The organism is Streptomyces sp. DT224, from assembly GCF_049844595.1.
Lineage (GTDB): Bacteria > Actinomycetota > Actinomycetes > Streptomycetales > Streptomycetaceae > Streptomyces.
On record NZ_JBNCLI010000003.1, the window covers coordinates 558,049 to 669,479 of the forward strand.

Sequence of the window (111,431 nt, forward strand, 5' to 3'; positions counted from 1 at the left end):
GCGTACTCACACGTTGGCCTTCCGTCGCTCTGGGACCATCCCCGCGCGTGCGGGGAGCAGAACTCCGCCCGCCGCCTCGGCATAGCCGAGTGGGGACCATCCCCGCGCGTGCGGGGAGCAGCCGTTGATCTCCACCGCGTTGAGCTGACCCGCGGGACCATCCCCGCGCGTGCGGGGAGCAGAGCGAGCCCGCACAACCCGACGTAGACGCGCTGGGACCATCCCCGCGCGTGCGGGGAGCAGTCGGGCCCGACGAACACCAGCTCGGCGCCGAGGGGACCATCCCCGCGCGTGCGGGGAGCAGGCGCTCGCGGTGGGAATGAACCGTCCGAAGCTGGGACCATCCCCGCGCGTGCGGGGAGCAGACTGCGCGACCTGCAGGTTCGTCTCGAGTGAGTAGCGATTCTGACCACTTTCGCGGACTCCGGCATAACCACCTCAACAGGCCCACAGCTGGCATACGTGCCTCAGCTTAGGTCAACCATTCAGTCGGGCAAGCCCGTTCCCCACCAGCCAGACGCCGCACCTCACGCCCACTCCCCCACCTCATCCACCCAGACCCGCTCCCCCTCCCCTCGCACCATCACCCCGAACCGCTCCCACCCCGGCCTCCCTCGCTCCACCCACCACGCGTAGGCGCCCTCCACCTCATCCCACAACCGACGACTCCCCCGCTGCCACACGCGCACCGTCGGCTCTCCGTCCTCCACCAGCGCGCAGGCCCACGAGTGGTCGCTGCGGCTGTAGAACCAGTGGGGTTGGGCACCGCGCACCTTCTCGGCGGCGATGTACGTGCAGGCGGGCACGCGGAGGCCCAGCGCGAACGTCAGAGGGCTGAAGCGGTCGGTCGCCGACAGGGCCCTCGCGGCGTTGGAGGCCGTCACCTCCGGAGCGGACAACGACCCCGACGCGTACGCCTCGTGATCGATCGGGGCCGACCGGTGGGCCCTGAGCTTCATGAACTCGACCGGGCCCGTGAACCGGCCGCTCGCGCTCTTCCCCTCCGCGTCCACCGTCAACCGCAGAACCGCGTCCGCATTCGTGAAGCCCGTTCCCCACGGCGCCACAATCACACCGCCGGGCCGCGTCTGCTCCACCCACGCGTACGGGATCTCGCGGACCCCGCACGTGGCGATCACCCGGTCGAACACCCCCCGCCCCGGCGCCCCCGCGCGGCCGTCGCCGTGGATCACGTCAACCGGAGCGCCGAAGAAGTGGGCCAGGGCGTCGCGCGCCCGGTTCGCGACCGCCTCGTCCACCTCCACGCTGACGACGTTCTTCTCGCCCACCTTGTGGGCCAGCAGCGCCGCGTTCCAGCCCGTTCCCGTGCCGATTTCGAGGACGCGGCAGTAGTCGTCCACCGTGAGGTCATCCAGCATCCGGAAGACGACGCTCGGCATCGAGGCCGACGACGTCGACAGCCGGCCCGGTGCGCGGCCGGCGTGCTCCCCGTCGTCCCACTGCGTCACGATCGGTACGTCCGCGTTCGCGTGCCCGCGCCACGCCTGCGCGTCCTCCGTCCGCGATACGTGGACCGTCCTCCCGGTCGCCATGTCGAACGGCCAGATCGTGTCCGGCAGGAACGCCTGCCTGGGTACTCGGACATAGGCGTCCAGCCAGCCCGTCTTCAGGACGCCGCCGGCCGTCAGGGCGTACGCCACCTCCTCGCGAGTGGGGTACGCCGTCACTGTCTGCTCGTTCATGCCGCCGCCGCGCCCTTCGGCGGGCTCGGCACGCCCGGTCCGCCGTCCGGCGAGAGTGGTTCCTGGGGGCCCGGCCACGGTGTTCCGGGCAGGCCGTCCCCGCCACCGCCCGCGCGTACCGCGATGCCGTGCGGCGTCGTTCCCTTCATGACCTCGTTCATTCCCTTCAGCTCCTTCCGGATTGCGTGTCGCCGTCGTGGCGCCCGCGCCGTCACAGGCGGTACTTCGCGTGCATCGCGTTCGTCTCCCGTACGCGTACGCGGATGTCGTCCGCCGACGCCCCGGCCCGCGCCGGGCCGTCCGGGCAGATGGGCGCCCCGCACCGGCAGGGGGGAAACGCGGCGAGCGAGGCGTAACGCGAGAGGTCCGGATCCCTGCGCAGCTCGCGGCTCGGGGGGTCTTCGTCGTCGGTTCGGGTGGGGAGTGGGCCGGGGGCCGGCGCGGTTCCATGTTCTTCGACAGGCACGCTTTCGTGTCCCTCCGTAGCGGTTTCACTACCAGACGCGCTCAGCGTGACCTAGCCTCGCAAAGTCATCAACGTGGCAGCCAGGGAGGACATGTTGGTCAACATCAAGGAGCTGAATCCGGACGCGTCACCGCAGGCGGCCTACGGCGCGCGTTTACGCAGGATGCGTGAGGCTCGCGGCTGGATTCAGGATCACATCGCCACGATGGTCGGCTGCACCGGGCGGCACGTCTCGGCAATCGAAACTGGTCGCAAATCCGCAACCCTGCCGTTCTCGCGGCGCCTGGACGTCGCGCTCGAACTCGTAGGTACTCCGGAGTCGTTCGAGCGTGAGTGGCGCGAGATGAGGCACGGCAGTCTCCTGGAGGGCTTCCCGGAATACGTGGGTTACGAGGCGCGGGCCGTGGAGATCCGGCTGTTCCGCATCGGACTCATTCCTGGCCTGATGCAGACCCCGGAGTACGCGCGAGCAGTGGCCGAAGGTGAGCTGCAGCGCGGGTCCATCACCCCTGAACAGGCCGACGAACGCGTTACGTTCCTCTTGGAGCGGCAAACCGCGCTGGTCAGGCCCAGGCCGCCAATGGTGTTCGTCGTGATGGATGAAAGCTGTCTCCTTCAGGCCGTCGGCGGCTCGAAGGTCATGAACGCCCAACTCGAACGGCTGGAGAAACTCGCTGCACTCCCCAACTGGATCGTTCACGTCTCGCCGTTCGCCATAGGCGCTCGGCGGGCGTTCGACATGCCGGTCAACCTCCTCACCCTCTCCGACCGGTCCGTAGTCGGGTACGCCGAATCGCAAGTGCAGGGGTACGTCGACCGGGAGCCGTCAACCGTAGTGCCCATGCTCACGGCCTACCATCAACTGCAGGCCGAGACGCTGTCGCAGGCGGCGTCGGTGGCCATGATCAGCCAGTTGCGAAAGGGCACCCCGTGACGAACGAATCCCCCCGTTGGCGCAAGTCCTCGTACAGCTCGAACGGCGGCGACTGCGTCGAGGTGGCCACCAACCTCGTTGCCACAACCGGGACCGTTCCCCTCCGCGACTCCAAGCTGGCCGGCGGCCCGAGGCTGTCGGCCTCCGCCGAAGCGTTTTCGTCGTTCGTGGAAGGTGTCAGGGCGGGAGAGTTCGACACGGTCTGAGCGACCGACCGCTGTCACGGCCGCGCCACCCGCGCATGCGGGGAGCAGGACAAGATCGCCGATCCGGCCGAGTGCCTGCAGGGACCATTCCCTCGCGTGCGGGGAGCAGACGCAGAACGCCAGCGAGCGGGACCGGTTCTGGGGACCATCCCCGCGCGTGCGGGGAGCAGGTCGGGTACCTCACCGGCAGCACCCCCGGCGTGGGACCATCCCCGCGCGTGCGGGGAGCAGGTCTACAAAAAGATCAGCGGCTACTACCGCGAGGGGCCATCCCCGCGCGTGCGGGGAGCAGCCGGGGAGGAACTTCGCCGTGGCCGCCGTGGCGGGACCATCCCCGCGCGTGCGGGGAGCAGGTGCCGGAGCCGGACCCGTTCTGCCCGATGCCGGAACCATCCCCGCGCGTGCGGGGAGCAGTCATTGCGGCCCACCTCGCGGCCGATCGCCTTGGAACCATCCCCGCGCGTGCGGGGAGCAGTGCGAGATCCGGATCGGGGCGTTGCGGCGGACGGAACCATCCCCGCGCGTGCGGGGAGCAGTTCTTCCCGGAGTCGTAGAGGATGTCCGCACCGGAACCATCCCCGCGCGTGCGGGGAGCAGCGACTTCCTCGGCCTCGGTGAGCCGGAAACGGAGAACCATCCCCGCGCGTGCGGGGAGCAGCCCGGCCGGCTATCTCCCGGCCGGGGCTGCGTGGAACCATCCCCGCGCGTGCGGGGAGCAGAGGACCGCGTCGCCGCGCATCTCCGTCTCGCCGGAACCATCCCCGCGCGTGCGGGGAGCAGGCTTCGTGAGCTGCTGCTTTGTCTCGCGTCGGCGCGGTTTGCGACCACTTTCGCTCACTCCGGCATAACCGCCTCAACGCCTTCACAGCAGGCATACGCCGCCAGCGTAGGGCAACGGCCCTCGACGCGTGCCCCGATAACCGCACCCGCCGACCTCACCCCTCCACCCCCACCCGGTACACCACCTTCCCCTCCACCGCCTCGAACCCCAGCGCCCCGTGGAACTCCCCCGCCTCCGGGTCGTCCGCAGCCGCCAACCTCACCCCTCCACCCGGCTGCACCCCGCCCGGCCGGACGCCACCGCGCGGAGTTCCGTCATCCAGCGCGCCCCGAGGCCCCTCCCGCGCCACGGTTCACTCACGTACAGCTCGTTCAGGAACAGGGCGTGTGTCGTCCCCCGCGCCGGCCAGAGGAATGAGTACGCGGCCATCCCCGCGAGGGTGCCGTCGGACGGGTCCGCCACCAGGGTCCGGGCGAGTGATGCCGGGCCGAACAACGCGTCCGCGAGTTGGGGGCGGCCTTCCGTGAGGGGCTGGATCTCCGTGGCTCCGTAGAAGCGTTCGATCTCCTCGATCAGGTCCGTGAGGGTGGGATGTCGTCCGGGCGGGCGGGGCGGATGGTCACGGTCACGGGGGCTCCTTCGGGGCGTGCGCGAGGATGCTCTCCATGGGCTTCCACCTCAACTGCGTACTCGCGCTCGACGCGGGCGTGTTGCCGCTTTACGACCTCGCGATACCCGGCGGTTCCGTGTGCGTCCCGCGCACCGGTGACGCGCCCGGCCTGCCGGTGGGGTGGGCGCTTCCCGCGCCCTGGGAGCTGGAGCACTCCGTCCGTCGGCTCGTCTACGACCGGGGCGGGCTGACGCCGCACGACCTTCGCGCGTGGCGCGTCGCGGCGGGTGCGCCTGTGCGGCCCGATCCGCTCGACGCGTTCGATGACGACGACCTCCTGCTGGGCTCGTTCCTCAGCCTCGCCGCGCCCGTGGTCGTGGCCGCCATCGGCGTCCATGCCTGCGCGGCCGCCTTCCGCTCGGGCCGGCTCGTCGCGGCCGGCGGCGTCGACCACGACGAGGGTCGGGCGTTCCGGCTGGTCGACGGCGACTTCCGGCCCGCCGACCCCGCCTCCGCCGACCCCGTCACCGAGTGCATCGGGCACCTCCACGCCGGGCTGCGGGCGCCCGGCCTCTTCCAGGGCTACCTCCCCCGCAACGCCAACCACGAGGGGCGGCGCCACCGCGAGGTGTGGGCCGGGCCGGTGCCGTACGTCCGCCCCGGCTGGCGGTCCCACTTCCCGGTGCTGAGCCGGTCCTGGCCGCCCGGTGCGATGGCCCCGGGCACTCGGGTCGTCGTCGTACGGGACACGGACTGGGAGGGGCCCTGGCAGGCTGCCGAGTTCGCCGGGACCGTCGATGCCATGGCCGCCCCCGAGCCCAACGGACACCCCCGGGCGCTCGACGGCGAGTGGGTGTACTGGGTCGCCTTCGACTCGCCGCAGTACACCAGCGACGGGTACGGGCCCTTCCGCAAGGCCCAGGTCTGGGGGCGGTATCTCAGGGGCCAGCCGGGTCCCGCCCCGCGTAAGGTGCCCGGATGATCGTCATTCCGGAAGAGTTCGCCCGGACCACCATCGCGCGCGAAGGGGCCGCCGCAGCGAAGTGGGTCGCCGAACTGCCCTTGCTCGTATCGGACTTGGCGGATACGTGGGGTTGCACGCCCGACGGGCGCGTCATGCACGGCGGCGTCGGGGTCATCGTTCCCGTACGCCGTGACGGCACGCCTCCCGCCGTGCTCAAGGTCTCCTTCCCGCACCCCGGCAACGATCACGAGCCCGACGCCTTCGTCGCCTGGGGCGGGCGCGGGGCCGTCGCGCTGTACGAGCGGGACGACGCCCGGTACGCGATGCTGCTGGAGCGGGCCTCGCCGGTGACGCTGGCCGAGGCGGTCGACGGGGACGAGGTGGTGGCCGTCGCCGCGCGGCTCGGGCGGCAGCTCGCCGTGCCGGCGCCCGAGGGGCTGCCCCGGCTCAGCGACCGGGCCGGGGAGTGGGAGGACGGGCTGCGCGAGGACGCCGCCGAGCTGACGCACGCCCTGCCGCGCCCCGTACTGGAGGCCGCCCTCGCCACCGTAAGGGAGTTGGGGCGTCAGCAGCCCGACACGCTCGTCCACGGCGACCTGCACGGGCGGAACATCCTGCGGGCCGAGCGCGAGCCCTGGCTCGCCGTCGATCCCAAGGGGTACGCGGGCGACCCGGCGTATGACGTCGGGGCGCTGATGAAGTCCCGCGCGTACGCCCTCGCGGCAGCGGGGCCGGGCGCCCGCGACCTCGGCAGGGCCGTGCACCGCATCGTGGACGTGTACGCGGACGCCGCCGGCCTGGAACGCGAACGGGTGCGGCGGTGGGCGCAGTTGCATGCCGTGCAGGCGGCGTTCTGGGCGCGGCGGCACGGGTTCCGGGTCGCCCGCGGCGGGCCCGAACTGGAGTGGATCACCGCGTTCGCGGACCGGCTGGCGGAGTTGCTGACCGAGCGGGCCGGCTGACGCTGCCGCGCCTGGGCGGCCCGGGTGATGCGGACTCGCACGGCGGGCGATCTCCGTCGGTACCTCGCGGATCCCTCCGTTCCACGGCCCGCGGACGACGCAGACGTCGCCGGGGACACCATCCGGCGATGTCGCCATCTCGCCAACGCCGTCGTATTGCTCCGCCCGTGCACCAGGTCTAGCTTGAGGCACTGCGCGTGAGAGGCGCGGCAGTTGAGGCGTTGCAGCTGGACTCCACATTGGCCATGGTGTCGCATCCGAAGAGGAGCGAGTAATGAGCGAAGTCCGCAAGATGGTGTCACGAATCGCCACAGCGAGCGCGGTTGCCGCGGGTGCGCTGGTCCTGACCGTCGCCTCCACCGGTGCGGCCAACGCGGACAGCGGCGGCTGGTTCAATACGTCCACCCAGTGCAACCAGTCCGGCAAGAACATCACGGCCACGAACCCCGCGTACAGCTCCTGGACGTGTGTCCACTCCTCGACGCACAACCCGCCGTGGCATCTGATCCTCAGCTAGAGGGTCTCCACGGGCGGGCCGCGCGGAACTCCGGGCGGCCCGCCCGCAGGCGCCTCTACGATTTCCTCCGGGTCGCCCCCCATCCAGGGCCATGAAGGACAGGCGTGCCCGTGGTCGAGTGCGTGAGCGGCACTCCTTCCGGGGTGGCCTCCCTCACGAGCGAAGAAACCCGCGCGTTCCGATCACCGCCCACCCCCGGGTGGGCTCCCGCAACACCGTCGGCGACGGCGATCGCCGCACTGATCCCGGGCGTGCGGGACCACGGGGCCTGGTGAGCGGGCCGCCTACATGCGCGTGGCGAGGTCCTCGTCCGTGATCGGCCGGATCACCCGGCACGGCGTACCTACCGCGACACTCATCGGAGGTATGTCGCGGCTCACGACGCTGCCCGCGCCGATGACCGAGCCGTAGCCGATGCGGACGCCCGGCAGGACGACCACGTTGCTGCCGATCCACACCTTGTCCTCGATGACGATCGGCTCCGAGAAGCGGCCGAAATCCGCCCTGCGCGCAGGGTGCACCGGGTGACCCGTCGTCGTCAGGGTCACGCTCGGGGCGATCATGACGTCGTCGCCGATGCGGATCTCCACGTCGTCCACGAACGTCAGGTTCACGTTGCCGAAGAAGTCGTCCCCGATGTGCACGTTGCTGCCGAACGCGGCGTGGAACGGCGCCTGGAGGACCGTGCGTTCGCCCACCGAGGCGAAGATCCCGGTCAGCAGCGCACGCCGTCTCGCCGTGTCGCCCGGGGGCGTCTGGTTGTAGGCGAAGATCTCGTCCGTACGGCGGGCCGGGGCCAGGAAGGCCGCCTCGGTCTCCGTGTAGACGAGCCCCTTCGCGATCCGGGCCCGGATCTCGTTCCGGTCGGTTTCAGCCATCGTGCGGTGTTCCCTTCGCCGAGTGCCCCAGGCCGGTGAGCCGGCGCGCGTATTCCGCGGCGATCGCCCCATTGGGCGCCGCCGCCCTCGCGGCCTCGTACATCTGCGCCGCCTCCTGCGTACGGCCGAGGCGGCGCAGCGCGTCCGCCCGCACGGCGGGGAGGGCGTGGTGGCCCGCGAGCTCCTTCGGCGTACCCAGCGCGTCGACGGCCGCCAGCTGGGCCCGCGGTCCGTCCCGCATGCCCACGGCCACCGCTCGGTTCAGGGCCACGACCGGGCCGGCGCGCAGGGCGAGGAGGCGGTCGTACAGGGTGACGACGGCCGCCCAGTCGGTGGCGGCGGCGTCCGGGGCCAGGGCGTGCTGGGCGGCGATCGCGGCCTGGAGTGCGTAGGGGCCGCCCGCCGCGAGCGCCTCGCGGGCCAGAGCGGCGCCCTCGGTGATCAGCGCGCGGTCCCACAGCGAGCGGTCCTGCTGCTCCAGCCTGATCAGGCCGCCGTCCGCGTCGAGCCGGGCGGCGCGGCGGGAATGCTGGAGCAGGAGCAGGGCCAGCAGGCCGCGGGCCTCCGGCTCGTCCGGAGCCTCGGCCACCACGAGGCGGGCCAGGCGGATGGCCTCCTCGGCGAGCCGGTCGCGGATGACGCTGCCGTCGCTGGGCGTGTACCCCTCGGTGAAGATCAGGTAGAGCACGGCCAGGACCCCGCCGAGGCGTTCGGCGCGTGCGCCGGGCGGCGGTACGCGGTACGGGATGCCCGCGGCGGCGATCTTCCGCTTCGCACGCAGGACGCGCTGCGACACGGTGTCCTCACCCACCAGGAACGCGCGGGCGATCTCGCGCGTGGTGAGGCCGCCGACCGCGCGCAGCGTGAGGGCCACCCGGGCTTCGAGCGGGAGCGCGGGGTGGCAGCAGGTGAAGATCAGCCGCAGCCGCTCGTCGCCGGGCGGCGCCGGTTCGTACCCCTCCTCCAGCGCCGCGGCCTCGGCGACCTTGTCGCGTTCCGTCGTACGGCGGCGCAGCACGTCCACGGCGCGGCGCCGGGCGGCGGTCACCAGCCACGCCCCCGGGCTGCGCGGCACTCCGTCGCGCTCCCAGGCCGGCAGGGCGCGGGCGAACGCGTCCTGTGCGCAGTCCTCGGCCAGCTCCCAGTCCCCGGTGAGACGGACGAGCGTGCCGAACACGGCTCCCCATTCGGCGCGGTGGGCGGCCGCGAGCGCCGCGCGGACGGCCGCCGGCGCGGTGTCACCGGCGGCCTCCTCCCCCGTACTCATCCGAAGTCCGTCCGGAACTCCCGGAGTTCCACGAGCCCCGACCGGGCCATCGGGCACCGCCCCACGTACTCCAGCGCCTGCTCCCGGTCGCCGTCGACGAAGACGATCCCCGTGACCCACTCCGCCGCGTCCGTGTACGCCCCGCCCGTGAGGAGGAGTTCGCCCCCGCGTCGCCGTACGAGCGTGGCGTCCTCGACCGGGCTCAGGTGCTCGCCGCCCAGGTAGCGGCCGGACGCCAGGCCGTCCCGAATCCACGCGGCCACCGCGGCCGGTTCCACGGGGTACGGCGGCGCGGCCGGGTCGGCGCGCATGAGGGCGAGGAAGCGGGAGGCGGGGGCGTCGCCCTCGTGCGGGACGTTGTCCGTGTCCGCGCCGTGGTCGAGCGGCTCGACGGGGCGGATCTCGATGCGTCCCGCGGTCGCCATCGGATGCGAGGCGGCGACCTCGATCGCCTCGTCCAGGTCGGCGGCCTCCAGCAGGTCGTACCCGGCGATCCACTCGGCCGTCTCGGCGAACGGGCCGTCGGTGACCAGGACCTCGCTCCCGCGGACCCGGACCGTGCTCGTCTCCCCGACGGACTTGAGCGGCATGCCCTCCAGCCGGACGCCGCGCCCGTTCCACTTCTCGACCCACGCCTCCGGGTTCTCGTCGGTGCGCTCCCCGGCGGGATCCGTGGCGATGAACAACACGTACTTCATGAGCGTTCTCCCAGCTGCCGTGACGAACGATTCACGAAGACGACGAACGGTGTCCACCGAATCCGACAGCCGACGGGAAAATCCGACGAGAAAAATCTGAAGCCGGTGCCGGCCAACCCGAGTCGTCCGATCTATTGACGTGCCCCTGACCGAATGGCTTCATGGGTCCACCCGGGTGTGGGAGCGCTCCCACACCCGTGGACCGCCCCTTCTCCCCCTCTGGAGCCGCAGTGCGAACAGCGAGACATCCGGCTGAGCGTCCCGCCGCCGTCATCCTCACCGTCCTGGCCACCCTGCTCGGGTTCCTCTCCCTCGGCGCCCTCGCCCCCGCCCACGCCGCGCCCGCCGCAGGTACCGGGCTGCACATCAGCGACGGCCGGCTGGTCGAAGGCAACGGCAACGACTTCATCATGCGCGGCGTCAACCACGCGCACACCTGGTACCCCGGCGAAACCCAGTCGCTGGCCGACATCAAGGCGACCGGCGCCAACACCGTCCGCGTCGTGCTGTCCGACGGCTACCGCTGGAGCAAGAACGGGCCGGACGACGTCGCCGCCGTCATCGCCCAGTGCAAGGCGAACCGGCTCATCTGCGTCCTGGAGGTGCACGACACCACCGGGTACGGCGAGGACTCCGCCGCCGGCACGCTGGACCACGCGGCCGACTACTGGATCTCCCTGAAGGACGTCCTCCAGGGCCAGGAGGACTACGTCGTCATCAACATCGGCAACGAGCCCTGGGGCAACACCGACCCGGCCGGCTGGACCGCCCCCACCACCGCCGCGATCAAGAAGCTGCGCGCCGCCGGGTTCGCGCACACGATCATGGTCGACGCGCCCAACTGGGGCCAGGACTGGCAGAACGTCATGCGGGACAACGCCCAGGCGGTGTACGACGCCGACACCACCGGGAACCTGCTCTTCTCGATCCACATGTACAGCGTCTACAACACCGCCCAGAAGGTCACCGACTACCTGAACACCTTCGTGGACGCGGGACTCCCCCTGGTCATCGGCGAGTTCGGCGGCCCCGCCGACCAGTACGGCGACCCGGACGAGGACACGATGATGTCCGAGGCGCAGCGGCTCGGCCTCGGCTGGATCGCCTGGTCGTGGAGCGGCAACACCGACCCGATCCTCGACCTGACCATCGGCTTCGACCCGGCGCAGCTCAGCTCCTGGGGCGAGCGCATCTTCCACGGCGCGGACGGGATCGCTCAGACGGCCCGCGAGGCCACGGTCTACGGCGGCGCCACCGAGGAGGACACCGAGGCCCCGACCGCCCCGGGCACCCCGGCCGCCTCCGCCGTGACCGACACCTCCGCCACGCTGACCTGGGCCGCGTCCTCCGACAACGTTGCCGTCGCGGGCTACGACGTCGTGCGCGTCAGCGGCGGTACGGAGACCAGGGTCGCCTCGTCCGCCGCGACGAACGTGACCGTGACGGGCCTCACCGCCGACACCGCGTACTCCTTCGCGGTCTACGCCCGGGACGCGGCCGGCAACCGTTCGGCGCGGTCGGCCGCCGTGAGCGTGACCACGGACGAGGGCGCGACCACGCCGGCGGGCAGCTGCTCGGTCGGTTACAAGGTGGTCGGCCAGTGGCAGGGCGGCTTCCAGGGCGAGATCACCATCCGCAACACGGGCACCGCCGCGATCGACGGCTGGAAGCTCGGGTTCAGCTTCGCCAACGGGCAGACCGTCACCAACATGTGGGGCGGTACGCCCACGCAGTCCGGCGGTTCGGTGAGCGTCGCGCCGGCCTCGTACACCTCCACGATCGCCCCGAACTCCTCGGTGACCGTGGGCTTCACGGGCAGCCAGAGCGGCACGAACACCGCCCCGGCCGCCTTCACCCTCAGCGGCGCGGACTGCGCCGCCGCGTGATCCGGCGCCGGCCGGCGGGGGCCCGCGCCCCTGCCGGCCGGTCCCGGCGACTCAGCCGGTGGCCCCGGCGCGCTCGTACGTCAGATACGCCGCCCCGCTCCCCAGGACCGTGTGGTCCGTGAGCGTCCAGGCGGCCGGTTCGAACGCCGCCTGCCGGCCGAACAGCGGGATGCCCGCGCCGATCGTCGTCGGGCTGAGCTTCAGGATCAGCGTGTCGATCTCCGCGTAGAGCGAGGCGGCCAGCTCGCCGCCGCCGACGAGCCAGATGTCCTTGCCCTCCTCCTGCTTCAACTCCCTTACGCGCGCGACCGGGTCGCCCGTGACGAGCTCCACGGCCGGGTCGGGGCTCTCGCCCAGGGTGCGGGAGAACACCAGGTGCCGCAGGTGCGGGTAGGCGTCCGTGAGCCCGGCGTCGAGGCCGACCTGGTACGAGCGCCTGCCCTCCAGCACCGTGTCGAAGCGCGTGCCCTCCGCCGTCACCCCGAGCGCGGCGCGCGCCGGGCCGGGCAGGGTCTCCGGGTACTCGGCGATCAGGTGCTTGAGGTAGTCCTCCGGGATGGGCCAGAAGCCGTCCGGGCCGCTGGGGTCGGAGCCGTCCGGTCCGGCGATGAAGCCGTCGAGGGTGGCGGCGATGAAGTACACCAGCTTGCGCACGTGGAGCCTTTCGTCCGGGGGCGGCCTCCGGTACGTGGGGGCCGTCGGCCGTTCATGATCGAACGGGCGCTCGCGGCAGGCAACGGGAATGACGCCTTCCGGACATGGCCCGGGAGGAGCTGCGCGGCGCACCCACCCGGGTGGAGCTGTCCGCCGGGGCGGCCGACGCCGCCACGGGACGGCGGCTGTGGGAGGTGTCGGAGGAGGCCACGGGCGTGCGGTTCGCGTTTCCCCCATCCGGCTGAGCCAACGCGCTCCCACCGCTCCGCAGGGCCGCGGGATTTGGATAAGGTGCCGTGTCTACAGCAGTGCTCTCCGGGGGAGTTACGAGTACATGAGCGGTCAGCAGCCACGCAGAGGCGGCGCCTCACAGGTCTTCCAGCCCCTCGCGGCTGACGATCCCACCACCATCGCCGGTTACCGGCTGGCCGCCAAGCTCGGCGCGGGCGGCATGGGCAAGGTGTACCTGTCGTACACGCCCGGCGGGCGGCCCGTCGCGATCAAGGTGATCCGGCCGGAGTTCGGCGAGGACGCGGAGTTCCGGCGGCGGTTCGCGCAGGAGGTGCAGTCCGCGCAGCGCGTGCAGGGCCTGTTCACCGCGCCCGTGATCGACGCCGACACCCAGGGCGCGCAGCCGTGGCTCGCCACCGCGTACGTACCGGGCCCCTCGCTCGCCGACGCGGTCGTGGAGCACGGCGCCCTGCCCGTCGAGGCGGTGCTGCTGCTGATCGCGGGCATGGCCGAGGCGCTGCACGTCATCCACGGGGCGGGCATCGTCCACCGCGACCTCAAGCCGTCGAACGTGCTGCTCGCGGCGGACGGGCCGCGCGTCATCGACTTCGGTATCGCGTACGCGGCCGACGCGACGTCGCTCACGGGGAGCGGGGTCACGATCGGCACCCCGTCGTTCATGGCGCCGGAGCAGGCCGCCGGGCGCAAGGTCACCGCCGCGACGGACATCTTCGCGCTGGGCCAGGTCGCGGTGTTCGCGTCGACCGGGACGCCCGCGTTCGGCGAGGGGACCTCGCACGGGGTGCTCTACCGGATCGTGCACGAGGAGCCGGACCTCACGGGTGTGCCGGAGCGGCTGATGGAGCTCGTGGGGCGCTGCCTGGCGAAGGACCCGCAGGACCGGCCCTCGGTCGCCGAGGTGATCCGGCTCTGCCAGACCGCGAACGCGGAGACGGTGCTGCGGCGGCCCGAGGACTGGCTGCCCAAGCCGGTCGCCGCCGACATCACCGTACGGGCCGCCGCGCCGGCGCCCGTGCAGACGCCGCCCCCGCCGTCGGCCGCCCCGGCCACGCCGCCGGTGGCCGCCGCGCCCGCGGCTCCGGCCGCCCCGCCCGCCGCCTACTCGCCCACGACCCCGGCGCCGAGCACCCCGCCGCCGGGGTACGGGCCGCCGGTCACGCCCGCGCCGGGGCAGGGGCCCGCGCCGGTGGGACCGGGGGCGTACGGTGCGCCCTCGGCGCCGTCCGGGCCGGCCCCGGCGTACGGGTACCCGGCCGCCCAGCAGCCCGCGTACGGCTACCCGGGTCCGGGGCAGCCCACGTACCCCGGCGGGGGCGTGCCGCCGCAGTCGCACACCACGCAGCCGGTGCCGCAGACGCCCGCGCCCAGGAAGCGGCGGGGACGGGTGGCCGTCCTGGCGGTCGCCGCCGTGCTGCTGTTCGCCCTCGGCGGCGGAGGTACGGCGTACTTCCTGCTGAAGGACAACGGCAAGGACGAGAAGGGCGGTACGGCCGCCCAGGACAAGAACCCGCCCGCGCCGCAGGTGAGTCCGAAGCCGAGTGCCGGCGCCACGGAGTCCGGGGACGACGACGGCACCGAGCAGCCCGAGGGGCGGAGCCCCGCGACATCGGACCCGACGCCGGAGGACTTCACCGGGATCAACCTCACCCAGGGGTACCACCTGACGTTCGGCGATGCCGAGGTGCGGCCGCAGGAGGGTGAGGACGAGGGGTACGAGCTGACGTACGACTCCGGCGGGTACCTGGAGGCGGAGAGCGAGGGCGGCAAGCTGATCCTGCTCGACCCGGGGCAGGCCGGATCGCTGGACGTGTGCCGGGCGGAGACGCGGTTCGCGAACGACATCGAGATCAGCAAGCTGTCCAAGGGGCGGCAGGTGTGCGTGACCACGGGGACGGGGCACATGGGGCTGGTGACGTATCAGGGGCACTCGCCGGAGGACTCGCCGAGCGACTACATCACGATCGATGTGACGGTCTGGCGGAACGCGATGCGGTAGGGCCTGCGGCGGGCCTCACACGCCTGCGGGGCTGCGTCAGCCCGTGATCAGCCGCTGGAGCGCCGGCGCGTACAGGTCCGCGATGCGTTCCGGCGTCGCGGACGCCCCCGCGCCCTCCCGGTGCAGGCTCAGCGTCGCGCCCAGGCCCAGCAGGTGGCCCGCCAGGAGCTCCGCGCGCAGGGCGCGGTCCTCGCCGGGGAGGCGGGCGGTGAGCGCGTTGGTGACCTGTTCGTGGAAGCGGTCGCGGAGCAGGGAGCGTTCGTCCTGGTTGCCCAGGGAGAAGACGACGCGCAGCAGCGGGTCCGACTGGAGGGCGCGGCGGCGGGTGACCAGGGTGACCACCATGTGGCGGCCCAGCACGTCGAGCGGGGCGTCGAAGAGCTCCGCGGCGGCCGGCCCGAAGTCGGCCACCGTGTTGAACAGCTCCTCCTTGCGGCCGAAGTGCTTGACCACCAGGGACGGGCTCACCCCGGCGTCCGCCGCGATCCCGCGGATCGTCACCTCCGCGTACGGGCGCTGCGTGAACGCCCGCCGGGCGGCGCGCAGGATGGCGTCCCGGCCCGTGCCGGTGTCCGCGGCCGGGGTCGCGGCGATGGCCTGGCCGCCGGTCATGCGCCCTCCTGGATTTCCGCCGGCCGCGCACCCCCCGTCGGGGTGGCCGGCGCCGTACGGCTCTCCTCGACCGTACCCGCCCCGGCGGGCTTGCGGCCCGGCAGCATGAGCGTGACCAGGAGGGCCATCAGCGCCGCGCCCGCCGCGATGACGAAGACCAGCTGGTACGCGTGCAGGGTCGGCGCGGTCCGGCCCCCCGCCCGGAAGGTGAGGTTGGCCAGGACGGCGGCCACCGTGGCGCTGCAGAACGCCTGGCCGATCGAGCGCATCAGGGTGTTCAGGCCGTTCGCCGCGCCGGTCTCGCTGACCGGGACCCCTCGCATGACGAGGGCCGGCAGCGCCGAGTACGCGATGGCCGTGCCGGAGGCGACGACCGTGGCGCCCGCGACGATGAGCCACAGGCTGTGGCTGGTGAAGTACCGCACCCCGTATCCGGCCGCGATGATCCCCGCCGCCAGGGCCAGGCTGACCTTGGGGCCGTGCTTGGCGGAGATCCGGGCGGACACCGGCGAGAGCGCCACCATCGCGACCCCGCCCGGCAGCAGGCACAGACCGCTGACGACGAGCGAGGCGCCGAGCCCGTAACCGGTCGCCTTCGGTTCCTGCACCATCTGGGCGGTGACCAGGGAGTTCGCGTAGAAGGAGAAGCCGATGAGCAGGGCCGCGACGTTGGTGAGCAGGACGGCCGGGCGGGCGGAGACCCGCAGGTCGACCATGGGCGTCGCGACGCGGAGCTCGTACGCCCCCCAGACCAGCGCCACCACGACGGCCGCCACGAGCAGGCCGACCGTCCGGCCGGAGGTCCAGCCCCAGTCGCCGCCCTGCGTCACGGCGAGCAGCAGGCAGACCAGCGCGCCGGACAGGCCGAGGGCGCCGAGCGCGTCGAAGCGGCCGCGGCTGCGGAGCGGGGACTCGGGTACGAAGGCGAGGACGAGCACGATGTCGATGAGGCCGATGACGCCGGAGACCCAGAACATGGTGTGCCAGTCGAAGTTCTCCACCACGAGCGCGGCGATCGGCAGGCCCACCGCCGCGCCGATGCCGAGGGTGGAGCTCATCAGCGCGACGGCGGACAGCACGCGCTCGGGCGGCAGTTCGTCGCGCAGGATGCTGATGCCCAGCGGTACGACGGCGATCGCGGCGCCCTGGAGCGCGCGGCCGGTGATCAGCACGCCGATGTGGGAGCTGACCCCGCAGAGCACCGAGCCCACCACGAGCACGGCGAGCGAGGCGACGAGCACCCGCCGCTTGCCGTACATGTCGCCGACCCGGCCGAGCACGGGCGTGAACACCGCGCCGGTCAGCAGCGTGACGGTGACCAGCCAGCTCGCGGCGGCCGGGGTGGCGCCGGTCAGCTCGGGGATGTGCGGGAGCAGGGGAACGACGATCGTCTGCATGACCGCGACGACGACCCCGCAGAAGGCCAGCACGCCCACCGCGAAGCGCGGGTGCGGGGCCTGGGCCGCGGGGGTCGTCGGGGAGGCGGGGGCGGGTATGTCCGCGGGCATGGTTCTCCGTTGCTGACTCGACGGCGGGTGAGGGGGTGTACGCGCGTTCACCTCCAGGGTAAACGCCTGTGCACCCCCTCGTCGCCGGGAGGGCGGGAGCGCGCGTTAGCCTCGGTTCCGGCGCCGGTGCGGCGCCGGGCGCCGGGCGCGTACGAGCGCGCCGGGCGCGCACACCGATGACGTGGACGAAGGCGGAGGTGGCTGCGATGGCGAAGGTGCCGGCAGCGGCGGTGGCGGCGGGCGGACTGGTCGGCGGTTACGCCGTCGCGCGGTGGACCCGCAAGCGTCCGCTGGGCGGGGTCGCGCTCGCGGCGGCGGGCGGCGTCGCCGCGTACGAGTGGAACCGGCAGGCGGGCCCCCGCGCGGCCGCAGCCCTGACCACCGCGTACGTGGCCGCGTTCGCGGGCTCGCACCCGCTGGCCAAGAAGGTCGGCGCCTGGCCCGCCGTCTTCACCGTGGCGGGCACCGTGGCCGCCGCGTCCTGGGCGGTCACCCGCCGGGCGTCCTGAACCCGGGCGCGTCGACGGGGCGGGCCGGGCCTGAACGGCCCGCCCGCCCCGCCCCGGGGCCCCCTCAGCCCCACAGCGCCCACGACACCGTGTAGATCGCCAGCCCGGCCAGCGCCCCCACCACCGTGCCGTTGATGCGGATGAACTGCAGGTCGCGGCCGATGTGGGCCTCGATCTTGCGGGACGTCTGGTCCGCGTCCCAGCCGGCCACCGTGTCGCTGATCAGCGAGGTGATCTCCGCCCGGTACGTCGTCACGACGTACGCCGCCGCGTCCTCCAGCCACCCCTCCAGCTTCCCCTGGAGCCGTTCGTCCGTGGCCAGCCGGGCGCCCAGCGACATCAGTGAGGCCCGGGCGCGCAGCCGCAGCTCGCTCTGCTCGTCCTCCGCCGCCGCGATCACCATCGCGCGCACCGACGCCCAGGCGGAGGCGATGACGTCCTGGACCTCGCCGCGCCCCAGGATCTCCGTCTTCAGGCGCTCCACCCGCTCCCGGGTCTCCGAGTCGGTCCGGAGGTCGGCCGCGAAGTCCGCGAGGAACGTGTCGATGGAGCCGCGCGCCGGGTGCCCGGGCATGTCCCGCATCTCCGTGACGAAGCGCAGGAGCTCCTTGTAGACCCGCTCCCCGACCCGCTTGTCCACGAACCGCGGCGTCCAGCCCGGCGCCCCGCCCTGCACCGCGTCCATCACCGAGTCGCCGTGCAGCACGAGCCAGTCGTGGGCGCGGGCGCAGACCAGATCGACCAGCTTGCGGTGGCCGCCGTCCGCGACGACCTTCTCCAGCATCCGGCCGAGACCCGGGCCGACCTCCGCCGCGTTCGCCCGCCGGGTGATCGCCTCGCCGACCACGGCCTGGACGTCCGCGTCCCGCAGGACGGTGAGCGCCCCGCGCAGCGCGGTCGCCAGCTCGGCCGTGACCCGGTCCGCGTGGGCCGGCTCCGCGAGCCACGCCCCGACCCGGCCGCCGATGCCCAGCGAGTGAATCCGGTCACGTACGACGTCCCCGGACAGAAAGTTCTCGCCCACGAAGGAACCGAGGGAGGCCCCGAGCTGGTCCTTCTTGGTGGGAATGATGGCGGTGTGCGGAATCGGCAGACCGAGCGGACGCTTGAAGAGGGCCGTGACGGCGAACCAGTCCGCCAGCGCACCCACCATGCCCGCCTCGGCGGCCGCCGCGACGAAGCCCGGCCAGCCGCTCACCCCCTCGTTCTTCGCCCAGGTGGCGAGGACGTACACCAGCGCGACCAGCAGAAGGAGGCCGGTGGCCGTGGTCTTCATACGGCGTACGCCACGACGCTTCTCCTCGTCCGCCGCGGTGTACGCGAACGAGGCCAGCCCGCCGGGCCTCGCCCTCCCGCCGGGCCCCGGAGGCAGTCCGCCCCGCTCGGTCCGCCCGGTTCCGTCGATCCGTTCCATCCGCTCCACCCGTCCGCGTACGCACAGCCCCAGACGTCCGCTACGCATTGTGCCTACCTGACCTACTCCCGGGCCGCACGTCGAGTTCCCCGCGCCCTGCCGCATCATGGGAACCGGTCCACTCCCCCGCAATTCCTCTTTTCCGCAAGGAGACACACCGCCCATGCCCAGGCGCCAGGGGTACGCCCTGCTCATCGCCCTCGTGGCGGGCACCGCCGCGCTCGCCGCAGCCGTGGCGTTCGCCGGTTCCCTGCTGTTCACCGGGGACAGGGCGACGGCCGCCGCCACCACGGTCCCGCGGGGCGTCGCCCACAGTCCGGCGGCCCCGGCGCACTCCTCCGGGCACTGGCTCGCCACCTGGGCGGCGGCCCCCGTCGAGGGCGTGGCCGACCCGGCGCAGGCCGCGGACCAGAACCGCCGCGTCATCCGCAACGTCGTGCACACCAGCATCGGCGGCACCGAGGCCCGCGTGACGCTGTCCAACCTGTTCGGTACGCGGCCCCTGCTCATCGACGGCGTCACCGTGAACACCCGCCCCGTGACGTTCCACGGGGCCTCCTCCGTCACCGTCGCCGCCGGCGGGCAGACCGTCAGCGACGCCGTCGCCGTCCCGGTCGCCGCAGACGCCGACCTCGTGGTCGCCCTGCGCACCCCGACCGCCGACGGGCCGGTCACCACGCACCCCAACAGCCACCAGACCTCGTACACCGAGGACGACCGGGGCACCTGGGCCACCACGCGGTGGCGCTACCTCACCGCCGTCGACGTGCGGGGCGGGGCGCGGGCGTCGGCGACGCTCGTCGCGTTCGGCGACTCGCTCACGGCGGGCACCGGCTCCACCACAGACGCCAACACCCGCTGGCCGGACGCCCTCGCCGACCGGCTGGACGGCCGCTACGCGGTGGTCAACGAGGGCATCGGCGGCAACCGCCTCCTGCTCGACGGCATCGGCCCGCGCGCGCTGGACCGCTTCGAGCGCGACGTCCTCGGCGTCTCCGGCGTGAAGACGGTCGTCATCGCGCTCGGCGTCAACGACGTGCAGGCATTCCCGAACGAGACCGACCCCGGGCGGATCACCGGCGCCCTGCGCACCCTCACCCAGCGGGCCCACGCACGCGGCCTGCGGGTCATCGGCGCGACCCTCATGCCCTACCGGGGCTACGCCAGGTGGACCGCCACCGGTGAGCAGGTGCGGCAGTCCGTCAACGCGGAGATCCGGGCCGGCGGGATCTTCGACGAGGTCATCGACTCCGACCTCACCATGCGCGACCCGGCCCACCCCCAGCGGCTGCGCCCCGCGTACGACTCCGGCGACCACCTGCACCTCAACGACGCCGGATACGCCCGCCTGGCGGGGCTGCCGGACGTGGACACCCTGACCGGGGACAGGCCGAAGGTCGACGCGCTCTGAGCCGGAGGCGGCAGCCTGGAGCCGGGCGTCGGATGATGGCCGGGGTCGCGACGCTGATCCGCCGGACAGGCCCTACCGGCCGCCCTTCTCCAGCCGGCCCCGCTCGCGCTGCGCCTCCCGCAGCCGCCGCTTCTCCGCCTTGCCGCGCTTGTGCTCCACCCCGACGCCGCCCATGAGCGCGAGGCCGGTGATCCGGACCCGCGGCGCGTCCGGCGCGGGGGCCGACTCGTCCTGGGCGTGCTCCCCGAAGCCGCCCATGATGCCGATGCCCCGGACGTCCACGTTCAGATCCGGCGGGACCGTCACATGGATGCCGCCCATGATCGTGAAGCAGCGGATCACCGTCTCGCGGTCCTCGAAGTTCGCCTCGCGCAGGTCGATATGGCCGCCGCCCCACATCGCGAACGCGGTGAAGACCCGGCCGACCGTCCAACTCCCCCGGCGGCCGAACCCGCCCCAGAACGCGAAGGCACCGCTCGACGTGGCCGGCTTCCCGATCCGCTCCGACCAGCGGGCCGCCGAACCGGACCGGGGCCGCACGGCCGGCGACGACGACGCGGAGCCGGCAGCCGGCAGATCGCGGACGAGCGGCTCCAGCTCCCCGTGCGTCCGCGCCTTGTAGGCCGTGTCGAGGCGCTGCTCGAACTCCTCCATCTCAAGACGCCCTTCGGCGACCGCCTCACGCAGGATCTCGGCAACACGTTCACGCTCGGCGTCGGAGGCCCGCATCTCGGGGAGTTCGCTCGTCATACCGCGCAGCCTATTGAACGTATGTGCTCACGTCACCGGCTCCCCGGGCCGCTCGCGGGCGTACATCTTGGCGATGACCGCCTCGATGTCCGGCTCCTGCACCGAAAGGTCCGCCAACGGGTACTCCGCGGCGATCCGCGCCACCAGCGGAGCCGCCGACGCGGACGCCGGGAAGGCCAGCCACTGGCGCGGCCCCTCCACCTTCACCGTCCGCACCGACAGCTCCGGCTCCAGCCGGATCGGCGGGAGTTCGCGCTCCAGGTCGACCACGAGCGTCCGCTCGCTCTCCCCCACCTCGTGCAGCCCGGCCAGCGCGCCGTCGTACATCAGCCGGCCGTGGTCGATCACCATCACCCGGCTGCACAGCTGCTCGATGTCCGTGAGGTCATGGGTCGTCAGCAGGACCGTCGTCCCGCGCTCCGCGTTCAGGTCCCGCAGGAACTGCCGCACCTTGGCCTTGGACACCACGTCGAGGCCGATCGTCGGCTCGTCCAGGTACAGCACCTCGGGATCGTGCAGCAGCGCCGCCGCGATGTCGCCGCGCATCCGCTGCCCGAGCGACAGCTGACGTACCGGCACGTCCAGCAGCTCCCCCAGGTCCAGGAGTTCGACACACCGGTCCAGATTGGCCCGGAAGCGCGCGTCCGGGACCCGGTACATCCGGTGCACCAGCCGGTACGAGTCGCGCAGCGGCAGGTCCCACCACAGCGTCGTGCGCTGGCCGAAGACCACACCGATCCGGTGCGCCAGACGCGTACGCTCCCGCGAAGGATCGATGCCCGCGACGCGCAGGGAACCGCCGCTCGGCGTGAGGATGCCCGTCAGCATCTTGATCGTCGTCGACTTCCCGGCCCCGTTCGGCCCGATGTAGCCGACCATCTCGCCGCGCTCCACCCGGAAGCTGATCCCGTCGACCGCCCGCACCTGGCGCCGCTCGCCGCGCAGGAAACCCGTCCGGCGGCGGACGTCGAAGACCTTCTCCAGCCGGTCCAGCTCGATGAAGGCCGCCCCGGCGCCGGTATGCCCGCCCGTGCCCGTGTCCGTGGTCATGCCGCTCCCTCTCCCGTCCCGTCTCAACTTCCCGTACTCCGGTACGCCCGCAGCCCCGCCCGCCACGCCAGGCCCGCCCCGGCCGCGCAGACGGCGGCCACCACCGGAGGCAGGAACGCCACCCACTCCGGCAGGCCCAGCGGCAGCTCCCGGCCCAGCACGTACAGCGCCGGCAGCCAGTTCACGAAGGCCAGCGGCACCACGAACGTCACCCCGCGCACCAGGTCCTTCGCGAAGATCGTCGGCGGGTACTGGAGCAGCGTGTTCCCCCCGTACGTGAACGAGTTCTGCACCTGCGAGGCGTCCTGCGCGATGAACTGGAACGCCCCGCCGGCCACGAACACCGCACCGAAGATCACCGACCCGCTCAGCAGCATCAGCGGCAGCACGACCGCCTTCGCCGGGGTCCAGTCGATGTCCGCCGCCACCAGCCCGTAGCCGAGCACCAGCAGCCCCTGGGTGATCCGCCCCAGCCTGCGCAGCGCGAAGCGGTCGGCCGCCACCTGCGCGAGAACCGGGACGGGCCGCACCAGCAACGTGTCCAGCGTGCCGTCACGCACCCGGCGGCCCAGCCGGTCCATCGACCCCATCAGCAGGTCCGCCAGCCCGAAGGCCGTCCCCGACGCCCCGTACAGCAGTGCGATCTCCGGCAGCGTGTAGCCGCCCAGCGCATCGACGTGCGCGAACATCAGCACGATCGTCACGAAGTCGAACGCCGTCGCCGTGAAGTTGCCGACCGCCGTCATCACGAACGACGCCCGGTACGCCATCGTGGAGCGCAGCCACATCGACACGATCAACCCGTACGCCCGCACCCCCTCGACCAGCCGAGGCCGCGGGGCGAACAGCTCCCCCGGCGCCTCCGGCACGACCGCCTCCACCACCTCAGCCACCCTGGACCACCACCCTCCGCGTCGCCACCGACTGCACCATCCGCCCCACCAGCAGCAGCACCACGGCCCAGGACGCCTGGAACACGTACACCCGCACCAGACCCCAGCCCGTGTGCTTGCCCAGGAACACATCCGCCGGCACCTGAAGCAGCGCCGACCACGGCAGCAGCCGCGCCACCTCGCCCAGCAGCCCCGGGAACAGGCTCAGCGGCAGCAGCATCCCCGAGAAGAACAGCCCCGCCAGGAAGGCGATCTGCGCCGCGCCCGCCCCGTCCATCAGCCAGAAGGCGGACAGCGCCACCAGATAGCGGATCGCGAAGCTCACCACCACACCCAGCGCCACCGAGACCAGGAACGCCAGCCACGGCCCCGCCGACCCCGGCAGCGCCAGGTCGAACGCCAGCCCGCCGAGCACCATCGGCACGATGCCGCGCCCCAGCAGATGGAAGGCCGCCCGCCCCAAGTCCTGCGCCAGCCACCACAGCTGCAGGTCGACCGGACGGTACAGGTCCACCGCGATGTCGCCCGTGCGGATGCGCTCGATCAGCTCGTCCTCGAAACCGCCGCCCATCATCACGCAGGTCATCAGCAGCGCCTGGCCCAGCCAGACGAACGTGAGCGCCTGCGGCATGTCGTAACCGCCGAGCCGGGGCCGCTCGTCCCACAACGCCATGTACGTGTAGGCGAGGATGAAGCCGAAGACGGTGTTGGTGAACACCCCCGCCGCCGTCTCGATCCGATAGGTGGCGTAACGGCGGAAACCGCCCGCCGCCACCACCGCGTAGACCCGCACAGCAACCGCCTCCCCGACCGCGGGTGCCGCACCGTGCGTGGACACCAAAGCGCAGAACCCTAGTCCAGCCGGGACGGCCGCCGCGAGCGCTTTTCGGCCGTCGATCCAAGGGATATGCGCCAGAAAAGGGCACTATGGGGGAACTGACCGCGGCCGAGGAGTCTGCACCGACATGAGCGACGAGCCACAGCAGCAGAACGGGGACACCGACCCCCCGGGCTGGGCCCCCAGGGACCTGCCTGCCGACGCCGCCGCCCCCGCCGGTGAAGGCCCGCCCGCAGGCGAGAACACCGGCGCGAAGAAGCCCGGCAGGACCAAGCGCCCCAAGCGCACCGGCTGGCGGCGGCTCATCCCCACCTGGCGCATGGTCCTCGGCGGCGTACTCCTCATCGCCCTGATCCTCATCGGCGGCTTCATCGCCGGCTACCAACTGGTCGACATCCCCGCCGCCAACGCCAAGGCCACCGCCCAGTCCAACGTCTACCTGTACGCCGACGGCACCGTCATCGCCCGCGACGGCGACATCAACCGCGAGAACGTCAAGCTCGCCCAGGTCCCGAGCACCGTCCGGCACGCGGTCCTCGCCGCCGAGGACCGCGACTTCTACTCCGAACGCGCCGTCGACGTCAAAGCGATGTTCCGGGCCGGCTGGAACACCCTCACCGGCAAGGGCAGACAGGGCGGCTCGACCATCACCCAGCAGTACGTCAAGAACTACTACCTGGGTCAGGAACAGACCGTCGTCCGCAAGATCAAGGAATTCTTCATCTCCATCAAGCTCAACCGCGAACAGTCCAAGGACCAGATCCTGGAGGGCTACCTCAACACCAGCTACTTCGGCCGCAACGCCTACGGCATCCAGGCCGCCGCCCAGGGGTACTACGGCAAGGACATCGGCGACGTCACCACCGCCCAGGGCGCGTACCTCGCCTCCCTCCTCAACGCCCCCAGCGCCTACGACGTCGTCGCCTACCCCGAGAACAAGGCCGCCGCCGTCGCCCGCTGGAACTACGTACTGGACGGCATGGTCAAGGAGAAGTGGCTCGACCCCGCCGAGCGCGCCGCGATGACCTTCCCCGTCCCCGGCCCCGTCAAGCCCGCCAACAGCCTCTCCGGACAGCGCGGCTACATCGTCAAGGCCGTCGAGGACTACCTCGTCGGCAACGACATCCTGGACGAGAAGACCCTCGCCACCCGCGGCTACCGCATCACCACCACGCTCCAGCGCAAGAAGCAGGACGCCCTCGTCGAGGCCGTCGAGGACAAGGTCATGTCCAAGACCGACGACGACCGCGCACCCGACCGCAACGTCCGCGTCGGCGGCGCCTCCATCGACCCCGCCAACGGCCACGTCGTCGCCATGTACGGCGGCATCGACTACACCCGCCAGTACGTCAACAACGCGACCCGCCGCGACTACCAGGTCGGCTCCACCTTCAAACCCTTCGTCTTCACCTCCGCCGTCGCCAACGACTCCACCACCCAGGACGGCCGCCGCATCACCCCCAGCACCATCTACGACGGCACCAACAAACGCATGGTCGAAGGCCCCGACGGCCCCACCGGCTACGACCCCGCCAACGAGGACGACCGCAGCTACGGCCCCATCACCGTGTCCACCGCCACCGACAAGTCCGTCAACGCCGTCTACGCCCAGATGGCCGAGGACGTCGGCCCCGAGAAGGTCCGGCGGACCGCCATCGACCTCGGCATCCCCGAGGACACCTCCGACCTCACCCCCACCCCCTCCATCGCCCTCGGCGTCGCCACCGCCAGCGTCCTCGACATGACCGAGGCGTACGCGACCCTCGCCGCCCACGGCAAGCACGGCGCCCACGTCCTGGTCAGCAAGGTCACCAAGGACGGCGAGGACGTCACCCTGCCCGGCCGCACGGTGAAGCAGGCCGTCAGCCGCGAGGCCGCCGACACCACCACGTCGATCCTCCGGAGCGTCGTCGAGGGCGGCACCGGAACCGCCGCCCGGGGCGCGGGCCGCCCCGCAGCCGGAAAGACCGGAACCGCCGAGGAGGACCGGGCCGCCTGGTTCGCCGGCTACACCCCCGACCTCGCCACCGTCATCGCCGTCATGGGCCAGGACCCCGACACCGGCGCCCAGAAGTCCCTCTACGGCGCACTCGGCCTCCCCCGCATCAACGGCGGCGGCGCCCCCGCAGAGACCTGGGCCCAGTACACCGGGGCCGCCCTGAAGGGCACCCCCGCCCCGGACTTCGACCTCGACGTGGAGGAGGCCACGGACGACACCGCGCTGCCCACCGCCGAGTCCACCGCCCCCGGCGACACCGGCCGCCGCACCCCCTCGGCCACCCCCCGCCGCACCCGGTCCACCACCCCGTCCCGGACCCCCTCCGCCCCGCGCAGCACCCCCGGCACCACGGACAACCCGGCCGGAGGCACCGGCGACGGCGGGACGGACACGGGCGGCGCGGACGGGGGCGGGGACGGGGACACCGGCGGCGACGGCGGCGACGAGGGCGCCGACGGCGACGACACCGGCGGCTTCCTCGACGGACCCAAGGGCACACGGGCCCCCAGCACCCGCCCCTGAACCGGGCCCGGTGCGGGCCTCAGTGCCCCGAGGTGGCCTTCAGCCCGACCACCGCCACCAGCAGCAGGCACACGAAGAAGATCCGGGCCGCCGTCACCGGCTCGTGCAGCACCACCATGCCCAGCACCGCGGCACCCGCCGCGCCGATCCCGACCCACACTCCGTACGCCGTACCGATCGGCAGCGTCCGGGCCGCGTGCGACAGCAGCATCATGCTCGCCACGATCCCCAGGCCCGTGAACACGCTCGGCCACAGCCGGGTGAACCCCTCGGTGTACTTCATCCCGATCGACCAGGCCACTTCCAGCAGACCCGCGACAACCAGCAGAACCCACGCCACGACAGCACCTCCGACGAGACAGAACACGCGAACAACACGGGCGCGTCGTCTTTGCGAAACCCGGTACGGCGCGTCTCGTCGGGATCCCTCCACCGTAGCAAAGGACAGGCAAAGAGCCCGGTGACAACCGTCACCGGGCCCTCACACGCCATCCGGCGCCGACTACAGATACAGCCCGGTCGAATCCTCCGACCCCTCGAACCGGTCCGCGGCCACCGCGTGCAGATCGCGCTCACGCATCAGCACGTACGCCACACCCCGCACCTCCACCTCCGCCCGGTCCTCCGGGTCGAACAGCACCCGGTCGCCCGGCTCGACCGTCCGCACGTTCTGCCCCACCGCCACCACCACGGCCCACGCCAGCCGACGGCCGACCGCGGCCGTCGCGGGAATCAGAATGCCGCCGCCGGAACGCCGCTCGCCCTCGGGCGACTCGGACCGGACCAGCACTCGGTCGTGCAGCATCCGGATGGGCAGCTTGTCGTCGCTGTTCTCGCTCACGCCCCGCAACCTACCGGGCGCCGGGCCGCGCCCGCGCGAGGGGTCAGCGCTTGCCGCGCCGCGAGGACACGACCACCAGGCCGACCACGCCCACCGCGAGCAGCGCCGCCGGGATCACGCGCTCCAGTCGGGGGCCGCCCGTCTCCGAGACGAACTGGGCCCGCACGTCCGACACCGCCCGGTTCACCGCCACGTAAGCCCGGCCGGCCGTCCGGTCCACGGTCCCGGCGACCTTCGCCTTCGCGTCACCGATGATCGTCTTCGGGTGCACCCGCACTCCGATCTCATCGAGTACCACCGCAAGCTGCTCGCGCCTGCTGATGATGTCCGCCTCGATCTGCGCAGGGGTCCTGGCATCCGACACCGCGCCGCCTCCGTGGTCCTCGTCCGGTAAACCTTCATCGACAGTCTGTCAGTTCCGCCGCGTCCGCACCCGGCGGCACCCCCATTACGCTCGGCCCCTTAGACCCCACGCACCAACGAGGAGAACCATGAGCGAGCGCCTCACTCCCGGCGACACCGCCCCCGCCTTCACCCTCCCCGACGCCGACGGCAACGACGTCTCGCTCGCGGACCACAAGGGCCGCAAGGTCATCGTCTACTTCTACCCCGCGGCGCTCACCCCCGGCTGCACCAAGCAGGCGTGCGACTTCACGGACAACCTCGACCTGCTCGCCGAGGCCGGCTACGACGTCATCGGGGTCTCCCCGGACAAGCCCGAGAAGCTCGCGAAGTTCCGCGAGAAGGAGAACCTCAAGGTCACACTGGTGGGCGATCCGGCCAAGGAGACCCTTGAGGCGTACGGCGCGTACGGCGAGAAGAAGCTCTACGGCAAAACGGTGACGGGCGTCATCCGGTCCACGGTCGTCGTGGACGAGGAGGGGAAGGTGGCCCACGCCTTCTACAACGTCAAGGCCACCGGCCATGTCGCCAAGATCATCAAGGACCTCAGGATCTGAGGCACGGCCGGCCGTCCACGAGCCGTACGGAACGGTCCGAAACGGGCCATTCACTGAGCCGAATGGCCGAAATCATGTGATGGACATCCCATTCCTTCGCTGAACCGGTTTGCGGCCGCCATGTCCGCGCAGAAGCCTTTCCTGTAACAGTTGCCGAGGAAAGGAACCGGCCATGGCGGCCTCCGACCCCCACCAGGTGGCCGACCCTGAAGCGGTCAAACGCCACCCCGCGCTGTTCCGTGCCATCCGGAAGCGCCAGAACCCCAAGCTGCGGCGCACCGACATCACGGTCACGGACGACCAGGCGGTCAAGCGCGCGGTCAAAGCGGCCTCCCTCGGCAACGCCATGGAGTGGTTCGACTTCGGCATCTACTCCTACCTGGCCGCGACCCTGGGACACGTGTTCTTCCCGTCCGGGAACGACACGACCCAGCTGCTCTCCTCGTTCGCCACCTTCGCGGTCGCCTTCCTCGTCCGCCCCCTGGGCGGCATGTTCTTCGGGCCGATGGGCGACAAGATCGGCCGCAAGAAGGTCCTCGCCCTCACGATGATCCTGATGGCGACCGGCACCTTCGCGATCGGCCTGATCCCCTCCCACGGCACGATCGGCGTCTGGGCCGCGGTCCTGCTGATCTTCTTCCGCATGCTCCAGGGCTTCTCGACGGGCGGCGAGTACGGCGGCGCCTCGACCTTCATCGCGGAGTACGCCCCCGACAAGCGGCGCGGCTTCTTCGGCAGCTTCCTGGAGTTCGGCACACTCGCCGGCTACGTGGGCGCCGCGGGACTGGTGACGCTGCTGTACGCGCTCCTCGACGACACCCAGATGGAGTCCTGGGGCTGGCGGATCCCGTTCCTCGTCGCCGGCCCGCTCGGCCTCGTCGGCCTCTACCTGCGACTGCGCCTGGACGAGACCCCGGCCTTCCAGAAGCTGGAGGGCGGCACGGCGCACGCCACGGAGGCGGCGGACAACGTCGAGACCACGGCCAAGGGCGACCTCGCGAAGATCTTCCGCGACTACTGGCCCACGCTGATCCTCTGCATCTGCCTGGTCGGCGCGTACAACATCACCGACTACATGCTGCTGTCGTACATGCCGACGTACCTCTCCGACGAGCTCGGCTACAGCGAGACGCACGGCCTGCTGATCCTGCTCGGCGTGATGGTCTTCCTCATGCTGATCATCAGCCAGGTCGGCAAGCTCTCCGACCGCTTCGGCCGCAAGCCGCTCCTGATGACGGGCATGCTCGGCTTCCTGATCTTCTCGCTGCCCGCGTTCCTGCTGATCCGCCAGGGCAGCATCCCCGCGATCATCATCGGCATGCTGATGCTGGGCCTCTCCCTGGTCTGCATGCTCGGCACGATGTCGGCGGCGCTCCCGGCCCTGTTCCCGACGAACGTCCGCTACGGCTCGCTCTCGGTGGGCTACAACCTCTCGGCGTCGATCTTCGGCGGTACGACTCCGCTGGTGATCACGGCCCTGATCAGCGTCTCCGGCTCCAACCTGATGCCGGCGTACTACTCGATGGCGGCGGCCCTGGTGGGCGTGATCGCGGTGGCCTGCATGAAGGAGACCGCGAACAAGCCCCTGGCGGGCTCCCCGCCGTCGGTGGAGACGAGCGAGGAGGCCGCGGAACTGGTCGCGGCCCAGACCCCGGACCCGAAGTTCTGACCCTGCGCCCCTGCCACGGCCCGTACGGCTTCCCCTCGAAGCGGTACGGGCCGTTCCGCATCTTGTCGGATATCGGACGTGACGCTCCGATAGTCGGTTCGTTACTCCGTACGAGGGCCGCGAACGGACGGCCGGAGCGGTTCTGAAGTGGGGCAGGAACATGTCTGACGTGTACGAGCGGCAACGGCTCGCCGATGCTGTCGCAGAGGCGACGAACTGGACGGACCTCATGCGTAGGCTCGGGCTCAAAACGAGCGGCGGCCAGCGCCGCGTACTCCAGGAGAAGGTGTCTGGACACCTGCTGGACACCAGCCACTTCACGAAGCGCAGTCCATGGCGAAAGTACCCGGACGCGGCAATCGCCGAGGCCGTCGCATCGTCCTCGTCACTACGTGAGGTCGTGGTCAAACTCGGCGCACCACCGGCGACCGGCACGCTGTCTCACATAGGCCGCCGCATCACGGCGGCGGGCATCGATGTCAGCCACTTCCCCGGCATGAACCGCCCACAGCTGGACCTGATCTTCACCACGGAGGAACTGCGGGCCGCAGCACTGACCGCCGACAGCGTGCGCGGGGTGGCCAGAAACCTGGAAATGAGCGACGACAGCCAGTCGCGCTCGGCTCTGGCGGCCCTGCTCCGCAGACGAGGCATCGACACTTCGCACTTCCGGAGGGCACGCCTTTCCATCCCGGAGGCAGCGCTGAGGAAAGCCATTCCGGACGCAACAAGCTACGCGGACGTCGTACGCGCGCTCGGCCTTGAGGTCCAAGACACGAATCACCGCCGCGTGCGACGCGCGGTTCTCCGACTGGAGCTCGACACGAGCCACTTCAGGCGTCGTCCTTGGTCAGCGCAACAGGCAGCCAAGCCCAAGGCGGTCGCGCCGACGACCTTGGTTGTCAGACCGCCGGGGTCGGCACGCGTGAACAGGGAGAGGCTTCACCGCGTCCTACAGGAGATCGGTGTCGCCTACCGCTGCACGTCCTGTGGCAACCGGGGCCGGTGGATGAAGCAAACCTGCACGCTTCAGATCGACCACATCAACGGTGACTGGCTCGACAACCGAGCTGAGAACCTGCGCTATCTGTGCCCCAACTGCCACACACTCACCGAGACATGGTGCCGCAACCGACGTCCCAAGGAGACGAGCTCGCCCCAAACCCTCGGGTCGACGGCACGTCCCTTGTAGACTGCCGGGGAAGCGCGAGTGCTGGAATTGGTAGTCAGGCTGGTTTTAGGTACCAGTGCCCTAGCGGCGTGAGGGTTCGAGTCCCTCCTCGCGTACCCCCTCGGCAGGCCCGACTCGCTCAGCGGCGAGTCGGGCCTGCCGCATTCACAAAATGCGTCACCCCACCAGCTCCCGTACCACCGGCACCAGTGCCCGGAACGCCTTGCCGCGGTGGCTGATCGCGTTCTTCTCCGCCGGGGTCAGTTCCGCGCAGGTGCGCGTCTCGCCGTCCGGCTGGAGGATCGGGTCGTAGCCGAAGCCGTAGTCGCCGGCGGGGGCGTGGCGGAGGGTGCCGGTGAGGCGGCCCTCGACCACGCGTTCCGTGCCGTCCGGGAGGGCCAGCGCGGCGGCGCAGGCGAAGTGGGCGGCGCGGTGCGGGGCGTCGATGTCGGAGAGCTGGGCGAGGAGCAGGTCCAGGTTGGCGCTGTCGTCGCCGTGGGTGCCGCACCAGCGGGCCGAGAAGATGCCGGGCGCGCCGCCGAGGACGTCCACGCAGAGGCCGGAGTCGTCCGCGATCGCGGGATGACCGGTGGCCTGCGCGAGGGCGTGGGCCTTGAGCAGGGCGTTCTCGGCGAAGGTGACGCCGGTCTCCTTGACGTCGGGGACCTCCGGATACGCGTCGGCGCCGACGAGCTCGTGCGTGAGGCCGGCGTCGGCGAGGATCGCGTGGAGTTCGGTGATCTTCCCGGCGCTGCGGGTGGCGAGGATGAGGCGGGTCATGGGACCAGTATCGCCGGGCCCGCCCCACCGGCTCACGGCGTGCAGACCTTGGCGATCTCGCCGGCGGCGTCGGTGACCGGGGTGATGTCCGGGGTCGCGTCGCCCTTGTCGATGGCGTCCTGGACGTTGGTGACGCCGGAGCGGAGGTCGTCCACGGCCTTGGAGAGGTCGGCGTCGTCCGTCTTGTCGCCGAGGTTGCCCAGCTCCTCCTGGATCTGGTCCAGGGCCTCGGACGCCTGGGTGGGGTCACTGGAGGCGTTGGAGACGGCCTGGCGGAGGTTGTCGACGCTGGTGGCGATGGCGTCGGCGGTGCGCACGCAGTCGAGCGTCTTGTCGAGGGCGCCGCAGCCCGCCGCCGCAGTGGCGGTGATGAGTACGGCGGTGACGGCCAGTGCGGTGCGGTGGAGCCGGTGGCGCGCGGGCATGGTGTGGTCCCTCCCCGGGGTGCGGATACGCGGACGGGCGCACGGTTCGATCCGTGCGCCCGTATGCGTATCGACGCCGCTGGGCGGGACTTGGTTGCCTCTTTACCTTCTCGGTTTCGCCGTCAGGCGCCGAGCGTGGTGGCCAGGGCCTCGTTCTGGAGCTTGGCGAGGTCGACGCACCCGGCGGTGGCGAGGTCGAGGAGCGCGTCCAGCTCCGTACGGTCGAAGGGTGCGGCCTCGGCGGTGCCCTGGACCTCCACGAAGCGGCCGTCGCCGGTGCAGACGACGTTCATGTCGGTCTCGGCGCGGACGTCCTCCTCGTAGCAGAGGTCGAGGAGCGGGGTGCCGTCCACGATGCCGACGCTGATGGCGGCGACGGTGCCGGTCAGCGGCTTGCGGCCGTGCTTGATGATCTTCTTGCCCTGGGCCCAGGCGACGGCGTCGGCGAGGGCGACGTAGGCGCCGGTGATGGCGGCCGTGCGGGTGCCGCCGTCGGCCTGGAGGACGTCGCAGTCCAGGACGATGGTGTTCTCGCCGAGGGCCTTGTAGTCGATGACGGCGCGCAGGGAGCGGCCGATGAGCCGGCTGATCTCGTGGGTCCGGCCGCCGATCTTGCCCCGTACGGATTCGCGGTCGCCGCGGGTGTTGGTGGAGCGGGGCAGCATCGAGTACTCGGCGGTGACCCAGCCTTCGCCGCTGCCCTTGCGCCAGCGCGGTACGCCTTCGGTGACGGAGGCGGTGCAGAAGACTCTGGTGTCGCCGAAGGAGATGAGCACGGAACCTTCGGCGTGCTTGCTCCATCCGCGTTCGATGGTGACGGGACGGAGCTGGTCGGCGGTGCGGCCGTCGATACGAGACATGGCGCCGAGCCTATCGGGTGGCGGGGGTCTCGATTTCCGGGTGCGCCGCAGGCCCCGCCCGGGGTGGGCGGGGCCTGCGGGGCGGGTTCAGGCGGTGGTCACATCATGTCTTCGATGTCGGCCGCGATCGGGTCCGCGTCGGTGCCGATGACGACCTGGATCGCGGTGCCCATCTTGACGACGCCGTGGGCGCCGGCGGCCTTGAGCGCGGCTTCGTCGACCTTGCTCGGGTCGACGACCTCGGTGCGCAGGCGCGTGATGCAGCCCTCGACCTCTTCGATGTTCTCGATTCCGCCGAGCCCGGCGACGATCTTCTCAGCCTTGCTGGCCATGGCCTTCTCCCTGGTTCCTCATGTGTGTGCGACGGCCCACCATGGGTCCGTTTCGTCACGGTAACGCACGGTTGGCCCAACTTCTCGGGCGGGCAACCGCACGGTCCCCAATGATGACGATCACCGGCGCCCCGCCTTCCGGGCCGGGCTCCGCACCGTATCGCGACTGGTCTACACCAGTATGCGACGACCGCCAAACCAGGCGTGTTCCGGGAGGATGCCGATGAGTTCGAACGCGGCCGCGCTACCGCAGCGGAAGTGGTGGAACGGGCCGGTCCAGGGCCTGCAGAAGGTCGGCCGCAGCCTGCAGCTGCCGGTGGCGGTCCTGCCCGCGGCGGGCCTCCTGGTCAGCCTCGGCAATCTCTTCGACTCCTCCCTGCACGGACGCTTCTGGGACAAGTTCGCGAAGGTCCTCCTCAACGGTGGAACCGCGATCCTCGACGGCGAGCTGGGCCTGCCGCTGCTCTTCTGCATCGGCGTCGCGATCGGGTTCGCGAAAAAGGCGGACGGCTCGACCGCGCTCGCCGCGGTGGCCGGCTTCCTGGTCTACCGGGGGGTGCTGACGGCGTTCCCGGTGGACGGTTCGGTGACCAAGGACGTCCCGGAGGGGCTGCCGCAGAATCCGGGCGTGCTGGGCGGGATCATCATCGGGCTGCTGACCGCCGTGGTCTGGCAGCGCTACCACCGCACCAAGCTGGTCGACTGGCTCGGTTTCTTCAACGGCCGCCGGCTGGTCCCGATCCTGATGGCGTTCCTCTGCGTGATCCTGGGCGTGTTGTTCGGGCTGCTGTGGCAGCCGGTGGGTGACGCGCTGACCTCGTTCGCCAAACAGCTGATCGACCTGGGCGCCTGGGGTGCGGCGATCTTCGGTTTCGCCAACCGGCTGCTGATCCCCATCGGCATGCACCAGTTCCTGAACACGTTCTTCTGGTTCCAGGCGGGCGAGTTCACCGGGAGTGACGGCGGCACCGTCCAGGGCGACATCTCCCGGTTCTTCGCCGGGGACCCGTCGGCCGGGCAGTTCACCTCGGGCTTCTTCCCGATCATGATGTTCGGGCTGCCCGCGGCGGCGCTGGCCATCGCGCACACCGCGCGGCCGGAGCGGCGCAAGGAGGTGGCGGGGCTGATGCTGTCGGTCGCGCTGACGTCGTTCGTGACGGGTGTGACGGAGCCGCTGGAGTTCTCGTTCCTCTTCGTGGCGCCTCTGCTGTACGGGGTGCACGCGATCCTGACCGGTGTGTCGATGGGCGTGACCTGGGCGCTGGGCGTGCACGCGGGGTTCAGCTTCTCGGCGGGTCTGATCGACTACGTCGTCAACTGGCACCTGGATACGAAACCGTGGCTGATCATGCCCATCGGCGCCTGCTTCGCGGTGATCTATTACGTGATCTTCCGGTTCGCGATCACGAAGTTCAACCTGCCGACCCCGGGCCGCGAGCCCGAGGACGTGGAGGAGGACATCGAAAGGAACCTCACGAAGTAGCCTTTACGCAAGGTCACTGACCTTGTGAGCGGGCCCCCGGACCAGTTCGGTCCGGGGGCTTTTCGCATGTCACGGTGCGTACGCGGGGGCTGCTGTGAAGTAGTCGCAAATTGCAGGTTCCTTATCTAACCCTCACCGTGCTACAACTGGTCTACACCACTCAGTGGTCCAGACCACGTGAAGCCGCGCGCGTCACGTTTCTCGAGTCGTCGCCCACCCCAATTCCCCTGTCCCCGGCGGCGCCTTGCTTACTGGAGGAAGTTGATGAGTACGGCCACCGCTACGGCGGCCCCCGCGAAGAAGCGGGGCTCCGGCCTGTTCCAGGGCCTGCAGAAGGTGGGTCGCAGCCTGCAGCTGCCGATCGCGGTGCTGCCGGCAGCCGGTCTCATGGTCCGGCTGGGCCAGCCGGACGTGTTCGGCGCCGACGGGCTCGGGTGGGACAAGGTCGCAGCCGTCTTCGGCAACGCCGGCGGCGCGATCACCGGTTCCCTGCCGATCCTGTTCTGCGTGGGCGTCGCGATCGGGTTCGCGAAGAAGTCGGACGGCTCGACCGCTCTCGCCGCCCTCGTGGGATTCCTGGTCTACAGCAAGGTGCTTCAGGCGTTCCCGGTCACCGAGGCCGTGATCCAGAAGGGCGCGGACACCGCCGCGACCTACAACGACCCCGGCGTCTTCGGCGGCATCATCATGGGTCTGCTCTCCGCGGTCCTGTGGCAGCGGTACCACCGCAAGAAGCTGGTCGACTGGCTCGGCTTCTTCAACGGCCGCCGCCTGGTCCCGATCATCATGGCCTTCGTCGGCGTCATCGTCGGTGTCTTCTTCGGCCTGATCTGGGAGCCGATCGGTGACGGCATATCCAACTTCGGCGAGTGGATGACCGGTCTCGGCTCCGGCGGCGCCGCGCTCTTCGGCCTGATCAACCGCGCGCTGATCCCGATCGGCATGCACCAGTTCGTGAACACGGTCGCCTGGTTCCAGCTCGGTGACTTCACCAACGCCGCCGGCGAGGTCGTCCACGGTGACATCCCGCGCTTCCTGGCCGACGACCCGACCGCCGGTATGTTCCAGTCCGGCTTCTTCCCGATCATGATGTTCGGCCTCCCGGCCGCCGCGATCGCCATCGCGCACTGCGCCCGCCCCGAGCGCCGCAAGGCCGTGATGGGCATGATGGTCTCCCTGGCGCTGACCTCGTTCGTCACCGGCGTGACCGAGCCGATCGAGTTCTCGTTCATGTTCATCGCACCGGTCCTGTACGTGCTGCACGCCGTGCTGACCGCTGCCGCGATGGCCGTCACCTGGGGGCTGGGCGTCCACGCCGGCTTCAACTTCTCGGCCGGGTTCATCGACTACGCGCTGAACTGGACCCACGCCACCAAGCCCTGGATGATCATCCCGATCGGCCTGGTCTTCGCGGCGATCTACTACGTGACGTTCCGCTTCGCGATCACCAAGTTCAACCTCACCACCCCGGGCCGTGAGCCCGAGGAGGAGATCGAGGACCTGACCAAGTAGGTCCGGCCCGACAGCTCGAAGCCCTCACCTTCCCGGCGGAAGGTGAGGGCTTCGTCGTACACGCACGAGCGCACTGCTCAGAGGTGGTACACCGCGCCCGGCGCCGCGAGTTCCGTCGGGCCGGTGAAGACCTCGCGGGCGTCGGAGAGGTTGCGCTCGGAGTCGGTCCACGGCGGGATGTGCGTGAGCACCAGTCGTCCGACGTCCGCCCGGGCGGCCAGCTCGCCGGCCTCGCGGCCGTTGAGGTGGAGGTCCGGGATGTCCTCCTTGCCGTGCACGAAGGACGCCTCGCAGAGGAAGAGGTCCGTACCCTCGGCCAGCTCGTCCAGGGCCTCGCAGGTGCCGGTGTCGCCGGAGTACGTGAGCGAGGAGCCGCCGTGCTCGATGCGGATGCCGTACGTGTCCACGGGGTGCCGGAGCTTCTCCGTACGCACCGAGAAGGGGCCGATCTCGAACCAGCCCGGCTTCAGCGTGTGGAAGTCGAAGACCTCGCTCATCGCGTGGTCGGAGGGGGTGTCCGCGTGCGCGGTGGTGAGCCGCTGCTCCGTGCCCTCGGGGCCGTAGACCGGGATGCGGGCAGGGCGGTCGCCGCCGTGCGGGTAGTACCGGACGACGAAGTACGCGCACATGTCGATGCAGTGGTCGGCGTGCAGGTGGCTGAGGAAGATCGCGTCGAGGTCGTAGAGACCGACGTGGCGCTGCAGCTCGCCGAGGGCGCCGTTGCCCATGTCGAGGAGCAGCCTGAAGCCGTCGGCCTCTACGAGGTAGCTCGAGCATGCCGATCCCGCGGAGGGGAACGAGCCGGAGCAGCCGACGACGGTGAGCTTCATGGAGCGTGAACCTCCGAGACGTGGGAACGGGGAGGGTTCGTGCGGTTCTCGCGGTGCGGTTTGTTGAGCGTAAGGCGCGAAAGTGCGGGTCGCTCCTTCGGGGTGGCTCGTTGTGGGGGAACTCACCTGCGCTGTCACCGGTTCGGGTGGCGGAGGCGCCGGCGGCGGGCCTGTTCCCCTGCCCGCCCCTTCCCGAAACCGGGGCGCTGCCCCGGACCCCGCTCCTCGATCGCCGGCGGGGCTGAAAATGCCGCCGCCGCAGAAGTGCGGCGACGGCGGCAGAATCAAGCCCCTCCGGCGGTTGAGGAGCGGGGGTACGGGGGCAGCGCCCCCGAAACGGTTACGCCCAGAGCTGGCCCTGCAGCGTGGCGATCGCCGCCTCCGTGGTCTGCGCGGTGTACACGCCCGTGGAGACGTACTTCCAGCCGCCGTCGGCCACGACGAACACGATGTCCGCGGTCTCCCCCGCCTTCACCGCCTTGTTGCCGACACCGATCGCGGCGTGCAGCGCCGCCCCCGTGGAGATGCCCGCGAAGATGCCCTCCTGCTGGAGGAGTTCGCGGGTGCGGGTGACCGCGTCGGCGGAGCCGACCGAGTAGCGCGTGGTCAGGACCGACGCGTCGTAGAGCTCGGGGACGAAGCCCTCGTCCAGGTTGCGCAGGCCGTAGACGAGGTCGTCGTAGCGCGGCTCGGCGGCCACGATCCTGACGCCCTCGACGTGCTCCCGCAGGTAGCGGCCGACGCCCATGAGGGTGCCGGTCGTGCCGAGCCCCGCGACGAAGTGGGTGACCGAGGGGAGGTCGGCGAGGATCTCCGGGCCGGTCGTCGCGTAGTGCGCGCCCGCGTTGTCGGGGTTGCCGTACTGGTAGAGCATCACCCAGTCCGGGTGCTCGGCCGAGAGCTCCTTGGCGACGCGGACCGCGGTGTTGGAGCCGCCCGCCGCCGGGGACGAGATGATCTCGGCGCCCCACATGGCGAGCAGGTCGCGCCGTTCCTGGGAGGTGTTCTCCGGCATGACGCACACGATGCGGTAGCCCTTGAGCTTGGCCGCCATGGCGAGCGAGATGCCGGTGTTGCCGCTGGTGGGCTCCAGGATCGTGCAGCCGGGGGTGAGCCGGCCGTCCTTCTCCGCCTGCTCGACCATGTGGAGCGCGGGGCGGTCCTTGATCGAGCCGGTGGGGTTGCGGTCCTCCAGCTTGGCCCAGATGCGGACGTCGTCCGAGGGTGACAGCCGCGGCAGGCGGACGAGCGGGGTGTTGCCCACCGCGGCGAGCGGGCTGTCGAAGCGCATCAGTTCATGCCGCCGGCGACGGCCGGGAGGATGGTGATGCTGTCGCCGTCGCTGAGCTTGGTGGAGATGCCGTCCAGGAAGCGGACGTCCTCGTCGTTCAGGTAGACGTTGACGAAGCGGCGCAGCTGGTCGCCGTCCACGATCCGCTCGCGGATGCCCGTGTGGCGGCTCTCCAGGTCCGTGATGAGGTCGGCGAGGGTGTCCCCCTGGCCCTCGACGGCCTTGGCGCCGTCGGTGTAGGTGCGGAGGATGGTCGGGATGCGGACCTCGATGGCCATGGCGTGGGCTCCTGTCGAAGCGGAGTGGTGGCGGTGGGCGTGGGGCGTGCGGCTCTGCCCCCGCGCGGGGTCGGTACGTGGTGCGGTGGGCGCCCGGCCGGTCGGCGGCGTCCGGGGGTGGGCCGGGTCAGGCCTCGTGGCCGGCGGACCGGTGGTTCGTACAGATCGCGCTGGAGAGGCGGCACAGGTCGACGTGCAGGCGCGCCACGAGCAGCGAGCCCGGCGTCTTGTCACTCACGTCATGGGGAACCATGCGGTCATCGTATCGATTCCCGGTCGGGGATTCGGAGTGTGATCTCACCTGGTGGATGGTTGGCGTTCGGTGGGCGGACAGGGCCGGTCGCCCCGGCCCTGTCCCGGCCTCCCGGGCGCGGGTCCCGAGGTGGTCAGGCGGCCGGGTACGCCTCCACGACCCGGACCTCCTCCTCGGTGATCTCGCCGTCCACGATGCGGTACGAGCGGAACTGGAAGGGGCCGGTGTCGTCGGTGTCGGCGGTGGACACGAGGACGTAGTGGGCGCCGGGCTCGTTGGCGTAGGTGACATCGGTGCGGGAGGGGTACGCCTCGGTCGCCGTGTGCGAGTGGTAGACGATCACCGGCTCCTCGTCGCGGTCGTCCATCTCGCGGTAGAGCTTGAGCAGGTCGGCGGAGTCGAACTCGTAGAACGTGGGCGAGCGTGCGGCGTTGAGCATGGGGATGAAGCGCTCGGGGCGGCCGCTGCCGGCGGGTCCGGCGACGACGCCGCACGCCTCGTCGGGGTGGTCGGCGCGGGCGTGCGCGACGATCTGGTCGTACAGCGTCTGGGTGATGGTCAGCATGGCGCCCAGGATAGGACGGCGGGCCCCCGCGTACCGAGGAGTGGTACACGGGGGCCCGCATCGTGGGACGCCGCTGGTCGGAAGGTGCGGATCAGCGCTTGACGCGGTCCGCGAACGCCTTGCCGTCCGGGTTCCTGGCCTTCAGGACCAGGTAGGAGACGCCGAGGATCAGGGCCCACAGCGGGGCGCAGTACAGCGAGATCCTGGCGTCCTTGTCGATGCCCATCATGACGATGACCACGGCGATGAACGCGAGCGCGAAGCCGCTGGTGTACGGGGCGCCGGGGGCCCGGAAGGAGGACTGCGGGAGCAGTCCGCGCTCGGCGAGGCGGCGGTAGCGGATCTGGCTGACCAGGATCATGATCCAGGCCCACATGCCGGAGATCGTGGCGAAGGAGACGACGTAGGTGAAGGCGTCGCCGGGCCACTGGTAGTTGACCCACACGCCGACGAGCATGAGCGCCGCGGAGAAGGTGGTGCCGACGAGCGGGGTGCCGCTGCGGGTGAGCCGGGTGAAGAACTTCGGGCCCTGGCCGTTGAGCGCGAGGTCGCGCAGCATGCGGCCGGTGGAGTACATGCCGGAGTTGCAGGAGGAGAGCGCGGCGGTGAGGACGACGAAGTTGACGATGCCGGCGCCGACGCCGAGGCCCATCTTCTTGAAGGCTTCCACGAACGGGGAGACGCCGGGGGAGAACTCGGTCCAGGGCACCACCGAGAGGATCATGATCAGGGCGCCGATGTAGAAGACGGCGATGCGCCAGGGCACGGTGTTGATGGCCTTGGGCAGGACGGTCTTGGGGTCCTTGGACTCACCGGCGGTGACGCCGACGAGTTCGACGGCGAGGAAGGCGAACATCACGATCTGCAGGGTCATCAGGGTGCCCTTGATGCCGTGCGGGAAGAAGCCGCCGTCGGACCACAGATGGGTGACGCTCGCGGTGTCCCCGGCGTCGGAGAAGCCGAGGGTGAGGATTCCGGCGCAGATGAGGATCATGCCGACGATGGCGGTGACCTTGACCATCGAGAACCAGAACTCCAACTCGCCGAAGAGCTTTACGGAGATGAGGTTCACGCCGTACAGAATGATCGTGAAGACCAGGGCCGAGACCCATTGCGGAATGGTGAACCAGAACGTCATGTACTGGGCGGCCGCGGTGACTTCGGTGATTCCGGTGACGACCCAGAACAGCCAGTACGTCCAGCCGGTGACGAAGCCCGCGAAGGGGCCGATGAATTCGCGTGCGTACTCCGAGAACGAGCCCGAGACCGGGCGGTACATGAGGAGTTCGCCGAGTGCGCGCATGATGAAGAAGATGACCAGGCCGGCGATGGCGTAGGCCAGGATGAGGCTGGGTCCGGCCTTGGCTATGGCCTTGCCGGCGCCGAGGAAGAGCCCGGTGCCGATGGCGCCGCCGATCGCGATCATCTGGATCTGGCGGGCGCCGAGTGCTCTCTGGTACCCCTCGGCGGACGTGCCGGCATCCGCGGCTGCGGCGTGCGGGCCGTCCGGCCCCTTGTCGTCGATCTGCGCCGATGTCATGTGGTTGCGCCTTTCTCCACGCCGATCCGCGCCTTTCGGCCGCGGATCAGGTCCTGATCCCCCCGGATACGGATGGAGTGCCGCCGGTGGTTACCGGCTGAGAGCGCCTACCCGGGAACAGGGGTGGCGTTCCCGGGTGGTCGTGAAGATTTATCACGGGCGTGTTGGCGATCCGGCGGACGTCATGTGGCGCACACCACAAGTAAAAGCGGACAAGGCGGTCCGGGCGCTGCAAAAAAGACCGTTCAGGTGACGCGATCGTTATTCGGATTTGAGTGTCCGTTGAGCGAACACGGGGACCGGGCGTGTGCCCTGTGTCACGGCATCATGGTCTCGACCAGGGTTTCCTGGAGCGCGCCGAGCCAGAGATAGGCCATGACCATGGGCTTTCGGGGGTCGCTGTCCGGGAGCCGGTAGAGCGAGCTGTCCTCGCCCTCGTCCTCGACTTCCAGGCGGGTCCCGATGGTGAGCCGGAGGTCGTTGAGCGAGCCGAGCCAGTTGCGGCACTCGTCGGCGGTGAGGGTCAGCACGGCGCCGCCCTCGCCGGCGGGTGTCAGCGCGTCCAGCGTCCGTACGACGACGAGCGCGTCCTCGCGCTTGCGGGTGCGCAGGTCGTTCTCGGTGAACCGGCGGAACTCGGCGGACGCGGCGCGCAGTTCGTCGTCCTCGTCGCCGTACGCCTCGGGGAAGAGGCGGGCCAGGGCCGGGTCGGCGGGCGGCTCGCTGGGGCCCTCGGCGAAGAGCGCGGCGAGCGGGTCCTCGCCCTCGGCGGGCTCGTCGCCGGGGCCGATGAGTTCGAGCAGCTGGACGGCGAGGGAGCGCAGGATCGCGATCTCCACCTCGTCGAGCGCGACGGCCGCGCCGCCGCCGGGAGTGGCCTCGAAGTGGCCGGCCATGGGTTCTCTCCGATGGTGATGGTCGGGCGGTACGGGTGGGCCGTGCGGTGCGGTGCCGGTCGCGGTGCTAGTTGCGGTCCTGGGTGAGCGTGGCCCACAGCCCGTAGCCGTGCATGGCCTGGACGTCGCGTTCCATCTCCTCGCGGCTGCCGCTGGAGACGACGGCGCGGCCCTTCTGGTGGACGTCGAGCATCAGCTTGTGCGCCTTGTCCTTGGAGTAGCCGAAGTACGCCTGGAAGACATAGGTCACGTAGCTCATGAGGTTGACCGGGTCGTTGTGGACCAGCGTCACCCAGGGGACGTCGGGCTCGGGGACGACGAGGTGGTCCTCGGCCGATTCGGGACGTTCGATCTCTGTAGGGGCGACGCTCACCTGTCCCATGCTGCCACTCGCAGTGGCCCGGCGCACAAACGGCCCCACCTCGGGACCCCCATCTCGTCACTCTGACGAAATAGGGGTAGCATCCCCGGCATGAACTCTGCGGACCTCGGGCGACGGGTCGGCGTGCCGTCGACAGCGCTCTTCACCGACCAGTACGAGCTCACGATGGTGCAGGCCGCACTGAAGGCCGGGACGGCCGGGCGGCACTCCGTCTTCGAGGCGTTCACCCGCCGGCTGCCGGAGGGGCGGCGCTACGGCGTCGTCGCGGGCACCGGACGGGTCCTGGACGCGGTGGAGAACTTCCACTTCGACGAGGAGATGCTCGGCTTCCTGCGCGACCAGGCGATCGTGGACGGGCCGACGCTGGACTACCTGGCGGACTACCGGTTCGGCGGCGACATCTGGGGCTACCCGGAGGGTGAGGTGTACTTCCCGGGCTCGCCGGTCCTGCGGGTCGAGGGCTCGTTCGCCGAGTGCGTGCTCCTGGAGACGGTGATCCTCTCGATCCTCAACCACGACTCGGCCATCGCCGCGGCGGCCTCCCGGATGTCGGCGGCGGCGGGCGGGCGCCGGCTGATCGAGATGGGCGCGCGGCGCACGCACGAACTGTCGGCGGTCGCCTCGGCGCGTGCCGCGTACGTCGGCGGCTTCGACACCACCTCCGACCTGGCGGCCGGCTTCCGCTACAACATCCCGACGGTCGGCACGAGCGCCCACGCCTTCACTCTGCTGCACGACTCGGAGCGGGACGCCTTCCGCGCCCAGGTGGACTCGCTGGGGCGCGGGACGACGCTGCTCGTCGACACGTACGACGTGGCCGAGGCGGTCCGTACGGCGGTCGAGATCGCCGGGCCCGAGCTGGGTGCGGTACGGATCGACTCGGGCGACCTGCTGCTCGTCGCCCACCGGGTGCGCCAGCAGCTGGACGAGCTGGGCGCCACCGGGACGAAGATCGTGGTGACCTCGGACCTGGACGAGTACGCCATCGCCTCGCTGGCCGCCGCGCCGGTGGACGCGTACGGGGTGGGCACGCAGCTCGTCACGGGCAGCGGGCACCCCACGTGCTCGATGGTCTACAAGCTCGTCGCCCGCGCGGGGTCCGGCGACCCGGCCGACGAGCTGCTTCCGGTCGCGAAGAAGTCGATGGGCGCGAAGTCGTCCAAGGGCGGCCGCAAGTGGGCGGCGCGTCGGCTGGACGAGGACGGCGTGGCCGAGGCCGAGGTGATCGGCACCGGCCCGGTGCCGGAGGAGCTGGCCGGGCGGCAGTTGCTGGTGGAGCTGGTCCGGGGCGGCGAGGTGGTGGCCCGTGAGCCGCTGGACGCCGCGCGGGACCGGCACATCGCGGCGCGGGCGGGGCTGCCGTTGTCGGCGATGCAGTTGTCGCGCGGCGAGGCGGTGATTCCCACGGAGTACGTGTGACGGCGCGTCGTGCGGCCCCGGGTGCTCCGGGGTGACGCCTGGTGCTCCATGGCCGGACGGGCCTGATCGTGCACGTCGGCCCGATATGCGGTGACCGCGCCGATTGCGCGCGGGCGCGCCTGATCGACCCGCTGGAATCCCCAAGGGCTGTCCCGTCGTCCCTGGTGGATCAGCGCGCGGCGCCGGATGCGGTGCCTCGCAAGGCGAAGGAGCGTCCGCATACTGGATGTATGCGGGCGTTTCCGACAACGCAGCGAGGGGCCGCCAGCTGTCGTCGTGCGCCCGCCAGGGATGACGGGACAGCCCTTAGGCTCGGGTTCGTCCCCCGTACCGCTCCCCACTCCCCGAAGGACAGCCACCATGCACCGCGCCTTGATCGTCGTGGACGTTCAGAACGACTTCTGTGAGGGCGGGAGCCTCGCCGTGGCGGGAGGTGCCGATGTCGCCGCCGCCATCACCGACCTGATCGGCGAGAGCCGCCCCGCCTACCGGTACGTGGTGGCCACCCGGGACCACCACATCGACCCGGGGGACCACTTCTCGTCGGCCCCCGACTTCGAGCACTCCTGGCCGCCGCACTGCGTGGCCGGTACGGAGGGGGTGGGCTTCCACCCCAACTTCGCTCCCGCGGTCGCCTCCGGGGCCATCGACACGGTGTTCGACAAGGGTGCCCACGCGGCGGCGTACAGCGGCTTCGAGGGGCTGGACGAGAACGGCACCGGCCTCGCCGCGTGGCTGCGCGAGCGGGACGTCCGCGAGGTCGACGTGGTGGGCATCGCGACCGACCACTGCGTGCGCGCGACCGCGCTGGACGCCGTCCGCGAGGGCTTCGCCACGCAGGTGCTGCTGGACCTGACCGCGGGCGTGGCCGAGGCGACGACGGAGCGGGCGCTGGCCGAGCTGCACGGCGCGGGCGTGACGCTGACCGGCAGCCCGGTCGTCTGAGCGCCCGGGTCAGCCCCGGCCGGCCGGTACGGCGGGCGCCGCGGGCCTGAGCAGGGCGCGGATGGGGTGCCAGAGCTCCTGCGCGCAGCCGGGTCTCGCGCGCCACAGGACGCCGTCCGGGTGGTGCAGGACGGCGGTGATCTCGTCCGGGGTGGGCGGTTCGGCGTTGCCCCGCAGGTAGACCGCGCGCAGGCCCAGGTTGCGCAGCCGGGTCAGGGCGCGGGCCCGGTTCGCCGCGTGCACGAGGACCCGGACGGGGGCGCCCGGGCCCGGGCCCTCCGCCGGGGTGGGCAGGGTGATCGCGACGACCACACTGCCGTTCGGCAACTTGCTGAATCCTCCGCCTGCCATGCGTACGCGCTCCCCCGTGAGACATCGTGTCAATAAGAAAGTGAACAGGGGCACCTAAACACGATCGGCCGCCGCCCGCTAGAGGGCGACGGCCGATCATGCTGTGACCTGCGGTGATGCGGTTCTACTTGTGTGCGGCACCGACCTGGACGGTCATCGTGTCGCCGCTGAGCGGCTCGCTGACGATCGTGATCTTGGTGTTGGTGTCAGGAACCTTGACGCTTCCGGTCGGGTTCTCCTGGTACCAGTAGGTGCCCGTGTGGTCGTTGAACGACGGGACGCCGAGCTGCGGCTTGATCTTCACGGCCTGGTCGGCCAGGTGCAGCGTGAAGCCGTCCGTCGGGTACCAGCTGAACGGCGCGTCGAAGGGCTGGATCTTGTTGCGGATGACCGCGCCGTTCGCCCACTTCAGCGGCTTGGCGTGCGCGTCCACCGGCAGGATCAGGCCCTGGCCCGGGTGCTGCGAGACGTTGTTGTCCTTCTGGGAGGTGTCCCAGAGCCAGACCAGCAGACCGTTCTGGTACGGGAAGTGCTCGACCCAGTCCGGACGGGTCTTGGAGAACCCGAAGTTGTACGGGCCCGTCTTGAGCGTCTGGTCGTAGCTGACGTACTGACGGTTCTCCGCGAGGTAGTACTGCGGGTAGTCCTTCTCGAACGACTTGCCGACCCGCGAGAAGCCCTTGCTGGTCCAGCCGCTGTCGGCATCCTCGGCGTTGTCCGAGAAGAGCGCGGCACCGTCGGCGTTCACCGAGATGGTGTCGGCCGCGAAGCCCACGCCGCCCGCGCCGCCGTCGGTGGCGTAGCGGAAGCGGATGTCGATCTTCTGGCCCGCGTAGGCGTCCAGCGAGTACGACAGCTTCTGGTACTTGCCGGAGACGTCGGTCAGGGCCGGCTTGTCACTGGCGTCGCGCGGGATCGGCTGACCGTCGGCGGTGCCGTCGATCGCGGTCCAGCTGGTGCCGCCGTTGGTGGACACCTCGGTGTAGAGGTAGTCGTAGTCCTTCTCGATGTCCCACCAGCCCTGGAGGTCCAGGGACGCCTTGGACTTGCCGGTGAGGTCGACGGGGCGCGACAGCGTGTTGCTGAGGTTGTCGCCCATGTCGCTCCACCACTGCTTGGCGCCCTCGGCGGGCGTCGTGACGGCGGTGGTGACGGCCTTCTCCGGCAGCTCGACGACGAGCGCCTGCTTGTCCTTGGTGTTGTACTCGGACACGCCCAGCTTGTGGGTGGACTTCGTCGCGGCCTTGGCCTCGGCGTAGTTCAGCCAGCCCAGCTGGAGCTTGTCCCAGGCGGTCATGTCACCGGGCATGTCCCCGATGCTGTCCTTGCCGGTGCCGAGCCAGGAGCCCGCCGACATCAGCGACCAGAAGCCGACCGAGTTCTCGGCGGTGTTGGTCGTGTCGTACAGGTCCGGGAGACCGAGGTCGTGGCCGTACTCGTGGGCGAAGACGCCCAGGCCGCCGTTCTCGGGCTGCGCGGTGTAGTCGCCGACCCAGATGCCGGTGTCGCCGATCTCGGTGCCGCCGGCCTTGTTGTTCGCCGGGCCGGTGGCGCCGGCGTTGGTGCCGTACGCGTACCAGCGGTGCGCCCAGATGGCGTTGGTGCCCTCGACGCCGCCGCCGGCGGACTCGTCCTCACCCGCGTGCACGATCTGGAAGTGATCGATGTAGCCGTCGGGCTCGTTGAAGTCGCCGTCGTTGTCGTAGTCGTAACGGTCCCACTGGTCGTACTGCGCCAGGTCCGTCTTGATCTGCTCGGGCGTGCGGCCCTTGGCCTTCTGGTCCGCGGCCCAGGCGTTGACGCCGTCCTTGATCATGTCCCAGGCGTTGGCGCAGTTGGTCGAACCGCAGTAGTTCGAGCCGTAGCGCGCCTCGTTGTAGCGGACCTTGACCCAGTCGGACACCTCGCCGTCGACCGAGTAACGGCCGGACGAGGTCTTCTCGTAGTACGTCTTCAGGGAGTGCTTGCCGGCGCCCTCGCCGAAGTACAGCTCCTGGAAGTGGGCCTGGTTGTAATCGGCCTGCCAGGCGGTGCTGTTGTCCTTCTTCGGGTCCGGCTGGGCTATCTGGTTGTGCAGCGGTCCCGGCGTGCCGCCGTACTTCTTGACGGGGGGCTTGGGGCCCGCGCCGTCCGGGTCGTACGTGGTGGTGTCGTCGACCTTGTCGCCGAACTCCACCAGCACGGTGAAGATCTTGTCGGTCTTCTCACGGCCGAGCTCGACGTACTTGTTGCTGTCGAGCTTGACGACCTTGGAGCCTCCGCGCGACGAGACCTTCTTGTCACCGGATATGACCTGTTCCAGGGCAGCCTGGCGCTGAGCGGCCTGCTGCTTGCTGAACGGGCCGTCCAGGTCGTGGTTGTTGCCCTTGGCCGACCCCGGGTCCCGGCGGTCGATGGAGGCAGCGGTACCCGACGCCTGGTCATCTGCCTGAGCGGTGGCGAAGGCGGATGCGGTCGCGGCGGTCGCGGCCAGAGCCACGGCAACCGCTCCGGCCCGAAGCGCCCGTCTCTTAATGATCACGTGATGCAGTCCTCCCCGGCGCCCGCGGCGACGGCCCGGGAGTGTGGAGAGGCCGCGCGCGGAAACGCGTCACAAGTGACGACATTCGACCGGAGTTACGGAAGAAAAGACAGACCTTGACTTGAACAGAGCAAGTGCACTATGCAGGAGCATCTTTCCGGTATGCGGACGCGGCGTCGGCGATCCACCGGCGCGTCAACTCGACCCAGAGGCGCGGGGGATGACTCCGTGCGCCCCCCATGCACCGGCACTGTGGGTTAGGTTACGCTTACCACCCGTTCCTCCCGGGCATCCACCGTCATAGAGTCGCTTGACAGCGCGACCGTGTTGAGAGACCGCCCATCCGACGTCCCGAGGACGGAAAACGCCATGCCGCGTCCTACTGCCGCACAGCTCTCCTACGGTTCGCTCACCGTCGTCCTCTCGACCCTGGCCATGCTGCTGCTGTTCCGCACCGATTCGGGCATCGGTGTCGCCGCCGTCGGCACGGTCGCGCTCGCCCTCGGACTCGCGGTGTCCGTCACCGTACCCGCGAAGCCCCGCCGCCACGCGCCGAAGACGGCGGGGACGGCCGCCCCGGTGTCCGCGCACCGTGGCACCGTGCCCGCCGCCCGCGACGAGGAGCGCGCGCCCGTCTCCGCGCAGAGCCGGCGCTGAGTGCCGGCCGCGCCCGGGCCGAGCCTCAGTTGACGGTGACCACCACCGTCTTGGCCGCCTTGTCCTGGAGCCCCTGGCGGTAGGGCTTGTCCGTGAACATCAGCACGATGTTGATCAGCCACCACAGGCACGGGCAGCACAGCAGCGCCGGCAGCCACAGCACCACGGCCCGCAGGAACGCCGCACCGGTGTCCGGCACCCTGCCGTCGTTGAGCATCGCGACCCGCATCTTCAGCAGCCGCTTGCCGAGCGTGCGGCCGTCCTTGTGCGTGAAGTACGTGTCGTACGCGACGTAGCAGACGAGCCCGATCAGCGACCAGAGCAGCTGATGCCCGCTGTAGGTCTGGGCGAAGATGTCGCTGACGTCGTCGTCGTTGCCGTTGCTGTCCGACACCCCGACCGCGCCGCCCCAGGGCAGGGAGATCAGGTACAGCGGGATCGAGATGATCAGCAGGTCGATCAGCCGGGCCAGGATGCGCTTGCCGGGCTCCGCGAGCGGCGGCATCCCCGCCAGGGGGTCCACACCGCCGTACGGACCGCCGCCACCGTAGGGCCCCGGGTCGTACGGCGGGGGCGGAGGCGGCGCGCTGCCGCCGTAGGGCGAGCCGGACGACGGCGGCGGCTGGTCCCCGGGCGGCTGCTTCCTGAACGGGTCGTCCTCGGGGGGCTGACCGGGCGGCGGCTGATCGTTGCTCATGGGGGCAGTGCATCGCGGGGCCCCGGCCCCCGCAACGGCTCAGGTGCGTTCGGGGGACGGGCCGTCAGAGGCCGGACGGCGGCTGGGGGCCCGCGACGAAGGTCCGGGCCGCCTTGTCGTGCCAGCACTGGCGCCACGGCCGGTCCACCAGGCACCACAGCACGTCGGCGATCCCGATGACCAGGATGCCCAGCACGCCGTGGACCAGCCACCGGCGGAGCGCGGCGCCGAAGCCGGGGGTCTCGTGGGACTCGATGTCCCGTACGTCGAGGCCGCACAGCTTCTTGCCGAGCGTACGGCCCCACTTCGCGGTCGGCAGCGCGTCGAGGAGTACGCCCAGCACGAGGAACACCCCCAGTGCGGCGCCGCCCAGAGCGGCCGTGGTGGAGTCCAGCAGCCATACGGTGACCGTCTCGCCGGTCTGCTGCGCGGCGTCGATCTTCCCGTCGATGTGGTCCACGGCCCGGCCGGCCAGCGGCACGGCGGCCACGGCGGTGAGCGCGCCCAGCACCACGGTGTCGATGAGCCGAGCGGCGAACCGCTTGCCGAGCGGGGCGGGGCGGCCCTCGGTCCGCGCCGCGATGAGGTCCCGGAAGGGGTCGTTGGCGGGGGGCTTCCAGGGCGCCTGTGGCGCGGGGCGCGCCTGTGGCACGGGGCGCGCCTGTGGCACGGGGCGCGCCTGTGGCACGGGGCGCGCGTCGAGCGTGCGGAGGGTGAGGGTCCCCTCGGGCGCGGCGGGCTTTGGCGTACCGGTTGCGTCCTCAATCTCCCCCATGGCCTGAACGGCAGGGGAGGTACCCCCTCGACGGGCTTGATGCGGCTGATGCGGCTGATGCGGCTGATGCGGCTGATGCGGCTGATGCGGCTGATGCGGCTGATGCGGCTGATGCGGCCGGGAACGCTCGGGCAATCCAGCAGGTTGCGCCTCAGCCCGTTGCTCTTCAGCGCGTTGAAGCCCGGCCTGTTGCAACCCGGCCCGTCCGGCGTTTGAGGACGGAACCCTCTGCGCGGGGGGCGTCGCGTCCTCGGGGGCCGGGGGCTCCGGGGCCTTTGAGCCGCCCCAGGAGACACGGTGGTCCCGATCCCCGGCGAAGCCGGACTGGTGGGAGGCGTCGGCCTGCCAGGCGATGGCGGGTTCGGGGCGGCCGCCCTCGTGGCCCTCCTCGTCGAGGAAGACGGGGCCGGTCTCCTCGACCACCGCCGGCTCCGCCTGTTCCGGGGCCGGGCGGCTGGTGCCGGGCACCCAGGAGGCGCCGTTCCAGTAGCGGACGTAACCGGGGATGGACGGGTCGGGGTAGTACCCCTCGCGGGGGCTCTCGTCACCGGGTGCCGGGGTTGGGGCGCTCATCACCGTGGTCCCGTATCTCTTCGCGGCCTCAATACAGGGGTCCACATCTACCAGACAGGCGCGTACTCCCGGGCCGGTCCGGGCGTTTGGCCCACTTTCCGGTCACGCGAACTTTTTTCGGGAAGTCGCGTAATGGATGGCCCGCGGACCGCTCTCACCTGTGCGGGCCGGTCGTGGGAGCGGCCCCGGAGAACGGAAGGACGCCGTCATGCACACTGTCGTGGAACGCGAGCTGGAGCTCAAGCTGGTCCTGTCGCCCGAGCGCAGCATCCCCGTACCGGCCCGGCTGACGTACCGCACGGAGGACCCGTACGCGGTGCACATCACCTTCCACATCACCTCGGACTCGCCGGTGTACTGGACGTTCGCCCGGGACCTGCTGGTGGAGGGGGTGTTCCGGCCGTGCGGGCAGGGGGACGTGCGGATCTGGCCGACCAAGGTGGACGGGAACAGCGTCATCTGCGTGGCACTGACGTCCCCGGACGGCAACGCGCTGCTGGAGGTGCCGTCCGCGGCCGTCGCGGTCTGGGTGGAGCGGACCCTGCGCGTGGTGCCGCCGGGTACGGAGACCGAACGGCTCGGCATCGACGAGGGACTGGCCGAGCTCCTCGCGCCGCTGCCGGCCGACGATCTGTGGATGAGTGACCCGTGGCCGTCGGACGAGTCGCAGGACGGGGAGAGTTGAGGAGCGGGTGCCGGGGCCGGTCAGAACACCTTGCCCGGGTTGAGCAGCCCGAGCGGGTCGAACGCCTGCTTGATGCCCCGGTGCAGTTCCACGCCGGTCTCGCCGAGCTCCCGGGCCAGCCAGTCCTTCTTCAGCACGCCCACCCCGTGCTCGCCGGTGATCGTGCCGCCGAGGGCGAGGCCGAGCGCCATGATCGCGTCGAAGGACTCGCGGGCCCGCCGGGACTCGTCGGTGTCGGCGGGGTCGAAGCAGACGACGGGGTGGGTGTTGCCGTCGCCCGCGTGGGCGCAGACGCCGATGGTGAGGCCGTATTTCTCGGCGATCTCCGCCGTGCCCGCCAGCATCGCGCCCAGCCGCGAGCGCGGTACGCAGACGTCGTCGATCATCGTCGCCGGCTTGACGGCCTCCAACGCGGTCAGCGACATCCGCCGGGCCTGGAGCAGCATCTCGGACTCGGCCGCGTCCTCCGCCGGTACGACGGCGGTGGCGCCGGCGGCGGTGCACAGGGCGGCGACGGCGGCGAGGTCAACGGCCGGGTCCGGGGTGTCGAAGGCGGCGAGCAGCAGGGCCTCGGTGGTTTCGGGGAGGCCCATGTTCGCCATCCGGTTGACCGCCTGGACGGTCGTACGGTCCATCAGTTCGAGGAGTGACGGGGTGTGGCCGCCCTCCATGATCCGGCAGACCGCGTCGCAGGCGCCGGCCGCGTCGGCGAACTCGGCCGCCAGGACGAGCTGCCGGGGCGGCCGGGGCTTCAGGGCGAGGACGGCCTTCACGACGATCCCGAGGCTGCCCTCGGAGCCGGTGAAGAGGCGGGTGAGGTCGTATCCGGCGACGCCCTTGGCGGTGCGGCGGCCGGTGCTGAGCAGGCGCCCGTCCGCGAGGACGACGTCGAGACCGAGGACGTATTCGGCGGTGACCCCGTACTTCACGCAGCACAGGCCGCCGGATGCGGTGCCGATGTTGCCGCCGATGGTGCACATCTCCCAGCTGGAGGGGTCCGGCGGGTAGTACAGGCCGTGCTCCTCGACCGCGCGGGACAGCACCGCGTTGATCACCCCGGGCTCGACCACGGCGACCCGGTCGACGGGGCTGATCTCCAGGATGCGGTCCATCTTCACCAGGGAGAGCACGATGCAGCCGTCCGTGGCGTTGGCGGCGCCCGACAGGCCCGTGCGGGCGCCCTGCGGGACGACCGGGACGCGCAGCGCGGTGGCGGTGCGCATGACGTGCTGGACCTGTTCGACGGTGCGCGGGAGCACGACGACGGCGGGGGTCCCGGCCTCACAGAAGCTCGCCATGTCGTGGGCGTAGGAGGCGGTGACGTCCGGGTCGCTGAGCACGGCCCCGGCGGGAAGTCCCGCCCGCAGCTGTTCGAGGAGAGCGTCCATGATCCAAGCGTGGCACCCGGGCCCATTGGTGTGAACCCGTCTGCGGTGGCGATCCCAAGGCCCGGTGTGATCTTCATACTGCCGCACAGTGAGCGGCATGGATCTCACGCCTCAGCAGCCCCCGGGGGCCTCCGGGCCCGAGTACTCCTTCGACACCGACTGGCCCGCCCCGGACGCGTCCCCGCCGGACCCCGCGTCCCTGGCCGAGCCGCCGCTCCCCACGATGCGTACGACGCTGCGCCGGGCCGCCTTCGGCATCGTGGCGGGCGCGGTCCTGGTGACGGGCGCGGTGGTCGCGGTGCCCGACGACGACAAGGACGCGGCACCGCCCGCGTCCGGCCCGGTCTCGCGGGCGATGAGCGCGACGGCCGCCGGCTCCCCCGCCGCGCTCGCCGATCTGACGGCGCTCATCGGGGACCGGCAGAAGTGGGTGGGCACGCACCCCTCGGACGCGGACTCCTGGGCGGTGCTGGGGTCGGCGTACGTGGAGGCGGGACGGCGGGCCGCCGACCCCGCGTACTACACCCGGGCCGAGCAGGCGCTGAAGCGGTCGCTGGAAGTGCGTCCCGGCGAGAGCGGCAACACCGCCGCCTGGGTGGGCCTCGCCTCCCTGGCCAACGCCCGCCGCGACTTCGTGACCGCCAAGAAGTGGGGGGAGACGGTCCGGGCGCGGCGGCCGAAGGAGTGGACGGTCTACCCGCAGCTGATCGACGCCTACAACGGCCTGGGCGACCAGAAGTCGGCGATCACGGCGGTGGAGCGGTTCACCGAGCTGCGGGCCGGGGTCCCGGCACTGGGCCGGGCCGCCGAGATGTACCGCGACCGGGGCTGGCGCGAGGACGCACTGGCCACGGCCCAGGACGCGGCGAACCGGGCGAGGACGCCGGCCGAGAAGGCCGCCTGCCTGGCCAGGCTGGGCGACCTGGCCTGGGAGCGGGGCGAGCCGAAGGAGGCCGTGGCGCAGTACGGGGCGGCGCTGCGGGTCGAGAAGGGCCACCACCCGTCGCTGGCCGGGCGGGCGCGGGCGCTGGCGGCCCTCGGGCGCAGCGACGAGGCCGTGCGGGACTACCAGGCCGCCCTGGCGAAGTCGCCGCGCCCGGCCTACCTCCTTGAGCTGGGTGAGCTGTACGAGTCGCTGGGGCTCGACGGCGACTCGGTGGGCCAGTACGAGAAGCTGCGGGCGGCCCTGGACCGGGGCAGGGCGCGTGGCGTGGACGAGTCGCTGCCGCTGGGCCGCTTCGAGGCCGCGCACGGCGACGCGGACGCGGCGGTGGGGCTGCTGCGGGCGGAGTGGGAGCGGGGGCACCGCAGCCCGGCGGTCGCGGACGCGCTGGGCTGGGCGCTGCACCGGTCGGGCGACTCGGAGGGGGCGCTGGAGTACGCGCAGCGGGCGGTGGACTCGGGCGGGCAGAACGCCTCGTACGCGTACCACCTGGGCATGGTGCAGCGCGCGCTGGGCGATTACGGTTCGGCGCGCCGCCAGTTGGAGGGGGCGCTGCGGACCAACCCGAAGTTCTCGCCGCTGGACGCGCCGCTGGCCCGGGAGGCGCTGGACAGCCTGGGCGAGCCTCCGGCGGGCGGCCCGGCGGACATGCAGCCGCCCCCGGCCCCGGAGCCCCCGGCCCCGCAGGCACCTGCGGCGGCCGTCGCGCAGGCCCCCGTACAGCCGTCACCGGCACCGGCGGCGGCCGTTCACTGACGTACAAGGAGGAGGGGCGGGCCGGAAAGCGGCCCGCCCCTTGCTCATGCCCCGCGTCAGAGGTTGCCGCGCTTCTCCTGCTCGCGCTCGATCGCCTCGAACAGGGCCTTGAAGTTGCCCTTGCCGAAGCCCATGGAGCCGTGGCGCTCGATCATCTCGAAGAAGACGGTCGGGCGGTCCTGGACCGGCTTGGTGAAGATCTGCAGCAGGTAGCCGTCCTCGTCGCGGTCCACGAGGATCTTCAGCTCGCGCAGGGTCTCGACCGGCACCCGGGTCTCGCCGGCCCACTCGCCGAGCGTGTCGTAGTACGAGTCCGGGGTGTCCAGGAACTGCACACCGGCGGCGCGCATCGCCTTCACCGAGGCGACGATGTCGTTGGTGGCGAGCGCCATGTGCTGGACACCGGCGGCGCCGTAGAACTCCAGGTACTCGTCGATCTGCGACTTCTTCTTCGCGATGGCCGGCTCGTTGATCGGGAACTTGACCTTGAGCGTGCCGTCGGCGACGACCTTGGACATGAGCGCGGAGTACTCGGTGGCGATGTCGTCGCCCACGAACTCCTTCATGTTCGTGAAGCCCATGACCTTGTTGTAGAACGCGACCCACTCGTTCATCCGGCCGAGCTCGACGTTGCCGACGCAGTGGTCGATGGCCTGGAAGAAACGCTTGGCCGGCGGCTCGACGATCGGGGTGGCGGCGACGTAGCCCGGCAGGTACGGGCCGTCGTAGCCGGAGCGCTCGACCAGCGTGTGGCGGGTCTTGCCGTACGTGGCGATGGCGGCGCGCACGACGGTGCCGTGCTCGTCCTTCGTCTCGTACGGCTCCTCGATGCCGGTGGCGCCGTGCTCGACGGCGTAGGCGTACGCCGCGCGGGCGTCCGGGACCTCGATGGCGAGGTCGATCACGCCGTCGCCGTGCGCGGCGACGTGGTCCTCCAGGAAGTGGCCCCAGTCGGTGGACGCCTTCACGACGGAGGTGAGGACGAAGCGGGCGGAGCCGCTGGTCAGCACGTAGCTGGCGGTCTCGCGGCTGCCGGTCTCGGGGCCGGAGTAGGCCACCAGCTTCATGCCGAAGGCGGTCGAGTAGTAGTGCGCGGCCTGCTTGGCGTTGCCCACGGCGAAGACGACGGCGTCCATCCCCTTGACGGGGAAGGGGTCGGCCTGCCGGGACGTCTCAGGGGTGCTGTGCATCGTCTCTGTCATGCCCAGAGGTTCCCGCCACTCCGCAAGGTGCGCAACAGTTCCCGTAATCACTGGTCAATCTGTACAGCGGTTCGCCATGATGGCCGGACTATCTGTACATGGTGCCCATCACACCGCCCCGGAGGCCCGCATGGCGATCGACCGACTCGACGGGCGGCTCATCGTGCTGCTCGCGCGTGAACCCAGGATCGGCGTCCTGGAGGCGTCGCGCAGGCTGGGCGTGGCACGCGGGACGGTGCAGGCGCGCCTGGACCGCCTTCAGTCCAATGGCGTCATCCGCGGTTTCGGTCCGGACGTCGATCCGGCGGCCCTCGGCTATCCAGTCACCGCGTTCGCGACGCTGGAGATCAAACAGGGCCAAGGCGCCGACGTACGGGCGCACTTGAGCGGCGTACCGGAGGTCCTGGAACTGCACACCACCACCGGGCACGGGGACATGCTGTGCCGGCTCGTGGCCCGGTCCAACGCGGATCTCCAGCGGGTGATCGACCGGGTTGTCGGCTTTGATGGCATCGTCCGGGCCTCCACGGCCATCGTCATGGAGAACGCCGTACCGCTGCGCGTCATCCCGCTCGTGGAACAGGCGGCGCGGGACACCGACTGAGCCGAGGAGGACGGATGAGCTTCTGGGAGTACGTGGCCAACCGTCATCAGCAGTTGCTCACCGACGCCTTCCAGCACGTCAGCGCGGTCTTCCAGTGCATGGTCATCGCCACCGCGCTCGGTGTCCTGATCGGCGTCGTCAGCTATCGCAGCGGCTGGGGCTCCTCGGTGGCGATCACCTCGACGGCGACCGTGCTCACCATCCCGTCCCTGGCCGCCATCGGTCTGCTCATTCCGCTGGTCGGCCTGGGCGTCGCGCCCACGGTGATCACGCTGACGCTGTACGGGCTGCTCCCCGTCGTTCGCAACGCGATCGTGGGTCTGCGCGGCGTCGACCCGGCCCTGGTGGACGCGGCGAAGGGCATCGGGATGTCGCGGACCGCGCGGCTGCTCAAGGTGGAGCTGCCGCTGGCCTGGCCGCCGATCCTGACCGGCATCCGGGTCTCCACGCAGATGCTGATGGGGATCGCCGCCATCGCCGCGTACGCCTCCGGCCCCGGCCTCGGCAACGAGATCTTCCGGGGCATCGCCTCGCTGGGCAGCGCCAACGCGATCAACCAGGTGCTCGCGGGCACGCTCGGCATCGTCATCCTCGCCCTGCTCTTCGACGCCGCGTACGTCCTGCTGGGCCGGCTCACCATCCCCAGGGGGATCCGTGTCTGAGACCGCGACCGAGACCGTGCCGGAGCCGGCGGCCACCTCCGGCGCCGCCATCCAGCTGGAGAACCTGTCCAAGCGCTATCCGGGCAACCCGAACCCCGCCGTGGAGAACGTCTCCATGGAGATCAAGGCCGGCGAGACCGTGATCTTCGTGGGCCCCTCCGGCTGCGGCAAGTCCACCACGCTGAAGATGATCAACCGGCTGATCGAGCCCACCTCGGGCCGGATCCGGATCGACGACGAGGACGTCACCGACATCGACCCGGTGAAACTGCGCCGGAAGATCGGGTACGCCATCCAGTCCTCCGGGCTCTTCCCGCACATGACGGTCGCCGAGAACATCGCCCTGGTGCCGAAGATGGTGGGCTGGTCCAAGTCCCGGGTGAAGGACCGGGTCGAGGAGATGCTGGACCTGGTCGGGCTCGACCCGCGCGAGTTCCACGGCCGCTATCCGCGCGCCCTCTCCGGCGGGCAGCAGCAACGCGTGGGCGTGGCCCGGGCGCTGGCCGCCGACCCGCCGGTGCTGCTGATGGACGAGCCGTTCGGCGCGGTCGACCCGATCACCCGCGACCACCTCCAGGACGAGCTGATCCGGCTCCAGCACGAGCTGCACAAGACGATCGTCTTCGTCACCCACGACTTCGACGAGGCGATCAAGCTGGGTGACCGGATCGCGGTGCTGCGCGAGCGCTCGCACATCGCGCAGTTCGACACCCCGGAGGCCATCCTCACCAACCCGACGGACGACTTCGTCTCCGGTTTCGTCGGCGCGGGCGCGGCGCTGAAGCGGCTCAACCTGACCCGGGTCCGGGAGGTGGAGATCGCCGACTTCCCGACCGTGACGGTGGACGACCCGCTCCAGTCGATCTTCAACAAGCTGCGCAGCGGCTCGCACAACGAGCTGCTGATGCTGGACCGCCGGGGCCGCCCCTACAAGTGGCTGCGGCGCGGCGACCTGATGCGGGCCCGGGGCTCCCTGGCGCGCGCCGGGCAGCTGGTCCACGACACGGTGACCCGGGACGCGACCCTGCACGACGCGCTGGAGGCGGTGCTCACCGACAGCGGCGGGCGGGTCGCGGTGACCGGCCGGCGCGGCGAGTTCACCGGGGTCGTGGACATGCACACCCTGATGAACTCGGTGCACGAGCTCCTGGAGGCGGACCGGCTCACCGCCATCGAGCACCAGCACGACCTGGAGGAGCTGCGGGTCCACCAGACCGCCGAGGAGCTGGAGGGCGGTGCGGGCGCATGACCCCCGACTCCCCGTCCGGCTCCTCCCGCGCGCCGGGCCGCGAACGGCCGCCGGGCGAGCACGACGTGAAGGGGCACGCCTTCCGCGACGAGGAGGAGGCCGAGCCCGTCCCGCAGCCGGCGAAACCGGCGCGCCGGATCACCTGGCGCAAGCTGGTGGTGCTCCCGGCGGTCCTGGCCGTCGTGCTGGTCCTCACGTACGTGTGGATCGAGAACGTGGACCTGGACTCGATCGCGGAGAACTCGATCGCCGGGGACACGGTCGAAGTGCGCTGGTGGCAGCATGTGAGGCTGACCGCGATCTCCACGTTCTGGGTGCTGATCATCGCCATTCCGCTGGGCATCGCGCTGACCCGGCGGGGCCTGACCAAGGCGGCGCCCGTGGTGACGGCGATCGCCAACATCGGGCAGGCGACCCCGGCGATCGGTCTGCTGGCGCTGCTGGTGATCTGGCTCGGCATCGGCCCGTCCACCGCCATCACCGGCATGGTGATCTACGCGGTGCTGCCGGTGCTATCCAACACGGTCGCGGGTCTCAAGGCGATCGAGCCGAACATGGTCGAGGCGGCGCGCGGCATCGGCATGTCGGCGATGGGCACCCTGACCAAGGTCGAACTCCCCCTCGCCGTACCGCTGATCCTGGCCGGGGTGCGGACCGCGCTCGTGCTGAACGTGGGCACGGCGACCCTGGCGACCTTCGGGGGCGGCGGCGGGCTGGGCGACCTGATCACCTCGGGCATCCAGACCCAGCGCATGCCGGTCCTGGTGCTCGGCTCGGTCCTGACGGTGGTGCTGGCGCTCCTGGTGGACTGGCTGGCCTCGCTGGCCGAGGTGGCGCTGACCCCGCGCGGCCTGGAGGTGGGGCGATGAGGACGCGGATGCGTGGGGCTCTGGCGGCAGGGGCCGCGCTGTCCCTGGTGCTGGCCGGGTGCGGGCTGAAGAGCGGGTCGCCGATGGTGGACGACGTGGTGCCCGGGTCGGTCGGGCAGGGGCAGCCGCTGGACGGTGCGTCGCTGACCGTCACCTCGAAGAACTTCAGCGAGAACATCGTCCTGGGCCAGATGATCGGGCTGATCTTCAAGGCGGCCGGGGCGGAGGTCCTGGACCGGACGAACCTGCCGAGCTCGATCAGCGCCCGCGAGGCGGTCATCCAGGGCGACGCGGACGCCGAGTACGAGTACACGGGCACCGGCTGGATCACGTACCTCGGGCACGCGAAGCCGATCGCCGACCCGATGGAGCAGTGGAAGGCGGTGCGCGACGCGGACCTGAAGAACGGGGTGACCTGGCTGCGCCCGTCCACCCTCAACAACACGTACGCGCTGGCCATCAGCGCCAAGAACAACGCCAAGTACCACCTGAAGACGCTCTCCGACGTCGCCGCCCTGGCGAAGAAGAACCCGTCGGCGGTGACGGTCTGCGTCGAGAACGAGTTCGCCTCGCGCGACGACGGGCTGCCCGGCATGGAGAAGGCGTACGGAATGTCCCTGCCGGCGTCCAACATCAAGAAGATGGACGCGGGCATCATCTACACCCAGGTCTCCAAGTCCGACTCCTGCCTGCTCGGCGAGGTCTTCACCACGGACGGGCGCATCAAGGCGATGAACCTGGAGGTGCTGGAGGACGACAAGCACTTCTTCCCCAACTACAACGCGGCGCCCGTGGTGCACACCCCGACGCTGGAGAAGTACCCGGAGATCGCCGGCCTCCTCGATCCGCTCAGCAAGCGGCTGAACACGGAAGTCGCCCAGGTGCTGAACGCCAAGGTGGACGTCGAGGGCCAGGACCCGCACGACGTGGCGAAGGACTGGCTGATCGAGGAGGGGTTCATCAAGAAGGGGTGAGCCGTCGGGCGCCGTTCCCGGTCAGCAGCCGGGGATCTCGCCGCCGTGATCCAGGGCCCGCAACGAGTTCACCGCGCTCTTCAGCGTCGTGACCGGGATCAGCCGCAGCCCCTTCGGCAGCTCGGACTTCGCCTCCGAGCACTCCGCCTTCGGTACGAGGAAGACGGTCGCCCCGTCCCGCCGGGCCGCCTGCGTCTTGAGCGAGACCCCGCCGACCGCGCCGACCGTGCCGTCCGCGTCGATCGTGCCCGTGCCCGCGACGGTGCGGCCGCCGGTGAGGTCGCCGCCCGAGCCGTCGCCGTCCAGCTTGTCCACGATGCCGAGCGCGAAGAAGAGTCCGGCGCTGGGGCCGCCGATGTCCGCCAGGTGCAGGGTGACGTCCACCGAGCCGGGCTTGCGGCCCAGGTAGTTCAGCGCGGCGTCGACGGCGTCGTCCTGGGACTTCGCCATGTCGTCCAGGTTGTGCTTCTCGATCTCCTTCTCGGAGCCGCCGGTCGGGTAGACGGAGTCGCGGGGCAGCACGGCCCGGTCCGTCCGGAACCAGCTGTCCACGACGTCCCCGATGCCGACGTCCGCCTTCGGGCCCGTCGCCACGATCGTCGTCATCCGCAGCTCGCCCTCGGTGGGCCGGGTGGGCGCGCCCTCGATGCTGATCACCGGGGTGCCGTGGTCCTCCCCGAGCACGTCCGCGGTCGTCCCGGGCTGCGCCAGCGTGAACGGCAGCGGCGCGAAGGCGGCTGTGCCGAGGAGGGCGACGACGGGGAGGGCGGCTAGGGCGAGGCGTTGTCTGGACACCGGCCCAATCTAACGTGCGGCCGTCCGGCGCCCCGGCCCGCCAGGGGCGCCGCTCCCCCGGCGAGCCGGTTCCGTCCTCAAACGCCGGACGGGCTGAAATGCTCAGCGCAACGCGTCGGCGACCTCGCGGGCCGCGTCCACCACCCGGGGTCCCACGCGTTCCGGGACGGAGTCCGCCAGCATGACGACGCCGACGCTGCCCTCCACCCCCGTGACGCCCATGAGCGCCGCCGCCGCACCGCTCGCGCCCGCCTCCAGTTCGCCGTGGGTGAGGGTGAACGCGGTCTCGCCCACCGGCTTCTGGCGGGCGGCGAGGATCGCCCGGCCGGCGGCTCCCCGGTCCAGCGGGTGGCGGAAGCCCGCCCGGTAGGCGACGTGGTAGTCGGTCCAGGTCGGTTCGACCACCGCGACCGCCAGCGCGTCGGAGCCGTCGACCAGGGTGAGGTGGGCGGTGGCCCCGATGTCCTCGGCCAGCGAGCGCAGCGCCGGAAGCGCCGCCTCGCGGACGAGGGGGTGGACCTGGCGGCCCAGGCGCAGGACGCCGAGACCCACCCGTGCCCGGCCGCCCAAGTCGCGGCGGATCAGGGCGTGTTGCTCCAGCGTGGCGAGCAGACGGTAGACCACGGTGCGGTTGACGCCGAGCTTGTTGGACAGCTCGGTGACCGTCAGGCCGTGGTCGGTGTCGGCGAGCAGTTTGAGGACACGCAGTCCTCTGTCGAGCGTCTGGGAGGTCTCCGCGGTCACGACGCCCTCTCCTCCGTGGTGAGCGGCCGCGGCTGTCCCGTGGGATGTGCGCCACCGGTCCCGGGGCGACGCACGGAGAGGCCGCCGGCCTGGCCAAGGCACCGGCTGCGCTCCGCGGCCACATTGCCACGGGGCGTTCACATTTTTGGGACAGTAGCGAGGGAGTCCGCTGAGCGGAAGCCCTCGTCCAGAATCCGGTCTCCCTCAAAAACCCGGTTGCGCCGTACGAGCATAAGTGCCGGTCAGCGGCGCGCGGACCGTTCATCGCGCATCTACGCGCGTCCAGGTCGGCCGACTCTCCCGCGACGCTCCGTAGACCGGATGTGAACCACGGTTAACTCACCGTGAAAATTTTTTCGGCCGATTCCTTGTTCGACAGGGCTCCGCGAGCCTCACGACAAGGCCCCGGGACCCTGTCGCGAGGGTTCCGGGGCCTGGTGCGCTTCGTGCGCGGGTCACCGCATGCGGGTGGCCCACTCCTGGACCTTCTTGATCCGCTGTTCGATCTGCCCGGCGGTGGCCTCCGCGCTCGGCGGTCCGCCGCAGACCCGGCGCAGCTCGGTGTGGATGACGCCGTGCGGCTTGCCGCTCTGGTGGGTGTAGGCGGAGACCATGGTGTTCAACTGCTTGCGCAGGCCGAGGAGTTGCTTGTGCGTGACGACCGGGCGGTCCTGGGCGGGCTTTTCCAGGAGGTCGGCCTCGGACGCGGGCTTCTGCCGGCTGTGCGCGATCTGCCGGGTCTGCCGCTTCTGGAGCAGCAACTGGACCTGGTCGGGTTCGAGGAGCCCGGGGATGCCGAGGTAGTCCTGCTCCTCCTCGCTGCCGGGGTGCGCCTGCATGCCGAACTCGGCGCCGTCGTAGAGCACCCGGTCGAAGACCGCGTCGGACTCCAGGGCCTCGAAGGGCAGTTGCTCCTCGGTCTCCTCGTCCTCCAGCTTCTCCGCGTCGGCGAGGAGCTTGTCCTCCTCGGCGAACGGGTTCTCCTCGTCGCTGCCCTTCTTGGGCTTGTCGAGGACGTGGTCCCGCTCGACCTCCATCTCGTTGGCGAAGTCGAGGAGCATCGGGATGGTGGGCACGAAGACGGAGGCGGTCTCGCCGCGCCTGCGGGAGCGTACGAAGCGGCCGACGGCCTGGGCGAAGAAGAGGGGGGTCGAGATGGTGGTCGCGTACACCCCGACGGCCAGGCGCGGCACGTCGACGCCCTCGGACACCATGCGGACGGCGACCATCCAGCGCGAGTCGTCCTGGCTGAACTTGTCGATCTTCTTCGAGGCGGCCTTCTCGTCGGAGAGCACGACGGTGGCCGACTCGCCGGTGACCTTCTTCAGGATCTTGGCGTACGCGCGCGCCGACTCCTGGTCCGTGGCGATGACGAGCCCGCCCGCGTCCGGGATGCCCTTGCGGACCTCGGTGAGGCGCTTGTCGGCGGCGCTCAGCACGTTGGGGATCCAGTCGCCGGTGGGCGACAGGGCGGTACGCCACGCCTGCCCGATGGCGTCCTTGGTCATCGGCTCGCCGAGCCGGGCCGCGATCTCGTCGCCCGCCTTGGTGCGCCAGCGCATGTTGCCGCTGTAGCTGAGGAAGATCACGGGGCGCACGACACCGTCGGCCAGGGCGTTGCCGTAGCCGTAGGTGTAGTCGGCGGAGGAGCGCCGGATGCCGTCGTTGCCCTCCTCGTACACGACGAACGGGATCGGGTTGGTGTCCGACCGGAAGGGCGTCCCGGTGAGGGCGAGCCGCCGGGTCGCGGGGTCGAACGCCTCCTGGCACGCCTCGCCCCAGGACTTGGAGTCACCGGCGTGGTGGATCTCGTCGAGGATGACCAGGGTCTTGCGCTGCTCGCAGCGGTTGCGGTGCAGCATCGGGCGGACGCCGACGCCCGCGTAGGTGACGGCGACCCCGTGGTACTCCTTGCTCAGCGGCCCGGCGCTGTAGTCGGGGTCGAGCTTGATCCCTATCCGGGCGGCCGCCTCGGCCCACTGCTTCTTCAGGTGCTCGGTGGGCGCGACGACGGTGACCTGCTGCACGACGTGGTGGTGCAGCAGCCAGGACGCGAGGGTCAGCGCGAAGGTGGTCTTCCCGGCGCCGGGGGTGGCGACGGCGAGGAAGTCGCGCGGCTGCTCCTGGATGTACTTCTCCATGGCGCCCTGCTGCCAGGCTCGCAGCTTTCCGGCCGTGCCCCAGGGGGCGCGGCCGGGGAAGGCGGGTGAGAGGTGGTGGGAGGCGGTAGTAGTCACGGTCTCCGGTTCGGGTCTCTCGGGTACGTGGGTGCTGTCCGCACGGGCCGGACCGGCACCGCACGCGATACGACAACCGGGCCACCCTACCGGGGCGAGTGCCCCGCACCGCCGTGTTCCGCGCCACCGCACACGTAAGTGCGACGGCTCTCACACAGGGGCGGTCACCAGGTCGCCCAGCCCCTGGGCGATGGCCTTCACGTCGTCCGTCTCGCCCGTCGCGACCGCGATGACCAGGCGTTCCGCCGCGTCGATGTCGGGCCGGAGGTCGGCCCCGTACATGGCGAGGAAGGTGACACCGGACAGCCAGGCGGTGCGTTTGCTGCCGTCGAAGAACGGGCGGGTGGGGCCAGACTGGTACCACTCACCGTTCCCGCACCCGCCCCGCCACCCACGCTCCCGCCAGGGCGACCACTGCCATCGGGAAGAAGACGACCGCGAAGGCCGCCGGATGGGAGGAGGTGGCGGCCGTCTCCGTGGCGTCCATCGTGCCGCCGCCCAGGGCGGCGAACGCGGCGCCGCCCGCGGCCAGCAGGAGGACGTTGGAGAGGCCGTCGGAGATCTGGAGGGCGGCCGAGTTGGCACCGGCCTCCTCGGGGGCGGACAGCTTCAGGAGCAGCACGCTGGTGGAGGCGATCACCACGCCCATGCCGAAGCAGCCGAACGCCCAGGCGACCGCCACGGTCCAGACCGGCACGGAGGCGATCAGGACGGCCGGGGCCGCCGCGATGGACAGGGCGACCAGGACCATGGCGCCGACCATCAGGGGCTCGCGGTGCGGTTCCAGGCGGGGCCGGGACTGCACGTACGAGCCCAGCGCCCAGGTGCCGCCGCCCGCCGCCAGGGAGAGGCCCGCCAGGGTCGGGGACATGCCGCGCTGGGTGACCAGCATCAGCGGGACGAACGATTCGGCGGCGATGAAGGACCCGGCCGCGACCCCGCGCAGCAGCACCACCGCGGGCAGCCCGCGCGCCGCGCGCCACGTGCCGTGGGGCAGCAGGCCCCGGATCGCGGGGACGAGCAGCGCGGCCCCGGCGGCGGCCGGCAGCAGCGAGAGCCAGTTCCGCTCCTGGCCGGCGTACTGGAGCAGCCCGGCGCCCAGCGAGATGCCCAGCGCGAGCGCGATGCGCCGGCGGTCGTACGCCTCCACCGGGGCCGCCGGGTCCGCCGGCCCGGACGCCATGCGCCGGATCTCGGGCAGCGCGAGGGCGAGCGGGAAGACGATCAGGACCGGGATGCCGATGAAGACCCAGCGCCAGCCCAGGTGCTCGGTGACGCTTCCGGCGGCGAGCGGCCCGACGACCGAGGGGATCACCCAGCTCGCGGCGAACGCTGCCAGGATCGCCGGCCGCAGGCGCTCCGGATAGGCGCGGCTGATCACCACGTACAGCGCGACGATCACCAGCCCGCCGCCGAGCCCCTGGACGGCGCGGCCCGCGATGAACATCCACATGGAGCCCGCGGTCCCGGACAGCAGGAGCCCCGCCGCGAACGCGCTGATCCCGGTGGCCAGCGGGGCGAGCGGGCCGCGCCGGTCGGCCCACTGCCCGGACAGCACCATGGCGAAGAGGCTGGTGGTGAAGTACGCCGAGAACGCGTACGCGTACAGCGGGATGCCGTGCAGCTCACGCGCGGCGACCGGCATCGCGGTCCCCACGGCGGTGGCCTCGAAGGCGATGAGGAACACGACGGAGACGATGCCGATACTGAGCGCCCGGTACGTCCGCCCGAGAATGCCCTCGGGCAGCACGGGCCCCGCCGGGGCGGGGGTGTCGACGTCTTCGATGAGGCGCGGGACGTCGGCGTCGCGCGGTTCCAGGGCGGTCATGAGCCAAGGGTAAGGGGCGAAACGCCTGATGAACCCTGTCGGTGGTCGGCCCTGCCCTCGGCCGTTGGTCCTACGCCCCCCGAGCCGGACGTGAACGGCGTATGGCAGTCGTGTTGCACGGTCACCGGAACCCTTGAGCGGCCCGTGCGGCCGGGCCTACGGTCGGTCCAGCGACACCACGCAGGACCGTGTGCCCGAGAGGCTCAGGGGCTCGACTGCAACTCGAGTTACACCGGTTCGAATCCGGTCACGGTCTCCACGAACGAACTGCCCGCCCCTCGGGCCGAGGGGCGGGCGGTTTCCGTGTGCGGGGCGCGTCAGCCCTTCGGCGCCGCCACCGCTGCCTGCGGGCGGATCGGGAGGCGGTTGACCGGGCGGCCGGTCGCCGCGCGGACCGCGGCGGCCACCGCGGCCGGGGAGGTCACGACCGGGACCGCCGAGGCGGGCTTCGCGCCGAACGGGGCGAGGACGTCCCGCTCCTCGACCAGCTTCACGATGCGGATCTCCGGGACGTCCAGCGAGGTCGGCAGGGCGTAGCCGGTGAGGTCCGGGTGGCGGACCAGGCCGCGGGCGGTGCGGAGGTTCTCGGTGAGGGCGGCGCCGATGCCCTGGGTGACGCCCGCCTCGATACGGGTCGCCAGCTGGGACGGGTTGAGGACGCGGCCGACGTCCTGGGCGACGGCCATCTCGACCACCCGGACCGAGCCCAGCTCGATGTCGACGTCCACCACCGCGCGGACCGCGCAGAAGGCCATGCCCACGAAGGCGTCGCCCTGCCCGGACTCGTCCAGCGGCTCGGTGGGGTGCGGGCGGCACTGGGCGGTGGCCCACAGCTCCTTGCCGTCCAGCGCCTCCGACACGGTCGTGGAGAGCACCCCGTCGTACGAGGTGATCTTGCCGTCCGCGATCTGGAGCAGCTCCGTGGACATCCCGAACTTGTGCGCCAGGGGCTGGAGGAGCTGGGTGCGGACCATCTTCGCGGCGCGTTCGACCGCTCCGGCGGAGACCCAGGTGTGGCGGCCGTGCGTGGCCGCGCCGGCCGGGGGCTGGTCGGTGTCGACGGAGGCGACGTGCACCTCCTCGACGCCCAGGGTCTCCTGGACGACCTGCCGGGCCAGCGTGGAGAAGCCCTGGCCCGTCTCGACGGCCGCGCAGATGACGGTGGCGACCGAGTCGTGGACCCGGACCGTGGCCGTGGACACCTCGTCGGCGCCCTCCGCGCCCAGCATGTGCACCATGCCCAGCGCGTACCCGACGCCGCGCCGCACCGCGCCCGGTTCGCCCGCGCCCTCGGGTCCGCCCGGCAGCAGCCAGTCGTCCTCCGGGGCGTCCTTGGGCAGGGCGGGCAGCGGGTGGTCGCGGACGGCGGTGAGCAGTTCGGCGACGGGCGCGGGGCAGGTCACGGTCTGCCCGGTCGGCAGGATGTCGCCGGTGGCCAGCACGTTGCGCATGCGCAGCTCGGCCGGGTCGATCCCCAGCTTCGCGGCCAGCTTGTCCATCTGGCCCTCGTAGGCGGCGCAGACCTGCATCGCGCCCTCGCCCCGGACATGGCCGGAGGGGGGGTTGTTCGTACGGACGGCCCAGCCCTCGATGAAGGCGTGCGGGACGACGTACGGGCCGCAGGCGAAGGCGACCGCGGCGGCCAGGGACTCCGAGGAGGCGTCCGCGTAGGCGCCGGCGTCCAGCAGGATCTGGGCCTCCACCTTGACCAGGCGCCCCTCCGCGTCCGCGTGGTGGCGGTAGCGCAGCAGGGTGGGGTGGCGGTGGGCGTGGCCGAGGAAGGACTCCTCGCGGGTGGCGGCCAGCTTGACCGGGCAGCCGGTGCGCAGGGCGAGCAGGCCCAGCGGCAGCTGGAAGGCGGGGTCCTCGCGGTCGCCGGTCGCGCCGGGCACGCCGGTGACGACGACCTTGACCCGCTCCGGTTCGAGGCCGAAGCAGGCGGCGGCCAGGTCGCGGTCGGTGTGCGGGTCCGTGGACGCGGTGTACAGCTCGACGCCGCCGTCCGGGCGGGGCACGGCGAGCCCGGCCTCCGCGCCGATCGGGGCGGGGTCCTGGCGTCCGATGCGGTAGAGCCCGTCCACGACGACCTCGCCGGCCGCCTCCGGGTCGCCGTAGCGCAGCGGGATGTGGCGGATGAGGTTGCCGTCGGGGTGCAGGGGCTCGGCCTCGAACGCCTTCTCCGGGTCGGTGACCGGGTCCAGCACCTCGTACTCGACGGCGATCGCGGCGGCGGCGAGCCGGGCGGTGTCGGGGTGGTCGGCGGCGACGGCGGCGATCGGTTCGCCGTGGTGGCGGACCAGGTCGGAGGCGAAGACGGGGCGGTCCACGACCTTGCGGCCGTACAGGGCCTCGCCCGGGACGTCCTCGTGGGTGACGACCGCGCGCACCCCGGGCATCTCGACGGCGCCCGAGGTGTCGATGGAGACGATGCGGGCGTGTGCGTGCGGGGAGCGCAGGACGGCCGCCCAGAGCAGGCCCTCGGCCCACAGGTCGGCGGCGTACGGGAAGGTGCCCTCGGTCTTGGCGCGGGCGTCGGCCGGCGGCAGCGAGGCGCCGATGCCGAGCCGCGGCTGCTCGGCCTCGGGTCCGCCCGGGCCGGCCGGCGACGGGATGCTGATCGTCGTGGGGGTGGCGCCGGCCGCGTCGTTGCTCACGCCATGCCTCCGTCCTGCTGGTGGGCCTGCACACTACCGGCGCCCGGCGCCGCCTGGTGCGGGATGCGGGGCTCCTCCGGCTCGTCGGTCCCGGTCTCCTCGGCGGCCTCGCGGGCCGCGATGACCTCGTTGACCGCGTCCAGGACGCCCCGGTAGCCGGAGCAGCGGCAGAGGTTGCCGCACAGCGCGCGGCGGGTCTCCAGCTCGCTGGGGCGGTGGTTGCCCTCCAGGAGGTCGTGGACGGTCATCGCCATGCCGGGGATGCAGAAGCCGCACTGGACGGCGCCGCAGTCGGCCAGCGCCCGCTGCACGTCGGACGGTTCACCGTCGACGGCCAGGCCCTCAACCGTACGGACCTCGCTGCCGGCGGTCGTGGCGGCGGGGACCAGGCAGGAGGCGACGAGCCGGCCGTCCACCTGGACGTTGCACGCCCCGCACTCGCCCTGCGAGCAGCCGTCCTTGGCGCCGGCGAGGCCGAGGCGTTCGCGCAGCACATAGAGCAGGGACTCGCCGATCCAGGCGTCCGTGACGGGCCGGTCGACGCCGTTGACGCGCAGCGTGTACGAGGCGGCGGGGTGCTCGCTGGGCAGCGAGGGCCCCTCCGGTGCGTCGGGCGCCGGGGGCGCCGCTGTGCCGTGGTCCGCGTCGGCCTCGGCGCCCGCGTCCGCGACGGGCTCCTCGTCCTGGCCCGCCAGGTCGGGAGCCGCCCACACGGGCTCGGGGGCCGGCTCGGCGCCGGGCGCCGCCGGGACGTCCTCCGCCTCCGGGCCAGGGGCGGGCCGCTCGCCGTCGGCGGGCTCCGCCACCTCGGGAGCGCTCTCGGCAGGGGCGCCGGCGGGCGTGTCAGCCGGGCCTGCGGCCAGGGCGTCGGCCGTGACGCCCACCGTTCCATCGGCCGGGACGCCTGACAGCCCATCGGCCGAGACGCCGGCCCCCGCGTCGGCCGGGACATCGGCGGGCCCACCCGCCTCCGGCTCCGCGGCCTCGGCCGCGTCCGGCACCGCCCAGGGCGCCGGGGCGCCGCCCGGCAGCGTGGCCGGGCGGTCCGCGTACCAGTCGGCGACGGGGGGCGGGGTGTACAGCTCGCCGGAGTCGTCCGAGAGCGCGGCGGCCGGGGCCGGCCAGGACGAGGTGTCCACCGGCCACTGGGCCGTGGCGGCCGGGTCCGTGCCGTACGGCTCCTGGTACGAGCCGGCCTGCTGCTCGGCCTCGGGGTGCGGGTAGCCGTAGCCGGACTGCTGGTTCGGGTCGGGCCAGTGCACCGCGTCGGGCGCGGGCTGCTGGTCGGGGGTCCGGACGGTCCAGTTGCCGGTGGCCGCCGGGTCGAGGCCGGCGACCGGGGTCAGCGGCAGGATCATCGGCGGGGTGTAGCCGTGGCCGGGCGCGGCCAGCGGGATGTCCGCCAGGTCCTCCGGCGGCAACTGGACGAAGGCCGTCGCGTCGCCGTCGTAGTCGCCCTGCGGGGTCGGCTGCCAGCCCCCGTGCTGCTCGGCGGGGTTCTCCTTGCTCACGACAGTGCCCTCCCCAGCGCGCGTCGGGCGAGCGCGGCGACGGTGCGCCGCAGGTGCAGTACGGCGGGGGACGGCGGTGGCGCCTCTCCCCCGTCGGCGGATGGTCCGGGGTCCGGGACGCAGGCGGCCGCGACGTACTCGCCGAAGGCGGCCAGCGCGTCGGGCGCGAGGCCGCGCGCCCCGTCCCAGTCGATCAGCGAGGCGATCCAGTGCTCCGCCTCCAGCGGGCGCAGCGGCATCGGCGCGATGGCGCCGACCGCGCAGCGCACTCCGCGCCTGGCCGGGTCGAGGACGATCGCGACGGAGGCGGTGGCGCGGCCGGGTCCGGTGCGGCCGGTGGCCTTGAGGAACACCTGCGGGGCGTGCAGCAGGGGCACCCGGACGAAGCCGATCAGCTCGGCGGGCTCCAGCATCTCGCGGCCGGCCAGCAGGTGGGAGACGGGGATCTCGCGGCGGGCTCCGCCGGGTCCGGCGATGACGAGCTCGGCCTCCAGGGCGGCGAGCACCGGCAGCGCGTCCCCGGTCGGGGCGGCGGTCGCGATGTTGCCGCCGAGCGTGCCGGCATTGCGGATCTGCGGGGGGCCCGCGGCGCGGGCGGAGGCGGCGAGCGCGGGGATCAGGGCGGCGAAGTCGGGCCGCCCCATGCGGGCGTGGGTCAGGCCGGCGCCCAGCAGGGCGTGCCCGTCCTGGTAGTGCCAGCCGCGCAGCTCGCTGATCCGGCCGAGTCCGACCAGACCGGAGGGGCGCAGGAGCCCCTTGTTGACGGCCGACATCAGGTCCGTGCCGCCTGCCACGGGGACGGCGGCCGGCATGGCGCCGAGTGCCGCCACCGCCTCGTCCAGCGAGGCAGGCAGCGTCACGGACTGCGTCGCCTGCGGTGCGTGCGTGGTCAACCCAGCTGCCCCTTCCCGTGTCCCGGCGCTCCCGCCTGTTTCGCCGTACGGTACGTGCTCGAAGCCCGGACGTGGCAACTCTGGCACATCTTCGGACCGGCCCGACGCGCAGGTCCGCGAAGGGTGTATCCGTCCACGGCCAGGGTAATGGTCCCGTTTTCGCGCCGGTTCGGCGGTGAGCACCCTTTGCCGGTCTTACGCATCTCCGTACGGCTTTCTCCGTTACCGGGGCCGCCCCCTTCGAACGGCCGCCGCCACCACGGTCGCAGGGGCCGTGGTGGCGGGAGAGCGGGTCGGGGCCGGGCTCACACGTTCGGGGGTGTTCCCTCGATCGGGCGTCCGAGGATGCCGGGGCGCTTCTGCCAGGGCAGCGGTCCGGACGGCGGCCGGTAGCCGACGCCGAGGGCGTCGAGCCGGGCGTAGTGGGCGGTCATCCGGCGCTCGAATCCGGCGAAGTCCCGTTCGTCCGGGGCGGGCAGGGCCGACCAGGCGACCTCGGCGAAGGCGGCGAGGCGGGGGAAGACCTGGTAGTCGACGCGGGCCCGGTTCTGCATGACCTCGGACCAGGCGTTGGCCTGGGTGCCGAGGACGTGCCGGGCCGCCTCCTCGCTCAGGGACGGCGGCACGGGTTCGAAGCGGTAGACGTCCTCCAGGGTGCGGACGTATCCGATGGGCATCGGCTCGTCGGGGCCGCCGTGCTGACGGTGGTCCAGATAGACCTGCTGCTCCGGGCACATGACGACGTCGTGCCCGGCCTCGGCGGCCGCGATGCCGCCCGCGTAGCCGCGCCAGGAGGAGACGGCGGCGCCGGGTGCGAGGCCGCCCTCCAGGATCTCGTCCCAGCCGATGAGGCGGCGGCCGCGCTCGGTGAGCCAGGTGTCGAAGTGGCGGATGAACCAGGACTGGAGCTCGTCCTCGTCCGCCAGGCCGAGTTCCTTGATGCGGGCCTGCGCGGCGGGCGACTGCCTCCACTGGTCCTTGGGGCACTCGTCGCCGCCGACGTGGACGAACGGCGAGGTCTCCGGCGGGAAGAGTTCGAGGAGCTCCTCGAAGACGCCCTCGTAGAACCGCAGGACGTGGTCGGCGGGTGCCAGGACGTTCGGTGTGATGCCCCAGTCGTCCCAGACGCCGAGCGCCGAGGTGTCGACGACGTCGGTGTTGCCGAGCTCCGGGTAGGCGCTGATGGCGGCCTGCGAGTGGCCGGGGATGTCGATCTCGGGGACGACCCGGATGTGCCGGGCGGCGGCGTAGGCGACGATCTCGCGGATGTCGTCCTGGGTGTAGTAGCCGCCGTGCGGGGTCTCGTCCCACAGTTCGGAGGCCCGGTGCCCGTACTTCGTACGCGGGCGCCAGGCGCCGGCCTCGGTGAGGCGGGGGTGGCGCTTGATCTCGACGCGCCAGCCCTGGTCGTCGCTGAGGTGGAAGTGGAAGACGTTCAGCTTGTGGGCGGCGAGCAGGTCGAGGTAGCGCAGGACGTCGTCCTTGGGCAGGAAGTGCCGTGCCACGTCGAGCATCAGGCCGCGCCAGCCGAAGCGGGGCGCGTCCTCGATGTCGGTGGACCCGAAGCCGTGGACGGCGGCCCCGCCCACGGGCGCCCGGCGGAACGCCTCGGGGCCCAGCAGCTGGCGCAGGGTCTGGGCGCCCCAGAACACCCCGGCGGGGCTGCCGCCGGTGATGAGGACGCCCTCGTCGGGCGTGGTGGCCAGCCGGTAGCCCTCGGGGGGCAGGGTGGCGTCGGTGCGCAGCACGATGGCGCGCGGGGCGCCCTCGGGGCCGGGGGCGAGGGGCAGGCCGAAGGCGGCGCCCAGGGTGGTGCGCAGCCAGCGTTCGGTGGTCTCGGTGCCGGGGGCCGCCGCGATGGTGGTGGACGCGTCGAGGACGAATCCGCGGCGCCCCCGGTCGTCGGCGCGCAGGGGCGCCGGGATCAGTTCCATGGCCATGACGTCAGTCCTTAACCGCTCCGCCGAGTCCGGAGACCAGGCGTCGCTGTACGAGTACGAAGAAGACCAGCACGGGCACGGTCATCACCGTGGAGGCTGCCATGATCCCGCCCTGGCCGGCTCCCTCAAAGGCGTCTCCGCGCACTACCCGCGCAAGGAGCACGCCGACCACATCCAGTGCCGCGTCAGCCAAGGTTTGCCCGGTGAGGAGCGGCGTCAGGTGCGTGCTCTCGGCGTGCCGGCCGGAAGCCCTCGTACTGGACGTACTCGGGCTTCCGGCCGGTGTGGCGAGAGTGCGTGCATGGCGTCGCGACGGGGCGAACCTTGGCTGACGCGGCACTAGATCATGTTGAAGGCGGCCTTGACGCGCTGGGCGCGGGTCTCGACCGGGATGTACTCGATCTCGGCATTCGCGCCCTCGTGGGCCTTCCTGAAGGCGGCGACCGCGGTGCCGACCACCTTCTCCTTCGGCTTGTTGCCGACCTCCTGGAACAGCCAGACACGCAGTGCGCCGGTCTTCTCGTCGCCCTTGGCTCCGGTGCGGAGGTCTGCGGCGCGCAGGCGGTGGCGGTGAGGCCCGCCAGGCGAGCGCCGCGGCCGGGGCGGCGATTCGGGCAGAGAACTTCATCCGGAACCCCTACCGGTCAGCGTTGCAGAATGTGCAACGCACATTTCGTTCTGCACAACAGCCAGGAGAGTAGGTCCGGACCTGGACGGCCACAAGTGGTCTGCACCACCTCTGCACCACTCCGTGATCCGGCGGAGCACCCCGTGCAACGGCATGCGAAAGACCCCCGGGGCACGCGGAAGCGTGCCCCGGGGGTCTCCCGGGCGTTCAGCTGTGGGCCGTACCGGTGGCCCCTACTTCTTGTCCTTGCCGCCCTTGCCCTTGTCGCCGCCGGCGCCCATGGACTCGTAGATCTCCTTGCACATCGGGCAGACCGGGTACTTCTTGGGGTCGCGCCCCGGTACCCAGACCTTGCCGCACAGTGCGACCACGGGAGTGCCCTCCAGGGCGCTCGCCATGATCTTGTCCTTCTGGACGTAATGGGCGTAGCGCTCGTGGTCGCCGTCGCCGTTCGACACCTGCGGCGTCGGCTCCACGAGGGTTCCGGTACCTGCCCCGCGCTCGGGCTCAAGAGTGCTCATAACCGCCAAGCGTACTGAAGAACGGGACATCAGTTCAGCGAAGGGTCGTCCGGATACGTGGCGATCATGGCCAGTTCGCTGCGCTGCCGGCGCAGGACCGCACGCCACAGGCCCTCCGGGCGCGGCGAGGAGACGTCGCCGGGCTCCGATTCCACCACGTACCAGGCGCCCTCGGACAGCTCGCGCTCCAGCTGTCCCGGCCCCCAGCCCGCGTACCCCGCGAAGATCCGCAGCGAGCCCACGGCCGCCGCCAGCAGCTCGGGCGGCGCCTCCAGGTCCACCAGACCGATCGCCCCGTACACCCGGCGCCAGCCGAGGGGGCCTTCGGCGCCCGGGATCACCGCGACCCCGAGGGCGGAGTCCAGCGAGACCGGACCGCCCTGGAAGACGACCTCCGGCTCACCGGTCAGCCCGGCCCAGGCCGCCAGGATGTCCACGACGCCCACCGGGGTGGGCCGGTTGAGGACCACGCCGAGGGAGCCCTCCTCGTCGTGGTCGAGGAGCAGCACGACGGCGCGGTCGAAGTTCGGGTCCGCCAGGGCGGGCGCGGCCACGAGCAGCCGCCCTGTGAGCGAGGACACCTCGGTCATGGCAGAAATGATCCCGCATCCGCGGCCTCGGCGGGGGCCAAGTGACGTGCCCGTCGCGCTCGGTGCCCGAGCGCAGCTCAGGGCGCACGGGTGCACGAGGAGCGCACGGCCGGACCGCCGATCCGGACGGTGACCCTCCGCACGTCCGGCGCAGCAGAGCGTGTTGTGGCGGATTCATGACGTTCGTACACCACCCGTTCCCCTACGGAACGGGGGTGCGGGGCCATTACCCTTTCGTTTGGCCCCCTGCCCGACCACTCCGGAACGCGAGATTCATGACCGGCACAGACGATGTCCTGCTTGTCCACGGCGGAACCCCGCTGGAGGGCGAGATCCGCGTCCGAGGCGCCAAGAACCTGGTGCCCAAGGCGATGGTCGCCGCCCTGCTCGGCAGCGGGCCCAGCCGGCTGCGCAACGTGCCCGACATCCGCGACGTACGCGTGGTGCGCGGGCTGCTCCAGCTGCACGGGGTGACGGTCCGCCCCGGCGAGGAGCCGGGCGAGCTGGTCCTGGACCCCACGCACGTCGAGAGCGCCAACGTCGCCGACATCGACGCCCACGCGGGCTCCTCGCGCATCCCGATCCTGTTCTGCGGGCCGCTGCTGCACCGCCTGGGCCACGCCTTCATCCCGGGGCTCGGCGGCTGCGACATCGGCGGCCGGCCGATCGACTTCCACTTCGACGTGCTGCGCCAGTTCGGCGCGACCATCGAGAAGCGGGCGGACGGGCAGTACCTGGAGGCCCCGCAGCGGCTGCGCGGCACCAAGATCCGGCTGCCGTACCCCTCGGTGGGCTCCACCGAGCAGGTGCTGCTGACCGCGGTGCTCGCCGAGGGCGTCACGGAGCTGTCCAACGCGGCCGTGGAGCCGGAGATCGAGGACCTGATCTGCGTCCTGCAGAAAATGGGCGCGATCATCTCGATGGACACCGACCGGACCATCCGGATCACCGGCGTGGACCGCCTCGACGGCTACACCCACCGCGCCATCCCGGACCGCCTGGAGGCCGCCTCCTGGGCGTCCGCCGCGCTGGCGACCGAGGGCAACATCTACGTCCGGGGCGCCCAGCAGCGCTCGATGATGACGTTCCTGAACACCTACCGCAAGGTCGGCGGCGCCTTCGAGATCGACGACGAGGGCATCCGCTTCTGGCACCCGGGCGGCGCGCTCAACGCGATCGCGCTGGAGACGGACGTGCACCCCGGTTTCCAGACGGACTGGCAGCAGCCGCTGGTGGTCGCGCTGACGCAGGCCGCGGGCCTGTCCATCGTCCACGAGACGGTGTACGAGTCCCGGCTCGGCTTCACCTCCGCGCTGAACCAGATGGGCGCGCACATCCAGCTCTACCGCGAGTGCCTGGGCGGCTCGAACTGCCGCTTCGGCCAGCGCAACTTCCTGCACTCCGCGGTCGTGTCGGGGCCCACGAAGCTCCAGGGCGCGGACCTGGTCATCCCGGACCTGCGCGGCGGCTTCTCGTACCTGATCGCCGCCCTCGCGGCCCAGGGCACCTCCCGGGTGCACGGCATCGACCTGATCAACCGGGGCTACGAGAACTTCATGGACAAGCTGGAGAAGCTGGGCGCGAAGGTGGAGCTGCCGGGCGGCTCGCTGGTCTGAGCGGCCGAGTGGCCTCAGCGGCCGCTGGAGGCCCACATGCCGAAGGGCGGCCACCCCGGGTGGGGTGGCCGCCCTCCGTCGTGCCCAGGGGTCTTACTTGCCCTTGGCGGCTTCCTTGAGCTTGGAGCCCGCGGAGACCTTCACGCTGTAGCCGGCCGGGATGTTGATCGGGTCGCCGGTCTGCGGGTTACGAGCGGTGCGAGCGGCACGGTGGGTGCGCTCGAAGGTCAGGAAACCGGGGATGGTGACCTTCTCGTCGCCCTTGGCGACGACCTCACCGACGGTCTCGGCGAGAGCGGCCAGCACGGCGTCGGCGTCCTTGCGGGTCACCTCGGCACGGTCGGCCAGGGCGGCCACCAGCTCACTGCGGTTCATGTTGTTACTCCCGTGTTCTTCTTGCCTGTGAGGCGTGAGATCGAAGCCGATGCTGCCAGGGCCCTCGGACAGTCCCCGTTCCCGGGTCCGCCCTTGAGAGGGTCCGCTAGACCTCGCGCCCTGTGGGGTCTCCCCTGGACGTAGTCCTTGAGGAAACATCCTGCCCCCACCTGCGGCGGGAAAGCCAATCCGGCACCCCCCGGGAGCCGCGCGAACAGCACCACTGCCTCGTCGTGGTGACGTCCCGTCGACTCCCCCGGAGCCGTCCGCAGCGGGTGCGGGGCTCCGCGGGACGCGTCGCCCGCCCACCCTAAAGGGGCGTTTGGGGCGCCGCGACCCGCGACGCGCCGTAGTCAGGGCGACGTGGGCGCCGTCACAGTGGCTCCGGCGGCCCGCGCGGCGTCCCGGACGGCCCCGGCGACCGCACCGGCGACCTTGTCGTTGAAGACCGACGGGATGATGTAGTTCGCGTTCACCTCGTCCTCGGCGACGACGCCGGCCAGGGCGCGCGCGGCGGCCAGCATCATGTCCGTGTTGACGGTGCGGGACTGGGCGTCGAGCAGGCCGCGGAAGACGCCGGGGAAGACCAGCACGTTGTTGATCTGGTTCGGGAAGTCCGAGCGCCCCGTGGCCACGACGGCGGCGGTGCGGCGGGCGATCGCCGGGTCCACCTCGGGGTCCGGATTCGCGAGCGCGAACACGATCGCGCCGTCCGCCATGGCCGCCACGTCGTCCCCGTCCAGCACGTTGGGGGCGGAGACGCCGATGAAGACGTCGGCCCCGACCACGGCCTCCTTGAGGGTGCCGGTGATGTTCTCCGGGTTGGTGTTGTCGGCGATCCAGCACAGCGGCGAGTCCGGGTCGGCCGACCGCAGGTCCTCGCGGCCGGAGTGCACCACGCCGTGGATGTCGGCGACGACGGCGTGCTTGACGCCCGCGGCGATGAGGAGCTTCAGGATGGCCGTGCCGGCCGCTCCGGCGCCGGACATGACGACCCGTACGTCCCCGATCGCCTTGCCCACCACGCGCAGCGCGTTGGTCAGCGAGGCCAGGACGACGATCGCCGTACCGTGCTGGTCGTCGTGGAAGACGGGGATGTCCAGCGCCTCGCGCAGCCGGGCCTCGATCTCGAAGCAGCGCGGCGCGGAGATGTCCTCCAGGTTGATCCCCGCGAAGCCGGGCGCGATGGCCTTGACGATCTCGACGATGGCGTCGGTGTCCTGGGTGTCCAGGCAGATCGGCCACGCGTCGATGCCGGCGAAGCGCTTGAAGAGGGCCGCCTTGCCCTCCATGACGGGCAGCGCGGCCTTCGGGCCGATGTTGCCGAGGCCGAGCACCGCGGAGCCGTCCGTCACGACTGCGACGGAGTTGCGCTTGATGGTGAGGCGGCGGGCGTCCTCGGGGTTCTCGGCGATCGCCATGCAGACCCGGGCCACGCCGGGGGTGTAGATCATCGAGAGGTCGTCGCGGTTGCGGATGGGGTGCTTGGACGCCATCTCGATCTTGCCGCCGAGGTGCATGAGGAACGTACGGTCGGAGACCTTGCCGAGGACGACGCCCTCGATACCGCGCAGTCCCTCGACGATCTCGTCGGCGTGCGCGGTGGAGGAGGCGGCGATCGTGACGTCGATCCGCAGCTTCTCGTGGCCGGAGGCGGTCACGTCGAGGCCGGTGACCGAACCGCCGGAGGACTCCACGGCCGTGGTGAGCTGGGAGACCGCGGTGCCGCTCGCGGGCACCTCCAGCCTGACCGTCATCGAGTACGAGACGCTGGGCGCCGTTGCCATGGCCGAGTCCTTCGCTTTCCTTAGCTTCATTGCTATGCGGTCCGGCCTCTCGGCAGCGGACACGCCTTCCGATATTCGCACCTACCGACGAGTAGCCGTTAATGACTGTCGCAGCGCGGAAACTGTTTTCCACCATACGAGAGAGCGCGGCGCAGCGGAACCCCTGCCCGGAAACGCGAAGAGGCCCGCGCCACCGGAAGGTGACGCGGGCCTCTTCTTCAGTTGACGACACCGGCCCGCCATGCTCGCCTCGCGGCAAGTGGTCGCTCGAAGCGACTAAGGTTGGGCCCGGGGGCTTGGATCGAGCCGGTGCCACAACCAGGCTAACAAACCACCGGGAAAAGTGATTCCCGCGGCGCGTGGTGGACCGGAATCGGCCCCCGCGCGCCCGCTCCCTCAGTCCCTGAGCAGGTCCGGCACCCCGTCCTCGTCCGGCAGGTCCCGCTCCCCCGACACCACGGTCAGCTGCTGGGTCGCCCGGGTCAGCGCCACGTACAGCACGCGCAGCCCGGCCGGGGACTCGTCCGCGATCTCGGCCGGCGAGACGACCACCGTCGCGTCGTACTCCAGCCCCTTGGCCTCCAGGCTGCCGAGCGCCACCACCCGGTCGCCCAGCTCCGCCAGCCACTCGCGGGCCTGGACGCGCCGGTTCATCGCCACGACGACCCCGACCGTGCCGTCCACCTCGGCGAGCAGCCGCCGCGCCTCCTCGCGCACGGTCCCGGCCAGGTCATCGCCCCGTACGGTCTCGAAGCGCGGGACCACGCCCGTGGAGCGGACGGCGGCCGGGGACTCCATGCCGGGCATGGCGAGGGCCAGCACCTTCGCGGCCAGTTCGGCGATCTCGGCCGGGTTGCGGTAGTTCACGGTCAGCGTGAAGTGACGGCGCGGGCGGCTGCCCAGCGCCTCGTCACGGGCGGCCGCCGCCTCGTCCGGGTCGGACCAGGAGGACTGCGCCGGGTCCCCGACGATCGTCCAGGTGGCGTGCCGGCCGCGCCGGCCGACCATCCGCCACTGCATGGGCGTGAGGTCCTGTGCCTCGTCCACGATGACGTGGGCGTACTCGGTGCGCTCCGCGGCGAGCCGTTCGGCCCGCTCCCACTGGGTCTCCTCGCGGCGGGGCATCAGCTCCTCCAGCCCGGTGAGCTGGTCCAGCGGGTCCGCCTCCCGCTTGCGCCTGGGGCGGCTCGGGGTGCCGAGCAGCGTGTGCAGCTCGTCCAGGATCGCCACGTCGTGCACGGAGAGCGGCCCCTGCCCGGCGGCGTCCAGCCGCTTGAGGGAGCGCGCGAGCCGGCGCACCTCGCCCTGGTTGAGCGTGCGCCGCGCCCACCGGGCGAGCCGCTTCTCGTCGGCCATCGCGGCGAGCACCCCGCGCGGGGTCAGCTCGGGCCACCAGGCGTCCAGGAACTCGATGAACGGGGTCTCCGTGGACACGTCCTCGTCGAACGACGTACGCAGCTGGGCCGCCAGCTCCGGGTCGGTGTAGCGGCCCCGGCCGGAGGAGCGGTTCCACAGCGCGTCGAGCAGCAGCCGGCGGGCGCGCGGGCGCAGCAGGTTGACCGGGGCGGTCCCGCCGAGGACGTTGTTGCGGATGCGCCGCAGATCGTCCTCCTGGAGCTCGACCCGGGCGCCGAAGGCGACCACGCGCAGCCGGGTCGGCGGGCCGGCGGGCCGCGGGGCCTCCTCGGCCTCACCGAACTCCAGCTGCCCGCCGGCGGGAGCGGTCCGGGGCGCGGGCTGTTCCAGCGCGCCGCGCGCCGCCTTGCGGAGCACCGGGAGCATCCGCGAGGAGCCCTTGATCCGGGCGACGGCCGGCTCGTCGTACGCGGTGGCGCCCTCGGGGCCCGCCGCGTCGTCGGAGAGCGAGCCGACCGCGCGGATGGCGACCTGGCCCTCCTCGCCGAGCGAGGGCAGCACGCCCTCGGTGTACGCCACCAGCAGGGGCGTCGGCGAGACGACGAGGATGCCGCCCGCGTACCGCCGCCGGTCCTGGTAGAGCAGGTACGCGGCGCGGTGCAGGGCGACCGCGGTCTTGCCGGTGCCGGGGCCGCCGGAGACCTCGGTGACGGAGGCGGCGGGCGCCCGGATGACGAGGTCCTGCTCGGCCTGGATGGACGAGACGATGTCCCGCATGGTGTGGCTGCGGGCCTGGCCGAGCGCCGCCATCAGGGCGCCGTCGCCGACGACCGGGAGCTTCTCGCCGTCCAGGTGCGCGGTCAGCTCGGGGCGCATCAGGTCGTCCTCGACGCCGAGGACCCGGCGGCCCTTGGAGCGGATGACGCGGCGGCGGACCACCCGGCCCGGCTCCTTGGGCGTGGAGCGGTAGAACGGGGCCGCGGCCGGGGCCCGCCAGTCGATGACGAGGGGCGCGTAGTCGGAGTCGAGGACCCCGATCCGGCCGATGTGCAGCGTCTCCGCGATGTCCGCGGAGCCGTCCTCGCGCACGACGTCGTCGGCGGGCTCGACGGAGGTGTAGGCGCCGTCCGGTCCGCGTTCACCGTCCTTGCCGAGCAGGAGGTCGATCCTCCCGAAGAGGAAGTCCTCGAACTCGCTGTTCAGCCGGTTGAGGTGGATTCCGGCGCGGAACACCTGGGCGTCGCGCTCGGCGAGCGCCCCCGGCGTTCCGACCTGGCCGCGCTTGACGGCGTCGTCCATGAGAAATTCCGCCTCGTGGATCTTCTCCTCAAGGCGGTGGTACACCCGGTCGAGATGTTCCTGCTCGACACCGATTTCCCGGTCCCGCAGCGAATCGACAGCGGCATCCTGCGCGGCCACCGAGGCCCCCTTCTGACGTGCACTGGGCAGCCGTCAACCCTATGCGACGGGGGACCTTCGCGCACCTGCCGGGGGCCTTTCGCATCTCACTCGTACGGTGAGGGGATGAACACCCATGCGCGCGATGCCCGTCTGTCGGCCGGTTCCCTGGTGCTGCGCCCCTGGCGGCCGGGTGACCTGGGCGTGCTCCTCGACGCCTACCGCGACCCCGCCGTGCAGGCCGGTTCGCGGGCGCCGGTGGCGGACGAGGAGGCGGCCGCGCACTGGCTGCGGGCCCAGGAGGAGGGCCGGGCGACCGGGCTGCGGCACAGCTTCGCGGTGGTGGACACGGAGCTCGGGCCCGGCCCGGTGGGCAACGTCGCCCTGTCGTTCCCGGAGCCCGGCGCGCCCTCGGCCGAGGTGGGGTACTGGACGGTCGCGGCCGCCCGGGGCCGGGGCATCGCCCCGCGTGCCCTCGAAGCGCTGTCCGGCTGGGCGTCGGAGACCTTCGCCGACGCCGGTCTCGTACGCCTCGAACTGCTGCACCAGGTGGACAACGCGGCCTCGTGCCGGGTCGCCGAGAAGGCCGGGTACGCGCTCACCGGGCTGCTGCCCCCGTCCCCGCCGTGGCCGCGCGAGGGCCACCGCCACACGCGCGGGGTCTGAGTGCTGTCCCTCAGACGATCCCGGTTGCCGGGCCGTCGTGCAGGATGCGCTGGAAGAGGCGGTGGTCGCGCCACTCGCCGGCGATGTGCATGTAGCGCGGGGCGACCCCGAACTCCTCGAATCCGCACTTGGCGAGGACCCGTTGGGACGCGGTGTTGTGCAGGACCGTGCCCGCCTCGATCCGGTGCAGCCGCAGTTCGTCCCGGGCCAGCTCGCAGATCCGGCGCACGGCGGCCGTCGCCAGGCCCCGGCCCGCGTACTCGACGTCCACCCAGTAGCCGAGGACAGCGCTGTGGAAGGAGCCGAGCACGATGGCGTTGAGGTTGAACCCGCCGACCACCCGGTCCTCCGCGTCGCTCAGCACCCAGGGCATCACGCGCCCCGCCTCCCGCTCCGCGAGCAGCGCGGCCAGCCGATCGCGCTGCCCCTCCTCGGTGTAGAAGGACTCGGGGCGCACGGGCTCCCAGGGCCGCATGTACGCACGGCTGCGGGTCAGCGCCTCGGCGCGGGAAGCGGCGTCGGCCATGGTCGTGGGGCGCAGCTGTATCCCCGCGACGAGCGGGTGGGCATCGTCGATCATGCCCAGGACGCTATCCGGCCGCTCAGGCCCCCGCGTACTTGGCGTCCGCCGCCGGGTCGAGCGCCAGCCGGTAGCCGCGCTTGACGACCGTGTGGATCAGCCGGGGCACCCCGAGCGCGGTGCGGAGCCTGGCCATCGCGGTCTCGACCGCGTGCTCGTCGGTGCCGCTGCCGGGCAGGGCGCGCAGCAGGTCGGCGCGCGAGACCACCCACCCGGGGCGCCGGGCCAGGGCGTGCAGCAGGGCCATCCCGGCGGGCGGGACCGCGCGCAGCTCGTCGTCCACCAGGACGGCGTGGCCCCGGATCTCGACGCGGTGTCCGGCGACCGGCAGCGTACGGGCGCGGGCGGGCAGCTCGCGGCAGATCAGCTGGACGAGCGGGCCGAGCCGGAAGCGCTCCGGCTGGACGGTGTCGATCCCGCGCGCCTGCAACGGCACGGCGGTGACCGGTCCGACGCAGGCGGGCACGATGCCGCCGCGCAGCGCCGTGACGACCTCGGTGAGCAGTCCGCGTTCCTCGGCGCGGCCGAGCAGCGAGGCCGCCGCCGGGGCGCTGGTGAAGGTCAGCGCGTCCAGGGCGCGGGCGGCGATGAGGTCGAGGAGCCGGTCCAGGGGCGCGATGTCCTCCGGCGGCATCCAGCGGTAGACGGGGACGCCGACCACCTCGGCGCCGGCCTCGCGCAGCGACTCCACGAAGCCGGGGAGGGGTTCGCCGTGCAGCTGGAGCGCGACGCGGCGGCCCCGTACGCCCTCCTCCAGGAGGCGTTCCAGGACCTCCGCCATGGACTCGGAGGCCGGGGACCACGCCTCGGTCAGCCCGGCGGCGCGGACCGCGCCCTTCACCTTGGGGCCGCGCGCCAGGAGTTCGACCCCGCGCAGGGTGTCCAGGAGCCGGTCGCCGATGCCCCAGCCGTCGGCCGCCTCGATCCAGCCGCGGAAGCCGATCGCGGTGGTGGCGACGACCACGTCGGGCGTCTCGGCGACCAGTTGCTCGGTCGCGGCGAGCAGTTCGCCGTCGTCGGCGAGCGGCACGATCCGCAGGGCGGGCGCGTGCACCACGGTGGCGCCCCGGCGCCGCAGCAGGGTGCCCAGCTCCTCGGCCCGGCGTGCGGCGGTGACGCCGACCGTGAAGCCCGCGAGGGGCCCGTGCGGTGCGTCGTCGTGCTGTCGGTCGTCGTGCTGTCCGTCGTGCATGAGGTCTACCCGGCTCTCGTCCCGCTGCTGCTCGATGGTGCGGAGGACCGAGCCTGCCAACGCCGCGTGACAGACCCGGTTCAGCTGTATTTCCCGCTCGTTACGTCGCCCGGCGCCGCCCGTCCATCATCACACCCCGGCGTGGCCGAGCAAGGGCTTCGCCGGTACGGCCGCGGCGCGGCGAAGGTATACCGACCAGGTGAGCACCGAGCACACCGCGTAGAAGGCGAGGAAGGACCAGAAGGCCGCCGTGCCCGCGCCCGAGGTCTGGAAGGACTGGCGGAAGGCCAGGTTGATGGCGAGCCCGCCGAGCGCGCCGACCGCGCCGATCAGCCCCATCGCCGCGCCGGAGATCCGCCGCCCGCGGGCCGCCGCCTCCTCGCCGCGCAGCCCCTGGGCGATGGCCCGGGCGTGGAAGATGCCCGGGATCATCTTGTACGTGGACCCGTTGCCGAGCCCGGACAGCGCGAACAGGGCGGTGAAGCCGACGAGGAACACCGTCAGCGAGGCGATCTCGGAGGCGTACACGACGACGCCGGTCGCGGCGGCCATGGCGGCGAAGTTGACGAGGGTGATGCGGGCCCCGCCGTACCGGTCGGCGAGCCAGCCGCCGGCCGGGCGGATCAGCGAGCCGAGCAGGGGGCCGATGAAGGTGAGCGAGGCCGCCTGGAGCGGGGTCCTTCCGAACTGGGTCTGGAGGACGAGCCCGAAGGCGAAGCTGTAGCCGATGAAGGAGCCGAAGGTGCCGATGTAGAGGACCGCCATGATCCAGGTGTGCCGGTCGCGCACCGCCTCCCGCGCGGCCCCGGTGTCGTTGCGCACCGGCGTCAGGTTGTCCATGTAGCGGGCGGCGCACCCGGCGGCGAGCAGGATCAGCGGGATGTACGCGGCGAGCACGATCCTGGGGTGCGCGGCCCCCGCCGTGCCGATGACCAGGAGTCCGGCCAGCTGCACCACGGGCACGCCGATGTTGCCGCCGCCCGCGTTGAGACCGAGCGCCCAGCCCTTCCTGCGCAGCGGGAAGAAGGCGTTGATGTTCGTCATGGACGAGGCGAAGTTGCCGCCCCCGATGCCGGTCAGCGCGGAGACGGCGAGGAAGGTGCCGTACGAGGTGCCGGGCTCCATGACGACGAGGGCGGCGATCGTCGGCACGAGCAGGGTGAGCGCGCTGAACACCGTCCAGTTCCGGCCACCGAACCGGGCGACCGCGAAGGTGTACGGCACCCGGACGACGGCCCCGACCAGGGTCGCGGTGGAGATCAGGAAGAACTTCCCGGCCGGGTCGACCCCGTACTCGGGCCCCATGAAGAGCACCATCACCGACCACAGGGTCCAGATGGAGAAGCCGATGTGTTCGGAGAGGACGGAGAACCAGAGGTTGCGGCGGGCGACGCGCTCGCCGGTCTCCCGCCAGAAGGTCTCGTCCTCCGGGTCCCAGTGCTCGATCCAACGGCCTGCCATCACGCGCCTCCACGGGTGGTCGGGGTGTCGTCCCGAACCTAGGGAGCGCGCGTTTCGGTGCCGTGCCGCGATGTGGACCTGCGGGCAACCTTGCGCTCACCGGGCCGGGCCGGGCCCGGTGAGCGGGTGGTCATGTACGGGCGCGGGAGGCGCCGTTGGGCCAGAGCCTGGGACGGCGCTTGGCGGCGAGGTCCTCGACCCAGCCGACGGCGAGGATCATCAGCCCGATCAGCGGCCAGACGATGATCAGCGCGAGGGCGTTGTCCGCGCGGTCGATGTAGGTGCCGAGGTGGTCGCCGACCCAGGGCACCTCCCACAGCAGGTCGATGATCGGGAAGGTGGCCATCAGCAGCATGTTGTGCCACAGGTAGATGGTCACCGCCCGGTTGTTGGCGAGGGTGACCAGGCTGTCCCACCCGGCCAGCCGGCCCGGCAGCTCCCGCCAGGAGGGGGCGTACTGGAGCAGGATCATGCAGAACCCGAGCGACCAGGTGGCCTGGGCGAGCGGGATCTCGTCCAGGTTCCAGCCCTCCTCGGTGAGGTGGTGGGCGCCCCACCACAGCGCGAAGGCCATCAGCATCGCGGCCAGCGACACCGCGAGGTAGCGCGGGACGGTCTTCAGCAGCCCGTCGTGGTGCGCGAAGCCGAGGATCCAGCAGGAGCCGAACACCGCGAAGTCCACCAGGCCCTCACCGGTCGCGCCGGGCACGGTGACCAGGCCGGTGCCGATGACGGCGGTGAGACCGATGGGGGCGAGCAGGGTCACCCAGGGCAGCTTGCGGAACGCCTTGAGCAGCAGCGGGGAGGCCAGCACGAACCACAGGTAGGCGCGGATGTACCAGAGCGGCCCGATGCCCTGCTCGGCCCAGGAGGTTTCCAGCCAGCCGCCCTCGGAGCCGTTCTCCCAGGGGAAGGGCGGGGTGCCGATCGGCAGGATGTAGCAGCCCAGCTTCAGGAACCACCAGATGCCCTCCTCGCGCACCGGCTTCCAGCCGAGCAGGAAGACCACGGGCACGACGACGGCGGCGAACGCCCACATGGGCGGCAGCAGCCTGCGGACGCGGCTCCGGATCACGCTCCACGCCGGCCGGGCCAGCGACCGGGCCATCAGCGATCCGGCCAGGGCGAACATGACGCCCATGGACGGGAAGACGACGGTCAGCCAGGCCCAGCCAAAGAGGTGGAAGACGACGACCCGGACGAGCGCGACGGCCCGCAGCAGGTCGAGATAGCGGTCCCGGCCGGCCTTGGCGGGTGCGGGGGCCGGCGTGTCGGCCGGGGCGGACCCGGCGGCGGGGGCGGGCAGCACCACGCGCAGCGCCATGGTCTGCTCGTCCGCGTGCGGATCTCCGTACGCCTGGTGGGGGTGCGTCATGCGACGGGCCTCCGCTCGTGGGTGCGCGCCCGCTGGGACGGCATCGCGCCGGGTGCGTCCACGACCCCCGTGCGACGCAGCTTCTGCCAGCGCAGCCGGCCGCCGGTGAGAGCGGTGATCCAGGACTGGAGCAGCACCACGTACATGAGCTGCCGGTACAGGACCTGCTGGAGGGGGAGCGAGAGCAGATGGGTCATGCGCTCCCGGTCGAGCCGGAAGGCGTACGCGGCACACACGGCCTGGACCGCGAGGACGCCGAGCCACGCGCCGACGGTCTTCTCGGTGGGCCCGAACACGAGCCCGTACAGCAGGAAGACGTCGATGAGCGGGGCGAGCAGGGGGGCGACGACCATGAACAGCGAGACGAACGGCAGTCCGACGCGGCCGAACCGGCCCGAGGGCCCGCGCTCGACGACCGCCCGGCGGTGCTTCCAGATCGCCTGCATGGTGCCGTACGACCACCGGTAGCGCTGCGACCAGAGCTGCTGCACGGTCTCCGGCGCCTCGGTCCAGGCGCGGGCGTTCTCCGCGTAGACGACGCGCCAGCCGTCCCGGTGCAGGGCCATCGTGACGTCGGTGTCCTCGGCGAGGGTGTCCTCGCTGATGCCGCCGACCCGCTCCAGCGCCTCCCGCCGGAAGGCGCCGACCGCGCCGGGGATGGTGGGCATGCAGCGCAGCACGTCGTACATGCGGCGGTCGAGGTTGAAGCCCATGACGTACTCGATGTGCTGCCAGGCGCCGATCAGCGAGTCGCGGTTGCCGACCTTGGCATTGCCGGCGACGGCCCCCACGCGGGGATCGCCGAAGGGCTGCACCAGCTCGCGGACGGTGGTCGGCTCGAAGACCGTGTCGCCGTCCATCATCACGATGATGTCGTTGCGGGCGTGCGCGATGCCGTTGTTCAGGGCGGCGGGCTTGCCCGCGTTGCGCTGGCGCACCACCCGGACGTTGGGCAGCCGCATCCGCTGGACGATGTCCGCCGTGCCGTCCGTGGAGCCGTCGTCGATCACGATGACTTCGACCGGATAGTCACTTGCCAGGAGCGAGCGCACGGTGTTCGCGATGCACTTCTTCTCGTTGTACGCGGGCACCAGGACGGTCACCGTGCCGGTGACGGGTTCGCCCCAGCGGAAGCCGCGCCCGCGGACCCGGCGGGCGTGGACGAAGGACAGCACCAGCATCAGCCCGAAGCGGGCGAAGACCAGCACCCCGATCACGGCGAGCCCGGCCACCATCACATCGGTGATGTGCTCCGAGACGCCCACGGCGTAGACGAACGCCTTGCCCTTCCACAGCGCGAATCCGGTGACCGGGGTGTGCGCGCTGGGTGCGCCGAGGGCGTCGGTGAGGTTGGTGAACTCGTACCCCTTGTCCTGCATCTTCGGCAGGAAGTGGCCGAGCGCGGCCACGGTCTGGGAGCGGTCCCCGCCGGAGTCGTGCATCAGGACGATCGCGCCCTTGCCGCCCTTGGGCGTGGCGTTCTTGGAGATGACGCCGACGCCCGGCCGCTTCCAGTCCTCGCTGTCGGTGTTGTTGACGACGGTGAGGTAGCCGCGGCTGCCGATGTACTGCGTGACCGGCCAGGACTTGTTGTCCATGGCGTCGGCGAACGAGGAGTAGGGCGGGCGGAAGAGCGAGGTGCGGATGCCCGCCGCACCGGCCAGCACCAGCTGGTTCTGGGACAGTTCCCAGTCGATGCGGCTGGTGGACTGGTAGGAGAGGTCGGGGTGGTTGAAGGTGTGCAGCCCGACCTCGTGCCCCTCCTTGACCATGCGCTCCACGAGCTCCGGGTAGCGCGAGGCCATGGTGCCGGTGACGAAGAAGACCCCGTGGGCGTCGTACTCCTTCAGCTTGTCGAGCACCCGGGGCGTCCACACCGGGTCCGGGCCGTCGTCGAAGGTCAGCACGATGCGGTGGTCGGGGATGCGCAGGGTCTTCGCGGGCTCGGTGGTGGACCGCGCGTCGATGACCGGCCCGCCCTCCAGCACCTGCTCGGGCACCCGGTCGGTCGCGGCGGGGGGCTGGATGCGGTGGTCGGCGAGGATTTCGCTGTGCACGTAGCCGCGGAGCATCAGCATGGCGAGCAGGGCAACGAGGAAGAGAAGCGGCAGCATGTAGCGCATGGGAAGTCTGCGCCGGCCGGTCTGCTTCTTCCGGTGGGAGTTGCGCCTGCCCCGGGGGGCAGGGGTGGTCATCTAGTTGGCGCCTTCTTGTTCTTGCGCGGGGAGCGGGGATCCGCCGGTGGGAAGGCCGGCGTCCGGGGCCGTCGGATCGGTGCTGCCCGTGTCCTGCTGTTCCAGGTTGGAGAGTGGGAGGAAGGGGGCGCTGGAGTTGCCGCCGAGCACCGCGACGACCAGGGTCACCGCGTAGCAGACGAAGACCGCGGCCAGGAGCCAGCCGAACCGCCGCAGCGTCTTGCCGCGCCGGCCGCTCTCGTCCACGAAGACGGGGCCGTCGGAGTCGTCCGGAGCGGATGGTTCCGGCAGCAGCTCGGAGAGCTGCCGTCCGATTCCGTCCAGCTGGATGGTGACTTCGTTCGGCTCGTGTGTGTGCCCCGCATGGGCACCTTCACGCCAAGTTTCCACTGGTGTACGCACTTCCCCCACTCAGGAACGGGTGCGCGCAACTGACCCTGTCGTGTGTCGCCGGACGGGCCCCCACCTCGTCCACGCGCCCCCTACCACAGTGCACCCGGGCCATGAATGTAGCGCACGCCCGGCCTCCCGGCACACCCGGACGCAGAAACGACGAGGACCCCGCTGCCGGGTGGCAGCGGGGTCCTCGCCCACATGGGAATTTGTGGAGATGGCGGGAATCGAACCCGCGTCCAACGGTGCGGAACCAGGGCTTCTCCGAGTGCAGTCCGCTACGCTTTTCTCGGCCTCGGAGGTCACGCGGACAAGCCTCCGACAGGCCCAGTCACTGTTTGATTTCCTTCTGAGACCCGTGACCGGACTCAGAAGTTTAGATCCCTTGATGATGCCAGGATCCGGGTCGGGATCACCCCCGGGCTGACACTCCGCAGAGTCTTCGCTTAGCTGCTAATTAGGCAGCGAGGGCGAAGGCGGAGGAATCGCGCTTGGAATTGGCGATTATTGGTTGCGACATATGGTTTACGAGATCATTGCCGCTTCCTCGACTCGCTTCCCCTGCTTCGACATCCGCTGTCGAAACCGATCATCCCCATGTTGTTTTTTCAAGGTGGTGCCACACCCTCCGTGGGGTGCGCTGCCCATCGTACGTGACCAACGCACGACGATGCCAGCGTATTCCTGCCGGAGGGGCCGGCGGCGGGCGCCGGTTCCGGATCAGGCGCTCCGCTGGCGGCGGCGGGCCGCCGCGATGGCGCGGTTCGTCTCCCTGGTGTCCTGCTTCTCGCGCAGCGTCTGCCGCTTGTCGTACTCCTTCTTGCCCTTCGCGAGCGCGATCTCGGCCTTGACCCGGCCGTTCACGAAGTACAGCGAGAGCGGCACGATGGTGTGGCCGGTCTCCTGCGACTTCGACTCCAGCTTGTCGATCTCGGCCCGGTGCATCAGCAGCTTGCGCTTGCGCTTGGCGGAGTGGTTGGTCCAGGTGCCCTGGACGTACTCCGGGACGTGGATGTTGTGCAGCCACGCCTCGCCGCCGTCGATCTGGACGAAGCCGTCGACCAGGGACGCCCGGCCCAGGCGGAGCGATTTGACCTCGGTCCCCATGAGCACGAGGCCGCACTCGTAGGTGTCGAGGATGGTGTAGTCGTGGCGCGCCTTCTTGTTCTGCGCGATGAGCTTGCGCCCGGTGTCCTTTTCCTTAGCCATAGTGCGGCCATTTTCGCACTACGACCCGCCCCCGAGGCCACTCAATACCGTCTCGGCCCGTTCCTGGGCCCGCGCGCTCACCGCGAGGTCCGGTGTGATGCCCTTGCCGTCGACCCCGTGGCCCGCCGGTGTGCGGTAGTGGCCCACGGTCAGCTCGGCCACCGAGCCGCCCGCCAGCTCGCTCGGCATCTGCACGGACCCCTTGCCGAAGGTCCGCGAACCGACCGTGACCGCCCGGCCCCGGTCCTGGAGCGCCCCCGTCACCAGCTCGGCCGCGCTCATCGTCCCCCCGTCGACCAGCACGACGACGGGGCGCTCGGTGTCCCCGCCCGGCCGCGCGTACAGGGCGTGCTGCTCTCCGTGCACGTCGTACGTGGCGACCAGGCCGCCGTCCAGGAAGGCGGAGGCGGTGGTGACCGCCTCGTCGACCAGGCCGCCCGCATTGCCCCGCAGGTCCAGCAGCACCCCGGCGCCCGCCGGCGCGTCCCGGACCGCGTCGCGCACGGCCGCCCCGGAGCCCTTGGTGAACGAGGCGACCGCGATGCGCACCGCCCCGGACGGGCCCGAGCGCCGCTCCCCGACCCGGCTCACGGTCACCGACTCGACCGCGAGCCGGGCCCGGCGCAGCGTCTCGGTCCGGGTGGCGGCCCCCCGGCGGACGCCGAGGCTGACCGTGCTCCCGGCCTTCGCCCCGGTGCGGTCGCCGCGCAGCAGGGCCACCACGTCGGAGACGGGCAGCCGGTCGACGCGGCGGCCGTCCACGGTGCGGAGCAGGTCGCCCGAGCGGATGCCCGCGCGGTCGGCGGGGCTGCCGGTCTGGACCCGGGCGACGGCGACCTGGCCGTCGGCGGAGCGCCGGGCGGCGAGGCCGACTCCGGTGTACGTACCGCCGAGGGCGTCCTCGAACTCCTGGTACTCGCGCTCGTCGTAGACCGCTCCCCAGCGGTCGCCGCTGCGGCTGACGACCTCCTCGGCCGCCTCCGTACCGGACTTGCCGTCGGCCACCGCGTCGGCGGCGGCCTCCGCGACCTCGTCGCGGTCGGCGGTGGCGGCGACGGACCGGGCGTGCACCGGGGGTTCCCGCACCTCGCCGTGGGGCAGCGCGCCGGTCGCGGCCCCGGTGGCGAGGACGCCGGCGAAGACCAGCGTCAGGGCCGCCCCGCGGCGCAGACCGCGGGGCCCGACGCGACATTCGGGGTCCGACATGGCGCCGATTCTAGGACAACGCCCCGGAGGCGCAGGGAACGTTGGGTGTGCGCCTCACGGGGCACACATCACACCTTCAGGTACTTGCGCAGCGCGAAGAGAGCGGCAACGGCGGGCATCAGCAGGCCGATCGCCAGCACCAGCGGCAGCTTGGTGAGGACCGCGTCCCAGCCGATGAAGTCGATCAGGTTCAGCTTGTCCTTGAGGGCGAGACCGCCGTCGATCAGGAAGTACCGCCCGGCCAGCAGCATGACGCAGGCGAGCACACCGCCGATGAGACCGGCGAAGGCCGCCTCCATGATGAACGGCGCCTGGATGTAGAAGCCGGAGGCGCCGACGAGCCGCATGATCCCGGTCTCCCGGCGACGGCTGAACGCGGAGACGCGCACGGTGTTGACGATCAGCATCAGCGCGATGACGAGCATCAGCGCCATCACGAAGAGCGCGGCGACGTTCATGCCGTTCATCAGCCCGAAGAGGTTGTCCAGGATGCTTCTCTGGTCCTGGACCGACTGGACCCCGTCCCGCCCGGCGAAGGCGGTCGCGACGACCTTGTACTTGGTGGGGTCGTGGAGCTTGACCCGGAACGACTCCGGCATCTGGTCCGGCGTGATGTTGCCGGCCATCGGGGAGTCGCCGAACTCCTCCTGGTAGTGCTTGTACGCCTGGTCGCTGGACTCGTAGATCACCTTCTCCACGACGTCCATCTCGTTGAGATCGCGCTCGATCTGGTCCTTCTGCTGCTTGGTGACCGCACCCTTGGCGCACTGGACCACCGTCTCCGCGTCGCCCTTGCCGCAGAGGTAGATGGAGACGTTGACCTTGTCGTACCAGTAGTCCTTCATCGTGCTGACCTGCTCGCGCATGAGCAGCGCGCCGCCGAACAGGGCGAGCGAGAGGGCGACGGAGACGACGACGGCGAAGGTCATCGTGAGGTTGCGACGGAGGCCGACGCCGATCTCCGACAGGACGAACTGGGCGCGCATGGCGTCCTTTCAGTGCTGGGTGCTCAGTGCTGGTAGCCGTAGACGCCGCGCGCCTGGTCGCGCACGAGACGGCCCTTCTCGAGCTCGATGACGCGTTTGCGCATCTGGTCGACGATGTTCTGGTCGTGGGTCGCCATGATCACGGTGGTGCCGGTCCGGTTGATCCGGTCCAGCAGCTTCATGATGCCGACGGAGGTCTGCGGGTCGAGGTTGCCGGTCGGCTCGTCCGCGATCAGCAGCATGGGCCGGTTGACGAAGGCCCGCGCGATCGCCACGCGCTGCTGCTCACCACCGGACAGCTCGCCGGGCATCCGGTCCTCCTTGCCGCCGAGTCCGACGAGGTCGAGGACCTGCGGCACCGCTTTGCGGATCTCACCGCGCGGTTTGCCGATCACTTCCTGGGCGAACGCCACGTTCTGCGCGACGGTCTTGTTGGGCAGCAGGCGGAAGTCCTGGAAGACGGTGCCCAGCTGGCGGCGCATGTGCGGCACCTTCCAGTTGGACATGCGCGCGAGGTCCTTGCCCAGGACGTGGACGGCGCCCGTGCTGGCGCGCTCCTCACGCAGGATGAGCCGCATGAAGGTGGACTTGCCGGAGCCGGACGAGCCGACCAGGAAGACGAACTCGCCCTTCTCGATGTCGAGCGACACATCCCGGAGAGCGGGACGGCTCTGCTTCGGGTAGGTCTTGGAGACGTTGTCGAATCGGATCACGGATGCACCACGGTCGGCCGGGAGTAGGTGAGCGTGACCATACGCGAACCGGACTCAGCCGTGCAGGTACGTGTACCGGGATGGGTGATTTACGGTGAAACGGCCCCGATTCCGGGGCGGCTCGGCGGGGAAGGGGCCCGGGTGTCACCGGCGGGGCGGGCCGAATGCGTCACGAGCTGGCACAGTGGTAGGGGGAACGGTCGCGTTTCCGTGAGCGTTGTGCGGAGAGATGGCTTGTGCGGCTCCGCCGCGCGGGAGGAGGAAAGCGCATGACCTACGACCGACTGGTGTGCGCGAACTGCGCGGCGCCCGTCACCGAGGGCCGCTGCCCCGTGTGCCGGGCGAGCCGCGAGCGGATGCGGGAGCAGGAGCAGGGGCCCTTCGCCGGGATGAGCCCGGCGGCGATGGCCGTGCTGCTGGTGGTGCTCCTGGCCGCCCTGGCCCTGCTGGCCCACCAGACCGTGTAGCGCCCGCCACCGGCCGACGCACGGAAGGGGCCCGGGACCGCCTGACGCGGTCCGGGCCCCTTCCCGTGGCTCTACGCTGCCGTGCGGTTGCCCGTCAGGCGCGGCAGGACCCGGAATCCGATGCCGCCGGCGATCATCGTCGCCGCGCCGGCCAGCAGGAACGCGGTGTGACCCGCGCCGGTCTCGGCCAGCTCGTCCTTGCCCCGGCCCTGCTCGACGGGCTGGTTGCCGGCCGAGTCGGTGTCGGTGTTGCCACCGCCTCCCGAGGCGCCGATCTGCCCCACGCCGCCGCCGTTGTCACCGGTGCCGCCCGTCCCGTTGCCCGGACCCGCGGACCTGGCCGGGTCCTGGGTGGGCTTCGCGGGCTGCGAGGGCGGGTCCTCCGGGGCCGTGGGACCGGTCGGCGGGTCGTCCGGGTCCGTGGGCGGCTCGCTGGGGTCCGCGTGGCCGGTCGGCGGCACGGAAGGGTGCGACGGGGTGGCCGGCGGCTCCGGCGGCTCGCAGCGCGGGTCGAGCGGGCTGCACGGGTCACCGCCCTCGCCCGGATCCTCGTCCCCCGGCTCGGCGGCGGTCCGCACGCCGGTCTCCACGCCCGCGACCTCGACGCCGATGCCGACGGCCTGCGCCGCGCCCGCGGCGGTCAGCGCCGCGCCGACGGCGATCACCGCACCCGCCGCCGTCCGCGCGACGCGTATGCGCGTCTTCTTCGTCATGTACCGCTACCCCCAGTAGCCGTTCCTTCAGGCTGCTTCAGCAGCCTCGCGGGGGGCGTGGAGGCGGTCAAGGCCGTTCCGGGCCAATGTGCCTTGCTGCGAAGGGGGTTGCGGCGCTTCTCGGACTACTTCTCGTTCTGCTTGCGCCAGCGGATACCGGCCTCGATGAAGCCGTCGATCTCGCCGTTGAAGACCGCGTCCGGGTTGCCCATCTCGAACTCCGTACGCAGGTCCTTGACCATCTGGTACGGGTGCAGGACGTAGGAGCGCATCTGGTTGCCCCAGGAGTTGCCGCCGTCGCCCTTGAGGGCGTTCATCCTGGCCTGCTCCTCCTGGCGGCGGCGCTCGAGGAGCTTCGCCTGGAGGACGTTCATCGCGGACGCCTTGTTCTGGATCTGCGAGCGCTCGTTCTGGCAGGAGACGACGATGCCGGTCGGCAGGTGGGTCAGGCGCACCGCAGAGTCCGTGGTGTTGACGCCCTGGCCGCCGGGGCCGGAGGAGCGGTACACGTCGACGCGCAGGTCGGACTCGTCGATCTCGACGTGGTCCGTCTGCTCGACCACGGGCAGCACCTCGACGCCCGCGAAGGAGGTCTGGCGGCGGCCCTGGTTGTCGAACGGCGAGACGCGCACCAGGCGGTGGGTGCCCTGCTCGACGGAGAGCGTGCCGTAGGCGTACGGCACCTCGATGGCGAAGGTGGTCGACTTGATGCCGGCCTCTTCCGCGTACGCCGTCTCGTAGACCTCGGTCTTGTAGTTGTGCCGCTCGGCCCAGCGCAGGTACATCCGCTGGAGCCGCTCGGCGAAGTCCGCCGCGTCGACGCCGCCGGCCTCGGCGCGGATGGTGACCAGCGCCTCCCGTGCGTCGTACTCGCCGGAGAGGAGGGTGCGGACCTCCATCTCGTCCAGCGCCTTGCGGACGGACTCCAGCTCGGCCTCCGCCTCGGCCAGCGCGTCGGCGTCGCCCTCGGCCTCGGCGAGCTCGAAGAGGACTTCGAGGTCGTCGATCCGGCCGCGCAGGCCCTCGGCCTTGCGGACCTCGGCCTGGAGGTGGGAAAGCTTGCTGGTGATCTTCTGCGCCGCCTCGGGGTCGTCCCACAGGGACGGGGCGGCCGCCTGCTCCTCGAGCACGGCGATGTCCCCCCTCAGCGCATCCAGGTCCAGGACGGCCTCGATCGACCCCATGGTCGAGGAGAGGGACTTCAGCTCTTCGGAAATATCGACGACTGCCACGGGTCCAGCGTAACGGCTGTCGGCGCGTACGTTCCTCGGGCTGCCGGATCACCGCCCGCGGGACCCCTTCTACGGCGCCGCCGGGGCCGAGTTCCCGGTGTCCCGTGGGGCCGGGTCCGCGTCGTCGCCGCCGAGCGCGAGCCAGCCGGCCGCGCCGATCCCGGCCACCAGTACGAGGGCCGCGGCCCCCAGGGTCAGGCGGCGCTTGCGGACGGCCGCCGACTTGTTGCGGGCCGAGCCGGGGCGGGGCCGGCCGGGGGCGCGCGGGGCGCGGGCGGTGCCCCGGGGGCCGCCGGACAGCTCGTCCGGGGCCGGGACGCGCATGCTCGTGTGGGTGTCGCGGTTGGAGTCCGGGGTGGAGCCGGGCACCAGCGGGACCGCGCCGCGCCTGCGGGGCTCGTCGCCGGCCGGGGTGTACTGCTGCTCGTCGTAGCCCTGGGGGGCCTCCGGCTCCTCGTCCGGCTCGTCCACCTCCAGGGGCGGGATGCCGGCCAGGTGCGGCAGCTGTTCGCGCAGCCGGGCGGCCAGCTCGGAGGCGCGCAGCCGGGAGGCGGGGGCCTTGGCCAGGCACTGGACGAGCAGCTGCCACAGCTCGTCGGGGATGCCGGGGAGCGGGACGACGGTCTCCGTGACGTGGCGGCGCAGAACGGCTCCGGGGTGGCCGCCGCCGAAGGGCGTGAAGCCCGCGAGGAGCTCGTACAGCACCGTGGCCAGGGCGTAGATGTCGACGGCGGCGCGCGGCGGCAGGCCCTCGACGATCTCGGGGGCCAGGTAGTCCGGCGTACCGATGATCTTGGTGGTGCGGGTCCGGCGCGGGGTGTCGATGAGCTTGGCGACGCCGAAGTCGGTGAGCAGCGCGGGGTGGGCGCCGCCGGGACCGAGCGGCCCCTCCATGTCCAGCAGGATGTTCTCGGGCTTGACGTCGCGGTGCACGATCCCGGCGGCGTGCGCGGCGGCGAGGCCGTCGGCGACGTCCGCGACGACGGCGACGGCCGCCTCGGGGGCCAGTCGGCGTTCGCGGTCGAGCCGGGTGCGCAGGTCGGTGCCCCGGACCAGGTCCATGACGAGGGCGAGGTCGTTGCCGTCCACCACGAGGTCGCGGACGGCGACGACGTGCGGGTGGTCGAGTCCGAGCAGCGCGGTGCGCTCCTGCACGAACCGGCCGACGAGCTCCTGGTCGGACGCCAGATCCTCGCGGAGCAGTTTGATGGCCACGGGGCCCTCGGGGCCGTCCCCGAGCCACACCGTGCCGGCGCTGCCGCGCCCCAGTATCTGGTGGGCGGTGTACCGGCTGCCGATTTTCCGTGCCAAGACTGCTCCCTCAGCGGCTGGCGATGGACCCCAACAACCCCCGGTCGACAAAGTTACGCGGCGATCGGGGGCCCGTGTGCCTTGGTGGGCGCCAACCTTCGCTTCTGGGGGCGAATTGCCTCGGAATCGGCCTGCGGAAGTCGATATAGCTACAGAGTTGTACGCCTCCGGCGTGGCTCGGTGTGCTCAGCCGCCGCTGCCGCCCAGTTCGGAGATCCAGTCCGTCACCGTGGACACGGCGTCGGTGATCGCGTGCCAGTAGCTCTGGCCCTGCCCGATCCAGTCCTTGAGCGGGGTCAGTTCCCAGATCAGCCAGCTCGCCACGACGAGCAGCACCAGCGTGAAGAGGCAGCCCTTGAGGCAGCCGAGCCCGGGGATCTTCATCGGGTTGGCGCTGCGCTGCCTCGGCTCGCGGGGCGCGCGCTGCGGCTGCTGCGGGGGCGCGTACGGCTGTGGCTGGGGCTGGTACTGCTGGCGCTGCGGCGGCTGGTACTGCTGCTGCGGTTGCGGCTGGTACTGCTGCTGCCGCTGTTGCTGCGGGTACTGCTGGGGCTGCTGGTATCCGGGCTGCCGGTCGCGCGGCTGCTGCGGGGGCGGCTGCTGCCGGCGCTGCGGGCGGCGGCGCAGCGGGTCCTGGCTCGGGTCGAGGTACTGGACCTGCGTCTGCTCGTTGCGGTCGCGGGCGGCCCGGAGCTGGGACTGCCAGGGGTGCGGGTCCTCGGGGCGCGGGTCGCCGTCGGGGCGCGGCGGCACCGGCGGCAGGACGGCGGTCGGGTCCGCCTGGGGGCCCGCGCCGGGCGCGCCGCCGTGCGGCAGGACGCTGGTGACCCCGTTCGGGTCGTACGAGCCGGCGTTGCTCGGCAGCACCTGCGTCGGGTCGGCGGCGCCGGGGATCTCGGGTACGGCGGTGGGCGCCGGGTCGGGCGCGAGCAGGGCGGCGACCCCGTCGGCGGCGGCGATCTGCGCGGGGCTCGCGTGGACCCCGATGCCGTCGGCGACGGTACGCAGGGCGCGGGCCAGGTTCTCCGCGCTCGGCCTGCGGTCCGGGTCCTTGCTCAGGCACCGCTCCATGACCGTCCACAGGGGCTCGGGGACGGTGCTGGGGCGGCGGGGCTCCTCGCTGAGGTGCCGGTGCAGGACTTCGAGCGCGGTGCCGCCGGCGAACGGCGGGCGGCCGGTGACCAGCTCGTACAGCAGGATGCCGGCGCCGTAGATGTCGACGGCGGAGGTCTGCGGGCGGCCCTCGGCGGACTCCGGCGCCACGTAGGCGGGGGTGCCGACGAACTCGTGGGTCCGGGTCAGGCCCGGCGAGTCGGCGAGGCGCGCGATGCCGAAGTCGGTGAGCATCGGGCGCATGGCGCCGTCGGGGTCGGCGAGCAGCACGTTGGCGGGCTTGAGGTCGCGGTGCACGACGCCGTCGGCGTGGCTGGCGGCGAGCGCGTCGGCGATCTGCGCGGTGAGCAGCGCGGCGGCGACCGGGGTGAGCGGGCCGTTGTCGCGCAGGTAGTGGTGCAGATCGGGACCGTCGATCAGGTCCATGACGAGGGCGAGGAGGTCGCCCTCGACCACGAGGTCACGGGTGCGCACGATGTTGGGGTGGGTCAGCCGCAACAGGACGGAGCGTTCCCGCAGGAACCGCATCACCACGTCCGCGTCGTTGGCCAGCTCCTCCTTGAGGACCTTGATCGCCACGGTCTCGCCGGGCCGGCCGGCCACGGCCGCCTCGGCGCCCGCCGCCTCGCGCTGGCTGGCGCGCCAGACGGTGCCCGTGGCGCCGCGTCCCAGCGGCTCCTCCAGGAGGTACTTGCTGCCTACCGGCCGCACGTCATGCGCTCCCTGCTGGTCGTGGTGGATCGGTCCCGGGCACCCCCGGAGTTTCCGGCCCACTCTAGAGGCTGTACGGAGAAGTCCGGCCGGGTCCGCGAGGTGACTTCTCCGGTCCGCGGGCGCCGGACGCACGGTCGCCGCTCTCCGGCGCGCGCACTCCGTTCCCCGCACGGAAGGGTCCCGGGGGAAGACGTCCGCCCCGGCCGGATGGTTGCCGGAGCCGTGCACCGGGAAACCGGTCATGCCGCACTTTTGGGGCCACAGCAGACGTTTCAAGATCACTAACTGATGACCGCCGGGCGTGTTGTCAGTGGCAGGTGCGAGGATGCCTGGAGCACGACTGCGCGGTCGGGAGCCTCGCGGTGCGTGACGAACCTGTACCGGACGACGCGTCCGTGCCGGGTGGGGGGAATCACAGGGCGTTCCCCCGGCCGGCGCCGCGCGCAGAAGGGACCGCTGACGGCGATGCAGATCCGGCTGACCGTCCTCGCGCCGCCCAGCGGCCAGACCCCGGCGCGCGCCTGCGATGTGCTGGTCACCGCACCCGCGGGGACGGCGCTGGCCTCCGTCGCGTCGGGCCTGGCCATGGCCGTCGCCGGTCCCGACGGCTCCCTCGGCAGCGGTGCGGTGGTGCTCTTCGCGGGCCGGGAGCGGCTGGACGCGCAGCGCAGCGCCCTCGGTGAGCCGCCCCTGGTCGACGGGGCGGTGCTCTCGCTCCAGGTCCCGGGCGAGGACGAGACCGCGGACGACGCGGTCCCCGCCCAGCTCCAGGTGGTCGCCGGTCCCGACGCGGGCGGGGTCCATCTGCTGCACGGCGGCACGGTCCGCATCGGCCGCTCGGCCGACGCCGATGTCCCGCTGGACGACCCCGATGTCTCCCGGCTGCACTGCGAGGTGACGGTCTCCGAGGACGGCCGGGTCTCCGTGGCCGATCTGGGTTCCACCAACGGCACCTCGCTCGACGGGGCCGAGGTCCACGACCGCCCGGTCCGACTGGCCCCGGGGGCGCTGCTGCGGCTCGGCGAGTCGACGCTCCGGCTCGCCTCCGGCACGCGTTCGCCGGTGCTGCCGACCGCCCCGGACGGTGAGGGCCACCTGCGGGTCGCCCAGGCCCCGGCCGCACCGGCCGCCCCCTCCCCCGAGGCCGCCCCGCCCGACCACGGCCGCCCCGCTCCCGACGACCCCGGGGCCACCGCCCGGCCCGGGTCCTCCACCGGGCATCCGGGCCGCTTCCCGGAGCAGGAGGCGCCCCGGCGCGGCGGCATAGGGGCCTGGGCCCGCCGGCTCAAGGGCGCCCGGGCCGAGTCGGCGGCGCCCCCGAGCGCCCCCGCCGAGCCGGCCGTCCCGCCCGTCGCCGAGACGTTCACCTCGCCGCCCACCGCTCCCGAGGGCACCTGGCCCGATCCGGCCGCCGTGCTGCTGACCGCGCTCGGCCCGGGCCCCCGGCTGTGGGAGCGCGACCCCGCGCACCCGGAGGCGCTGGTGGTCCGGCTGGGCACCACCGACCGGGCCGACCTGCCCGCCGTGCCGGTGACCGTGGGTCTGCGCGAGGCCGGTTCGCTGGGGCTCGCCGGGCCCCGGGAGCGGCTGGCGGGGCTCGCCCGGTCCGCCGTGGCCCAGCTGGCCGCGCTGCACTCCCCCGCCGACCTGGAGATCGTGCTGATCAGTACGGACCGGGCGCGGAGCACGGAGGAGCGGCGGCGCGAGTGGGCCTGGCTGGGCTGGCTGCCCCATCTTCGCCCGATGCACGGCCAGGACTGCCGGCTGCTCCTCGCCTACGACCGCGACCAGGCGCTCGCCCGGACCGCCGAGCTGGTCCGCCGGCTGGACGACGGGCCCCTCGGCCCCGGCTGGGCGAGCCAGGACGCGGCCACGGTCGCCGAGGCCGCCCGCGCCTACGAGGGCCCGTTCACGGTGGTGATCCTCGACGGCGACCCCGGCGCGGCGGTCCTCCGCGAGAACACCGCCCGGCTGGCCGCGGCCGGTGCGGCGGCGGGCGTCCATCTGATCTGTCTGGCCGAGACCCCGGCCGCGACGCCCACCTCGCCGGTCGCCGCGACGTACGAGGCCGCCTGCCACGCGTCGATCGCCTTCCGCGAGTGCGGGGCGGTCGGGATGCTGAGCGGTGACGTGGCGACGGCCCTGCGGCTGCTGCGCACGGCGGGCGGCCGGGCGGCGGGCCACGGCACGGTGGCCTCGGTGGACGCGGTGTCGGCGCACTGGGCCCAGCGGTTCGCCCGGGCGCTGGCCCCCCTGCGCGCGGAGGGCTCGGCCGCGCTGCCGGGCCGCCAGGTGCCGGTGGCACTCCCCCCGTCCGCCCGGCTCCTGGACGAACTGGGCCTGGCCCGCGCCACTCCGGCCTCCCTGATGGCCCGCTGGGCGTCGACGGCGGACGACCGCCCGGCGCCCCGCGTCGGCGCCCAGCGCACGGCGGCCGAGGCGCCGGACTCGGGGCGTACGCCGTACCCGGGTCCGAGCACCGGTGACTCGGGCCGTACGGCGTACCCGGACACCACCACCACGGGCTCGGGGCGTACGCCGTACCCAGGTGCGAGCACCGGTGACTCGGGCCGTACGCCGTACCCGGACACCACCACGGGCTCGGGGCGTACGCCGTACCCCCGCGCCGGCACCGGCGACTCCGGGCGCACCCCGTACCCCGACAACGCCACGACCACGGGCTCCGGCCGCACCCCCTGCCCCGCCCCCGCCCGGGTCAGCGGTCCCCGTCAGGCCGGCGGGCCTCGGGTCGCCGCGCGGGGCGCCGAAGGGGCCGGGGGGACGCGGACGGCGACGCGTGCCGCCGCGCGGCCGGCCGTCCACGCCGGGCGGCCCGTCGTCGTGCTCGGTGCCGGGCCGCGCGGGCCGGTGAGCGTCGATCTCGCCGACGAGGGGCCGCACCTGCTCATCGAGGGCCCCGGCGGCAGCGGGCGGACCGAGCTGCTGCGGGCCGTCGCGGCGTCGCTGGCCGCGGCCGCCCGGCCGGACCGGCTGGGCATCGTGCTGGTCGACGGGGCCGGCGGCGAGCGCGGCGAGTCGCTGCGTCCGTGCACGGAGCTGCCGCACGCGTTCACGCACCTGGTGGCCTCGGACCCGGTCCGGATGCGGGAGTTCGCCCAGGCACTGGGCGGCGAGGTGAAGCGGCGGGCCGAACTGCTCGGCGGGCTCGACTTCGCCGAGTGGCACAGCCGTCACGAGGACGGGCCCGCGGCCGTGCCCATCCCCGAACAGCGCGGCGACCTGGACGCCCCCCTCAGCGGCACCCTGCGCCTGCGCCCGGGCGCGGGCCGCCCCGTGGACCCGGGCCCCTCGCCGCTCCCCCGGCTGGTGGTGCTCGTGGACGACTACGACGCGCTCATAGCCCCGGCGCTCGGGAGCCCGGGCCGGCCGGCGGCCGGTTCGGTGGTACGGGCGCTGGAGGCGGTGGCCCGGGACGGCGGCCGGCTGGGCGTCCACCTGGTCGCCGCCTCGGCCCGCCCCGACCGCACGGAGGACACGGAGCTGGCCCGCGGCGCGCGGCTGCGCGTCGTGCTCGATCCCCCCGCGGTCCCGCCGTCACCGGACGAACCGGCGCCGGGCCGGGGGCGGCTGGGGCATCCGGACGGGCGGGTGACGCCGTTCCAGGGCGGCAGGGTGACCGGCCGCATCCCGCGTACGGCGACGCTGCGGCCGACGGTCGTCCCGCTGGAGTGGGAGCGGATGGGCGACCCGCCCACCCGCCGCCCGGTCCGCGAGCTGGGCAACGGGCCGACGGACCTCGCGCTGCTCGCCAGCGCGCTGGAGCGGGCGGCGCGTTCGGTCCACGCACAACCCCTCGCACCCCTGTCCACCTGAGACCCTGCCCGGCCCCGCCCGAGTCGCGCCGGAGCCGCCCTCGAAGGACCCCGGGCGGGGCCCGGACAGGGCGGCCCGATCGTCCCCCCATAGCCGGATACCGGCACTGATCCCACGTCACGAGGGCATCACGATCAAGGATTTGGGGCCGAGGGCGGTATTGCGACGCCGGGTCGCCGGGCATAGGACTGTGCGCACACGACGACGTGACGCTCGACCGGCAGCGCTGGCTTCCCGACCCGGCGCCCGGTGGGCGCGCGCGGACAGAGAGACGGGGCAGGAATGCGCACAACCCTACGGATTCGCAGAGCGGCCGTGGTGTTCACCGCCATCGGCGCACTGGCCCTCACCGGCTGCGGCGGCGACGGTGACGGCGGAGACAAGAAGACGGACGAAGGCGGCTCCACGCCGGGCAACGGCTCCACGCCGAGTGTCGTTTTACCGAAACTGAACGGTGAGAAGCTCTCTGTCGCCGCGGTCTGGACGGGTCCGGAACAGGCCAACTTCGTCAAGGTCCTCAAGGAGTTCGAGAAGCGGACCGGCGCCACGGTGACGTTCGTCCCGGCGCAGGACCCGATCGTCAACTTCCTCGGTACGAAGATCGCGGGCGGGCAGCCGCCGGACGTCGCGATGATCCCGCAGGTGGGGGCGGTCCAGCAGGCCGTGGCGAAGAAGTGGGCCAAGCCGGTCGGCCCCGAGGCGAAGGCCCAGCTGAGCAAGAACTACGCGCAGGTCTGGCAGGACCTCGGCGCGGTGGACGGCACCCAGTACGGGGTGTATTTCAAGGCCGCCAACAAGTCGCTGGTCTGGTACAACACCAAGGCGTTCGAGAACGCGGGCGCGAGCGAGCCGAAGACCTGGAAGGACTTCCTGGCGACCGCCGAGACGGTGTCCGCCTCGGGTGTCACCCCGGTCTCGGTCGGCGGCGCTGACGGCTGGACGCTGACCGACTGGTTCGAGAACGTCTACCTGTCGCAGGCGGGCCCGGAGAAGTACGACCAGCTCGCCCAGCACAAGATCAAGTGGACGGACCCGTCCGTCAAGGACGCGCTGACCACGCTGGCCCAGCTGTTCGGCAAGCCCTCCCTGATCGCGGGCGGCGCGGACGGCGCGCTCCAGACCGAGTTCCCCGCGTCGGTGACGCAGACCTTCACCGGCGGCGACCAGCCCAAGGCCGCCATGGTCTACGAGGGCGACTTCGTCGGCGTCAACATCGCGCAGACGAAGGCGAAGATCGGCACGGACGCCAAGGTGTTCCCGTTCCCCGCGGTCGGCGCCGAGTCGCCCGTGGTGACCGGTGGCGACGCGGCGATCGCACTGAAGGACGGCAAGGGCGCCCAGGCGCTGCTGACCTGGCTCGCCTCCACCGACGCGGCGAAGATCGCGGCCTCGCAGGGCGGGTTCATCTCGCCGAACAAGGGCCTGGACGCCGCCGCGTACCCGAACGACGTGCAGCGCACGATGGCGAAGGCGCTGATCGCGGCCGGGGACGCCGTCCGGTTCGACATGTCCGACCAGGCGCCGCAGTCGTTCGGCGGGACGCCCGGCAAGGGCGAGTGGAAGACCCTCCAGGACTTCCTGAAGAACCCGAAGGACATCGCGGGGACCCAAGCGAAACTGGAGTCCGACGCGGCCAAGGCGTACAAGAGCTGACGGCATGACGACAGCGGCAGCGGGGGGCGCCGACGAGGCGCTCCCCGCCGACAGGCAACGGTCCGGCGGGCCCCGCGTGCCCGCCCCCAGGAAGGCCCCTCCGGCAGGCTCCCCGGGGCGCGCGCCCCGGAGCGTGACCGGCACCCGCAAGGCGATCGCGGCGCTCTTCCTGCTGCCGGCACTGGTGCTGCTCGGGGCGCTGGTGGTGTACCCGATCGTGTACTCCGTCTACCGGTCGTTCTTCGACCAGGCGGGTACGGGCTTCGCCGGCATCGACAACTACAAGACGCTGTTCACGGACGACACCATCCGTACGGCGGTCAAGAACAACGCGATCTGGGTGGTCTTCGCGCCGACGATCTCCACCGCGCTCGGGCTGATCTTCGCGGTCCTGACCGAGCGCATCCGCTGGGGCACGGCCTTCAAGCTGGTCGTCTTCATGCCGATGGCGATCTCCATGCTGGCGGCGGGCATCATCTTCCGCCTGGTGTACGACGCGGCGCCGGAGCGCGGGGTCGCCAACGCGGTGTGGGTGGGCGTGCACGACACGTTCGCCGAGTCCTCGGGCTTCCCGAAGGCGCATCCGCTGCCCGTGGCCCCGCTGAAGGCGGCGGGCGGCGGGGCGTTCGTGACCAGGACGGCCGTGCACGCCGGGCAGCCGGTCCGGCTCCCCCTGGTCGGGGTGCTCCCGGCGAAGATGCCGGGCGACGCCAAACCGGCGAAGACCCCGGCGGCGGCCGGGGACGGCGGGATCACCGGCACCGCGTGGCTGGACTTCACCAAGGGCGGCGGCGGCAGACCCAATGTCGTCGACGCCAAGGAGCTCGGACTCAAGGGCCTGAAGGTGGAGGCCGTCAGGAACGGCGAGGTGGTCGCGACCGCCAAGGCCGGGGCCGACGGCACGTTCACGCTGCCCGCCTCGGCGGACGGCGCCGAACTGCGGCTCCCCGCCTCCAACTTCAGGGAGCCGTACAACGGCGTGAACTGGCTCGGCCCGACGCTCGTGACGCCCGGGATCATCGGGAGCTACGTGTGGATGTGGGCGGGCTTCGCGATGGTGCTGATCGCGGCGGGCCTGGCCGGCCTGCCGCGTGAACTCCTCGAAGCGGCCCGGGTGGACGGGGCCAACGAGTGGCAGGTGTTCCGCCGGATCACGGTGCCGATGCTCGCCCCGGTCCTCGCGGTGGTGCTGGTCACGCTGATGATCAACGTGCTGAAGATCTTCGACCTGGTGTTCATCATCGCGCCCGGCTCGACCCAGGACGACGCCAACGTGCTGGCGTTCCAGCTGTACCGGTCCTCGTTCGGCACGGACGCGGACCTCGGGGTCGGCAGCGCCATCGCCGTGCTCCTGCTGCTGCTGGTGATCCCGGTGATGCTCTTCAACATCAGGCGGATACGGAAGGAGGGGCGCCGATGACGACACCCCCGGCGACCCGGTCGCTCGGCGCGCGGATCGCGGCACGGGCCGCCGGCGGCGTGATGCGGGTCTTCCTGGTCCTGGTGGCCCTGTTCTGGCTGATGCCGACGGTCGGGCTGCTGCTGTCCTCGCTGCGCAGCCCGGACAAGATCGCGTCGACCGGCTGGTGGCAGATCTTCACCGCCCCCTCCGAGCTGACCGTCGACAACTACTCCCGGCTGCTCGACAATTCGGCGATCACCGACTCGCTGCTCTCCACGGTCATGATCACCGTGCCGTCCACGGTCCTGGTCGTGGTGATCGGCTCGTTCGCGGGATACGCGTTCGCCTGGATGGACTTCCCCGGCCGTGACTGGTGGTTCCTGCTGGTCGTGGGGTTGCTGGTGGTCCCCGTACAGGTGGCGCTCATCCCGGTGTCGAAGCTGTTCGGCGAGATCGGGATCTTCGAGACGACGCTCGGCGTGGTCCTCTTCCACACCGCGTTCGGGCTCCCGTTCGCGATCTTCCTGCTGCGCAACTTCTTCGCGGAGATCCCCCGGGAGCTCCTGGAGGCGGCACGGCTGGACGGGGCGGGTGAGATACGCCTCTTCACCCGGGTCGTGATGCCGCTGGGCGGTCCGGCGATCGCCTCGCTCGGGATCTTCCAGTTCCTCTGGGTCTGGAACGACATGCTGGTCGCGCTGATCTTCGCGGACTCGGGGTCACCACCGATCACGGTGGCGCTCCAGCAGCAGGTACGCCAGTTCGGCAACAACATCGACGTGCTGGCGCCCGGCGCCTTCGTCTCGATGGTGATCCCGCTCGCGGTGTTCTTCGCCTTCCAGCGCCAGTTCGTCTCCGGCGTGATGGCGGGGGCGGTCAAGTAGCGGGTACGTGACAGCGCGGGGCACTCCGGCCGGCCGGCGGGGGTGCCCCGCAGCCGTGCGGTGCCCGGGATCACGCCTGTCGGGAGCGCCTGTCGTGGCCGCGTACGCCCCGCATTGTCCAAGGTTCACTTACTGTCCCGGGTAGTATGATAAGTGGGGCCTTCATCAGCCGCGCGGTCGACCGCTCACGGGCCCGACGCGCCCGTCTCTTCGGCCTTCGTACGCCTGCCCGCCCCCTGACCCGTCCTGCGGAGCCCGCCCCAGTACGCTGTGTGGTCTCCCAGTACGCACAGTCCGAGAAAGAGTCCGTATGCCCCGGCTGAGTGTCATCATCCCTGTCCGTCGCGCCCGAGGAAGCCTGCGCGAGTGCCTGGAGTCGGTGCTCTCGCAGTCGTTCACGGACATCGAGGTCATCGGGGTGGACGACGGCGCGCCGGACGGCTCGGGCCTGGTCCTGGACGAGTTCGCCGCCCGCGACAGCCGCGTCCGGGCCGTGCACCTGGAGCCGGGCGCCGGTGCGCACGGCCGCCGGAACGCCGGGATCGAGGAGGCCGCCGGGGAGTACGTCCTCTTCCTGGAGGGCTACTACATCCTCCTGCCCGGCGCGCTCCAGGCCATCGCGGACCGGCTGGACGCCACCGGCGACCCGGACGTGCTGCTGTTCGGCCACCAGAAGCGCCCCTTCCGCGGCAAGGTCCGCTCGACGCGGTCCCTCCAGAAGCTGGACGGCATGCCCGCCGGCCCGTTCACCCTGGCGAAGCGGCCGGACCTCCTGGACATCGCCCCGGTCTCCTGGAACCGCGCGGTCCGCCGCGCGCTGCTGGAGCGCGAGACCGTGACCTTCGGCCCGGGCCCGCACGGCGAACGGATGTACGCGCTGGCGACCGTCGCCGTCGCCGCCTCGGTGGCCACGCTGGGCACCGCCTGCGTCGAGCACCGCCAGCAGCGCTACCTGCCCGGCCTCGTGGACGACGTGGAGCCCCGGACGGGCTCGACCCCGCTGGAGCTGGTCGAGGCGTACGACGCGCTGATGACCTTCGTGGAGGCGCGTCCGGCCCTGAAGGACGTCCGCGGCCTCCTCTTCGACCGCGCCGTGCAGGAGCTGCTCACCGCGTACCCGACGGTGACCAAGCGCCGCCGGCAGTACGTCGGCGCGGTCGGCGCGTTCCACGGCGCCCACCGCCCGGAGGGCTTCACGTTCCCCGGCGGCGCCAAGGGGCTGCGCCCGCAGCTGATGGGCGGCGGCAAGTACACCGCGCTCGGCGCCCTGGACACCGCGCTCGCCACCCGCCGCAGCCTGCGCGCCGCGCCCACCACGGCACGGGCGAAGGCGAAGAAGCAGTTCACCAAGCGTTACTACAAGGCGCAGCGCAAGCTGCCGCTGGACCCGAAGCTGGCCGTGTACGCCGCCTACTGGAACCGCGGCGTGAGCTGCAACCCGGAGGCGATCTACCGCAAGGCGAAGGAGCTGGCGCCCGACATCCACGGCGTCTGGGTGGTGTCGAAGAAGAACGTGGACTCGGTGCCCAAGGGCATCGACTACGTGGTGCCCGGAACCCGCCGCTACTGGTCGGTGCTGGCCCGTGCCACGTACTTCTTCAACAACGTCAACTTCCCGGACCACCTGGTCAAGCGCCCCGGCCAGATCCATGTCATGACCCACCACGGCACCCCGCTGAAGATCATGGGCATGGACCAGCAGAACTACCCGGCCGCGGCCCAGGGGCTCAACTTCGACCGGCTGCTGAAGCGCGTGGACCGCTGGGACTGGAGCGTCTCGGCCAACCCGCACTCCACCGAGGTGTGGTCCCGCGCCTACCCGAGCGCGGCGCGCCCGCTGGAGACCGGTTACCCGCGCAACGACGTCTTCGCGACGGCCACCGAGGAGCAGATCGCCAAGATCCGCGAGGACCTGGGCATCCGCCCCGGCCAGCGCGCCGTGCTCTACGCGCCGACGCACCGCGACTACGAGTCGGGCTTCACCAACCGCCTGGACCTGGACCGGTTCTGCGCGGCCGTCGGCCCGGACACCGTGGTCCTCATGCGCGCCCACTACTTCTACGGCGGGTCGGGCCTCCCGGAGAACGCGTCGGTCATCGACGTCTCCACGTACCCCCGCGTCGAGGACCTGTGCCTGGCGGCGGACGCGCTGGTCACCGACTACTCCTCGGTGATGTTCGACTACGCCCACCTGAACCGTCCGATCGTGATCCTCGCCCCGGACTGGGAGACGTACCGCACGGTCCGCGGTGTCGTCTTCGACCTGCTGTCCGGGCGGCCGGGCGAGACGCCGGGTGCCGTGGCCACGAACACGGACGAGCTGGCGGCGATCTTCACCGACGGCAGCTGGAACAGCCCGGAGAACGAGGCGCTGCTGAAGGCGTTCAAGGAGCGCTTCTGCCCGTACGACGACGGCCGCGCCGCCGAGCGCGTGGTGCGCCGCGTGCTGCTGGGCGAGGAGATCTAGGACTCAGCGGTACGCCGAGGGGCCCGTCACCGGAACGTTCCGGCGGCGGGCCCCTCGGCGTACCGTCGCTAGCCTTGCTGACCGGCCATGACCGTGATCAGGCCGACCACCACGAGCAGCGAGCCGCCCCAGGTCCACAGCGAGGTCCGCTCGTGCAGCACGGTCGCCCCGGCCAGCACGATCAGCAGGTAGCCGAGCGCGTTGAAGGGGTACGCGACGGAGAGCGGCACCTTGGCCAGCGTCGTCATCCACGCGAGCGCGGACACCGCGAAGACCAGCAGCCCGAACACGACCCACGGGCTGCCCGCGGCCCGCAGGGCGACGGAACCGCCCTCGCGCCCGGCGGCGGCCGCGGCGCCCTTCATCCCGTGCTTGAGCATGATCTGGCCGCCCGCCGAGGAGAACACGGCGAACAGGAGCAGCAGCACACTGGGGAGGGTCAACGACTTGCTCCTGACTGCGGGGACGGGGGGTTCGGGCGCCCGGGCGGGCGCGGGTCCGGGGCGGGGCGCCTCAGACACCGACCCGGTCGGCGGGGACGTACTGTCGGTTGAGGATGTCCTGTACATCGACGTGCTCTCCAGCGATGATCGTCTCGGCCGCGTGCGGGGTGAGCAGGGCGACGTGCTGATAGCCGAACAGCGTCGGCCGGACGCGGGTCAGCAGCCTCGACGCCCCGCCGAGCACGGCGGCGAGCGGGCCCCGGCCGAGCAGCGACCAGAACGGCGCGCCGGTGGAGGAGAGTTCGAGGACGTCGTAGCCGGCGGCGCGCACGGTGCGGCGCAGGCTGGCCCGGGTGAAGAAGCGCAGATGCGTTTCGTCGAGGATGCCCCGGCGGTCGTAGTCGAAGGCGCCGACGGCGACCCGCAGCCGGGAGTACCAGTGGCTGAAGTTGGGGACGGACAGCAGCATCCGGCCGCCCGGCCGCAGCACGGCGGCCGCCTCGGCGAGGACGCGTTCGGGGCGGGACAGGTGCTCGATGACGTCACCGGCGACCACGTAGTCGAAGCCGCTCCCGGCCTCGGCGGGCAGCCCCTCCTCCAGGTTGGCGAGGTGGAAGTGGCTGCACCGGTCGCGGACGCCGGGCACCTCGACGTAGTCGACGCCGGTCACCTCGTGGCCCAGGGACTCCAGCCGCTCGGCGAACAGTCCGCCGGAGCAGCCCAGGTCCAGGACGCGGCCGGGCGGCAGCGCGCGCATCTTGTCCAGGATGACCGCGTGCGAGGAGCCGTCGCCCTCCTTGAAGGCGTACTCGACGGGCTTGGGGATCCACCGGCAGGTCCCGAACCCCTTGACGGCCAGCCGGTATTCGAGGACGTCCTTGACGACGTCCTTGGCGTACTTCATGCCGTTGACGTAGCAGATCTCGTCGCCGTAGTAGGTGGGGACGGGGATCTCCTTGATCCGCATGCCCGCGTGCAGCAGCTGCACGATGATCTGGGTGTCGAAGTCGAAGGCGTCGGTGTTCCGGTCGACGGGCAGCCGCTTGAGAGCCGCGACGCTGTACGCGCGGTAGCCGGAGTGGAATTCGGTCAGATCCGAGCCCAGGAGGCCGTTCTCCAGCCGGGTGAGGATGCGGTTGCCGAGCCACTTGTACACCGGCATGCCGCCCTTGAGCGCGCTGCCCGACGTCATCATCCGTGACCCGAACACGGCTTCGCACTCGCCGCGTTCGATGGGCGCGACCATCTCGGGGAGCAGCTCGGGGGCGTACTGCCCGTCGCCGTGCAGCAGCACGATGATGTCGAGCCCGTGCTCGGCGGCCAGCGCGTATCCGGCCTTCTGGTTGCCGCCGTAGCCGAGGTTCTTGGTGTGCCGCATCACGACGGTACGGGGCATGCCCTCGGCCTGTGACCAGCGGCAGCCCGCCCTGAAGGTGGCGTCGTGACTCGCGTCGTCGAGGATGAGGATCTCGTCGATCCGCGACCGGAAGTCCTCCGGGATCCGGTCGAGGGTCTTCTCCAGCGTTGTCTCCGCGTTGTACGCGACCACCAGGATGCCGATCCTGGGGCTCGGGCTTTCCTTCACGGGGCGTTCTCCAGTTGCGGTCGGGGACGGGGGTGCGGGATCAGTCGACGGTGGAGCAGGAGCGGAATTCCGTACGGGGTGCGGAGATCTGCGCCCGCTCGGTGGGGAGGGCGTCCGGGGGCGTGGCGAGGATGCGGCGTACGCCGGTGGCGAGGCCCGCCGCCAGGACGAACCAGCCGGCGGCGCCCAGGTACAGCACGGGCTCGCTCCAGCGCACGGCGGACCGGCCGCTGTAGCCGAGGACGGCGACCAGGCCGACGACCGCGCTGTACGCGAACCCCTCGACGGGGCCGAGCACGAACATCCCGGCGGCGGCCCAGGTCAGGTACTGGAGTCCGGACGCGGTGGACAGGAGCAGGAGCAGCCCCAGCGTGACGGCGACGACCCCGGGGGCCTCGGCGGGCCGCAGCCAGGCGAGGCGGGCGCCCGCGGCCACGCACACGAGGACGAAGAGGAAGTGGCCGCCGCCCTGCATGAAGGCGATGACCGGCTCGGGCAGTCCGAGGACGTCCGCGAAGCGCACCAGCCCCCACAGCCGGTAGCTGCCGCCCGCGTACTCCAGGACGTTGTGCACCAGGTCCATGGGCACGGTCAGCAGTGCCGGGCCCCACACGAGCGCGGTGACACCGGCGAACCCGGCGCCGAAGCGGACCAGGACCGGCCGCCCGCCGCGCAGCGCGGCCACGAAGAGGGCCGGGATCACCACGACCGGGATGAACTTGACGCTGATCGAGAGGGCCGCCGCGACGCCTGCGGCGAGCGGCGTCCTCCGGTCGGCCAGGAGGTGGGCGGCGGCCAGCGCGAAGGCGACGGCGACGGCGTCGGTGTTGCCGTGGTAGCCGGAGGTCGCGATGAGCACCGGGCTGACGGCGACCCCGATCCCGCAGAGCATCGCGGTACGCGGGGTGGCGCGGCGGCGGACGATCTCGAACACGAGGACCGCGCAGGCGAAGTCGGCGGCCGACGCGGGGAAGCGGATCAGCGTGGCGAAGGAGAAGCCGAGTTCGGTGAGGCGGTCGAGGCCCAGCAGCATCCACCCGGCCAGCGGCGGGTGGTTGTAGACGGGGAGGCCGGGAAGCGGGTGCGCGTAGACGCGGACGGGGCCGTACCCGGTGATCGCCTTGGCGAATCCCGCGAAGATCCGCAC

Annotated in this window: 99 protein-coding genes, 2 tRNA genes, 1 other RNA gene, 5 pseudogenes, 2 CRISPR repeat arrays and 1 riboswitch (1 of these 110 running past the window's edge); of the genes and pseudogenes, 37 read left to right on the top strand and 70 right to left on the bottom strand. The window is 71.8% G+C overall.

The features are described 5' to 3' along the window. Positions 1-31 precede the first annotated feature (31 nt). A CRISPR array of direct repeats spans positions 32-365; the repeat unit is 29 nt; unit sequence GGGACCATCCCCGCGCGTGCGGGGAGCAG. 162 nt (positions 366-527) lie between these two features. The 3 genes from ACLQ2N_RS09785 to ACLQ2N_RS09795 are packed head-to-tail and all read right to left on the bottom strand — an operon-like array spanning position 528 to position 2,169. Then, a complete protein-coding gene (locus ACLQ2N_RS09785; protein ID WP_425811092.1) occupies positions 528-1,703 on the bottom strand; it encodes a methyltransferase domain-containing protein in 1,176 nt (391 codons plus the stop codon). After that, the gene (locus tag ACLQ2N_RS09790) at positions 1,700-1,864 is read right to left on the bottom strand and encodes a hypothetical protein (RefSeq protein ID WP_425811094.1); all 165 of its coding nucleotides are present in this window, start codon (positions 1,862-1,864) and stop codon (positions 1,700-1,702) included. Before ACLQ2N_RS09790 ends, ACLQ2N_RS09785 begins: the two co-directional genes overlap by 4 nt. A gap of 50 nt (positions 1,865-1,914) precedes the next feature. Then, a complete protein-coding gene (locus ACLQ2N_RS09795; RefSeq protein ID WP_425811096.1) occupies positions 1,915-2,169 on the bottom strand; it encodes a hypothetical protein in 255 nt (84 codons plus the stop codon). A gap of 94 nt (positions 2,170-2,263) precedes the next feature. Between ACLQ2N_RS09795 and ACLQ2N_RS09800 the strand changes: the two genes are divergently transcribed. Beyond that, complete coding sequence (locus ACLQ2N_RS09800; protein WP_425811343.1) at positions 2,264-3,103, top strand: helix-turn-helix domain-containing protein; 840 nt, start codon at positions 2,264-2,266, stop codon at positions 3,101-3,103. Continuing rightward, the gene (locus ACLQ2N_RS09805; protein ID WP_425811098.1) at positions 3,100-3,309 is read left to right on the top strand and encodes a DUF397 domain-containing protein; all 210 of its coding nucleotides are present in this window, start codon (positions 3,100-3,102) and stop codon (positions 3,307-3,309) included. Before ACLQ2N_RS09800 ends, ACLQ2N_RS09805 begins: the two co-directional genes overlap by 4 nt. A gap of 23 nt (positions 3,310-3,332) precedes the next feature. Next, positions 3,333-4,089: direct repeats of the CRISPR family, unit length 25 nt; unit sequence CCATCCCCGCGCGTGCGGGGAGCAG. A 259-nt stretch (positions 4,090-4,348) separates the two neighbouring features. On the opposite strand, the gene ACLQ2N_RS09810 is transcribed toward ACLQ2N_RS09805, so the two are convergent. Beyond that, positions 4,349-4,552, bottom strand: a complete 204-nt coding sequence (locus ACLQ2N_RS09810) for a GNAT family N-acetyltransferase (protein WP_425811100.1) — start codon at positions 4,550-4,552, stop codon at positions 4,349-4,351. Between the two features lie 203 nt (positions 4,553-4,755). Here ACLQ2N_RS09810 and ACLQ2N_RS09815 point away from each other — a divergent pair, with 203 nt between their 5' ends. The 3 genes from ACLQ2N_RS09815 (at position 4,756) to ACLQ2N_RS09825 (ending at position 7,143) form a co-directional block, all read left to right on the top strand. Continuing rightward, positions 4,756-5,682: a hypothetical protein gene (locus ACLQ2N_RS09815; protein ID WP_425811102.1), complete on the top strand. Its 927-nt coding sequence runs from the start codon at positions 4,756-4,758 to the stop codon at positions 5,680-5,682. Then, positions 5,679-6,626 (top strand): aminoglycoside phosphotransferase family protein, encoded by a 948-nt coding sequence (locus ACLQ2N_RS09820; RefSeq protein WP_425811104.1) that lies wholly within the window; start codon positions 5,679-5,681, stop codon positions 6,624-6,626. The genes ACLQ2N_RS09815 and ACLQ2N_RS09820 overlap by 4 nt, the downstream gene beginning before the upstream one ends. A gap of 274 nt (positions 6,627-6,900) precedes the next feature. Continuing rightward, complete coding sequence (locus ACLQ2N_RS09825; protein ID WP_425811106.1) at positions 6,901-7,143, top strand: hypothetical protein; 243 nt, start codon at positions 6,901-6,903, stop codon at positions 7,141-7,143. Between the two features lie 284 nt (positions 7,144-7,427). Here the strand turns inward: ACLQ2N_RS09825 and ACLQ2N_RS09830 are convergent, their stop codons facing one another. From ACLQ2N_RS09830 to ACLQ2N_RS09840, 3 genes are read right to left on the bottom strand one after another with little or no spacing between them, the layout of a single operon-like run. Then, entirely contained in the window at positions 7,428-8,021 is a 594-nt protein-coding gene (locus ACLQ2N_RS09830) for a sugar O-acetyltransferase (protein WP_425811107.1), read from the bottom strand. Further along, positions 8,014-9,288: an RNA polymerase sigma factor gene (locus ACLQ2N_RS09835; protein WP_425811109.1), complete on the bottom strand. Its 1,275-nt coding sequence runs from the start codon at positions 9,286-9,288 to the stop codon at positions 8,014-8,016. The genes ACLQ2N_RS09830 and ACLQ2N_RS09835 overlap by 8 nt, the downstream gene beginning before the upstream one ends. Then, positions 9,285-9,986, bottom strand: a complete 702-nt coding sequence (locus tag ACLQ2N_RS09840; protein ID WP_425811111.1) for a YciI family protein — start codon at positions 9,984-9,986, stop codon at positions 9,285-9,287. Before ACLQ2N_RS09840 ends, ACLQ2N_RS09835 begins: the two co-directional genes overlap by 4 nt. 230 nt (positions 9,987-10,216) lie before the next feature. On the opposite strand from ACLQ2N_RS09840, the gene ACLQ2N_RS09845 reads away from it, so the two are divergent. Next, the gene (locus ACLQ2N_RS09845) at positions 10,217-11,872 is read left to right on the top strand and encodes a cellulase family glycosylhydrolase (protein ID WP_425811113.1); all 1,656 of its coding nucleotides are present in this window, start codon (positions 10,217-10,219) and stop codon (positions 11,870-11,872) included. Positions 11,873-11,923: 51 nt separating this feature from the next. Here ACLQ2N_RS09845 and ACLQ2N_RS09850 read toward each other — a convergent pair whose 3' ends face one another. Continuing rightward, positions 11,924-12,526 (bottom strand): dihydrofolate reductase family protein, encoded by a 603-nt coding sequence (locus ACLQ2N_RS09850; protein WP_425811115.1) that lies wholly within the window; start codon positions 12,524-12,526, stop codon positions 11,924-11,926. Between the two features lie 107 nt (positions 12,527-12,633). Between ACLQ2N_RS09850 and ACLQ2N_RS09855 the strand changes: the two are divergent. Both ACLQ2N_RS09855 and ACLQ2N_RS09860 read left to right on the top strand, forming a co-directional pair. Continuing rightward, positions 12,634-12,771 (top strand): annotated as a pseudogene (locus ACLQ2N_RS09855) (short-chain dehydrogenase); the annotation flags it as partial. 89 nt (positions 12,772-12,860) lie between these two features. Then, positions 12,861-14,774: a protein kinase domain-containing protein gene (locus tag ACLQ2N_RS09860; protein ID WP_425811117.1), complete on the top strand. Its 1,914-nt coding sequence runs from the start codon at positions 12,861-12,863 to the stop codon at positions 14,772-14,774. Between the two features lie 36 nt (positions 14,775-14,810). On the opposite strand, the gene ACLQ2N_RS09865 is transcribed toward ACLQ2N_RS09860, so the two are convergent. After that, on the bottom strand, positions 14,811-15,386 hold the full coding sequence (locus tag ACLQ2N_RS09865; protein ID WP_425811119.1) for a TetR family transcriptional regulator: 576 nt from the start codon (positions 15,384-15,386) through the stop codon (positions 14,811-14,813). Beyond that, the gene (locus ACLQ2N_RS09870; RefSeq protein WP_425811121.1) at positions 15,383-16,894 is read right to left on the bottom strand and encodes an MFS transporter; all 1,512 of its coding nucleotides are present in this window, start codon (positions 16,892-16,894) and stop codon (positions 15,383-15,385) included. The genes ACLQ2N_RS09865 and ACLQ2N_RS09870 overlap by 4 nt, the downstream gene beginning before the upstream one ends. Before the next feature lie 206 nt (positions 16,895-17,100). On the opposite strand from ACLQ2N_RS09870, the gene ACLQ2N_RS09875 reads away from it, so the two are divergent. After that, positions 17,101-17,403: a hypothetical protein gene (locus ACLQ2N_RS09875; protein ID WP_360857376.1), complete on the top strand. Its 303-nt coding sequence runs from the start codon at positions 17,101-17,103 to the stop codon at positions 17,401-17,403. A gap of 64 nt (positions 17,404-17,467) precedes the next feature. Here the strand turns inward: ACLQ2N_RS09875 and ACLQ2N_RS09880 are convergent, their stop codons facing one another. Further along, on the bottom strand, positions 17,468-18,817 hold the full coding sequence (locus ACLQ2N_RS09880; protein WP_425811345.1) for a DUF445 domain-containing protein: 1,350 nt from the start codon (positions 18,815-18,817) through the stop codon (positions 17,468-17,470). 163 nt (positions 18,818-18,980) lie between these two features. On the opposite strand from ACLQ2N_RS09880, the gene ACLQ2N_RS09885 reads away from it, so the two are divergent. After that, on the top strand, positions 18,981-20,228 hold the full coding sequence (locus ACLQ2N_RS09885) for an SGNH/GDSL hydrolase family protein (protein ID WP_425811123.1): 1,248 nt from the start codon (positions 18,981-18,983) through the stop codon (positions 20,226-20,228). 72 nt (positions 20,229-20,300) lie between these two features. Here ACLQ2N_RS09885 and ACLQ2N_RS09890 read toward each other — a convergent pair whose 3' ends face one another. Genes ACLQ2N_RS09890 through ACLQ2N_RS09905 form a run of 4 tightly spaced genes read right to left on the bottom strand, consistent with a single transcriptional unit; the run spans position 20,301 to position 23,714 of the window. Beyond that, complete coding sequence (locus ACLQ2N_RS09890; protein ID WP_425811347.1) at positions 20,301-20,957, bottom strand: DUF1707 SHOCT-like domain-containing protein; 657 nt, start codon at positions 20,955-20,957, stop codon at positions 20,301-20,303. A 48-nt stretch (positions 20,958-21,005) separates the two neighbouring features. Then, positions 21,006-22,028, bottom strand: a complete 1,023-nt coding sequence (locus tag ACLQ2N_RS09895; protein WP_425811125.1) for an ABC transporter ATP-binding protein — start codon at positions 22,026-22,028, stop codon at positions 21,006-21,008. A 23-nt stretch (positions 22,029-22,051) separates the two neighbouring features. Further along, positions 22,052-22,921: an ABC transporter permease gene (locus tag ACLQ2N_RS09900; protein ID WP_425811127.1), complete on the bottom strand. Its 870-nt coding sequence runs from the start codon at positions 22,919-22,921 to the stop codon at positions 22,052-22,054. Further along, positions 22,914-23,714 (bottom strand): ABC transporter permease, encoded by an 801-nt coding sequence (locus ACLQ2N_RS09905; protein WP_361024217.1) that lies wholly within the window; start codon positions 23,712-23,714, stop codon positions 22,914-22,916. Before ACLQ2N_RS09905 ends, ACLQ2N_RS09900 begins: the two co-directional genes overlap by 8 nt. Positions 23,715-23,886: 172 nt before the next feature. On the opposite strand from ACLQ2N_RS09905, the gene ACLQ2N_RS09910 reads away from it, so the two are divergent. Further along, positions 23,887-26,280 carry a transglycosylase domain-containing protein gene (locus ACLQ2N_RS09910; RefSeq protein WP_425811129.1) on the top strand — a complete coding sequence of 798 codons (2,394 nt, stop codon included), beginning with the start codon at positions 23,887-23,889 and terminating at the stop codon, positions 26,278-26,280. Between the two features lie 19 nt (positions 26,281-26,299). Here ACLQ2N_RS09910 and ACLQ2N_RS09915 read toward each other — a convergent pair whose 3' ends face one another. From ACLQ2N_RS09915 to ACLQ2N_RS09925, 3 genes are all read right to left on the bottom strand, one after another. Next, on the bottom strand, positions 26,300-26,620 hold the full coding sequence (locus tag ACLQ2N_RS09915; protein ID WP_018105629.1) for a DMT family transporter: 321 nt from the start codon (positions 26,618-26,620) through the stop codon (positions 26,300-26,302). Positions 26,621-26,659: 39 nt separating this feature from the next. Continuing rightward, a riboswitch (guanidine-III (ykkC-III) riboswitch) is annotated at positions 26,660-26,729 on the bottom strand. A gap of 53 nt (positions 26,730-26,782) precedes the next feature. After that, complete coding sequence (locus ACLQ2N_RS09920; RefSeq protein ID WP_164399948.1) at positions 26,783-27,121, bottom strand: co-chaperone GroES; 339 nt, start codon at positions 27,119-27,121, stop codon at positions 26,783-26,785. Between the two features lie 43 nt (positions 27,122-27,164). Then, positions 27,165-27,485 carry a DUF3618 domain-containing protein gene (locus ACLQ2N_RS09925; protein ID WP_425811131.1) on the bottom strand — a complete coding sequence of 107 codons (321 nt, stop codon included), beginning with the start codon at positions 27,483-27,485 and terminating at the stop codon, positions 27,165-27,167. Positions 27,486-27,612: 127 nt separating this feature from the next. On the opposite strand from ACLQ2N_RS09925, the gene bcp reads away from it, so the two are divergent. From bcp to ACLQ2N_RS09945, 4 genes are all read left to right on the top strand, one after another. Next, positions 27,613-28,080, top strand: a complete 468-nt coding sequence (gene bcp, locus ACLQ2N_RS09930) for a thioredoxin-dependent thiol peroxidase (RefSeq protein WP_425811133.1) — start codon at positions 27,613-27,615, stop codon at positions 28,078-28,080. Between the two features lie 172 nt (positions 28,081-28,252). Beyond that, positions 28,253-29,749: a glycine betaine/L-proline transporter ProP gene (gene proP / locus ACLQ2N_RS09935; protein ID WP_425811135.1), complete on the top strand. Its 1,497-nt coding sequence runs from the start codon at positions 28,253-28,255 to the stop codon at positions 29,747-29,749. Positions 29,750-29,909: 160 nt separating this feature from the next. Further along, a complete protein-coding gene (locus tag ACLQ2N_RS09940; RefSeq protein ID WP_425811137.1) occupies positions 29,910-30,941 on the top strand; it encodes an HNH endonuclease signature motif containing protein in 1,032 nt (343 codons plus the stop codon). 12 nt (positions 30,942-30,953) lie between these two features. Further along, positions 30,954-31,036: transfer RNA gene (locus tag ACLQ2N_RS09945), tRNA-Leu, on the top strand. A gap of 61 nt (positions 31,037-31,097) precedes the next feature. On the opposite strand, the gene rdgB is transcribed toward ACLQ2N_RS09945, so the two are convergent. The 4 genes from rdgB to ACLQ2N_RS09965 all read right to left on the bottom strand — a co-directional run bounded on the left by rdgB (position 31,098) and on the right by ACLQ2N_RS09965 (position 33,317). Beyond that, positions 31,098-31,700: an RdgB/HAM1 family non-canonical purine NTP pyrophosphatase gene (gene rdgB / locus ACLQ2N_RS09950; protein WP_425811139.1), complete on the bottom strand. Its 603-nt coding sequence runs from the start codon at positions 31,698-31,700 to the stop codon at positions 31,098-31,100. 32 nt (positions 31,701-31,732) lie between these two features. Further along, on the bottom strand, positions 31,733-32,125 hold the full coding sequence (locus tag ACLQ2N_RS09955; RefSeq protein ID WP_425811141.1) for a hypothetical protein: 393 nt from the start codon (positions 32,123-32,125) through the stop codon (positions 31,733-31,735). 122 nt (positions 32,126-32,247) lie between these two features. Further along, on the bottom strand, positions 32,248-32,985 hold the full coding sequence (rph, locus tag ACLQ2N_RS09960; RefSeq protein ID WP_425811143.1) for a ribonuclease PH: 738 nt from the start codon (positions 32,983-32,985) through the stop codon (positions 32,248-32,250). Between the two features lie 98 nt (positions 32,986-33,083). Then, positions 33,084-33,317 carry a glucose PTS transporter subunit EIIB gene (locus tag ACLQ2N_RS09965; protein WP_018105617.1) on the bottom strand — a complete coding sequence of 78 codons (234 nt, stop codon included), beginning with the start codon at positions 33,315-33,317 and terminating at the stop codon, positions 33,084-33,086. 223 nt (positions 33,318-33,540) lie between these two features. Here ACLQ2N_RS09965 and ACLQ2N_RS09970 point away from each other — a divergent pair, with 223 nt between their 5' ends. Continuing rightward, complete coding sequence (locus ACLQ2N_RS09970; protein ID WP_425811145.1) at positions 33,541-34,800, top strand: PTS transporter subunit EIIC; 1,260 nt, start codon at positions 33,541-33,543, stop codon at positions 34,798-34,800. Positions 34,801-35,064: 264 nt separating this feature from the next. After that, positions 35,065-36,312: a PTS transporter subunit EIIC gene (locus ACLQ2N_RS09975; RefSeq protein ID WP_425811147.1), complete on the top strand. Its 1,248-nt coding sequence runs from the start codon at positions 35,065-35,067 to the stop codon at positions 36,310-36,312. A 77-nt stretch (positions 36,313-36,389) separates the two neighbouring features. On the opposite strand, the gene ACLQ2N_RS09980 is transcribed toward ACLQ2N_RS09975, so the two are convergent. From ACLQ2N_RS09980 to clpS, 8 genes are all read right to left on the bottom strand, one after another. Beyond that, positions 36,390-37,142, bottom strand: coding sequence for an MBL fold metallo-hydrolase (locus ACLQ2N_RS09980; protein WP_425811149.1), 753 nt, complete (start codon positions 37,140-37,142; stop codon positions 36,390-36,392). Between the two features lie 340 nt (positions 37,143-37,482). Further along, positions 37,483-38,433, bottom strand: coding sequence for a PLP-dependent cysteine synthase family protein (locus ACLQ2N_RS09985; protein WP_425811151.1), 951 nt, complete (start codon positions 38,431-38,433; stop codon positions 37,483-37,485). Further along, positions 38,433-38,711 (bottom strand): MoaD family protein, encoded by a 279-nt coding sequence (locus ACLQ2N_RS09990; RefSeq protein WP_425811153.1) that lies wholly within the window; start codon positions 38,709-38,711, stop codon positions 38,433-38,435. Before ACLQ2N_RS09990 ends, ACLQ2N_RS09985 begins: the two co-directional genes overlap by 1 nt. Positions 38,712-38,838: 127 nt before the next feature. Beyond that, the gene (locus ACLQ2N_RS09995) at positions 38,839-38,964 is read right to left on the bottom strand and encodes a putative leader peptide (RefSeq protein ID WP_425811155.1); all 126 of its coding nucleotides are present in this window, start codon (positions 38,962-38,964) and stop codon (positions 38,839-38,841) included. A 133-nt stretch (positions 38,965-39,097) separates the two neighbouring features. Further along, the gene (locus ACLQ2N_RS10000) at positions 39,098-39,529 is read right to left on the bottom strand and encodes a Mov34/MPN/PAD-1 family protein (RefSeq protein WP_425811157.1); all 432 of its coding nucleotides are present in this window, start codon (positions 39,527-39,529) and stop codon (positions 39,098-39,100) included. Positions 39,530-39,620: 91 nt separating this feature from the next. Next, the gene (locus ACLQ2N_RS10005; RefSeq protein ID WP_425811159.1) at positions 39,621-41,069 is read right to left on the bottom strand and encodes an amino acid permease; all 1,449 of its coding nucleotides are present in this window, start codon (positions 41,067-41,069) and stop codon (positions 39,621-39,623) included. Positions 41,070-41,386: 317 nt separating this feature from the next. Next, a complete protein-coding gene (locus ACLQ2N_RS10010) occupies positions 41,387-41,965 on the bottom strand; it encodes a DUF2017 domain-containing protein (RefSeq protein ID WP_425811161.1) in 579 nt (192 codons plus the stop codon). 67 nt (positions 41,966-42,032) lie between these two features. Continuing rightward, the gene (gene clpS / locus ACLQ2N_RS10015) at positions 42,033-42,347 is read right to left on the bottom strand and encodes an ATP-dependent Clp protease adapter ClpS (RefSeq protein ID WP_073964985.1); all 315 of its coding nucleotides are present in this window, start codon (positions 42,345-42,347) and stop codon (positions 42,033-42,035) included. A gap of 90 nt (positions 42,348-42,437) precedes the next feature. On the opposite strand from clpS, the gene ACLQ2N_RS10020 reads away from it, so the two are divergent. Beyond that, positions 42,438-43,766, top strand: a complete 1,329-nt coding sequence (locus ACLQ2N_RS10020) for a nicotinate phosphoribosyltransferase (protein ID WP_425811163.1) — start codon at positions 42,438-42,440, stop codon at positions 43,764-43,766. A gap of 360 nt (positions 43,767-44,126) precedes the next feature. Further along, entirely contained in the window at positions 44,127-44,711 is a 585-nt protein-coding gene (locus ACLQ2N_RS10025; RefSeq protein WP_425811165.1) for an isochorismatase family protein, read from the top strand. A gap of 9 nt (positions 44,712-44,720) precedes the next feature. Here the strand turns inward: ACLQ2N_RS10025 and ACLQ2N_RS10030 are convergent, their stop codons facing one another. Next, complete coding sequence (locus ACLQ2N_RS10030) at positions 44,721-45,062, bottom strand: hypothetical protein (protein WP_425811167.1); 342 nt, start codon at positions 45,060-45,062, stop codon at positions 44,721-44,723. Between the two features lie 124 nt (positions 45,063-45,186). Continuing rightward, positions 45,187-47,583 (bottom strand): immune inhibitor A domain-containing protein, encoded by a 2,397-nt coding sequence (locus tag ACLQ2N_RS10035; protein WP_425811169.1) that lies wholly within the window; start codon positions 47,581-47,583, stop codon positions 45,187-45,189. Positions 47,584-47,952: 369 nt separating this feature from the next. Here ACLQ2N_RS10035 and ACLQ2N_RS10040 point away from each other — a divergent pair, with 369 nt between their 5' ends. Further along, on the top strand, positions 47,953-48,240 hold the full coding sequence (locus tag ACLQ2N_RS10040) for a hypothetical protein (protein ID WP_425811171.1): 288 nt from the start codon (positions 47,953-47,955) through the stop codon (positions 48,238-48,240). 25 nt (positions 48,241-48,265) lie between these two features. Here the strand turns inward: ACLQ2N_RS10040 and ACLQ2N_RS10045 are convergent, their stop codons facing one another. Both ACLQ2N_RS10045 and ACLQ2N_RS10050 read right to left on the bottom strand, forming a co-directional pair. Beyond that, positions 48,266-48,937: an RDD family protein gene (locus ACLQ2N_RS10045; protein WP_425811173.1), complete on the bottom strand. Its 672-nt coding sequence runs from the start codon at positions 48,935-48,937 to the stop codon at positions 48,266-48,268. A 64-nt stretch (positions 48,938-49,001) separates the two neighbouring features. Next, positions 49,002-50,285 (bottom strand): RDD family protein, encoded by a 1,284-nt coding sequence (locus ACLQ2N_RS10050; protein WP_425811175.1) that lies wholly within the window; start codon positions 50,283-50,285, stop codon positions 49,002-49,004. A gap of 208 nt (positions 50,286-50,493) precedes the next feature. Here ACLQ2N_RS10050 and ACLQ2N_RS10055 point away from each other — a divergent pair, with 208 nt between their 5' ends. After that, positions 50,494-50,970, top strand: a complete 477-nt coding sequence (locus ACLQ2N_RS10055) for an SsgA family sporulation/cell division regulator (RefSeq protein WP_425811177.1) — start codon at positions 50,494-50,496, stop codon at positions 50,968-50,970. 20 nt (positions 50,971-50,990) lie between these two features. On the opposite strand, the gene ACLQ2N_RS10060 is transcribed toward ACLQ2N_RS10055, so the two are convergent. After that, positions 50,991-52,358, bottom strand: a complete 1,368-nt coding sequence (locus tag ACLQ2N_RS10060; protein ID WP_425811179.1) for an FAD-binding oxidoreductase — start codon at positions 52,356-52,358, stop codon at positions 50,991-50,993. A gap of 97 nt (positions 52,359-52,455) precedes the next feature. Here ACLQ2N_RS10060 and ACLQ2N_RS10065 point away from each other — a divergent pair, with 97 nt between their 5' ends. Further along, a complete protein-coding gene (locus ACLQ2N_RS10065; protein ID WP_425811181.1) occupies positions 52,456-54,057 on the top strand; it encodes a tetratricopeptide repeat protein in 1,602 nt (533 codons plus the stop codon). 56 nt (positions 54,058-54,113) lie between these two features. On the opposite strand, the gene hppD is transcribed toward ACLQ2N_RS10065, so the two are convergent. After that, positions 54,114-55,259 (bottom strand): 4-hydroxyphenylpyruvate dioxygenase, encoded by a 1,146-nt coding sequence (gene hppD, locus ACLQ2N_RS10070; RefSeq protein ID WP_425811183.1) that lies wholly within the window; start codon positions 55,257-55,259, stop codon positions 54,114-54,116. Between the two features lie 130 nt (positions 55,260-55,389). On the opposite strand from hppD, the gene ACLQ2N_RS10075 reads away from it, so the two are divergent. The 5 genes from ACLQ2N_RS10075 to ACLQ2N_RS10095 are packed head-to-tail and all read left to right on the top strand — an operon-like array spanning position 55,390 to position 59,617. Continuing rightward, positions 55,390-55,863, top strand: coding sequence for an Lrp/AsnC family transcriptional regulator (locus ACLQ2N_RS10075; protein ID WP_018517925.1), 474 nt, complete (start codon positions 55,390-55,392; stop codon positions 55,861-55,863). Positions 55,864-55,877: 14 nt separating this feature from the next. Beyond that, positions 55,878-56,525, top strand: coding sequence for an ABC transporter permease (locus ACLQ2N_RS10080; protein ID WP_330312193.1), 648 nt, complete (start codon positions 55,878-55,880; stop codon positions 56,523-56,525). Continuing rightward, complete coding sequence (locus tag ACLQ2N_RS10085) at positions 56,518-57,774, top strand: betaine/proline/choline family ABC transporter ATP-binding protein (RefSeq protein ID WP_425811186.1); 1,257 nt, start codon at positions 56,518-56,520, stop codon at positions 57,772-57,774. The genes ACLQ2N_RS10080 and ACLQ2N_RS10085 overlap by 8 nt, the downstream gene beginning before the upstream one ends. Then, positions 57,771-58,643, top strand: a complete 873-nt coding sequence (locus tag ACLQ2N_RS10090) for an ABC transporter permease (RefSeq protein ID WP_425811188.1) — start codon at positions 57,771-57,773, stop codon at positions 58,641-58,643. The genes ACLQ2N_RS10085 and ACLQ2N_RS10090 overlap by 4 nt, the downstream gene beginning before the upstream one ends. A gap of 8 nt (positions 58,644-58,651) precedes the next feature. Next, a complete protein-coding gene (locus ACLQ2N_RS10095) occupies positions 58,652-59,617 on the top strand; it encodes a glycine betaine ABC transporter substrate-binding protein (RefSeq protein WP_425811190.1) in 966 nt (321 codons plus the stop codon). Between the two features lie 21 nt (positions 59,618-59,638). On the opposite strand, the gene ACLQ2N_RS10100 is transcribed toward ACLQ2N_RS10095, so the two are convergent. The 5 genes and pseudogenes from ACLQ2N_RS10100 to ACLQ2N_RS10120 form a co-directional block, all read right to left on the bottom strand. Continuing rightward, positions 59,639-60,412, bottom strand: a complete 774-nt coding sequence (locus tag ACLQ2N_RS10100) for a S16 family serine protease (RefSeq protein ID WP_425811192.1) — start codon at positions 60,410-60,412, stop codon at positions 59,639-59,641. Between the two features lie 102 nt (positions 60,413-60,514). Then, positions 60,515-61,156, bottom strand: coding sequence for an IclR family transcriptional regulator (locus tag ACLQ2N_RS10105; RefSeq protein ID WP_018100771.1), 642 nt, complete (start codon positions 61,154-61,156; stop codon positions 60,515-60,517). 455 nt (positions 61,157-61,611) lie between these two features. Continuing rightward, positions 61,612-63,393 (bottom strand): DEAD/DEAH box helicase, encoded by a 1,782-nt coding sequence (locus ACLQ2N_RS10110; RefSeq protein ID WP_425811194.1) that lies wholly within the window; start codon positions 63,391-63,393, stop codon positions 61,612-61,614. A gap of 150 nt (positions 63,394-63,543) precedes the next feature. Further along, positions 63,544-63,732 (bottom strand): annotated as a pseudogene (locus ACLQ2N_RS10115) (type II toxin-antitoxin system death-on-curing family toxin); the annotation flags it as partial. 25 nt (positions 63,733-63,757) lie between these two features. After that, positions 63,758-65,221, bottom strand: coding sequence for an MFS transporter (locus ACLQ2N_RS10120; protein ID WP_425811196.1), 1,464 nt, complete (start codon positions 65,219-65,221; stop codon positions 63,758-63,760). Between the two features lie 184 nt (positions 65,222-65,405). On the opposite strand from ACLQ2N_RS10120, the gene ACLQ2N_RS10125 reads away from it, so the two are divergent. Beyond that, positions 65,406-65,480, top strand: a tRNA-Cys gene (locus tag ACLQ2N_RS10125). Between the two features lie 58 nt (positions 65,481-65,538). On the opposite strand, the gene ACLQ2N_RS10130 is transcribed toward ACLQ2N_RS10125, so the two are convergent. From ACLQ2N_RS10130 to ACLQ2N_RS10150, 5 genes and pseudogenes are all read right to left on the bottom strand, one after another. Further along, entirely contained in the window at positions 65,539-67,875 is a 2,337-nt protein-coding gene (locus tag ACLQ2N_RS10130) for a xanthine dehydrogenase family protein molybdopterin-binding subunit (RefSeq protein WP_425811198.1), read from the bottom strand. Further along, positions 67,872-69,386: a 2Fe-2S iron-sulfur cluster-binding protein gene (locus tag ACLQ2N_RS10135; RefSeq protein WP_425811200.1), complete on the bottom strand. Its 1,515-nt coding sequence runs from the start codon at positions 69,384-69,386 to the stop codon at positions 67,872-67,874. The genes ACLQ2N_RS10130 and ACLQ2N_RS10135 overlap by 4 nt, the downstream gene beginning before the upstream one ends. Then, positions 69,383-70,279 (bottom strand): FAD binding domain-containing protein, encoded by an 897-nt coding sequence (locus tag ACLQ2N_RS10140; RefSeq protein WP_425811202.1) that lies wholly within the window; start codon positions 70,277-70,279, stop codon positions 69,383-69,385. The genes ACLQ2N_RS10135 and ACLQ2N_RS10140 overlap by 4 nt, the downstream gene beginning before the upstream one ends. 305 nt (positions 70,280-70,584) lie before the next feature. Beyond that, positions 70,585-72,219: a beta-N-acetylhexosaminidase gene (locus ACLQ2N_RS10145; protein ID WP_425811204.1), complete on the bottom strand. Its 1,635-nt coding sequence runs from the start codon at positions 72,217-72,219 to the stop codon at positions 70,585-70,587. Between the two features lie 4 nt (positions 72,220-72,223). Further along, a pseudogene (locus ACLQ2N_RS10150) lies at positions 72,224-72,331 on the bottom strand (carbohydrate ABC transporter permease); the annotation flags it as partial. Between ACLQ2N_RS10150 and ACLQ2N_RS10155 the strand changes: the two are divergent. Further along, positions 72,329-72,394, top strand: a pseudogene (locus ACLQ2N_RS10155) (IS200/IS605 family transposase); the annotation flags it as partial. The pseudogenes ACLQ2N_RS10150 and ACLQ2N_RS10155 sit on opposite strands and share 3 nt — an antisense overlap. A 173-nt stretch (positions 72,395-72,567) precedes the next feature. Here the strand turns inward: ACLQ2N_RS10155 and ACLQ2N_RS10160 are convergent. The 3 genes and pseudogenes from ACLQ2N_RS10160 to ACLQ2N_RS10170 form a co-directional block, all read right to left on the bottom strand. Continuing rightward, positions 72,568-72,847, bottom strand: a pseudogene (locus tag ACLQ2N_RS10160) (ABC transporter substrate-binding protein); the annotation flags it as partial. Positions 72,848-73,080: 233 nt separating this feature from the next. After that, positions 73,081-73,368 (bottom strand): DUF3039 domain-containing protein, encoded by a 288-nt coding sequence (locus ACLQ2N_RS10165; RefSeq protein WP_026171211.1) that lies wholly within the window; start codon positions 73,366-73,368, stop codon positions 73,081-73,083. A gap of 29 nt (positions 73,369-73,397) precedes the next feature. Further along, entirely contained in the window at positions 73,398-73,958 is a 561-nt protein-coding gene (locus tag ACLQ2N_RS10170; protein ID WP_425811206.1) for a YqgE/AlgH family protein, read from the bottom strand. Positions 73,959-74,233: 275 nt separating this feature from the next. On the opposite strand from ACLQ2N_RS10170, the gene murA reads away from it, so the two are divergent. After that, positions 74,234-75,574 carry a UDP-N-acetylglucosamine 1-carboxyvinyltransferase gene (murA, locus tag ACLQ2N_RS10175; RefSeq protein WP_425811208.1) on the top strand — a complete coding sequence of 447 codons (1,341 nt, stop codon included), beginning with the start codon at positions 74,234-74,236 and terminating at the stop codon, positions 75,572-75,574. A 93-nt stretch (positions 75,575-75,667) separates the two neighbouring features. On the opposite strand, the gene ACLQ2N_RS10180 is transcribed toward murA, so the two are convergent. From ACLQ2N_RS10180 to ACLQ2N_RS10190, 3 genes are all read right to left on the bottom strand, one after another. Beyond that, positions 75,668-75,949 carry an HU family DNA-binding protein gene (locus ACLQ2N_RS10180; RefSeq protein WP_017237029.1) on the bottom strand — a complete coding sequence of 94 codons (282 nt, stop codon included), beginning with the start codon at positions 75,947-75,949 and terminating at the stop codon, positions 75,668-75,670. Positions 75,950-76,302: 353 nt separating this feature from the next. Next, positions 76,303-77,736, bottom strand: a complete 1,434-nt coding sequence (locus ACLQ2N_RS10185) for an NAD-dependent malic enzyme (RefSeq protein WP_425811211.1) — start codon at positions 77,734-77,736, stop codon at positions 76,303-76,305. Positions 77,737-78,132: 396 nt separating this feature from the next. Continuing rightward, positions 78,133-80,511, bottom strand: a complete 2,379-nt coding sequence (locus tag ACLQ2N_RS10190) for a HelD family protein (protein WP_425811213.1) — start codon at positions 80,509-80,511, stop codon at positions 78,133-78,135. A gap of 105 nt (positions 80,512-80,616) precedes the next feature. On the opposite strand from ACLQ2N_RS10190, the gene ACLQ2N_RS10195 reads away from it, so the two are divergent. Next, a complete protein-coding gene (locus ACLQ2N_RS10195; RefSeq protein ID WP_425811215.1) occupies positions 80,617-81,156 on the top strand; it encodes a GNAT family N-acetyltransferase in 540 nt (179 codons plus the stop codon). A 10-nt stretch (positions 81,157-81,166) separates the two neighbouring features. Here the strand turns inward: ACLQ2N_RS10195 and ACLQ2N_RS10200 are convergent, their stop codons facing one another. The 11 genes from ACLQ2N_RS10200 to ftsE form a co-directional block, all read right to left on the bottom strand. After that, positions 81,167-81,736, bottom strand: a complete 570-nt coding sequence (locus tag ACLQ2N_RS10200; protein ID WP_425811217.1) for a GNAT family N-acetyltransferase — start codon at positions 81,734-81,736, stop codon at positions 81,167-81,169. 22 nt (positions 81,737-81,758) lie between these two features. Further along, positions 81,759-82,928 carry a uroporphyrinogen-III synthase gene (locus ACLQ2N_RS10205; protein ID WP_425811219.1) on the bottom strand — a complete coding sequence of 390 codons (1,170 nt, stop codon included), beginning with the start codon at positions 82,926-82,928 and terminating at the stop codon, positions 81,759-81,761. 129 nt (positions 82,929-83,057) lie between these two features. Beyond that, entirely contained in the window at positions 83,058-84,389 is a 1,332-nt protein-coding gene (locus ACLQ2N_RS10210; protein ID WP_425811221.1) for a nitrate/nitrite transporter, read from the bottom strand. 130 nt (positions 84,390-84,519) lie between these two features. After that, entirely contained in the window at positions 84,520-85,713 is a 1,194-nt protein-coding gene (locus ACLQ2N_RS10215) for an acyltransferase family protein (RefSeq protein ID WP_425811349.1), read from the bottom strand. A 47-nt stretch (positions 85,714-85,760) separates the two neighbouring features. Further along, positions 85,761-87,959, bottom strand: a complete 2,199-nt coding sequence (locus ACLQ2N_RS10220; protein WP_425811223.1) for a bifunctional polysaccharide deacetylase/glycosyltransferase family 2 protein — start codon at positions 87,957-87,959, stop codon at positions 85,761-85,763. Then, positions 87,960-88,349, bottom strand: a complete 390-nt coding sequence (locus ACLQ2N_RS10225; RefSeq protein WP_425811225.1) for a hypothetical protein — start codon at positions 88,347-88,349, stop codon at positions 87,960-87,962. Positions 88,350-88,561: 212 nt separating this feature from the next. After that, positions 88,562-88,949, bottom strand: a transfer-messenger RNA (tmRNA) gene (gene ssrA / locus ACLQ2N_RS10230). Positions 88,950-89,072: 123 nt separating this feature from the next. Further along, positions 89,073-89,561: an SsrA-binding protein SmpB gene (smpB, locus tag ACLQ2N_RS10235; protein ID WP_365681903.1), complete on the bottom strand. Its 489-nt coding sequence runs from the start codon at positions 89,559-89,561 to the stop codon at positions 89,073-89,075. A gap of 18 nt (positions 89,562-89,579) precedes the next feature. Then, positions 89,580-90,767: a S41 family peptidase gene (locus ACLQ2N_RS10240; protein WP_425811227.1), complete on the bottom strand. Its 1,188-nt coding sequence runs from the start codon at positions 90,765-90,767 to the stop codon at positions 89,580-89,582. 68 nt (positions 90,768-90,835) lie between these two features. Then, complete coding sequence (gene ftsX, locus ACLQ2N_RS10245; protein ID WP_425811229.1) at positions 90,836-91,753, bottom strand: permease-like cell division protein FtsX; 918 nt, start codon at positions 91,751-91,753, stop codon at positions 90,836-90,838. Positions 91,754-91,776: 23 nt separating this feature from the next. After that, positions 91,777-92,466: a cell division ATP-binding protein FtsE gene (gene ftsE / locus ACLQ2N_RS10250; RefSeq protein ID WP_026242629.1), complete on the bottom strand. Its 690-nt coding sequence runs from the start codon at positions 92,464-92,466 to the stop codon at positions 91,777-91,779. 269 nt (positions 92,467-92,735) lie between these two features. On the opposite strand from ftsE, the gene ACLQ2N_RS10255 reads away from it, so the two are divergent. Then, positions 92,736-92,933: a hypothetical protein gene (locus tag ACLQ2N_RS10255; protein WP_425811231.1), complete on the top strand. Its 198-nt coding sequence runs from the start codon at positions 92,736-92,738 to the stop codon at positions 92,931-92,933. Between the two features lie 71 nt (positions 92,934-93,004). On the opposite strand, the gene ACLQ2N_RS10260 is transcribed toward ACLQ2N_RS10255, so the two are convergent. The 4 genes from ACLQ2N_RS10260 to ACLQ2N_RS10275 all read right to left on the bottom strand — a co-directional run bounded on the left by ACLQ2N_RS10260 (position 93,005) and on the right by ACLQ2N_RS10275 (position 98,013). After that, on the bottom strand, positions 93,005-93,646 hold the full coding sequence (locus ACLQ2N_RS10260; RefSeq protein ID WP_425811233.1) for a hypothetical protein: 642 nt from the start codon (positions 93,644-93,646) through the stop codon (positions 93,005-93,007). Between the two features lie 125 nt (positions 93,647-93,771). Beyond that, positions 93,772-94,878 (bottom strand): peptide chain release factor 2, encoded by a 1,107-nt coding sequence (gene prfB / locus ACLQ2N_RS10265; protein ID WP_425811235.1) that lies wholly within the window; start codon positions 94,876-94,878, stop codon positions 93,772-93,774. A gap of 69 nt (positions 94,879-94,947) precedes the next feature. Then, complete coding sequence (locus ACLQ2N_RS10270) at positions 94,948-96,189, bottom strand: protein kinase domain-containing protein (protein ID WP_425811237.1); 1,242 nt, start codon at positions 96,187-96,189, stop codon at positions 94,948-94,950. Positions 96,190-96,375: 186 nt separating this feature from the next. After that, positions 96,376-98,013 carry a serine/threonine-protein kinase gene (locus ACLQ2N_RS10275; protein ID WP_425811239.1) on the bottom strand — a complete coding sequence of 546 codons (1,638 nt, stop codon included), beginning with the start codon at positions 98,011-98,013 and terminating at the stop codon, positions 96,376-96,378. A gap of 468 nt (positions 98,014-98,481) precedes the next feature. Here ACLQ2N_RS10275 and ACLQ2N_RS10280 point away from each other — a divergent pair, with 468 nt between their 5' ends. The 5 genes from ACLQ2N_RS10280 to ACLQ2N_RS10300 all read left to right on the top strand — a co-directional run bounded on the left by ACLQ2N_RS10280 (position 98,482) and on the right by ACLQ2N_RS10300 (position 108,256). Then, positions 98,482-101,850: an FHA domain-containing protein gene (locus tag ACLQ2N_RS10280; RefSeq protein ID WP_425811241.1), complete on the top strand. Its 3,369-nt coding sequence runs from the start codon at positions 98,482-98,484 to the stop codon at positions 101,848-101,850. 282 nt (positions 101,851-102,132) lie between these two features. After that, positions 102,133-103,503 (top strand): ABC transporter substrate-binding protein, encoded by a 1,371-nt coding sequence (locus tag ACLQ2N_RS10285; RefSeq protein WP_425811243.1) that lies wholly within the window; start codon positions 102,133-102,135, stop codon positions 103,501-103,503. A gap of 4 nt (positions 103,504-103,507) precedes the next feature. Further along, a complete protein-coding gene (locus tag ACLQ2N_RS10290) occupies positions 103,508-104,923 on the top strand; it encodes a carbohydrate ABC transporter permease (protein ID WP_425811245.1) in 1,416 nt (471 codons plus the stop codon). Next, positions 104,920-105,789 carry a carbohydrate ABC transporter permease gene (locus ACLQ2N_RS10295; protein ID WP_425811247.1) on the top strand — a complete coding sequence of 290 codons (870 nt, stop codon included), beginning with the start codon at positions 104,920-104,922 and terminating at the stop codon, positions 105,787-105,789. The genes ACLQ2N_RS10290 and ACLQ2N_RS10295 overlap by 4 nt, the downstream gene beginning before the upstream one ends. Before the next feature lie 310 nt (positions 105,790-106,099). Continuing rightward, positions 106,100-108,256, top strand: a complete 2,157-nt coding sequence (locus tag ACLQ2N_RS10300; RefSeq protein ID WP_425811249.1) for a bifunctional glycosyltransferase/CDP-glycerol:glycerophosphate glycerophosphotransferase — start codon at positions 106,100-106,102, stop codon at positions 108,254-108,256. Positions 108,257-108,324: 68 nt separating this feature from the next. Here ACLQ2N_RS10300 and ACLQ2N_RS10305 read toward each other — a convergent pair whose 3' ends face one another. The 3 genes from ACLQ2N_RS10305 to ACLQ2N_RS10315 form a co-directional block, all read right to left on the bottom strand. Beyond that, positions 108,325-108,699 (bottom strand): hypothetical protein, encoded by a 375-nt coding sequence (locus ACLQ2N_RS10305; RefSeq protein ID WP_425811251.1) that lies wholly within the window; start codon positions 108,697-108,699, stop codon positions 108,325-108,327. Between the two features lie 70 nt (positions 108,700-108,769). Next, on the bottom strand, positions 108,770-110,284 hold the full coding sequence (locus ACLQ2N_RS10310; protein WP_425811253.1) for a methyltransferase domain-containing protein: 1,515 nt from the start codon (positions 110,282-110,284) through the stop codon (positions 108,770-108,772). Between the two features lie 40 nt (positions 110,285-110,324). Beyond that, positions 110,325-111,431, bottom strand: partial view of a glycosyltransferase family 39 protein gene (locus tag ACLQ2N_RS10315; protein ID WP_425811351.1) — the 3' portion only. 111 nt of this gene lie beyond the right edge of the window; 1,107 of the gene's 1,218 nt are visible here — the last part of the coding sequence; its start codon lies beyond the right edge, outside the window — the gene reads right to left on this strand; the stop codon is at positions 110,325-110,327.

Excerpts from the sequence above, each read along its gene's own strand:
- ACLQ2N_RS09955 (WP_425811141.1), bottom strand. The coding sequence starts at position 32,125 with ATGCCCGCGCGCCACCGGCTCCACCGCACCGCACTGGCCGTCACCGCC.
- ACLQ2N_RS09865 (WP_425811119.1), bottom strand. The coding sequence starts at position 15,386 with ATGACCGGCGGCCAGGCCATCGCCGCGACCCCGGCCGCGGACACCGGC.
- ACLQ2N_RS10020 (WP_425811163.1), top strand. The coding sequence starts at position 42,438 with ATGAACTCTGCGGACCTCGGGCGACGGGTCGGCGTGCCGTCGACAGCG.
- murA (WP_425811208.1), top strand. The coding sequence starts at position 74,234 with ATGACCGGCACAGACGATGTCCTGCTTGTCCACGGCGGAACCCCGCTG.
- ACLQ2N_RS09990 (WP_425811153.1), bottom strand. The coding sequence starts at position 38,711 with ATGGCCATCGAGGTCCGCATCCCGACCATCCTCCGCACCTACACCGAC.
- ACLQ2N_RS10025 (WP_425811165.1), top strand. The coding sequence starts at position 44,127 with ATGCACCGCGCCTTGATCGTCGTGGACGTTCAGAACGACTTCTGTGAG.
- ftsX (WP_425811229.1), bottom strand. The coding sequence starts at position 91,753 with ATGCGCGCCCAGTTCGTCCTGTCGGAGATCGGCGTCGGCCTCCGTCGC.
- ACLQ2N_RS09840 (WP_425811111.1), bottom strand. The coding sequence starts at position 9,986 with ATGAAGTACGTGTTGTTCATCGCCACGGATCCCGCCGGGGAGCGCACC.
- ACLQ2N_RS09895 (WP_425811125.1), bottom strand. The coding sequence starts at position 22,028 with ATGACCACGGACACGGGCACGGGCGGGCATACCGGCGCCGGGGCGGCC.
- rph (WP_425811143.1), bottom strand. The coding sequence starts at position 32,985 with ATGTCTCGTATCGACGGCCGCACCGCCGACCAGCTCCGTCCCGTCACC.
- ACLQ2N_RS09970 (WP_425811145.1), top strand. The coding sequence starts at position 33,541 with ATGAGTTCGAACGCGGCCGCGCTACCGCAGCGGAAGTGGTGGAACGGG.
- smpB (WP_365681903.1), bottom strand. The coding sequence starts at position 89,561 with ATGGCTAAGGAAAAGGACACCGGGCGCAAGCTCATCGCGCAGAACAAG.
- ACLQ2N_RS09790 (WP_425811094.1), bottom strand. The coding sequence starts at position 1,864 with ATGAACGAGGTCATGAAGGGAACGACGCCGCACGGCATCGCGGTACGC.
- ACLQ2N_RS10285 (WP_425811243.1), top strand. The coding sequence starts at position 102,133 with ATGCGCACAACCCTACGGATTCGCAGAGCGGCCGTGGTGTTCACCGCC.
- ACLQ2N_RS10300 (WP_425811249.1), top strand. The coding sequence starts at position 106,100 with ATGCCCCGGCTGAGTGTCATCATCCCTGTCCGTCGCGCCCGAGGAAGC.
- ACLQ2N_RS10050 (WP_425811175.1), bottom strand. The coding sequence starts at position 50,285 with ATGAGCGCCCCAACCCCGGCACCCGGTGACGAGAGCCCCCGCGAGGGG.
- ACLQ2N_RS09835 (WP_425811109.1), bottom strand. The coding sequence starts at position 9,288 with ATGAGTACGGGGGAGGAGGCCGCCGGTGACACCGCGCCGGCGGCCGTC.
- ACLQ2N_RS10290 (WP_425811245.1), top strand. The coding sequence starts at position 103,508 with ATGACGACAGCGGCAGCGGGGGGCGCCGACGAGGCGCTCCCCGCCGAC.
- ACLQ2N_RS10215 (WP_425811349.1), bottom strand. The coding sequence starts at position 85,713 with ATGGCGCTGCGCGTGGTGCTGCCCGCCCCCGCCGCCGGGTCCGCCCCG.
- ACLQ2N_RS10295 (WP_425811247.1), top strand. The coding sequence starts at position 104,920 with ATGACGACACCCCCGGCGACCCGGTCGCTCGGCGCGCGGATCGCGGCA.
- ACLQ2N_RS10180 (WP_017237029.1), bottom strand. The coding sequence starts at position 75,949 with ATGAACCGCAGTGAGCTGGTGGCCGCCCTGGCCGACCGTGCCGAGGTG.
- ACLQ2N_RS10065 (WP_425811181.1), top strand. The coding sequence starts at position 52,456 with ATGGATCTCACGCCTCAGCAGCCCCCGGGGGCCTCCGGGCCCGAGTAC.
- ACLQ2N_RS09995 (WP_425811155.1), bottom strand. The coding sequence starts at position 38,964 with ATGGTTCCCCATGACGTGAGTGACAAGACGCCGGGCTCGCTGCTCGTG.
- ACLQ2N_RS10055 (WP_425811177.1), top strand. The coding sequence starts at position 50,494 with ATGCACACTGTCGTGGAACGCGAGCTGGAGCTCAAGCTGGTCCTGTCG.
- ACLQ2N_RS10075 (WP_018517925.1), top strand. The coding sequence starts at position 55,390 with ATGGCGATCGACCGACTCGACGGGCGGCTCATCGTGCTGCTCGCGCGT.
- ACLQ2N_RS10240 (WP_425811227.1), bottom strand. The coding sequence starts at position 90,767 with ATGTCGGACCCCGAATGTCGCGTCGGGCCCCGCGGTCTGCGCCGCGGG.
- proP (WP_425811135.1), top strand. The coding sequence starts at position 28,253 with ATGGCGGCCTCCGACCCCCACCAGGTGGCCGACCCTGAAGCGGTCAAA.
- ACLQ2N_RS10095 (WP_425811190.1), top strand. The coding sequence starts at position 58,652 with ATGCGTGGGGCTCTGGCGGCAGGGGCCGCGCTGTCCCTGGTGCTGGCC.
- ACLQ2N_RS09980 (WP_425811149.1), bottom strand. The coding sequence starts at position 37,142 with ATGAAGCTCACCGTCGTCGGCTGCTCCGGCTCGTTCCCCTCCGCGGGA.
- ACLQ2N_RS09885 (WP_425811123.1), top strand. The coding sequence starts at position 18,981 with ATGCCCAGGCGCCAGGGGTACGCCCTGCTCATCGCCCTCGTGGCGGGC.
- ACLQ2N_RS10045 (WP_425811173.1), bottom strand. The coding sequence starts at position 48,937 with ATGAGCAACGATCAGCCGCCGCCCGGTCAGCCCCCCGAGGACGACCCG.
- bcp (WP_425811133.1), top strand. The coding sequence starts at position 27,613 with ATGAGCGAGCGCCTCACTCCCGGCGACACCGCCCCCGCCTTCACCCTC.
- ACLQ2N_RS10090 (WP_425811188.1), top strand. The coding sequence starts at position 57,771 with ATGACCCCCGACTCCCCGTCCGGCTCCTCCCGCGCGCCGGGCCGCGAA.
- ACLQ2N_RS10030 (WP_425811167.1), bottom strand. The coding sequence starts at position 45,062 with ATGGCAGGCGGAGGATTCAGCAAGTTGCCGAACGGCAGTGTGGTCGTC.
- ACLQ2N_RS09965 (WP_018105617.1), bottom strand. The coding sequence starts at position 33,317 with ATGGCCAGCAAGGCTGAGAAGATCGTCGCCGGGCTCGGCGGAATCGAG.
- ACLQ2N_RS10000 (WP_425811157.1), bottom strand. The coding sequence starts at position 39,529 with ATGCTGACCATCACCCAGACGCTGTACGACCAGATCGTCGCGCACGCC.
- ACLQ2N_RS10170 (WP_425811206.1), bottom strand. The coding sequence starts at position 73,958 with ATGACCGAGGTGTCCTCGCTCACAGGGCGGCTGCTCGTGGCCGCGCCC.
- ACLQ2N_RS09910 (WP_425811129.1), top strand. The coding sequence starts at position 23,887 with ATGAGCGACGAGCCACAGCAGCAGAACGGGGACACCGACCCCCCGGGC.
- ACLQ2N_RS10040 (WP_425811171.1), top strand. The coding sequence starts at position 47,953 with ATGCCGCGTCCTACTGCCGCACAGCTCTCCTACGGTTCGCTCACCGTC.
- ACLQ2N_RS10205 (WP_425811219.1), bottom strand. The coding sequence starts at position 82,928 with ATGCACGACGGACAGCACGACGACCGACAGCACGACGACGCACCGCAC.
- ACLQ2N_RS10210 (WP_425811221.1), bottom strand. The coding sequence starts at position 84,389 with ATGGCAGGCCGTTGGATCGAGCACTGGGACCCGGAGGACGAGACCTTC.
- ACLQ2N_RS10145 (WP_425811204.1), bottom strand. The coding sequence starts at position 72,219 with ATGGCCATGGAACTGATCCCGGCGCCCCTGCGCGCCGACGACCGGGGG.
- ACLQ2N_RS10120 (WP_425811196.1), bottom strand. The coding sequence starts at position 65,221 with ATGACCGCCCTGGAACCGCGCGACGCCGACGTCCCGCGCCTCATCGAA.
- ACLQ2N_RS09880 (WP_425811345.1), bottom strand. The coding sequence starts at position 18,817 with ATGGAACGGATCGACGGAACCGGGCGGACCGAGCGGGGCGGACTGCCT.
- ACLQ2N_RS09940 (WP_425811137.1), top strand. The coding sequence starts at position 29,910 with ATGTCTGACGTGTACGAGCGGCAACGGCTCGCCGATGCTGTCGCAGAG.
- ACLQ2N_RS09830 (WP_425811107.1), bottom strand. The coding sequence starts at position 8,021 with ATGGCTGAAACCGACCGGAACGAGATCCGGGCCCGGATCGCGAAGGGG.
- hppD (WP_425811183.1), bottom strand. The coding sequence starts at position 55,259 with ATGACAGAGACGATGCACAGCACCCCTGAGACGTCCCGGCAGGCCGAC.
- ACLQ2N_RS09825 (WP_425811106.1), top strand. The coding sequence starts at position 6,901 with ATGAGCGAAGTCCGCAAGATGGTGTCACGAATCGCCACAGCGAGCGCG.
- ACLQ2N_RS10280 (WP_425811241.1), top strand. The coding sequence starts at position 98,482 with ATGCAGATCCGGCTGACCGTCCTCGCGCCGCCCAGCGGCCAGACCCCG.
- ACLQ2N_RS10195 (WP_425811215.1), top strand. The coding sequence starts at position 80,617 with ATGAACACCCATGCGCGCGATGCCCGTCTGTCGGCCGGTTCCCTGGTG.
- ACLQ2N_RS10005 (WP_425811159.1), bottom strand. The coding sequence starts at position 41,069 with ATGACATCGGCGCAGATCGACGACAAGGGGCCGGACGGCCCGCACGCC.
- ACLQ2N_RS10060 (WP_425811179.1), bottom strand. The coding sequence starts at position 52,358 with ATGGACGCTCTCCTCGAACAGCTGCGGGCGGGACTTCCCGCCGGGGCC.
- ACLQ2N_RS09875 (WP_360857376.1), top strand. The coding sequence starts at position 17,101 with ATGGCGAAGGTGCCGGCAGCGGCGGTGGCGGCGGGCGGACTGGTCGGC.
- ACLQ2N_RS09870 (WP_425811121.1), bottom strand. The coding sequence starts at position 16,894 with ATGCCCGCGGACATACCCGCCCCCGCCTCCCCGACGACCCCCGCGGCC.
- ACLQ2N_RS10200 (WP_425811217.1), bottom strand. The coding sequence starts at position 81,736 with ATGATCGACGATGCCCACCCGCTCGTCGCGGGGATACAGCTGCGCCCC.
- ACLQ2N_RS09820 (WP_425811104.1), top strand. The coding sequence starts at position 5,679 with ATGATCGTCATTCCGGAAGAGTTCGCCCGGACCACCATCGCGCGCGAA.
- ACLQ2N_RS09785 (WP_425811092.1), bottom strand. The coding sequence starts at position 1,703 with ATGAACGAGCAGACAGTGACGGCGTACCCCACTCGCGAGGAGGTGGCG.
- ACLQ2N_RS10220 (WP_425811223.1), bottom strand. The coding sequence starts at position 87,959 with ATGACCACCCCTGCCCCCCGGGGCAGGCGCAACTCCCACCGGAAGAAG.
- rdgB (WP_425811139.1), bottom strand. The coding sequence starts at position 31,700 with ATGACCCGCCTCATCCTCGCCACCCGCAGCGCCGGGAAGATCACCGAA.
- ACLQ2N_RS10010 (WP_425811161.1), bottom strand. The coding sequence starts at position 41,965 with ATGGCCGGCCACTTCGAGGCCACTCCCGGCGGCGGCGCGGCCGTCGCG.
- ACLQ2N_RS09860 (WP_425811117.1), top strand. The coding sequence starts at position 12,861 with ATGAGCGGTCAGCAGCCACGCAGAGGCGGCGCCTCACAGGTCTTCCAG.
- ACLQ2N_RS09890 (WP_425811347.1), bottom strand. The coding sequence starts at position 20,957 with ATGCGGGCCTCCGACGCCGAGCGTGAACGTGTTGCCGAGATCCTGCGT.
- ACLQ2N_RS10255 (WP_425811231.1), top strand. The coding sequence starts at position 92,736 with ATGACCTACGACCGACTGGTGTGCGCGAACTGCGCGGCGCCCGTCACC.
- ACLQ2N_RS09975 (WP_425811147.1), top strand. The coding sequence starts at position 35,065 with ATGAGTACGGCCACCGCTACGGCGGCCCCCGCGAAGAAGCGGGGCTCC.
- ACLQ2N_RS10185 (WP_425811211.1), bottom strand. The coding sequence starts at position 77,736 with ATGGCAACGGCGCCCAGCGTCTCGTACTCGATGACGGTCAGGCTGGAG.
- ACLQ2N_RS09985 (WP_425811151.1), bottom strand. The coding sequence starts at position 38,433 with ATGCGCTTCGACAGCCCGCTCGCCGCGGTGGGCAACACCCCGCTCGTC.
- clpS (WP_073964985.1), bottom strand. The coding sequence starts at position 42,347 with ATGGGACAGGTGAGCGTCGCCCCTACAGAGATCGAACGTCCCGAATCG.
- ACLQ2N_RS10165 (WP_026171211.1), bottom strand. The coding sequence starts at position 73,368 with ATGAGCACTCTTGAGCCCGAGCGCGGGGCAGGTACCGGAACCCTCGTG.
- ACLQ2N_RS10080 (WP_330312193.1), top strand. The coding sequence starts at position 55,878 with ATGAGCTTCTGGGAGTACGTGGCCAACCGTCATCAGCAGTTGCTCACC.
- ACLQ2N_RS09815 (WP_425811102.1), top strand. The coding sequence starts at position 4,756 with ATGGGCTTCCACCTCAACTGCGTACTCGCGCTCGACGCGGGCGTGTTG.
- ACLQ2N_RS10260 (WP_425811233.1), bottom strand. The coding sequence starts at position 93,646 with ATGACGAAGAAGACGCGCATACGCGTCGCGCGGACGGCGGCGGGTGCG.